The sequence below is a fragment of the Photobacterium indicum genome, assembly GCF_003026215.1.
GTDB classification, from domain to species: Bacteria; Pseudomonadota; Gammaproteobacteria; order Enterobacterales; family Vibrionaceae; genus Photobacterium; species Photobacterium indicum.
This window is the reverse complement of the sequence record NZ_PYOC01000004.1, coordinates 230,687-346,029: the sequence shown is the minus strand read 5'-3', so window position 1 is coordinate 346,029 and position 115,343 is coordinate 230,687. Positions and strand designations below refer to the sequence as shown.

Sequence of the window (115,343 nt, the reverse complement as noted above, 5' to 3'; positions counted from 1 at the left end):
ATCTAATCCAATTCCGGTTAAATGGGCTGCTCATCAATTAGGGTTGATTAAGCATGGCTATTTGCGTTTACCGTTAACTGAGTTAAGTGAATCAGCACATCCAGTTGTTCTTCAGGCTTTGAAAGATGCCAATGTATTACTGTGATTTGCAAAAAGCGTAGGAGCTTAAAAGCTAGATGAATTGTAATTACAGGCTTGTATTAACGACTATTATGGTTGCCAGTTTGGCTGCTTGTTCGGGGGGAGCTGATCGCCGTCGTCAAGCGAATCAAGATTTTACTTATCTTGAGACTAAGCCATTAGAAAGCTGGACGTTACCTGCAGGAGCCGAACCTTTTAGCACCGATGATTACGCGATCCAAAATAAAGCGTACCAGGGTGAGATTGGTTCAGGGGTTGATATTCGTCCTCCTCAGCAGGTATTAGAGTTAATTCCTGGTGCACGTTCAGTGAAAGATGCAGACGGTGTGACCTTGTTGCTCCCGAGAGCAGAAGAACTGCCTAAAGTTTGGTTACTTATGCAAGGCATTATTGCAGAGCAAAATGTGGGAATTCGTAATCAAGCTGCAAACTCAATTGAAACTGATTGGGTAACGTGGACTCATGAAGATGAAGAAACTGAAATTGGTAACCGTTATTTGATCGAGAAATCATCTGAGTCTAACCGTTATAGCTTTAAAGTCTCTTTGATTGATTGGCGCGAAGATGGTATTGAAAAACCAGTCTCTGACGTTAATAAAGAGCGTTATAGTATTGCGATGTTGAATTTAGTGACTGCAAAGTACGATCAACAAGTACGTGACGAAGCACGTTTACGAGCACAAGAGTTGGTTAAACAAATTCCAATCTCAATGGGTAAAGACCGTAGTGGATTACCTGTAATTATTGCGCGTGCAGCTTATGATGTATTCTGGGAGCGCCTGCCATCGTTGGTGGAAGATCTTGGGTTTACTGTTGAAGGTCGTAATCGCTCTCAAGGTGTGGTTGAAGTGAAATTCCGCTCGCCTGATGATGCATTCTGGACAGAGCTTGGTACTAAACCCATTATGTTGGATGATAGTACTTATAAATTGCAGCTTGGTGATTTAGGTAACCGTACGTCAATTAATGTGACGGATTCAAATGGTAAGCCAATTACAGAAGAAGCATTAAATACGATTGCTCCAGTATTTGCTTTAGCTATTGAGCGTGCAAATAACTAGTAGAGTAAACGTAGTGAGATATAAAAAAACCGCTTTAGCATGTGCTTAAGCGGTTTTTTTTTAGGCGCTAGACGTAATGTCGTTCTTGAAGTGTATTACTTAATTTCAAGACCCTGAGCCTGAAGATCAGCATGATAAGATGAGCGCACAAAAGGACCACATGCAGCATGTGTGAAACCTAATTCAAGTGCAATCTCTTTTAGTTCATCAAATTCAGCTGGTGGTACATAACGTTCAACAGGTAAATGGTGACGACTAGGTGCTAAGTACTGACCAAGTGTTAGCATTGTTACGCCATGGGCACGAAGATCTTTCAATACTTGAATGATTTCTTCTTTTGTTTCACCAAGCCCCATCATAACGCCAGATTTAGTTGGCACTTCAGGGTGGATCTCTTTGAATTTCTTCAGTAGATCAAGTGACCACTGATAGTTCGCACCAGGGCGAGCTTTACGGTACAAACGAGGTGCCGTTTCAAGGTTGTGATTGAACACATTAGGTGGTGTACCTTGAAGAATATCTAGCGCACGATCCATACGCCCACGGAAATCGGGTACTAATGTTTCGATATGGATTTCAGGGCTTTTCTCGCGAATTTCACGGATACAATCAACAAAGTGCTGTGCGCCACCATCGCGTAGATCATCACGGTCCACCGAGGTGATAACGACGTATTTCAACTTCATGTCTGCGATTGTTTGAGCTAAATGGCTTGGCTCTTCTGCACTTGGTGGTAGGGGGCGACCATGAGCAACATCACAGAATGGGCAGCGGCGAGTACAAATCGCACCCAAAATCATAAAGGTAGCAGTACCGTGGTTAAAGCACTCTGCAAGGTTAGGGCAAGAGGCTTCTTCACAAACAGAGTGAAGTTTATTTTTACGCATTGCAGATTTGATTTCTTGAATACGTTTGCTGTCTGATGGAAGTTTAATCTTCATCCAAGCTGGCTTTCGTAAGACTTCTTTAGGTGCTTCTTCTGCAACATTGCGTACAGGAATTAGCGCCATTTTGTCGGCATCACGGTATTTGATACCTTGTTCGATCTTAATTGGTTTGCTCATTATTAATTGCTTTCCGTTATCCACTCAATGCTCTGGTAAGCGAGCAGCTTTGTTAACTCTTCCACAAGTACAGGCTGAACTTTATCTAGTTCTGATGGACCACTCAATAAGGCTAGTTGAGTCATTTCCATTCCAGCATAACCGCATGGATTAATGCGTAAAAATGGTGTTAGGTCCATATTTATATTGAGTGCCAAACCGTGAAAAGAGCAACCACGCCTAATACGTAATCCTAGTGAACATATCTTTTTATTATCGACATAGACACCAGGTGCATCTGGGCGGGCATTGGACTCAACCCCAAACTGGGACAGAGTATTAATAACTGTATTCTCGATATGCGTAACCAAATCACGCACACCTAATTTATTGCGTCTTAGATCAATCAGTACATAAGCAACAAGCTGACCCGGACCGTGAAACGTCACTTGTCCACCACGGTCGCTTTGAATAACGGGAATATCACCGGTATTTAATAAATGCTCTGTTTTACCTGCTTGTCCCTGCGTAAAGACTGGGTTGTGTTCAACCAGCCACACTTCATCCGTTGTTTCTGGTGTACGTTGATCTGTAAATTCATGCATGGCTTGCAAGGTTGGTTCATAATCTCGGCGGCCAAGGTTGCGAATAATGAGACTATTTTGCAATTTATCACCCTTATGATAGCCAGGCAAAGCCTGATGAATTCAGCATAACACACCATGTTTGATGCGCTTTGAGCATATTATAAAGCTTGGCAGCTGAATTATCAGCCACCAATTTGTAGGGGTATTCGGTTAATCGTTCATACATCGTGACGATTTATAGAACGAGACGAACAATCTCAATGTCACCTAGCTCTTTATAAAGTGTTTCTACCTGCTCGATAGAAGTGGCTTTGATCGTAACTGATACCGCACTATAGGTGCCTTTACCACTTGGTTTAACGGTTGGTGTGTAATCACCTGGTGCGTGACGTTGAATGACTTCTACAACCAGATCTGGCAGCTCAGGTTTATTGTAACCCATTACCTTGTATGCAAAGGTACAAGGGAACTCTAACAGATCTTTCAATTTAGGTTGTTCTTGTTGCGACATGCTTGAACTCCAGCGTTCTTGTTAACTGTAATACCCATATTAGTCAGCATGATCTAATTGGTATAAGGCTGCATATTAATGTGTCAGTAGCTGGAAAACAAGCGTATTGAAAAGGTGTGATTAGGTTAGCGGTAAAGAAAAAGGCGACCGTAGTGGTCGCCTTTGTTGATATCTATCAGTTTTATAATTAGTTTAGCCAGCTTTGGACCAACATCATGATGTAATCAATTAGGCGGCTAAACATTCCGCCTTTATTAACATCATTCAGTGCTACAAGTGGATATTCAGCGATATCTTGATCGCCGACACGGTAAAATAGCTTACCGACAACATCACCTTTAGCGATAGGTGCTTTTAGTTCTTTTTCTAGAACAAAGCTCGCTTTTAAATCTTTTGTTTGACCACGCGGTAGCGTAACAAAAGTATCTTCAGTAACACCAAGATTCACTTGATCGATGTCACCCATCCATACTTTCTCTGTAACAAATGTTTCATTCGCTTTATGTGGAGTGACTGTTTCAAAGAAGCGGAAGCCATAGTTAAGTAATTTCTTACTTTCAGCTTTACGTGCATTCGCACTCTTTGTGCCCATCACAACACTAATTAGGCGCATTTTTCCTTCATAGGCTGATGCGACTAAGCTATATCCAGCTTGATCTGTGTGGCCTGTTTTCATGCCATCGACATTAAGGCTTTTATCCCACAACAGACCATTACGGTTATATTGAGTGATGCCGTTATACGTAAATGATTTTTCTTTATAAATAGCATATTCGTCAGGTACGTCACGAATAACAGCTTGTGCAAGTGTTGCCATATCATGTGCAGTAGAGAAATGGTCGTCATTATCTAAACCGTGCACATTAACAAAGTGACTGCTTTCCATACCGATACGTTTTGCCCAAGCATTCATTAGCTCAACAAAAGAATCGGTTGAACCCGCAATATGTTCAGCCATCGCGGTACAAGCATCATTACCAGATTGGATGATAATGCCTTTGTTAAGTTCTTGAACAGTAACTAACTTACCAGGTTCTAAAAACATTTTAGATGAGCCAGGAAAATTCTTAGCCCAAGCATTGTTGCTAACTGATACTTTGTCATCAAGTGATATATTGCCACTCTTGATTTCTTGACCAATAACATAGCTGGTCAGCATTTTAGTTAAACTAGCAGGGTGTAATTTTTCATCTGAATTACTTTCAGCAATGATTTTGCCAGAATTATAATCCATTAAAATATAGGCTTTAGCTGCAATTTGAGGTGCCTCAGGGACAACTGTAGGTATAGCAGCGGCAGAAGCGGAAGCTAATATCAGCGCTGAAGCGATGATAGTTTGAAAAGTTGCAGCAGATTTCTTCATGATTATTGTAACTTTATATGACAGTGCTAAAAACTATCCACACTATATCAGATTGAAATTTATGAATCAGTGCTAAAAGCTAATATTCCATAATCTTGACATAGCGGCCCATCAACACTTGATGGGCTTGGAGAGGGTGAATTTTATTGGATTACTGAAAACTATTTTTGTTCCAATTCTCTTTGCGTTGTAATGATAAAAGCTTGTGGGTATTGGCCTGCTCTTGCTTTTTCTCTTAGCTTCAACGCTTCATCACGATCAATATAAGGGCCTAAGCGAATGCGGTAAACTTTTGCTGATTCCGCTTTTTTAAGATCGACATTGGTTGAAAACTTTTGTTCTAACTCAGTGGCGACGGCTTTTGCTTTTTCTTCATTGGTTACTGCGGCTAATTGAACAAAGTAGTAGTTTGGGTTGGCAGATTGCCATTCATCAACAGAATCAGGTTTAACGACTTTGATTAACTCAATTTTCACGGGCGCAGTCCCCGTTTTGATTACGCCCAGTTTAGAGGCTGCAGCCATGCTTAAGTCGATGATTCGCCCGTCATGAAATGGACCGCGATCATTAACACGGACAATCGTTGATTGACCATTATTAGTATTGGTTACTTTTACGTAGCTTGGCAGTGGTAAGGTTTTGTGGGCTGCCGTCATTGAATACATGTCATAAATTTCACCGTTGGATGTTTTATGACCATGAAATTTTTCACCGTACCAAGAAGCGTTACCTTGCTCGGTAAAACCATTTTCAATATTTTCAATTTTGTAGCGCTTACCGCGTAAGGTGTAATCTTTATTACCGGCTAAGCTTTTTGATTCATAGCGAGGTTGGGCGGCCTCTATATGATTTAGAATCAATGCTTGATCAGGTGCTTTGTCATTTTCTAATCGGTAACGACCTGCATTCGGATCATTGTTCTCGGGTGTTGAGACTATTGCTGTCGGTGTATTGGGTTTTTCTTGCTCTGTCTTTTGCTCTGGTTCCGTTGTGCTTTGTTCTTTTGTATCTGGCGTCGAGCTACATCCGGCAAGGATTAGGAGAAATAGGAATAATAATGAACGCATTTAGGTCGCCTTTGACAACATTTTTCTATGAGTATGAATAGACATAAGAATGCCAAAACCAGCCATCAGAGTAACCATTGAGGTACCACCATAGCTGATCAGTGGAAGTGGAACGCCTACAACGGGTAAAATACCGCTTACCATGCCAATGTTTACAAAAACATAAACAAAGAAACTTAAGACAATACTACCTGCCATCATACGTCCGAAGGCTGTTTGAGCTCGACTTGCAAGCATGAGCCCTCGGGCAATAATGAATAAGTATATCGATAGTAGACAAGCTACCCCGATTAATCCCCATTCTTCCGCGATAACGGCAAAAATAAAATCGGTGTGGCGCTCTGGTAAAAATTCTAGCTGTGACTGTGTACCTTGCAGCCATCCTTTTCCCATTAAACCACCCGACCCAATCGCAATTTTTGATTGGATGATATGATAACCAGCCCCTAGAGGATCTGATTCTGGATTAAAAAGGGTTAACACACGCGTACGTTGGTAATCGCGCATTAAAAAGAACCACAAAACAGGGATGAACGCCCCGAGAAGTGTGCCTGCCGCAAAAATAATACGCCAACTCATACCCGATAAAAACAGCACGAAAACCCCAGACGCGGCGATTAGAATGGAAGTGCCAAGGTCGGGCTGCTTGGCAATTAAAATGGTTGGAACAAAAATTAATACCACCGCAATAACAATATTTGTAAAAGTCGGTGGTAATGGTTTGCTACTAATAAAGCGTGCAATCATCAATGGTACAGCTAGTTTTATTAGCTCTGAAGGCTGAAAGCGAACAAAGCCTAAATTTAGCCAGCGCTGAGCCCCTTTGGATGCCTCACCAAAGAATAGCACCCCGAGTAAGAGTATTAATCCAACACCAAATAAATATGGAGCCCAAGTTTCGTAGTGGCGAGGGGCTATTTGGGCAAGTATAAACATTACACCCAGTGCTAAACACATGCGAGCGGCTTGACGCTCCATCATCGGCAAGCTTTGACCACTGGCACTGTACATCACTAATAGACCAAACCCCATTAAGGCTAAAATGCCTAACAATAATGGGAGGTCAAGGTGTAAGCGATCACTTAGAGTGCGCTTATTACCGGTTGTAGCCATAATACTCATTGCGCCACCTCGGCTTGCTGGTTATTTTTGCTGTTAGGTGCAGTAGGCTTGAGTAAAATATGGTCAAATATCTTACGTGCAACAGGTCCACCGTTTGATGAGCCACCACCTGCATTTTCTAATACCATCGCAACAACAACCTCAGGTTTGTCATACGGGGCGAACGCTGTAAATAGGGCGTGATCACGAAGATGCTCTTCAAGTTCTGCTGCATTGTATTTCTGGTCTTTTGCTAACCCAAATACCTGAGCTGAACCTGATTTTCCGCCTGCTTTATATTTCGCGCCATAGAATGCACGTCTTGCTGTGCCTCGCACACCGTATAAAACACGATACATACCGTCTTTGGCTATCTCCCAGTTTTGATCTGTTACGCCTGTTATTGGGGCATATTGTTCAAAGGCCGCGGGTGTTTCTGTATTATCATCAATGATACTTTTTAATAAGTGCGGTGGACGTACGATACCTTTATTGACTAAAACTGTCGTTCCTTTGGCTATTTGTAAAGGCGTTGCAGTCCAGTAGCCTTGACCGATACCCACTGGAATTGTATCGCCTTGATACCAAGGTTGGCGGAAACGTGCTTGTTTCCACTCTCGAGTTGGCATGTTAGCTTTGCTTTCTTCATGTATATCAATGCCCGTGTATTCACCGTAACCAAATTTGGTCATCCAGCTAGATAAACGATCGATACCTAAGTCATAAGCGATTTGATAGAAAAAAGTATCAACAGATTCTTCGATGGCTTTATGAATGTTGACCTTGCCATGTCCCCAACGTAGCCAGTCACGGAATGGTCGGCTATTTGAATTAGGTATTTTCCACCAGCCTGGGTCATTTCGAGTTGTACGTGTGGTAATGACGCCTTCTGTTAATGCTGCAACGGCAATCAATGGTTTTACAGTCGATGCTGGTGGGTATATACCAAGAGTGACACGGTTAACTAAAGGACGATCTTTATTGTTGAGTAGTGCTTGGTAATTTTTAGTTGAAATTCCATGAACAAATAAATTAGGGTCATAACTTGGGCTTGATACCATTGCAATGACTGCAGAATCACGCGGATCCATGACGACAACAGAACCTCGTTTGTATTCGATGATCTCCTCACCCGTCTCGGGATCTTGTGTGCGAACCGTTAATTGCTCTTTGACGAAAAGCTGTAGCTCGATATCAATATTCAATTTGATATCTTGTCCTGGAATTGGTGGTACGTATTTCAAGGTGCGGATAATACGCCCACGGCTGTTTACTTCAACTTCTTGGTAGCCAGAAGTACCGTGAAGTAAATCTTCGTAATAACGTTCAATGCCTAATTTACCAATATCTCGCGTGGCTTTGTAATTATTGATTTTTTCATCACGTTCGAGCTTTTGGATATCACGGTCATTGATTTTAGCGACATAACCTAAGACGTGTGTCAACGCATCACCGTAAGGGTAATGACGTTTCAGATAGGCTTTTACTTCAACACCAGGGAATTTGTGTTGATTAACCGAGAATAGGGCAACTTGATTTTCAGTTAATTGGTCAAGAATAGGGACTGATTTAAAGCGACGCGTGCGACGACGCTCTTTTTTGAAGCGCTCAATATCTTCGTCAGTTACGCTCATTAGGGTTTTGAGGCGTACAAAGGTATCGTTGAGGTTTTCAACTTTATCGGTTGATATCTCAAGCGAATAAACTGGTTGGTTCTCCGCAAGTAATACACCGTTACGATCGTAGATAAGACCACGATTAGGCGCGACAGGTACAATTTTTATGCGGTTATCATTGGAACGTGTTTGATAGTCATCATGCCCACTGATCTGAATATAATACAGATTAGTGAGCAATACGCCTATCAGTGCGATGATGCCAGCGAATGAGACAAGAGCACGGCGAAAAAAGAGTGCCGACTCAGCCCGGTGATCGCGGATCTGGGTTCGCTTTTGTCTCATTGACACTTATTCCCTGTGATATGGATGGTTTGCGGTGACACTCCACGCGCGGTACAAACTTTCAGCCATCACAACACGAACCAAAGGGTGGGGAAGTGTCAGTGGAGATAATGACCAGCTTTGTTCTGCAGCAGCTTTACATGCTGGAGAAAGCCCTTCTGGGCCGCCAATCAAAATCGATACATCTCGACCATCAAGTTTCCAGCTATCCAGCTGTTGAGCTAGTTGTCCTGTATCCCAGCGTTTCCCTGGAATATCAAGCGTCACAATGCGGTTACCTTTAGCAACCGTAGCTAACATTGCTTCACCTTCTTTTTGTAAGATGCGTGCGATGTCAGCATTTTTTCCACGTTTACCAGCAGGAATTTCAATTAGCTCTAACGGCATATCTTTTGGGAAGCGACGGCTATATTCTTTATAGCCTTCTTCAACCCATTTAGGCATTTTAGTGCCTACAGCAATCAATTGAAGCTTCATTATCTGTTAGCCCCAAAGCTTCTCCAGCTGATATACGCCACGAGCTTCTTCTTGCATGATATGAAGCATAACGTTACCCATATCTACGATAACCCAACGGCCTTCTTCTGCACCGCTAATACCAAATGGAGGGTAGTCGATCAGTTTGGTTTCTTTGTCTACGTGATCTGCAATAGATGCAACGTGACGGTTAGATGTACCAGTACATACAACCATGAAATCGGTGATGCTTGATTTACCACGTACATCGATAGTTACGATGTCTTGTGCTTTTAGATCGTCAACTTTGTCAACGATAAGATCGTGTAATTCTTGAGTTTGCAAGTGAGTCGCCTCGGTAGTGTAAATTTGAAATTATTGGAGCCAGAGTCGATCTGAATCACAATTTAGCGGCGCAGTATACCATGCTCTGCACGCCTAGCTACAAGCTCATCAAACGCTTTATTGATTTTTTCAATTCATTTACTTTAATGTTAATCAAATCAACCAACTACACTTTCATTTGATTAAGCTTCAATCGAAAAGTAATATTTTATACGGCTATTTTAAAAATCAGAGAGCTTGGTGTGGGTATGAACGCCACACATTTCAGCGCATAAAGCACTCAGTGCTGGCCAAGGATTACTGTCGTAATCGGTCTTCACTTGAATTTCTAATAAGCTTAAGCGTTGTAGTAATTGAATGAGCGTCGTTAAGGGTAAACGGTGTAATGCACCGATATACACTTCGCGTCGACTTTGCCAGATACGATACTGCTCAAAAATATTATTGAGAGGCGTACCTTTCATTCCCATCTCTTGCATTTTGTAGAGTTGGGTTAGTTCTCGTTGCAATGTTCGGAGTAGAATTGTTGCTTCAATCCCTTCACCCTGTAACTGTCTTAGCACACGTTGACTACGCTTTGCTTGACCTGCTAACACGGCATCAAGTAATTGAAACGGTGTGTAATGGTTATGACGGCTTAATGATTCTTGCAAGCGAGGTACGGTTAGCTCGCCATCTGGATAGAGAAGAGTGAGCTTCTGTAAACTTTGGGCTAATGCGAGTAAGTTTCCTTCGTGCCATTGAGCCAGCAGCACAACAGATTCATGATCCGGTTTCAGCTTAAGCTGTTGGCAACGAGCCTGAATAAATCGAGGCAAGTGGCGAGTATCAGGCGTATTACAAGGAAGATATAAGCTGATATTGTCAAAGGCTTTAAACCATTTGGCGCTTTCTTGTTTTTTATTTAAGCGAGGGCCCTGTAGTAGCAACAAAATATCATCATTAAGATGGTTTATTACTTCTAATAATGCTTTGGCATGGTTTGCATTTAGACCTGATTCTGGCACTTCTAATTCAATAACTTGTTGTGCTGAGAATAAACTCATCGCTTGGCAGCAATTTAATACTTCATTCCAATCTAGTTGATTATCGATCGTAAAAGCATGGCGCTCATGAAAACCTGCTTGTTGAGCACACTGCTTTATTTGGTCGGCACATTCTTGCTTAATTAATGGCTCATTACCAAAAAGAAGGAAAGCCTGACGCAGCCCTTTATTTAATTGCTGCGCCAGTTGTTCTGGGTAAATTCTCATTCCGCGTTAGTATTCATATCGGTATTATTAGGCGCCGTATTATATGATGAATTTTGATTGAATAGCGCATTTGCGGCATTAGTATCGTCTACTTTTTCTGTAGTCACTGTACTTTGGCTTGGCTTAATCGCGTTGGTTTCGGTATCACCCTTCATCATTTCGTCTAGCTCAATTTCAAGCTCTTGCTCCTCAATTTTATTGAAGATAGCAGTTAAGCGAGCGAGCTGACGCATAATTTGTTGTGCGGCTTGTTTACGCATGACATCTTCAAGTTCATCGCGTTCGACAGATTTAGCCAATGCCGTTAGCGGGTTATCCAAGAAATTACGCGTGACTTTTGTGGTGTATGTTTCAGTGCTTTTGTTTGGCACAACAATACGGTATTGAACGGTATAGGTCAGTTCGTATTCGGCTTTACGGCTATTTTGGTATAACGATAAAGTACGTTCACCCGTTGATTCACCAATTAAATGCAGGTTAGGTACTGTTGCTGCAGGGGGAACAGATTCAATGCCATGTAGCTTAAATTGGGATTCAACTAAGCGGGTTAATTTACCGTATTGGTCAAAACTGGTTAACGATAGTTTGGCGATATCATCAGGCAACATATAGTTACCACGAAGATGAAAACCACAAGAAGCAGTGGCTAGGGCAAGCACTGCAACACACAAAGTACGAAGGGTACTTTTGATAGAAAATAAAGCTTTCACCCAGTCAGCTCCTTGAAAAATTAGTGAAAACTAATCGATTAAGTGAATACGGTCTTGAATAAGACAAAGATCGTTATTTTTGGTTCAATCGATAAATTATAAGATACGATTTCCATTAAACAGGAAATCGTATCTTATGTTTTTAGTTACTACTGTTAGCTGTAAAAACGGTTAGCAGTAAAACTAGTTAGCAACGATGTTTAGTAGCTTACCTGGTACGTAAATAACTTTACGGATTGTTAGGCCATCTAGGAACTTAATTGCGTTGTCGTCTTTTAGACCAAGTTCTTTAACTTGCTCTTCTGTTGCATCAGCCGCAACGATCAGTTTTGCACGCAACTTACCGTTGATCATAACAACAATCGTTTTTTCATCTTCAACAAGCGCTTTCTCATCGAAAGTTGGCCATGCTGCAGTATCGATGTCTGTTTCACCTAATGCTTCCCACATTTCAAAACTTGCATGTGGTGTCATTGGGTAAAGCATAGCAACAACCGCTTTTAAAGCTTCATCAAGAAGGGCACGATCTTGTGCTGACTCTTGAGGTGCTTTGTTTAGCTTGTTCATTAGTTCCATAATTGCTGCAATTGCGGTGTTGAATGTTTGGCGACGGCCAATATCATCACTTACTTTTGCAATTGTTTTATGAATATCACGACGTAGGGCTTTTTGGTTGCCAGAAAGAGCTGCTACATCTAGTGCTTCAACTGTTCCTTTGTTTGTGTGCTCGTGAACTAATTTCCATACACGTTTAAGGAAGCGGCTTGCCCCTTCAACACCAGATTCTTGCCACTCAAGTGTCATGTCTGCAGGTGATGCAAACATCATGAATAGACGAACCGTATCTGCACCAAACTTATCAACCATCTCTTGAGGGTCAATACCGTTGTTTTTAGACTTAGACATTTTGATCATGCCTGAGTGTTCAACTTCACGACCTTGATCATCAATTGCTTTTTCGATACGGCCTTTTGCATCACGCTCAATAGTGACATCAGTAGGTGCGATCCACTCTTTTGTGCCTTTCTCATTAGTGTGGTGGAATGCATCAGCAAGTACCATACCTTGACATAAAAGCTGCTTGAATGGTTCGTTTGATGTTACATAACCTGCATCACGCAATAGTTTGTGGAAGAAGCGAGAGTACAGTAAGTGCATACATGCGTGCTCGATACCACCCACGTATTGGTCTACAGGTAGCCAGTAGTTCGCTTTTTCAGGATCTAGAATATCATCAGCTTGTGGTGAACAGTAGCGTGCGTAATACCAAGATGATTCCATGAAGGTATCAAAGGTATCCGTTTCACGCAGTGCTGGCTCGCCATTGAAGGTTGTTTTCGCCCACTCTTTATCTGCTTTGATTGGGCTTGTTACACCATCCATCACCACATCTTCAGGAAGAATTACAGGTAATTGGTCAGCTGGAACTGGGTGAACTTCACCATCTTCAGTTGTTACCATTGGGATTGGAGCCCCCCAGTAGCGTTGACGAGATACCCCCCAGTCACGTAGACGGAAGTTAACTGTTTTCTTGCCTTTGCCTTCAGCTTCTAGTTTCGCAGCGATAGCATCAAATGCGTCTTGGAAAGCAAGGCCATCAAATTCACCAGAATCAAACAGTACACCTTTCTCTGTGTATGCTTCTTCAGAAACGTTCAGCTCAGAGCCGTCTTCTGGTTTGATTACTGGAATGATGTCTAGGCCGTATTTAGTCGCGAATTCGTAATCACGTTGGTCGTGAGCAGGAACCGCCATTACCGCACCTGTGCCGTAATCCATTAATACGAAGTTAGCGACATAAATTGGCACTTCACGACCGTTAAGTGGATGGACAGCGCGTAGGCCTGTATCCATACCTTTCTTTTCCATCGTTGCCAATTCAGCTTCAGCAACTTTGGTATTACGGCATTCTTCTGTGAACGCAAATAGCTCAGGGTTTGTTGCTGCGGCTTTCTCTGCAAGAGGGTGACCTGCAGCGATACCAACGTAAGTAACACCCATTAGCGTATCTGGACGCGTGGTATACACTTCTAAAGGTGCTTCTTCGCCGTTAACAGCAAAAGATAATTCAACACCCTCTGAGCGCCCAATCCAGTTACGTTGCATGGTTTTAACCATTTCAGGCCAACCATCAAGGTTATCTAGATCATCCAGAAGCTCTTGTGCATATTCAGTAATCTTAATGAACCACTGCGGAATTTTCTTTTGTTCTACAGGGGTATCACAACGCCAGCAACAACCGTCTTCAACTTGTTCATTTGCAAGAACAGTTTGGTCGTTTGGACACCAGTTTACAGAAGAGGTTTTCTTATAAACTAGGCCTTTGTTGTACAGTTTTGTAAAGAACTCTTGTTCCCAACGGTAGTACTCAGGAGTACATGTAGCGAACTCACGGCTCCAATCATAACCAAAGCCTAATAGCTTAAGCTGGTTTTTCATGTATTCGATGTTTTCGTATGTCCAAGGCGCTGGCGCTGTTTTATTTTTAACAGCGGCATTTTCAGCAGGCAGACCAAACGCATCCCAACCGATAGGTTGCATTACGTTTTTGCCTTGTAGGCGTTGGTAACGAGAAACAACATCACCGATGGTGTAGTTACGAACGTGTCCCATGTGTAGACGACCACTTGGGTACGGGAACATGGAGAGACAGTAGAATTTTTCTTTATTAGGGTCTTCACTTACAACAAATGTTTTGTTGTTGTCCCAATGTTCTTGAACTTTTTGTTCAATGTCCTGCGGGCGATATTGTTCTTGCATCGATGGCATCCAGGAATTTGTGAGTTGAGTACAAACACAGTCTATATAATCGACATAGAATAACTAAAGGTAAAGGTGTCAACAATAGCTGAGACCAATTCGGGGGATTTATTGTTGCTTTGAACAGGCAATTTACACGTTTTTAGACCAATAATTACTATTATAGCGATTGGGAAGGAGATGAGTTATGGCTAAGCAAAAAGCGGAATATGAGGCCTTGCTTGAAAAGGTCACGGAAACCTTGAGGCACAGCCCTGAAGAACTGAAAGATTGGGTGGATACAACCGAGAAATATCGTCAAGCTGCGAGCGACATGACAAAAGATGAATGGGCGTTGATTTCGGCTTATTTAAAACGAGATTTAAGAGAGTTCGGAAAAAATGTGGAAGAGAGCCCTGAACCTTTCGCAGAAAGCCCATTTTATAAACTTGTTTCTGAATCAATTTGGAGCGGTTTAGCTGAAATTACGGATAAAACGCAGATTGAATGGCATGAGCTGATGGATGATCTTCAGCATCAAGGTATTTATCAAGCCGGTGAAATTGTGGGGTTGGGTAAGCTAGTATGCGAAAAGTGCGGCCATCATGAAATATACAGTCATGCTAAGCGCATTGAATTATGCTCCCAGTGCGGGCACGATCAATTTACTCGACAGTCACTGACGCCGTGAGTCATGTGATAAACCTGATGTTACAAACTGAAAATCCAATGAACAAGGCGGGTAATGCTTAGTGCTTCCCCGTCTTGTACTCTACATACTGTCGATTGAATAACTAGGGCCTTTCGATCGTGTCGCCCATAATAACAGTCGAGCTATCATCAAGTTGTTCTGTTGGTTTACTTGTATCTAAACCCGTCACACCTTGCTGTTCAGTTAACGGTGTCAGAGCTTCATAACTAAACTTCTGACCAGCGATAGAGGCTTCAATCATCATGCCACCTTTGGCGCTCGTGAAGACAGCTACACCATTAATATAGCTAGAATCGACATAATTATCCCCTGCTCCAGCGCCAACACCACCCGTGCCCGCTTTTGCTTGTGCGCCCTCTGTTAGCGCAACCGCAGATGCTTGTGCATCTAATTCAAAACTTCCGCCAATAAAGCGTTCATAAGCACGTTTATCTTGGAAGAAGATTATTTCACTGTATGACTGCCCGCCAAACTGTAACCCAAAAGAGACTTGGTATAACTTGGCGAAGCCTGTTATCACATTGTCTTGGTACACACTACCTGTACCATAAGCACCTCCTACCCAAAAACCACCCTTACCAACCGATGGAAAAACCGCGTAGCCATAAGATGAGAAGAAAAATGGCTGTGTTTGTTTCGCTTGTTGGAACTGCTTTAAGACGGCTTGCGTCTCATAATCTTCTTTAGCAGCGGAGCTGGTAGCAAAACATAGCAAAGTTAGTGTACTTAATACGGCAAAGATGCGCTGTATAGCTTTCATCAAGGCTATCCTTTAGCAAATGAATAGAGTGTTATTTATAGTAACAACATGAAAAAAAAGGCGAAGAGTTAATCTTCGCCTTTTTGATTCATTTTCAGCCTTTATTCAGTTTCTACCGGCCTTGTATCTCTAAAACGACCAGAGCGGCGTCGAATTAATATCATCGATAAGGTTAGTGACCATAATGAATAGAAATACAATGGCCAGCTACCCAAAGTTGTGTAGGGCGTTAAGCCATCAGTGGGGGTAATTGTTGTCCGAAGTACTGCCGTTTCAAATTGTGGAATTTGCTTGATGATTTGACCAGTATGGTCAACGACAGCAGTGATTCCCGTATTGGTTGAGCGAATTAACGGTTTGCCGAGTTCGAGTGCACGCATCTGAGCTATTTCCATATGCTGAAATGGTCCAATGGATGTGCCAAACCATGCATCGTTCGATAAGGTCAGTAGCAACTCGGTATCGATATTCACATTTTTTCGAACTTGTTCACTGAATGCGACTTCGTAACACAGTGCGGGTGCTATTGAGTAGCCGTTGGCTTCCAAATTCGGCTGAACTAAATCACCACGACTGAACGAAGACATCGGTAAGTTGAACAAAGGTGCGATAGGGCGCAATAAATCGCCAAATGGTACAAATTCACCAAATGGTAATAAGTGATGCTTGCTATAACGAGTTGCCTTATCGTATTGATAAGGTCCATATGCATTCTTACCCAGTGTGAGAATATTATTGAAATATTGCCCATCTTCTTTTTGATCTAACACTCCCGTAATAACCGTACTGTTGTTATTGCGGGCAGCACTGTCTAGGTTCTGTAAGAACGTTGGAAGATGTGCTTCTAAAGCTGGAATTGCCGCTTCAGGCCACACAATGATATCAGCATCCCAATTTTCACGGGTAAGATCAGTGTACTTCATTAATGTCGGCCAACGTTCACTAGGCAGCCACTTGAGCTCTTGTGGAACGTTACCTTGAATCAAGGCGACATCGAGATTTTTCGTTGGATCTGGAACCACCCAACTCACCGTACTTGCAGCCCACGTCAATGTTATGATGAGCACAGGTACCATCAGCGGTTTCCAGTTACGGTAAACCACGGAGGCGACAAGTGCGCCTGATATTAATACTAGGGCCAGGGTTATCCCTTCAACGCCTAAGATAGGCGCTAATGAGGCGAGCGGGCTATCTATTTGACCGTAACCCATCCATAGCCAAGGGAAGCCTGTTAATGCCCAACCTCTAATCCAATCAAGCAGTAACCAAATAACAGGGCCACTGAGCATTAATTGATGAAACGGTCGTCCACGGTTAAAACGGTTGAATAGCGCACCAAAAGCGGCGGAGTATAAAGCGAGGTAACTGATCAGTGACGACATTAAGAAGACACTGGCAATTTTGGGCATACCACCGAAAGTATCAATACTAACGTGTACCCAGCTAATACCTGTGCCAAAGAGCCCTAAGCCCCACAAAAAGCCAATTAACCCAGAACGCTTTACTGTTTGCTCTTGTAACAGCCATAACAGTAATGAAATTGAAACTGGAGCTAACAGCCAATAATTATAGGGAGCGAAGGAGAGAGTCGCGATTGCGCCCGCTGGAACGGCTAATAATAGCCGTCCTAACGAAAAGAATGATTTCTTGGTCATTATTAAGAAGTGATTGTCGGTTGATAGGCCTTGTTAGGTACAGTTACTTGTAACTGTATAACACGGCGATTATCGGCAGAAGTCACTTTAAATGAGTAGCCACCGAGTTCAACGACTTCTCCTCGAGAGGGAAGGTGACCAAAGCTGGTCATAACCAGACCACCTACAGTATCGACTTCTTCATCGCTGTATGTAGTTTGGAACATATCGTTGAAATCATCGATAGTAGTCAGTGCTTTTACCGCGTATGTGTGTTTACTTAACTGACGAATTTCTTGTTCTTCTTCGTCGTCGAATTCATCTTCGATTTCGCCAACGATTTGCTCCAAGATATCTTCGATGGTGATAACACCAGAGACGCCGCCAAACTCATCGACAACAATTGCCATGTGATAGCGTTCTTCACGGAACTCTTTCAATAGGCGATCGACACGCTTGCTTTCCGGTACAACAACGGCCGGACGCAGAACTTTATCCATGTCGAAAGGCTCACTATCAGGCAGTAGGTAACGTAGCAAATCTTTTGCCAGTAAAATACCTTCTACATGATCCTTATCATCACTGATAACAGGATAGCGAGAGTGCTGTGCATCTACGATCAAATTAATAAGATCTTCTAACTTCTGAGAACGTTCAATGGTGATGATCTGAGAGCGTGGGATCATAATGTCACGCACTCGCATTTCTGCTATTTCCATCACACCTTCGAGCATGTCGCGGGTGTCGTGGTCAATCAGATCGTTTTCTTCCGAATCACGGAAAACTTCAACCAGTTCTTCTCGGTTCTGTGGTTCGCCTTGGAACAATTGACCGATACGTTCAAAGAAGGACTTTCTACTCGGACCTTCAGAATTTTGGGGGTTATCTTCGTTCATTATTTACTTTCAGCAAATAGCTAGTATGTCAGCTAAGTGGACATGTCCACGGAGATGTTATTCGCTTATCGTAACAAGCGAATAACGGTTTTCTGTATTAACTATTCTTTTTCAGCAGCAAATGGATCAGCAAAGCCCATTTTTTCGATGATTTCAGTCTCTAAAGACTCCATCTCTTCTGCTTCTTCATCTTCGATATGATCATAACCTAGCAGATGAAGTGTGCCATGTACAACCATATGTGCCCAATGAGCATTGAGTGGTTTATCTTGCTCTTTTGCCTCAATTTCAACAACCTGACGACAAATGATGAGATCACCAAGAAGGTCGAGTTCTATGCCTGGTGGTGCTTCAAAGGGGAAAGACAACACATTAGTGGGCTTGTCTTTACCACGATATTCAAGGTTTAACGTCTGGCTTTCTTTTACATCAACAATACGAATAGTGATTTCTGCATTGGATTGAAAAAGAGTAACAGCCGCTTCAAACCATTGTTGAAACTTATCTTCAGAAGGAAGACCTTCTTGGTTTTCTGTTGCGTACTGTAAATCTAAGTATGTTGCCATGAGGTATTATTTCTCAACTTCCGTTACTTGGCTTGCCGCAAACTCTTCACGGCGACGTTGTTCTGCTAGCTTCTTTTGTTTCTGATCTTCTGATTCCCACGCTTCATAAGCGAGCACGATACGTGCAACCACTGGGTGTCGAACGACATCAGCCGCTTGGAAGAAGTTAAAGCTAATCTCGTCTACTTCTGAGAGTACTTCAATCGCATGACGCAAACCAGAACGAGCACCACGAGGTAAATCAATTTGAGTGACATCACCGGTGATCACTGCACGAGAGTTAAAGCCTATACGGGTTAAGAACATTTTCATTTGTTCTACCGTAGTATTTTGGCTCTCGTCTAAAATAATGAATGCATCATTTAAAGTTCGTCCACGCATATATGCTAATGGGGCAACTTCAATAACATTTCGTTCAATTAATTTCTCTACGCGTTCAAAGCCGAGCATTTCAAATAAGGCATCGTAAAGAGGGCGTAGGTAAGGATCTACCTTCTGACTTAGATCGCCAGGTAAGAAGCCGAGTTTTTCACCGGCTTCAACCGCAGGGCGGGTAAGTAGAATACGACGAACCTCTTGACGCTCTAATGCATCAACCGCTGCTGCGACGGCAAGGTAAGTTTTACCGGTACCAGCAGGGCCGACACCAAACGTAATGTCATGACTCACCATATTAGCGATGTATTGTGCTTGATTCGGCGTACGAGGTTTGATCACACCTTTTTTAGTTTTAATGTGGATCTCTTTGCCAAAGGGAATGCTTGATTCTGTTGTTTGTTCTAAAACACCAGATTCTTTAATGGCTAAATGGATGTGATCGGGTTCGATATCTGGGATTTTGTTATGAACAGGCGCGGTATCAACGTATAAATCTTTGATGATTTCGGCTGTCGCCTCAGCAGTGTGAGCTTGTCCAACAACACTGAAGCTGTTGCTGCGGTGGTTTATCTCAACCCCCATGCGACGTTCTAGTTGTTTGATATTATCGTCGAAAGGGCCGCAAATACTGGCAAGTCTTTGGTTATTTGCGGGTTCTAAATTAAATTCTACAGTAGTGATTTTGCTCAAGGTTCGCCTCTCATTGAGGTCGCCTACCACAGTAGACGACCATATTTTTCAGGGCATGTGTCTTACTTTTATTTCAGACAGACGTCATATACTCGTATTTAGACATTGGTCTTATTACGGAGTATATACGCCTACACCCAATTCATCTTCTTTGCGTGCTTTTTCCATAACTTCTAACGGTGTCATGGCAACGCGTAGATCCATTTCTGCTTCAGTACGTACCAATTCGCCACGTAGTGAGTTAGTGAATACGTCAATGATGTTCACATCAACAAATTGACCAATTAACTCAGCAGAGCCTTCAAAGTTTACAATGCGGTTGTTCTCGGTACGACCGCGTAATTCCATAATGTTCTTACGAGAAGGTCCTTCAACAAGAATGCGCTGCTCGGTGTTTAACATTTGGCGTGCATGACGCATAGCTTGAGTATTGATCTGTTGTTGCAGTTCATACAAGCGTTCTTTTTTAACTTCTTCTGGGATGTCACACGGATAATCAGCTGCAGGCGTACCTGGACGTGGAGAGAAGACAAAACTGTAGCTAATATCAAAATCAATATCACGGATCAGTTTCATCGTATCTTGGAAGTCTTGGTCGCTTTCACCAGGGAACGCAACAATAAAGTCTGAACTCATTGTGATATCTGGACGCACTTTACGCAGCTTGCGAATTTTAGATTTGTACTCAAGAACAGTGTGAGGGCGCTTCATCATCGTTAGAATACGATCTGAACCACTTTGTACTGGTAGGTGCAAATAGTTTACAAGCTCTGGCGTATCGGTATAAACATCAATGATATCGTCAGTAAATTCGATTGGGTGGCTGGTGGTGTAACGAATACGGTCGATACCATCAATCGCGGCAACTAAACGCAGTAATTCTGCGAATGACGCCATTTCGCCATCGTGAGTTGGACCACGGAAAGCATTTACGTTTTGACCTAATAGATTAACCTCACGAACGCCTTGCTCTGCAAGTTGAGCGATTTCATAAAGAACGTCATCTATCGGGCGACTAACTTCTTCTCCGCGTGTGTAAGGCACTACGCAGTATGTACAGTACTTAGAACACCCTTCCATAATAGAAACGAAGGCAGTCGCTCCATCAGCACGAGGTTCTGGTAAGTTGTCGAATTTCTCAACCTCTGGAAATGAAATATCCATCACTGGTCCGTGATTAGATTGAGAATTTTTGATCATCTGTGGTAAACGGTGCAGGGTTTGTGGACCAAAGATCACATCCACATACGGTGCACGCTTGCGAATTGCATCACCTTCCTGTGTCGCAACACAACCACCAACACCAATCACAAGATCAGGCTTCTTATCTTTTAAGCGCTTCCAGCGACCTAGCTGGTGGAACACTTTTTCTTGTGCCTTTTCACGGATAGAACAGGTGTTAAGCAGCAGCACATCTGCTTCTTCTGGGACTTCTGTTAGCTCGAAGCCGTTGGCAGCATTGAGAAGATCTGCCATTTTAGATGAATCGTATTCGTTCATCTGGCAGCCCCAGGTTTTAATCAGCAGTTTCTTAGGCATGTCTAACTCTTCACTCGTAGTGTTTATTCATTGCATTCAACATCGCAGGGTACGTTGCTCTTACAGGTTTATCGCTGACAATAACAGCTACCCGTTAGCAAGCCGCGTATTGTACTGCTTTACGCTCGGTCTGACTAGATCATCACCACCCCGAATAAATTGTGGTTTTCACAAGGCATTGATAAAAGAACCGTAGCTTGCTTGTTAGTATTGAGCTTTTGCTTTGTACTTAATAACCTAGATGAAACGATAGCGTTAAAGTTGATTTAAGGTTCCCATTCCAAGTTGTCGCATTTGTTTCGTAATCCAATGGCTACGCTCGTATACATACTGGCTCATTGGGTTAGCTTTGATCTTATAGGGGTTGGGTAACACTGCTACTAACTGTGCCGCCTGTTGAGCGGATAACCTACTGGCTGGAATAGCAAAGTAGTTTTGACTTGCCGCTTCAATACCATATAAGCCTGGGCCAAACTCAATCACATTTAGATACACTTCTAATATACGGCTCTTTCCCCAAATAAGTTCCATTAACACGGAAAAGTACAGTTCAATCCCTTTTCGAATAAAGGAATGGGCAGGGAACAGGTAAACATTCTTGGCTGTTTGCTGCGTTATGGTGCTTGCTCCTCTATTGGGGCCGTCTGATCCACTTTGTTTTACCACCATTAGGATCGCATTGAGATCGACACCAATATGCTGAGGGAAAGTTTGATCTTCAGAAGCGATAACAGCTAGTTGTGCATTTTTAGATATCGCGCTTAGCTCGACCCATAGATGTGTCGATTGGGAAGGGTAATCACTGGGTGGAAAAAGCGTACGATGGATTTTCCAGCCCCAAATAGGAGGATCAACAAACTTACCAATAACCACTAAGGCAATAGGAAAAAGCATTATAAAAACCAATGCTTTGTAGATAAACCGTTTTAGTTTAGACAATGTATTTCAAATGATTAGTGGCTGCTAGCCCCATCGTAGTCAAATAAAATGAAGTATTCAAATTTTCACCTCATCAGTAATACCTTGATTGGCAGTCAATAAATACAGGGAAATCGTATTAAAGATCACCGCATTATCGTTAGAATTAGGTAAAATGAAAGTGTCATTAAGCATAAAGATGGAAGTGGATATGGAACAATATGATGTCATTGTCGCGGGTGGAGGAATGGTTGGTGCAGCAGCTGCATTAGGGCTAGCACAGCAAGGACTAAGCGTTGCCGTGATTGAAGGTAAAGCGCCTGAATCATTTGAACCTAAACAAGCGATGGACTTACGTGTTTCAGCGATTTCTCCCAACTCTATCGCATTACTTACTCGACTAAGTGCATGGGATGGCGTTATGAAGATGCGCTTATGCCCTTTTAAGCGATTAGAAACATGGGAACACCCAGAGTGTCGTACCCGTTTTAATGCTGATGAAATGAACCTTGATCGCCTTGGGTATATTGTTGAAAATCGCATTATCCAACTAGGCTTATGGCATCAATTTGATTCGTACCCCAACTTAACCCTACTTTGTCCTGCACGTATGGCACATTCATACTCGACCACAGATGGCTACTGTGTGGAGTTGGATGATGGTCGCCTGTTACAGGCTAAATTATTGGTTGGTGCTGATGGGGCTAATTCTCAGGTGCGTCAGCAAGCTGGTATTGGTATCACCGCATGGGATTATCGTCAGCACTGCATGTTAATCAATGTTGAAACGGCTTTGCCTCAACAAGATATCACGTGGCAAATGTTTACATCGCGTGGTCCTCGCTCATTTTTACCGCTTTCTGGTCATCAAGGCTCTTTAGTTTGGTATGACAGCCCAAAACGTATTAAGCAATTAAGCGCCATGAGTGAAATACAACTTCATAGTGAGGTTGAAGCCCACTTTCCGAAAGAGTTGGGTGAGTTTAAAATATTAAACCACGGTAGCTTCCCGCTAACCCGTCGTCATGCCCAACATTACTATAAATCGAATGTTGTGCTTCTTGGTGATGCTGCACATACGATTAATCCATTAGCTGGGCAGGGCGTTAACCTCGGCTTTAAAGATGTTGATACGTTATTACATGAAATTGAGAAGGCGGGTAAAGAGTGGGCTAATATATCGGTATTAAAAGCTTACGAGCGTCGTCGTCGTCCTGATAATTTACTAATGCAAACGGGGATGGATGTCTTCTATACCACGTTCAGTAATTCATTACTTCCATTGAAGCTGGCTCGAAATATGGGGCTGAAGTTAGCAGAGCATACTGGGCCATTAAAGAAGCAAGTGCTGAAATATGCGATGGGTATATGATCAGTGTCTATCTATATTGGTGAGTAGTGTTTAGTAGATAAAGAAAAAGCCGAATGATATTAAAATCATTCGGCTTAACAACCAGAGAGATACGATCATTTTGTAGGTTGTAAAATCTTTATTGCTACAGTATTTATTATACTGCAGACATAAGAAAACCCACCAAAAGATGGGCTTCTCATTTCTTTCATCAGAAAGAATAATGGTGCGGAAGGAGAGACTTGAACTCTCACACCTTGCGGCGCCAGAACCTAAATCTGGTGCGTCTACCAATTCCGCCACTTCCGCATGTTTCATTTGCTCTTAACGAGCTTATATCGCTTAACTATTTGTCTTCTTAACAAGAAGTAATCAAGCCACATAATAAAATGTGGCAGGGCTACCTGGATTCGAACCAGGGGATGGCGGCATCAAAAGCCGCTGCCTTACCGCTTGGCGATAGCCCTACATTGTTTGTTCAAAACTGTTTCTTCAAAAGAATCATTTAAGAACAGCTCTCTATTTAAAGAGAGTAATAAGTCTTTAGAGAATGGTGCGGAAGGAGAGACTTGAACTCTCACACCTTGCGGCGCCAGAACCTAAATCTGGTGCGTCTACCAATTCCGCCACTTCCGCATATTGTCTCATCCGAATAAATCCGATTGAGTGTTCTCTAGAGCTTATTGTACAGATCTAAGAATTGGTAAAAACTCGAACTGTACGTGTGTTAATCACCGAACGATTAACGATTCTTTTATTCAAAGAATAATGGTGCGGAAGGAGAGACTTGAACTCTCACACCTTGCGGCGCCAGAACCTAAATCTGGTGCGTCTACCAATTCCGCCACTTCCGCATGTTTCATTTGCTCTTAACGAGCTTACATCGCTTAACTATTTGTCTTCTTAACAAGAAGTAATCAAGCCACATAATAAAATGTGGCAGGGCTACCTGGATTCGAACCAGGGGATGGCGGCATCAAAAGCCGCTGCCTTACCGCTTGGCGATAGCCCTACATTGTTTGTTCAAAACTGTTTCTTCAAAAGAATCACTTAAGAACAGCTCTCTAGTTAAAGAGAATAATAAGTCTTTAGAGAATGGTGCGGAAAGAGAGACTTGAACTCTCACACCTTGCGGCGCCAGAACCTAAATCTGGTGCGTCTACCAATTCCGCCATTCCCGCATATTGTCTCATTCGAATAAATCCGATTGAGTGTTCTCTAGAGCTTATTGTACAGATTGAAGAACTGGTAAAGCTCAATCTGTATTACTGTGATAAATCACAGTCACAAAGTATAAATGGTGCGGAAGGAGAGACTTGAACTCTCACACCTTGCGGCGCCAGAACCTAAATCTGGTGCGTCTACCAATTCCGCCACTTCCGCGTATTTATACTTTTACCATAAATCGTCTCAAAAAGAGAAGATAAATGGTGGCTACGACGGGATTCGAACCTGTGACCCCATCATTATGAGTGATGTGCTCTAACCAACTGAGCTACGTAGCCATTTATTTATGCCGCTTAACTATGAGTCTTCTAAAAAGAAGTAATCAAGCCACATAATAAAATGTGGCAGGGCTACCTGGATTCGAACCAGGGGATGGCGGCATCAAAAGCCGCTGCCTTACCGCTTGGCGATAGCCCTACAGTTGTTCAGCTAAGAACAATTCTCTATTTAAAGAGAGTAATAAGTCTTTAGAGAATGGTGCGGAAGGAGAGACTTGAACTCTCACACCTTGCGGCGCCAGAACCTAAATCTGGTGCGTCTACCAATTCCGCCACTTCCGCATATTGTCTCATCCGAATAAATCCGATTGAGTGTTCTCTAGAGCTTATTGTACAGAACTAAGAATTGGTAAAAACTCGAACTGTACATGTGTTAACCACCGAATGATTAACGATTCTTTTATTCAAAGAATAATGGTGCGGAAGGAGAGACTTGAACTCTCACACCTTGCGGCGCCAGAACCTAAATCTGGTGCGTCTACCAATTCCGCCACTTCCGCATGTTTCATTTGCTCTTAACGAGCTTACATCGCTTAACTATTTATCTTCTTAACAAGAAGTAATCAAGCCACATAATAAAATGTGGCAGGGCTACCTGGATTCGAACCAGGGGATGGCGGCATCAAAAGCCGCTGCCTTACCGCTTGGCGATAGCCCTACAGTTGTTCAGCTAAGAACAATTCTCTATTTAAAGAGAGTAATAAGTCTTTAGAGAATGGTGCGGAAGGAGAGACTTGAACTCTCACACCTTGCGGCGCCAGAACCTAAATCTGGTGCGTCTACCAATTCCGCCACTTCCGCATATTGTCTCATCCGAATAAATCCGACTGAGTGTTTCTCTAGAGCTTATTGTACAGATTGAAGAACTGGTAAAGCTCAATCTGTATTACTGTGATAAATCACAGTCACAAAGTATAAATGGTGCGGAAGGAGAGACTTGAACTCTCACACCTTGCGGCGCCAGAACCTAAATCTGGTGCGTCTACCAATTCCGCCACTTCCGCGTATTTATACTTTTACCATAAATCGTCTCAAAAAGAGAAGAGAAATGGTGGCTACGACGGGATTCGAACCTGTGACCCCATCATTATGAGTGATGTGCTCTAACCAACTGAGCTACGTAGCCATTTATTTATGCCGCTTAATTTTTATCTTCTTAACAGAAGTAATCAGGCCACATAATAAAATGTGGCAGGGCTACCTGGATTCGAACCAGGGGATGGCGGCATCAAAAGCCGCTGCCTTACCGCTTGGCGATAGCCCTACATTGTTTGTTCAAATGCCATGTTCATTTAAAACAATCGACTTAAGAACACTTCTCTTCGCAAAGAGAATGGTGCGGAAGGAGAGACTTGAACTCTCACACCTTGCGGCGCCAGAACCTAAATCTGGTGCGTCTACCAATTCCGCCACTTCCGCATCTGGTAATTTTACATCTTGCGATGCTTCATCTCAAAAGAGAGAAGATGGTGGCTACGACGGGATTCGAACCTGTGACCCCATCATTATGAGTGATGTGCTCTAACCAACTGAGCTACGTAGCCATTTTATTTATGCCGCTTAACTATTTAGCTTCTTAACAAGAAGTAATCAAGCCACATAATTAAATGTGGCAGGGCTACCTGGATTCGAACCAGGGGATGGCGGCATCAAAAGCCGCTGCCTTACCGCTTGGCGATAGCCCTACATTGTTTGTTCAAATGCCACGTTTATTTAAAACAATCGACTTAAGAACAGTTCTCTTCGTAAAGAGAATGGTGCGGAAGGAGAGACTTGAACTCTCACACCTTGCGGCGCCAGAACCTAAATCTGGTGCGTCTACCAATTCCGCCACTTCCGCATCTGGTAATTTTACATCTTGCGATGCTTCATCTCATTAAAGAGAGAAGATGGTGGCTACGACGGGATTCGAACCTGTGACCCCATCATTATGAGTGATGTGCTCTAACCAACTGAGCTACGTAGCCATTTTATTTATGCCGCTTAACTATTTGCTACTTAAAAAGAAAGCAATTAAGCCACATAATTAAATGTGGCAGGGCTACCTGGATTCGAACCAGGGGATGGCGGCATCAAAAGCCGCTGCCTTACCGCTTGGCGATAGCCCTACAATGTTGTTCAAATGCCATGTTTATTTAAAACAATCGACTTAAGAACAGTTCTCTTCGTAAAGAGAATGGTGCGGAAGGAGAGACTTGAACTCTCACACCTTGCGGCGCCAGAACCTAAATCTGGTGCGTCTACCAATTCCGCCACTTCCGCATCTGGTAATTTTACATCTTGCGATGCTTCATCTCATTAAAGAGAGAAGATGGTGGCTACGACGGGATTCGAACCTGTGACCCCATCATTATGAGTGATGTGCTCTAACCAACTGAGCTACGTAGCCATGTTTCTTGTTCTTTTTGACCATATTCACGAATGAACACTGTCTTGGGAACGGGGCGCATTATGCTCATACCAGCAAAAACCGTCAACAGTTTTTTTTAATATCTACCTAAAATTCGTTTGTTCGATTGTTATTTGGGCGAAATGGGCGAATGGCAAACTGAAAACCCATTTTCCAGTCGTGATCGCTCAAACGATAGAGGTCGCTTATTTAGCATATTACTTATCGAATGATAAAAAATAAGCTAGCATTTCTGCTAGCTTATAGTGTTAGAGCGATAAAAGCTGATATTTGTCAGTAATTATCTTAAACGTTGAAGCGGAAGTGAACGACATCGCCATCTTTAACGATGTAATCTTTACCTTCTAGACGCCATTTACCTGCATCTTTCGCACCGCTTTCTCCTTTGAATTCGATGAATGCATCGTATCCAATAACTTCAGCACGAATGAAGCCTTTTTCAAAATCAGTGTGGATTTTACCTGCTGATTGTGGTGCTGTTGCACCAATAGGGATTGTCCATGCACGAACTTCTTTAACACCTGCAGTGAAATATGTCTGCAGAGTAAGTAGTTCATAACCAGAACGAATTACGCGGTTTAGCCCCGGTTCTTCGATACCCATGTCAGCAAGGAATTCTTCGCGATCTGCGTCTTCCAGTTCAGCAATTTCAGATTCAATTGCTGCACATACAGGAACAACAACGGCATTTTCTTTCGCTGCATATTCAATAACCATTTCTAAGAACGGGTTATTTTCAAAACCATCTTCGCTTACGTTTGCTATATACATGGTTGGTTTTGCAGTTAAGAAGTGCAGGTATTCAACTGCTGCTAGCTCTTCTTTCGATAATTCGATTGAACGAACCATACCGCCTTCAGTCAATGTTGGCAGCATTTTTTCAAGAACAGCAATTTCGTATTTAGCTTCGCTGTCGCCACCTTTAGCTCTTTTCGCTTGACGGAAAATAGCACGCTCGCAGGTATCAAGATCAGCTAGTGCTAGCTCAAGGTTGATAACTTCGATATCTTCAAGAGGGTTAATCTTTCCAGCAACGTGAACAATGTTGTCGTCTTCAAAACAACGCACAACGTGACCAATTGCATCTGTTTCACGAATGTTAGCAAGGAACTTGTTACCAAGACCTTCGCCTTTTGATGCGCCTGCAACTAGACCTGCAATATCAACAAATTCCATTGTTGTTGGCAGAATACGTTCTGGCTTAACAATCTCTGCTAATGCATCCAAACGCAGATCTGGCACAGGTACAACGCCGGTGTTTGGCTCGATAGTACAGAACGGGAAGTTTGCTGCTTCGATACCAGCTTTAGTTAAGGCGTTGAATAGTGTGGACTTACCAACGTTTGGTAGACCAACGATACCGCATTTAAAACCCATGCTTGAAACCCTTTTGGTGATTGTTTTCGTAGCGATTTATCTTGTTGTTATCAATTGAAGTAACAGCAAGTTGGATCGTTATTTAAAAATAGAGTGTAGATTTATTCAGCTTTGAATGAATGCAGCCTGTTTTGTGCTTTATTCAGTCCATCTTTTAACAAGATATCCATACAGCGGACTGCTTCATCAACAGCGGCATCAATACATTCTTGTTCTTTGACTGGTGCTTTGCCTAATACAAAGTTAGCAACTTTGTTTTTATCGCCTGGGTGCCCAATACCAACACGCAAACGATAGAATTCTTTGTTGTTACCCATTTTGCTAATTGTGTCGCGTAAGCCGTTATGACCACCATGCCCGCCGCCTTTTTTAAATTTAGCTACGCCTGGTGGTAAATCGAGTTCGTCATGAGCAATAAGGATTTCTTCCGGTTTGATTTGGAAGAAATTCGCCAAAGCAGCGACCGATTTACCGGATAGGTTCATGTATGTTGTTGGGATCAACAAGCGAAGATCCTGTCCATTCGTTGTGATCCTGCCAGTTACGCCGAAGTACTTTGACTCTTCTCGTAGACTAACATTGTGTACTCGAGCCAGTTCTTGTACTACCCATGCCCCCGCATTATGGCGGGTTTTAGCATACTCGGCACCGGGATTTGCCAGGCCAACTAATAGACGAATATTATTACTCACGCTTGTCTCTCAAGTCTTAGGGGCTTAAAACGCGCGTATGTTATACCAAACAGACCAAGATTGATATGTTAGGACGAAAAACGCCCCGCATGATGCGAGGCATTTTTATAACGCAGGGTAAATTCTTTGAGGTTACTCGGCGCGGTTCAGCGTTACGGTTTCATTGCTGATTGGCGTCAGCGTCGGTTTTTCCGCTTTGATGTAATCAATAACGGCTTGTGCATCGGTGTTACATTCCATTTCTTTTGTTGTATCTTTGCAATCAAGCACCCTGCCTGCTTCGTATTCCACCTTATATTTAGTTTGGTCTTCAACCACGACAGAGTAAAGACGTTCAACAGGAAATGCGGTTAGATTGCCATCGACATAGGCCAGATCTACTCGGTCGGAGTTACCGTCTTGAGCTGTAAATAGCTGTGTCCAGCCATCACTTCCGGTGGCGTTATAGCTGTTGATTGCGACATTGTAGGTGGTGTCATCTTCCAAATCTGTCCAAACAGGGATTTCCAAGGTGCCGGTATTGACTTCAATTGAATCCAGTGTACCGGAAGTGCCCGCTACTGTTTCCGTGAAGGTATAGTTCAGGTTACCACCATACGGGAACTTACCAGCGTGTGAGCCTGCTTTCAGTGTTGCAGTTACTGTCTCAGTGATAAGATTCTTAACTACTAAGCCTTTAACAGGAACGATGGACATAGGGCTGGAAAATGGTAATAACTCAAGTGATACATTTCCTTCTCTAAAATCACCTGCTGGAATGCTGTTGCGAACGCCGCCAGCACCAACCAGAGAAAAATCGATTTTAGTGATGCCCTCTACTTTAAGAACATCGAGAACTTTAGTGGTTGATGCCCAGTAGTACTGGCCGGCAGCGACAATCGGTGCGACGTCTGAGCCATGTGCGTCAGTACCGCCGTCACCAGGGCGACGTTCATGGTTGATTTCGTTTGGCACTGCGGCAATGACGTTACCGTAGGCAGCATCAACTGCTGGCTTGTATTTGGTATTAATGTGAGCGCGTAATTTAGCTTCTTCTTCTGTAACGGCGATATTATCTTGACCTTCAATGAAGCTGACAACACTTGCCGTTTCTTGGTCGGTAAATTTGCTGTCAGTATCTCGAGCAGCATCGTCATAAAACTCATCGTTAGTCAGTAAGGTGTTGTTACCGCCACAGCGTGTGATTTCGCCTTCGGCATCAAATGACACTTCGGTTTTACCAATCGCCTGGGCGTATTCACCAGCCTGAACAACACATGTTAGGCCTTTTCCGTCAGGGTTGGTTACCATCTTGGCGTAGGTACCGTTGTTAGATAGCCCTAGGTTAGTAAAGTCCCCTAATAGGGTGTGTGAGTGACCGCCTACAATTAGATCGATACCATTCACTTTAGACGCTACGTCTAAATCAACGGCATTACCTATGTGTGTAACTGCAATAACTTTGTTGATCCCCTTGGTTTTTAGCATATCAACGGTTGATTGAGCTGACTCCACCATGTCTTTGAATTCAACATCCCCAGTGTTTGGTGCAATATTTGGCATGTCGTCCAGTACCAAACCGAAGATGGCGGCAATTTGCTTGCCTTCTGGTAGGTTGTCCAGATCGGTTACCAACTCTTTCTCGTTGCCGTTAAATGCATAAACAACGTATGGCTTTAGATTGGTTTGATCTTTCAGATCTGCATCTTTGCTTGTGTCGATGTTTGCCGCAAGAACAGGAAAATTAATTGAGCCAATAAAACTGTTTAGTTTTTCATTATCAAGATCAAATTCATGGTTACCTAGAGCCATGGCATCTAGGCCCATTTGGCTTAGAATATCGGCATTCATTTTACCGTCATTTAGCTTGAAATATGCGCTGCCTTGCCATGCATCTCCGCCATGAAGAAATAGAATGCTGTCGTCATTCGTTTTGGCTTCTTCTTTGTAGGCGTTAGCTTTGGTCAGTAGGCGAGGGTGGCCACCAAATTCGTTGTACACGGTGGTTTTGGCGACTTTAAAACTGGATTTTACTGCGTCAAAGCTAGAGTGAGTATCGTTAACATGTGCAATGGTTAAATCAAATGGTGCCGCTGGCTGTGTTTTATCTGTGGTTGAGTTGCTGTCTGAGTTACAGCCAGCAAGTGCTAAGCCGATTGATAAAACAATTAATGGTTTCGAAAAGTTCATCCTTTGTCCCTTTTATTAGATGTGTATCACGCAGGGTCTGCAATATATACAAGAGGTTATCTTGTTAATGTGACAAGCATTGGAGCTAGAACTCTAATATTTTGAGCAAAGTGTATTTTTGAGGGCTTAGTAGGAAAATAAACAGATTTCGTATTAATTTGGTTTGATTAGTTTTTTCTGAAAAATGGATAAAAAAACGCCCCCGTATGACGGAGGCGATTTCGTTCAAAGACTTTATCTATTGAGCTAACTAGTGATTAGTGCTCAAACATCGCAGAAATAGACTCTTCATTGCTGATACGACGAATCGCTTCAGCAAGCATGCCAGAAAGCGTTAAGACAGATACACGACCTGTAGCAATGATTTCTTTTGACAGTGGAATAGAGTCAGTCACGATAACTTCATCGATAACTGATTCGCTGATGTTCTTAACTGCACTACCAGAGAATACAGGGTGAGTTGCATAAGCGAATACACGCTTAGCGCCACGTTCTTTAAGCGCTTCAGCAGCTTTACACAATGTACCGCCTGTATCGATCATATCATCAACGATGATACAGTCACGACCTTCAACGTCACCGATAAGGTGCATTACCTGAGAGACGTTCGCACGTGGACGACGTTTATCGATAATTGCAATATCAGTATCATCAAGCAGCTTAGCGATTGCACGAGCACGTACAACACCACCGATGTCTGGAGAAACAACAACTGGATCTTCCAGGTTTTTCGCTAGTATGTCTTCAAGAAGAACTGGGCTACCGAATACGTTGTCTACAGGTACATCGAAGAAGCCTTGAATTTGCTCAGCGTGTAAGTCAACAGTTAGAACGCGGTCAACACCTACGTTAGAAAGGAAATCGGCAACTACTTTAGCTGTGATTGGCACACGAGCAGAACGTACACGACGATCTTGGCGAGCATAACCGAAGTAAGGAATTACAGCTGTAATACGGCCAGCAGAAGCGCGGCGTAGTGCATCGATCATCACAACCAATTCCATCAGGTTGTCATTGGTTGGCGCACAAGTTGATTGAATAATGAATACGTCACTACCACGAACGTTTTCATTAATCTGAACGCATACTTCACCATCGGAAAAACGATTAACTGTCGCATCTCCTAGTGAAATGTAAAGACGGTCAGCAATGCGTTGGGCTAGTTCTGGTGTAGCGTTACCAGCAAACAGCTTCATATCAGGCACGGTGGAAACCTCAGGTTGCGTCCAAGTTGTAGTTACTGACAATCCGTAGAATGTACGTGCAGGGTTGTCATCAGGGGAGATGTATTAACACCTTTTGCGACAAATCCGTGGAGCCAGTTAGGTAATTTCTTTAAAATGGCATCAGCTTCTTGCTGTGAGCTAAATTCAGCAAACACGCAAGCGCCAGTACCTGTCAATCTTGACGGCGCATATTCTAACAGCCACGAAACCGCCTTATCAACCTCGGGATGCAGTCTTCTGACAATTTTTTCGCAATCGTTTTCGTAAACCCCTGCTAAAAGGGCTTTCAGGCTGCGTTTTTCAGTGTTTCTAATTAAATCGGGATGGGTGAAAATATCAACAGTTGCAATGCTTACATTGGGTTTTGTGACTAAAAACCACTTTTCTTTAGGGGCTGCTGGCTGTAATTTTTCACCAACACCTTCAGCAAATGCACTAAAACCTTTCACAAAAACGGGAACATCAGCCCCCAATGCAAGACCAATGTCGGCTAATTCATCTAAAGCTAGCTGGGTTTGCCATAAGTAATTGAGCGCAACAAGTGTGGTCGCCGCGTTTGATGAGCCGCCACCGAGTCCCCCTCCCATCGGTAATATCTTATCTATTTCTATATGGGCACCTAATGTAGTCCCCGTTGCCTGACGTAATGCATCGGCAGCACGGTAGATAAGGTTATCTTCGGTGTTCACGCCTTCAATGGCTGGATTGATTGTGATAGCCGATGTATTGGTTGCTGTAATTGTTAATGTATCGCCATAATCCAAAAATTGAAACAGCGTTTGGAGCTCATGATAACCGTTCGGTCGTTGCCCTGTTATGTATAAAAAAAGGTTCAGTTTTGCAGGAGAAGGCCAACGTGTTTGACGATTAAAAATAGGGGCGTAATTTGATTGATTATTCACAGTCGTTATCATTTCTTATGTATATCCCACTCATTAATTATAAGAGTGATTTGTTGTTTGTCTTGTGTGAGCACCATGCGCTTTGGTAGCGAGGGATAAATGGAATAATCGTATTCTTGATAATCCATTTCCCATGTTTGTCCATCTACCTGTTTTGCTAAGTATGCAACACGATTTTGAGGATTCAGTTGATAAGTATCAGCAGCGGTAGGTAAACCAATCAACCAGTCACGCATTTGTTCTATGGGCAGGTTTATTCCGGTTAATTCACGAACTAATCCTGAGGCATCAGCGCCTGAGTGTTGCTTACCATCATAATCAACTAAGGTTGTCATTTTGGGTGTAGCGTCTAACTTAAGTAATGTTTTACCTAGAAAATTGGTTAACAACAATTTGTCACTATTGGGTGTTGTTTGCCAAATCATGTTGCCACCAAAGCGTAATTTCGGTGCTTTATAGCCCAACTTTCCTTTGGCATCATATCGAGATAGGTTTTCTAGGCTCTTCTCGTGAGTAACCCAATCGGTTGTCGTTGCTATTGGTGCTTGTTGCGCACAGCCTGCAAGAAGGGATAAAAAAAGTGGAAAAACGATAAAATACCGTGAGCGTTTAGCTGGAATTAGAATGGAAAATATTGCAGACATAATACAGTGACTCGATGAGTGCTTTTGCGCAAACAATAGCGTTAATTATTCGATAAGCCAAATAAAAATGTAATTTCATTGGTGTGTTTATCATAAATTTTTTTTTTGTTATACGCGATGAATCTTTGACTTGTTTAAGGCAAGGTATTTAGTTTTTAATTTGTGTTTTTTTATTTCTATTCATACGATTACATCGTTTTTCTGGGTTGTTTAATACTTGGTCAAAAGGGTGTTGCATGGGGAGATGTATGGAAATATTGTATTTAATACTCTACAAATATGGGGTTATCATGGAACGATTACATCTGTTGCCTTTTATTACGGTGGGGCATCAAGTAAAATCCCCCCTTAGATCTTTCACTGGCGAAGTTGGTAACCTGTCTCCATGACCCTGCTTGCATTAGGTATAAACCACAACACAGCTTCTGTCGATTTGCGTGAAAAAGTAGCTTTCTCACCAGATAAACTGAAAGAAGCGCTACAGCAGTTAGAGTCACATCCTGAGGTGACAAGTAGCATTATTGTATCTACTTGCAACCGAACGGAAGTGTACTGTGATGTAACGCATTCAGGCCCGGGTGTCATGATTGACTGGTTAGCGAAATTTCATCAGCTATCAGCAGAAGAGATTTTGCCAAGTTTGTATTTTCATGAAGAACAAGCTGCTGCACGCCATTTAATGCGCGTTGCTTGTGGGCTTGATTCGTTAGTACTTGGTGAGCCTCAGATTCTAGGTCAAGTAAAGCAGTCATATTCTTCCTCGCAAGAGTATGATGCAATTCATGGCACACTAGAAAAGCTGTTCCACAAAACATTCACTGTTGCGAAGCGTGTTCGCACTGAAACGGATATTGGCGGAAACGCTGTATCGGTTGCTTACGCTGCTTGTACATTAGCCAAACAAATTTTTGAGTCTCTTTCTGATGCTACTGTGCTGTTGGTCGGGGCAGGTGAAACAATCGAACTTGTTTCTCGTCATTTAGTCGAGCAAGGCTGTAATAAGTTAATTGTTGCGAATCGAACGAAAGAGCGAGCTGCCAATTTAGCTGAAGAGTTTGGCGCAGAAGTAATTGGCTTACCAGAGATACCAGAACATTTACACCGTGCAGATATTGTGATTAGTTCAACGGCTAGCCCTTTACCAATTGTGGGTAAAGGTATGGTAGAAAAAGCCATAAAAGCACGTCGACATCAGCCAATGCTGCTCGTTGATATCGCGGTTCCCCGTGATGTCGAAGCGGAAGTGGGTGATTTAAATGATGTGTATTTATATACAGTGGATGACTTACACAGCATCATTGAAAAAAACCGAGAACAACGTAAGGTAGCCGCCATCCAAGCGGAAGCAATTATCAGTGAAGAAAGTGCAGCTTTTATGAGTTGGTTACGTTCACTGGAAGCTGTCGACAGTATTCGTCAGTATCGTTGTTTTGCCGATGATATCAAAAATGACATGCTAAGCCGAAGCCTACAAGCTATTGCTAATGGCGTGGCTCCTGAGAAAGTATTGGCTGAATTAAGTAATAAATTGACCAATAAACTCATTCATGCGCCAACCCGTGCGATGCAGCAGGCGGCTCACAATGGTGAACCGGAAAAACTGTCTGTTATTCGTGAAACGCTGGGTTTGGACTCGATTAAAGATTAATTTAAAGATCCTATGAAATCATCAATTTTAGTTAAATTAGAAACCCTGGTTGAGCGTTACGAAGAAATTCAACATTTGCTTGGTGATCCAGGCATTCTCAGTGATCAAAACAAGTTCCGAGCGTTGTCTAAAGAATACTCTCAGTTAGAAGACATTACGCAATGCTTCCAGGCTTATTTGGGCGCAAAAGATGATCTTGAAGCCGCAGAAGAAATGGCGAAAGAAGATGATCCTGAAATGCGTGAAATGGCACAAGAAGAAGTTAAAGAATCAAAAGCAAATATTCTTCGTCTTGAAGATGAACTTCAGGTGCTATTGATTCCTAAAGATCCTAACGATGATCGTAACTGTTTTGTTGAAATTCGTGCCGGTGCAGGTGGTGATGAAGCGGGTATTTTTGCGGGTGATTTATTCCGTATGTACAGTCGATATGCAGAGCGTCGTGGCTGGCGTATTGAAGTGATCAATGAAAACCGTTCTGAGCAGGGCGGTTACAAAGAAATGATTGCGAAGGTTAGTGGCGATGGCGCTTACGGCGTATTGAAATTTGAGTCTGGTGGTCACCGTGTACAGCGTGTACCAGCGACAGAATCACAAGGCCGTGTCCACACTTCAGCATGTACTGTTGCGGTAATGCCTGAAATTCCTGAAGCGGAAATTCCTGAAATTAATACTGGCGATCTAAAAATAGATACGTTCCGTTCATCAGGCGCGGGGGGTCAGCACGTTAACACGACTGACTCTGCTATTCGTATTACTCACTTACCAACGGGGATTGTGGTTGAATGTCAGGATGAACGCTCACAGCATAAGAACAAAGCGAAGGCAATGTCTGTTCTTGCTGCACGTATTATTAAAGCTGAAGAAGAAAAACGACATGCAGAAGAAGCAAGCACGCGTCGTAATCTACTTGGTTCAGGTGATCGTTCAGACCGTATTCGTACGTATAACTACCCTCAGGGACGTGTATCTGACCACCGTATCACCTTAACTCTTTATCGTTTGAATGAGGTGATGGAAGGGGATCTGGATAGCTTGATTCAACCTGTTATTCAAGAACACCAAGCAGACGAATTGGCTGCGATGGCAGAGCAAAACTAATGCCATTATGCATCGATGCTTTGTTAAAACAGGCAACGTTGCAGTTAACCAAGGCGGGCTCTGATAGCCCGCAATTGGATGCCGCAGTATTGCTTTGCCATGTGCTAGATAAACCTCGCAGTTACTTGCTAACTTGGCCTGAAAAAGAGCCAAGTGATGAGCAATTCACGCTATTTGAGGCGCTTCTTGCTCGACGTATTACGGGGGAGCCTGTCGCATATATCTTAGGCGAACGTGAGTTTTGGTCGCTGCCTTTAAAGGTTTCCCCCTTTACGTTAATCCCTCGTCCTGATACCGAGCGCTTGGTTGAGTTGGCATTAGAGAAAATACCCACTCAGGCATGTACAGTTCTTGATCTAGGTACGGGTACGGGGGCGATTGCTTTAGCGATTGCGTCTGAGCGTAATGATGTTCAGGTTACAGGAATAGACTTACGTCCAGAAGCCGCTGAACTTGCTGCTGAAAATGCTCAACGTCTTAATATGCAGAATGCGCGTTTTTTAGCTGGTAGTTGGTACACTCCGCTTGCTAGTGATGAGCTATTTTCAGTGATTGTGAGTAACCCCCCTTATATTGATGCAGCAGACCCGCATTTGGTGTTGGGTGATGTACGCTTTGAACCGAAAACGGCATTGGTTGCAGATGATAATGGATTAGCTGATATTCAAATTATCAGTGAGCAAGGTCGACAGCATTTGCAAACAGGTGGCTGGTTGCTAATGGAACACGGTTTCGAACAGGGTGAAGCTGTACGGCACATTTTACAGGAACTAGGTTATCACCTGGTCTCAACCGCGCAAGACTATGCGGGGCTCGATCGAGTCACCCTAGGTTGCTGGCAAGGATAGAGAGAATATATATGTATGAATCAGTAAAGCACCTTCACTTCGTCGCTATTGCACTGAGTGTGTCTTTATTTGTTGTCCGTTATTGTTTGATGATGGCTAACTCCCCGTTACTGGAAAAGAAATTCCTGAAAATCACCCCGCATGCGGTAGATACAGTGCTGCTGCTAACAGGTGTCGGGCTTATATTTATTACCGGTTTTATGCCTTTTACTGCTGGTGGTGGTTGGTTAACTGAAAAAATTACGTGTGTATTTGCTTATATCGCATTAGGTGTTTTCACATTACACGTGGGTAAGAATAAAGTATTTAAAACATTCGCATTTTTTGGCGCATTAGGCTGGATAGTACTAGCGGCTAAGCTTGCGGTATTGAAAACACCACTTCTGGGATAATCATGTTGCAGTTTAATGATGACGAGTTAGACCAAATGACGTTGGTGGAAGGTGCTTTAGAGATCACCTCGGTTATTGATCCTAGTTTTCCGGCTGCCAGAATTCGCCAACAGTTGAAGCAACTGGCAAAAGAAGCTGAACATGCCTTGATGGATGAGCCGAACCCTCATTTACGTTTGGAAGGGTTAATTCGACTCTTTTACAGAGAGTGGGGGTTTCAGGGGGATCAGCAACAGTATTTTTCTTCTGAAAATGCATTACTGGATAAAGTTCTTGAGCGTAAAAAAGGGATCCCCGTCAGTCTTGGTGCTATTTTCTTATATTTAGCGCGTCATCTTGAACTGCCGGTGAGCAGTGTTGGTTTTCCTACTCAGTATATTTTAAAAATTGATTGGTATGATGGTGAACAACAGTTCATTAATCCTTTTGATGGCGAATACATTAGCTTACGTACATTACGCGGTTGGCTAATTGGTTATAAAGGACCATTTTGTGAGTTGAAAGACGAGCATTTAACGACTGCTGATAATAAAGACATTCTCGCGCGTTGGTTAACTGTATTGAAAAGTGCTCTTTTGCGAGAAGAACATTATACCGATGCTTTGCGTTGTAGTGATCTTGCATTGTCTTTACGCCCAGATGATCCCCATGAAATTAGAGATCGTGGTTATATCTATCAGCAATTAGATTGTAGCCATGCAGCAGCAACAGATTACGCTTATTTTATTGAGCAATGCCCTGAAGACCCAGCGGCTGAATTGCTTAAGTTACAGGTTCAAGCGCTTAATGAAGAGCCTTTAACCCTGCATTAATTAAAACGAGAAGATAAACATGATGGAACAAAAAACTGTTCGCGTTGGTGATATTGATGTGGCTAACGACAAGCCTTTTGTCTTGTTCGGTGGTATGAACGTACTAGAGTCTCGCGATCTTGCTATGAAGATCTGTGAGCATTATGTTGAAGTAACCAACAAACTAGGCATTCCATTCGTATTTAAAGCCTCTTTTGATAAAGCAAACCGCTCATCAGTGCACTCATACCGTGGTCCTGGTATGGAAGAAGGTTTGAAGATTTTTCAAGAGTTGAAAGATACGTTTGGCGTTAAAATAATCACTGATATTCATGAAATTTATCAAGCTCAGCCCGTAGCTGATGTTGTTGATGTTATTCAGCTTCCTGCTTTTCTTGCCCGCCAAACTGATCTAGTTGAAGCGATGGCAAAAACAGGTGCCGTGATTAATGTGAAAAAACCACAATACATGAGCCCTGGTCAAGTGGGTAACATTGTTGAGAAGTTTGCTGAGTGTGATAACGAGAATGTGATTCTTTGTGAGCGTGGTGCGTTGCATGGCTACGATAACCTTGTTGTTGATATGCTTGGTTTCGATGTAATGAAAAAAGCATCAAAAGGTAGTCCAATCATCTTTGACGTAACGCATGCATTACAATGCCGTGATCCATTAGGTGCCGCATCTGGTGGTCGTCGTGAGCAAACCGTTGATTTGGCTCGCTCAGGTATTGCGACAGGTATTGCGGGCCTATTTATGGAAGCGCACCCAACACCAGACCAAGCTCGTTGTGATGGTCCTTCTGCTTTCCCATTGGATAAGCTAGAACCATTCCTAAACCAGATCAAGCAGCTTGATGACTTGATCAAGGGCTTTGAGGCGATTGAAATTAATTAAGTTATCTACTGTGTAGAGAATTGATTAATGAAAAAGGCTAAGCAGAGTATTTTGTTTAGCCTTTTTTTGTTTCTATTTTAAACGATTTAGTGTGTTTATATAAAATATCACCAATACACTAAAATTGGTTGATTTCACTGGTTGGCGCTCTATTTGTGGATGTATGACTTATTCGTGTGGGGAATGTTAGCTGATGCAACTATGTGGTAACTAATAATAGAGTGATATCTGTTACATCACTTTTTTGGATATTAAATACTGCTACTCCATACTTGGACGAGAGTAAATTTCAAATTAGTAGGATATAGCGTGTCATTATCTCAAGGTATACCATTAAGTAATATATCGGCTGACCAGAGTCGTTGGAACCGTCATGATACCAGTTGGATGCTGAGCTTATTTGGAACAGCCGTTGGTGCAGGCATTCTTTTCTTACCGATTAATATTGGTGCTGGTGGCTTTTGGCCCTTGGTAATAATGGCGTTACTGGCAGGGCCAATGACGTTTTTTGCTCACCGTGGTTTGGCGCGTTTTGTTCTGTCTTCTTCCCAATCGAATGCTGATTTTACCAATGTTGTTGAAGAGCATTTTGGTGTGTCAACCGGTCGTATTATTTCTGTTCTGTATTTCTTATCTATTTTCCCGATCTTATTGATCTATGGTGTTGGACTAACTAATACCGTAGATAGTTTTATAGTTAACCAGCTTGGTATGTCTTCCCCTTCACGCATTGTATTATCAGGTATCTTGGTGTTCGGTGTGATTTCAGTGATGATGGCTGGTGAAAAGATCATGCTAAAAGTATTTGAAATTATTGTGTATCCATTAGCCTTTATTTTAGCGGGCTTATCATTATACCTAGTGCCTAGCTGGCGCTTACCCGAGATGTCGAATACATTCGATATCGGGCAGTTATCAACAACATTATGGTTAGCGATTCCTGTTACTGTTTTTGCTTTTAGTCATGCAGCCGCAATTTCTAGTTTTGCTGGCGCACAGCGTCGTCATTATGGTAATAAAGCCCTACCTAAAACAGAACAAATCTTAAAGCGCACATCAGTCATGCTGATTTCTTTTGTGTTGTTTTTTGTGTTTTCGTGCGTATTGAGTTTGAGCTCTGAACAATTGCTTGAAGCAAAAATGCAGAATGTTTCAGTGTTATCGTATTTAGCCAATGTGCATGACAGCCAATTCATTGTCGCTTTAGGACCATTAATAGCGTTTATTGCCATCTCATCTTCATTTCTAGGGCATTTTCTTGGTGCGCGCGAAAGCTTAAATGGACTGTTGCAGAAACAAACCCGATTCAGTGATAAAAATATGGATCGTTTGGGAATTATCGTTATGTTCTTTTGTATTTGGGGAGCGGCAGTATTGAACCCAAGTATCTTAGGCATGATGGAGGCATTTTCTGGGCCGATTATTGCTATGATTTTGTTTGTTATGCCAATGGTTGCCGTTTATAAAATAGAGGCATTAAAGCGGTATCGTCGTCATTTTAGTACGTACTTTATTCTAGGGGTGGGTCTATTGGCGGTGTCAGCAATCGTCTTTAATCTGGTTTAATTTTACTTGCTGTACTGCTTGTTCTAAAAAAGGCTTGCCTACTGGCAAGCCTTTTTGGTTGTGTTTTTCCCGTTCTGAAATAGGTTTTCTACAGTTTAAAGCGGCTGATCTCTTTTTGTAGCTCATGAGATAAGTTTGATAGTTCAGCAGCTTGCTGCGCTGCTTGGTCTGCTTCTACTGCTAATTCATTAGAAACGTCGCGGATCCCTTCCGTATTACGCGTGATTTCGGCCGTTACAGATGACTGCTCTTCAGCTGCAGATGCAATCTGGGTAGCCATATCACTGATATTTGTTACTGCAGTATTAATTTGCGATAAGCTTGCTGATGCAGAATTTGCATCATCAACACTGGTTTCAGCAAGGTGACGGCTATCTTCCATAATACCAACAGCGCGACCTGTCGTTTGCTGCAAGGTTTCAATCATTTGTTGAATTTCTTGAGTCGAAGCATGGGTACGTTGACTTAATACACGCACTTCATCAGCCACAACAGCAAAACCACGCCCTTGCTCACCAGCGCGTGCTGCTTCAATAGCTGCATTGAGTGCCAGTAAGTTGGTTTGTTCTGCAATGCCTTGAATTGTTGAAAGAATCGTATTGATGCTTTGTGCGTGTGTGTTCAACTCACCAATAACTTGCGTTGCTGTTTCAACTTCACCCGCAAGGCTACTAATTGATTGCTGACTTTGTTTTACCTGCGTTGCACCATGTTCAGATACTGCAACCGTTTCACCTGAGGTTTTCGCGGTATTATCAGCATTACCTGCTATTTCTTGGGTTGCCGCCGCCATTTCATTTATTGCGGTTGCGACCATGTTGATTTCGTCTTGCTGGTGCTGGATACGAGTACTTCGCTCTTCCGCTTGGGAAGCCGTAATGTGTGATTGTTGATTCAGAGATGCTGACACTTCACTTAAACGGCTCACCATGCCGTGCATATTTCCGACAAAGCGATTGAAGTTAATGGCAAGCTGACCGACTTCATCATCACTACGTGGTTCAAGGCGTTGAGTCAGATCGCCTTCACCTGTAGCAATCTCTGCTAATGCATCTGAAACGCGGCTCAAATCACGGAACAAGAAGCCGACAAGCGAGGCAACGGCACCCACAACAACGAGTGTGATAATAATAGATGTAATGATTAGCTGACGAAGTAGGGAGGCATGGCTCGCTTCTTCTGTCGCTTGATCCATTTCAAGGCCCATGATCCAGTCAGTACCGGGTACATTAGCGAAATACAACAGTTTGGCTTTACCTTGAACCGTCACTTCTTCAATGCGCTTGTCTTGAATAGCAGATTCAATTGCTGGCATGCTAATGTCTTTGCTGTAATTGTTAATTGGTTTTAACAGTAGCGATTTATTAGGATGCGCTAGAAAAGTGCCATTTTGCTTGTTAATTAGCATTGCATAAGCGTTGTCACCAGCATCAAGACTAATAACATCATTGATCAGCTGATCAATTAGTACATCGGCACCGACAACCCCAATAAACTTACCATTTTTATTTACTGGCTCGGCAATCGTAATTAGCAGTGAATTAGTAATGGCATCGAGGTATGCCGTTGTGATGATTTGTTTGCCTGCATTTTGTGCATCGCGATACCAAGGACGAGTGCGTGGATCATAACCCGCGCGAATACGTTCAGGGTGCGAACGGAGCATGTCACCAGCAGGAGTACCTAGGAAAATGTCGTCAAATCCACCGGCTTTACGGGCTTGTTGTAAAAAAGGGATGACATTTTCTTCAGTGCTGTAGTCATTAACTGCACTAGCGATATCGGTTCGAATCGATACCCAATTAGAGATCCCTTCAGCAGCAGCTGCTGACAAGCTTTCTGCACGGGCATAAACACCACTACGCGTTTGGTCGAATAATTGATCTGCAGCTAACCAAGTCAAGGCAGTTGCCATGACAACAACGGCCGATAAGCTGGCACCAATGAGTTTTTGTTTTAATGATAATTTCATTTTTGGTCTCAGAGGAAAGAATGGAGTAATTCAATATAAGGTGGCGAAGTCTATAGCTATTATTTAGATTTTGCACGAAAAACTGGCAGGCATTTAAATTTTATAAAATCAATATGTTATTCTGCATTTTATTTGACATATTTCGCATATTTGTCAAATAAATGGCGGGATTTAAGCATAGAAAAGCCGATGCATATAAGCATCGGCTTTTTAGGATTATTTCTATTTTTAATACTGCTTCTTTATAGCTTGAATTGTTTAATTTCTTGCTGCAGTTGATGTGACAGTTCAGATAATTCTGCAGCTTGTTGTGCTGCTTGGTCTGCTTCTACTGCTAATTCATTAGAAACGTCGCGGATCCCTTCCGTATTACGCGTAATTTCAGCAGTTACAGATGATTGCTCTTCAGCTGCAGATGCAATCTGGGTAGCCATATCACTGATATTTGTTACTGCAGTATTAATTTGCGATAAGCTTGCTGATGCAGAATTTGCATCATCAACACTGGTTTCAGCAAGGTGACGGCTATCTTCCATAATACCAACAGCGCGACCTGTCGTTTGCTGCAAGGTTTCAATCATTTGTTGAATTTCTTGAGTCGAAGCGTGAGTACGTTGACTTAATACACGCACTTCATCAGCAACGACAGCAAAACCACGACCTTGCTCACCAGCGCGTGCTGCTTCAATGGCTGCATTGAGTGCCAGTAAGTTTGTCTGTTCTGCAATGCCTTGAATTGTTGAAAGAATCGTATTGATGCTTTGTGCATGTGTATTCAACTCACCAATAACTTGCGTTGCTGTTTCAACTTCACCCGCAAGGCTACTGATTGATTGCTGACTTTGGTTTACTTGCGTTGCGCCATGTTCAGATACTGCAACCGTTTCACCTGAAGTTTTTGCAGTATTATCAGCATTGCCTGCTATTTCTTGGGTTGCCGCCGCCATTTCATTTATTGCGGTTGCGACCATGTTGATTTCGTCTTGCTGATGCTGGATACGGGTACTACGCTCTTCCGCTTGGGAAGCCGTAATGTGTGATTGTTGGTTCAGAGATGCTGACACTTCACTCAAACGGCTCACCATACCGTGCATATTACCGACAAAGCGATTGAAGTTATGCGCGAGCTGACCAACTTCATCATCACTACGTGGTTCAAGGCGTTGAGTGAGATCGCCTTCACCTGTCGCAATCTCTGCCAATGCATCTGAAACGCGGCTCAAATCGCGGAACAAGAAGCCGACAAGCGAGGCAACGGCACCCACAACAACGAGTGTGATAATAATAGATGTAATAATTAGCTGACGAAGTAGTGATGCATGGCTTGCTTCTTCTGTTGCTTGGTCCATTTCAAGGCCCATGACCCAGTCAGTACCGGGTACATTAGCGAAATACAACAGTTTGGCTTTACCTTGAATCGTCAGTTCTTCAATGCGATTGTCTTGAATAGCAGATTTAATTGCCGGCATGCTAATGTCTTTGCTGTAATTGTTAATTGGCTTTAACAGTAGCGATTCATTAGGATGCGCTAGAAAGGTGCCATCTTGCTTGTTGATTAGCATTGCGTAAGCGTTATCACCCGCATCAAGACTAATTACATCATTGATCAGCTGATCAATTAGTACATCGGCACCGACAACCCCAATAAATTTACCATTTTTATTTACTGGCTCGGCAATTGTAATTAGCAGTGAATTAGTAATGGCATCGAGGTATGCCGTTGTGATGATTTGTTTGCCTGCAGTTTGTGCATCGCGATACCAAGGGCGAGTGCGTGGGTCATAATCTGCACGGTTACGTTCTGGGTGTGCACGGAACATGCCACCAGCAGGAGTACCAAGGAAAACCTCGTCAAATCCACCCGCTTTACGCGCTTGTTGTAAAAAAGGAATGACATTCTTTTCTGTGCTGTAGTCATTAACAGCACTTGCGATATCGGTTCGAATCGATACCCAATTAGAAATCCCTTCAGCCGCCGTTGCTGACAAGCTTTCTGCACGGGCATAAATACCACTACGAGTTTGGTCGAATAATTGATCTGCAGCTAACCAAGTCAAGGCAGTTGCCATGACAACAACGGCCGATAAGCTGGCACCAATGAGTTTTTGTTTTAATGTTAATTTCATTTTTAGTCTCAGAGGAAAGAATGGAGTAATTTAATATAAGCTGGTGGAGTTTAGAGCTATTATTCATATTTTGCACGATAAATGGGCAAGTATTTAATTATTATAAAATCAATATGTTATTCTGCATTTTATTTGACGTATTTCGCATGTTCGTCAAATAATTGTCGGTAGTGGGGGCTAAAATATAAAAAAGCCGAAGCATATAAACATCGGCTTTTTTAGGGGGATTTATGTCATTTTATTCATAGCTTGAACTGTTTTATCTCTTGCTGCAGTTGATGTGACAGTTCAGATAATTCAGCTGCTTGTTGGGCGGCTTCCGTTGCTTCAATGGCTAGTTCGTTAGAAACATCACGAATACCGACTGTATTGCGAGTGATTTCTTCTGTTACCGAAGATTGCTCTTCAGCCGCCGAGGCAATCTGAGTTGCCATGTCGCTGATGTTGACTACTGCTGAATTGATTTGAGATAAACTGTCGGAAGAGGCTGTCGCATCTTCAACTGTTGCTTCTGCTAATTGGCGGCTATCCCCCATGATACCCACAGCATGAGTGGTTGTTCGTTGTAACGTTTCAATCATTTGCTGAATTTCTTGCGTTGATGCGTGGGTGCGCTGGCTAAGTACGCGTACTTCATCAGCAACGACAGCAAAGCCTCGTCCTTGCTCTCCTGCTCGTGCCGCTTCAATTGCCGCATTTAATGCGAGTAAATTAGTCTGCTCAGCAATACCCTGAATCGTCGATAAAATGGTATTGATACTTTGTGCGTGGGTATTTAATTCTTCAATAACCTCGGTGGCGGTTTTAACGTCTGTCGCTAAATTGGCAATAGACCCTTGGCTTTGGTGAACCTGTGCTGTCCCGTGTTCAACGACTGTGACAGTTTCACTCGATGTTTTTGCTGTATTTTCAGCATTGTGGGCGATCTCTTGCGTTGCTGCCGCCATTTCATTAATGGCTGTTGCGACCATATTAATTTCATCTTGCTGGTGCTGAATACGCGTGCTGCGTTCTTCTGCCTGTGCTGCGGTTGTATGTGACTGTTGGTTGAGTGATGCAGATACCTTGTTTAATTGTTTGACCATGGTATGCATATTGCTTACAAAGCGATTGAAGTTAATGGCAAGCTGACCGACTTCATCATCACTATTGGGTTCCAAGCGCTGAGTCAAATCACCTTTTCCATTGGCTATTTCTGCTAAGGCTTGAGAGACACGAGCCAAATCGCGGAACAAATAGTTAATTAACCAAGAAACAAAGAGCATGGCCAACAATGTTGCAATGGTTCCAGTCATAATTAGTTGGCGCAATAAACGTTGATGACTGGCTTCTTCTGTATCGCGATCCATTTCAACGGCGAATAACCAGTTGCTATTGGCGATAGCATCAAAGTAAACAAGTTTGTCTTTGCCTTGCTGCTGGTAGATTTCAATGCTCTTATTCTGTATAGCTGCATCAATTGCGGTTGGTGTTAATTCTGGAGCTACACTGATAAATTTATTCATAATTAAATTGGGAGCAGGGTAGGCAAGAATTTGACCTTTATTGGTCAGTAACATTGCATGGGCACTGTCGCCAACATCGTAATTGTTAATATTATTCTGTAATGAATTTAATGGGATATCAGCCCCTATCACACCAGATTTTTGCCCATTTATATAAATGGGTACCGAAAAGGTAATCATTGTTTTCCCATTATCAGCACCTATGTAAGGTGATGAAACAATGACGTCGTTAGCATTTAAGGCTTTGCTATACCATTCTCGTTGTCGGGCATCAAAACCTTTAAGTGCTGTGTTTTGTCCGGCAATAAATAGCTGACCCGTTAAGTCGGCATAAAATACATCGTTAAATTTTCCAATCTGTTTTGCTTGAAGCATTGCTGGCTGTAATAGCGATATATCCGTTACTTTAGATGTACTTTGAATGATGAGTTTATGGTCATCAAGCCAAGAACCAATGCTATCTGTAGCAATATTGGTGAGGCTTATTGCACGGGAGTAAATGCCATTTCTCGTTTGTGAAAAAAGTTCTTGTGAGGCAAGCCAGATCAGACTTGTCGCTATAATGCTAATAGCAATGAGTATTGAGCCGATTAACTTTGTTTTGAGGGTTAATTTCATTTTAAATTTTTTTATATGGTATTGGTGACGGTATAGTACATGTTCTATACAATATAAGCACCTTGCTGTGTATGTCGGTGAGAAAAAATTCATTGATATGTGAATTGACGAAGAACCTTGTTGTCGATATGACCAGTAATAATCGTTTATTTAGATGTTTAGACGTCTAGAAGTTGACACGTATAGATGGAAGTTTTAGTCTATGACAAATTCTAAAATAGATGTCCTGTAGTCATCATGTCGAACACAACACAACAATCTACCATTAAGCCATCAGCACTTGCACTGCTGCCTTTAGGCGTGTTTCTAAGCCTCTTTATTGGTGTTGGAACTTACTTAACTATGCAAGGTGTCGACTTTGCTTTTTACCAGTTGCCAGCTCCTGTTGCCGCATTACCTGCGATCGTTATTGCGCTGCTACTGAGCAAAGAAAAATTAAATAAAGCAATCGAGCAGTTTTTACGTGGTGTCGGTCATAGCGACATCATTGCAATGTGTATGATTTATCTATTAGCGGGTGCTTTTGCTGCTGTTGCTAAGGCTACGGGGGGCGTGGATGCGACCGTTAATCTTGGTCTTTCAATGATTCCTGCAAGTATGATCTTACCGGGTATTTTTGTGATATCTGCTTTCATCGCAACTGCAATGGGTACTTCTATGGGTACGATTGCGGCAGTTGCGCCTGTGGCTCTGGGGTTAGCTCAAGCAGCAGGAATGGATGTCGCGCTAACGGCTGGTGTTGTACTGAGTGGTGCGATGTTTGGTGATAATTTATCCATTATTTCTGATACGACTATTGCCTCTACCCGTTCGCAGGGCTGTCAGATGAAAGACAAGTTCCGCGAGAATATTCGCATTGCTTTACCTGCTGCAATTGTTGCTATTTTGGTGTTCGCATTTAGTAGCACTGTTACTGAAGTACCTGCAGCGAGTGATATTGAATGGTTAAAAGTATTGCCTTACATTACGATTTTAGTGTTGGCGGTATCGGGTCTGAATGTGTTCGTGGTGCTGGGTATCGGTATCTTGTTAGCGGGTGGTATTGGCCTTGTGTCGGTTGACGACTATAGTTTATCGACGTACGCAAAAGACATCTATGCTGGCTTCGGCAATATGCAAGAAATCTTCTTACTGTCCATGCTTATTGGTGGTATCAGTGAGCTAATGCGCCAACAAGGTGGCCTTGCGTATTTAACGCAAATGATTAGCCGTATTATTCGAGTCTTTAGTAAAGATCACTCGCAAGGACAAAACCTACGAGCAAGTGAGTTTGGCATTGCAGGTTTGGTTGGTTTAACGAATGTTTGTACTGCTAATAACACGGTAGCGATTATTGTTTCAGGTGGCGTTGCACGTGAACTAGCTGAAGAGAATGGTGTAACGCCTCGTCGTAGTGCAAGTTTGCTCGATATATTCTCTTGTGTGGTTCAGGGCGTTCTACCTTACGGTGCTCAAGCATTATTATTGGGGTCGGTATTTGGTTTATCGCCACTTGAAGTGGTTAGCCACTCTTATTATTGTTTCTTCTTAGCGATTGCTGCCGTTATTGCGGTTTTATTGAAGCACCCTAATCGTCAATTAGCGAATGCTTAACGGTTAATGACGTTGTACTGTTTTCATTAATTAACACTATTTATAGAAATATCAAAAGCTCTGCATTTGCGGAGCTTTTTTATGCGTGTTGCGTATACCGCGTAATTTTTGCATTTATGTAAAGTGATCTACTCAACATATTGATGAAATGAATCCGCAACTGCTGATGAATTAACTTAGACTGACGCAAGTTAAATTCTGCATGCCTTGTTAATAATCAATAACAAGGGAGTGCAGGCAGTGGAATAAAATCAATAAAAACGATTAAGGTGGAAACCATGAAGCAACGCCTATTTGCCAAAACAGCATTGAGCGCAGCTTTGCTTGCAGTACTTTCTGGTTGTGCAAGCCAAGCTGATATCGCCTCACCAGCATGGGATGCTGATAAAACGTATAAGATCACTATTCTTCATACCAACGATCATCATGGCCGTTTCTGGCAGAATAAAAATGGTGAGTACGGAATGGCAGCGCGTAAAACGCTGTTAGATGAATTGCGCACGGAAGTGCAGGCTGAAGGCGGTACAGCATTGCTTCTGTCTGGTGGTGATATTAACACTGGCGTACCAGAATCTGATCTACAAGACGCAGAACCCGATTTTAAAGGCATGAATATGCTGGGTTATGATGCAATGGCATTAGGTAATCATGAGTTTGATAACCCGCTTGAAGTACTGCGTAAGCAAGAAGCGTGGGCAGAATTCCCAATGCTATCTGCAAATATTTACGATAAAGAAACAGGCAAGCGTTTATTTCAGCCTTATCAAATCTTTGAGCAGCAAGGGATTAAAATTGCAGTCATTGGTTTAACGACCGAAGATACGGCGAAAATTGGTAATCCAGAATATATTAGCGGCATTGATTTTCGTGATCCTAAATCGGAAGCTAAAAAGTTAATTGCTGAGCTAAAAGAAACAGAAAAGCCAGACGTGATTATTGCAGCAACGCATATGGGCCATTATGAAAATGGTAACCGTGGTGTGAATGCGCCTGGTGATGTAGCGTTAGCGCGCTATGTTGATGAAGGTGATTTGGACATGATTGTAGGCGGCCACTCGCAAGAGCCCGTCTGTATGGAAGGTCCAAATATGTACAATAAAAACTTTAATCCAGGTGATGCTTGTCAGCCAGACCAACAAAATGGTACATGGATTGTTCAAGCACACGAATGGGGCAAGTATGTTGGTCGTGCGGATTTTGAATTCCAGAACGGCGAACTGGAGATGGTTAGCTATAACTTGATTCCTGTTAACTTGAAGAAAAAAGTGAAGATGCCTGATGGCTCTAAAAAGCGCGTCTTTATTCAAGACGAAATCACTGAAGATCAAGCTGTATTGTCTTTCTTAACACCATATCAAGAAAAAGGTCAGGATCAACTTAACATTAAAATTGCTAATTCTAATGGCAAGTTAGAAGGCGATCGCAGTGTTGTTCGTTTCGAGCAGACTAACCTTGGTCGTTTGATCGCGGCTTCTCACATGCAGCGTGCCAAAGCAGACTTTGCTGTCATGAACTCTGGCGGTGTGCGTGATTCTATCGAGGCCGGTGATATCACGTATAAAGATGTGTTAACGGTTCAGCCATTTGGCAATATCGTAACTTACACCGACATGACGGGCGCAGAAATCCTAGATTACTTAAATGTTGTGGCAACAAAACCTGTTGATTCTGGTGCTTATGCGCAGTTTTATGGCATTTCTATGGTGGTAGAGCAGGGTAAAGTGCATGACGTTAAGATTGGTGCTAAAGCATTAGATCTTAATGCAACATACCGTTTTACTATCCCAAGCTTTAATGCTGCAGGTGGCGATGGTTACCCGAAAATTGCTGATCATACTGGTTACGTGAATACTGGCTTTGTAGATGCAGAAGTCTTGAAAGAGTTCTTGCAAGCTAACAGCCCGATTGATGTAAACGCTTATGCACCAAAAGGCGAAATCGTTTATAAATAAACGATATACAGATTAATGAGAGCGGTATCTTATTGGTTTTTTACTATTATGAGTATTAAGCTGTAGGGTGCCGTTTTTTTATATCTTCTTGTCGTAATTATTTGCTGTTGCACTTGGATAGAGCCGTTCTCTTTACTGGTGTTGATTGGTGGTAAGGCATATAGTAAATGGCTTAAGCATTGTCATTTACCATAAGGGAGTCAGCGATAATGACACCAGCAATAAAGTTAGCTAAAAAGAAAGGGGTTCACTTTAATGTTCATCAATATGAACATGATCCTGCCAATACTAACTTTGGTCTAGAAGCTGCTGAAGTGTTAGGTCAAAACCCGAACCTTGTCTTCAAAACATTACTATTTTCACTTAATGGCGACCCGAAAAAATTGGCGGTGGCTATTGTGCCTGTGTCTGGCATGTTGGATTTAAAAGCTGCCGCAAAGGCGGCGGGTGGAAAGAAGGCCGAAATGGCTGATCCACTAATAGCTGAGAAGACAACGGGCTATATTGTTGGTGGAATTAGCCCATTAGGGCAAAAGAAGCGATTACCTACATTTTTAGATTCATCAGCCCAGCCACTAGAAACAATTTGTGTGAGTGCGGGGCGTCGTGGCCTAGAAATTGAGCTAGCACCTAACGATTTATTGTCGCTAACATCTGGTCAGTTTGCTTTGATTGCAAAAGAGTAGCGAAAGAATCGATGAAGAGTCATAACCTCAATTTATTGCGTACGTTACAAGTGCTGCTTGATGAGTGCCATGTTAGTCGTACAGCAGAGCGTTTGCATATTACTCAATCGGCAGTGAGTCGACAGTTAACCCAATTGCGTGAAGTATTTAACGATACCTTGCTAATACGTGAGGGGAATCGATTATTGCTGACCCCCCGTGCAGAAGCCTTGAAACTGCAGTTAGATTCACTTTTGTCTGAGTGCAATAGCTTGTTTGAACCAGTCACCTTTCAGCCTGAACAATGGCAGGGAAAAGTGGTGCTATCGTCTTCTGATTATGTGGCGCAATATATTCTTCCTGAGGTGGTTGAGCATCTGCGCGAGCACGCTCCACTCGTTAGTGTCGCTTATCAGTTGTGGTCACCCAAGCAATTTGCTCAATTAGCTGATCTTGATATTCAATTTGTCTCTACCATGCTACCAGCTATTCCAGATGGTTTATGTGGCGAACCGATTGGGGCGGATTATCCTGTGTGTGTGATGCGTTCTGATCATCCTTTAGCGATGGTGGATTCACTGCAATTAAATGATTTTTTGTATTATGACCATGCATCAGTAACAGGCGGGGGAGATAAAGACAGCTTTGTTGATCAGTGTTTAGCTGAACAAGGATTAAGTCGAAGGGTTAAGCTATCAGTCCCTTTTTTTACTTCAGCGCTTAATACCATTTGTCGTTCTGATATGCTGTTGGTGATCCCAGAACATATTGCCGTGAATATGAAGCAACTTTTTCCTATTACCTACCTTCCTCTCCCTTTCCCTATATCTGTGCCCGAGCATAAATATTGGTTACTTTGGCACCCTAAATATAATAATGAACCGTCACATCAATGGATGCGAACATTACTCTTAACTATTATGCGAAGCTCGATGTATTCAATGCCCATGATTAATAATCATGAGGCTGATGAATTGTTTTGATTTCTAATTATAACCATTGCTTGTTAGTTTACCGCCATGCAAAAGGAGCAAAAGCATGACACTGAGTATTTGGTTTTCATTATTAATGATTTGTATGTTAGGGGCGATGTCGCCGGGGCCAAGCTTAGCGGTTGTGGCTAAACATAGCCTTGCAAGCGGAAGGCTGCATGGCATTGTTACGTCATGGGCGCATGCAATCGGTGTTGGTGTGTATGCACTACTAACATTGTTGGGCTTAGCAGTCGTATTAAAGCAGTCACCTACTGTGTTTACATTTATTTCTTATGCAGGTGCAGCTTATTTGGCTTACCTAGGGGTAAATGCACTGCGCTCGAAAGGTGGTGTGGCGGCGAAACTTTCAGCGGGTAAAAAAGCACGCTTACGTGAAGCGGCTCGTGATGGTTTGATGATTTCATTGTTAAATCCCAAGCTGGCTTTATTCTTTTTAGCACTATTCAGTCAGTTTGTTGCTGTTGGTACCGAAATGACCAGCCGTTCCATCATAGTTGCCACACCATTATTGGTTGATGGTTTATGGTATACCTTTATTGCTTTTGTATTATCGAATCCGAAGGTATTAGATAAGTTGCGTACTAAAGCTCAATTGATCGATCAATTGTCAGGTGTTGTTCTCATTCTTTTGGCAATTCGAGTGGTTATTCAAGCGTAGAGAGCAGCGAAAGACAATTGAATATATAAATTCATACAGTAAAGAAGGCTTTCTGGAACTTTCTTCGGAAAGCCTTTTTATTTGATTTTTTTAGCCTCGATCCGAAGCGTTGAGGTTATTATCGTGAAAGTAAATAGCCCTTAACGTTGGCGCTTTTGATGCTTCTCACGATTGTCGAGTTTTTTGGCTGGGCTTTTCTTTAGCATTACATACGTTGCCCCATTACCGCCGTGCTGTCGTAGTGCCGAGTGAAAACACATGATGTCAGATATTTGCTCTAACCATGTTGCGACATGGCTCTTCATCATTGCTGGTGGATCAGAACGCTCGCCCTTGCCATGAATGATAATGACAGTACGAATATCCATGCGTTGGCATTGTTTTAGAAATTGTAGAATTTCATCTCGTGCCTGTTTTAAGGTTTTACGATGAAGATCCAAGCGAGCTTGTATTTCGTATTTTCCAAGCCGTAGTTTTCTAAATACACCTTCCTGAACGCCATCTCGTTTGAACTCAATAATATCTTCAGGCTTTCGCATTATGACGTTATCAAGTGATAAATATTCAGGATCACTTTCAGTAAGGGTTTGAGCTGCTGTCTGACGTGCTAAATGTGTTTCTGTTATTTGGTATTTTTGAGTTATTTCAACTTGATCTTGTTCGAGTGGTGAAACATCGGCCATCATCTCTCGAAAGAGATCTAATTCATTATTATCTGACATGATGCTTTGGCGTTAAAGGGCTATGAGGTAATTATACGAGGCAATCTGGGAAGGATAAAGATAAAATAAACCCAGGATCAATACCGACAAGTTGATCCTGGCGCAAGTAAAATATATTGCGAAATGGCTCTAGTGAGGAGAGGGGGCTGACAACACTTTGTAAACAAAGTAGCCGCCAAAAAATAGCATTAAACCCAACGTAATAAAGATGACGATCATTGAAGAGAGCCCTACAGCGTTACCAAATAGAAGATCCAGCCAAAAATCCATGTGCTTTCCTTAAAGTCGTGAGTTAGTGGCTACAAGATAATCAATGAATGAAAACGTTATGATGATTTGGATCAATGGTTGGTAAGATGTTTAATTTCTGTTTTTAATGGTGTGTTTTAGATCACTTAAGTAACGGTGTTTCCTCTGGTTTGTGTGATTGATGAGCAACTGAATCTAGAATTAAAAAAAATGGCTTGTAAAACTTGCTTAATATTCAGTGCTGAGTATTATAGGCGACCTCAACAGCACTCCTGTTGATTATGTCGGTGAATAGCGCAGCTTGGTAGCGCATCTGGTTTGGGACCAGAGGGTCGGGGGTTCGAATCCCTCTTCACCGACCACTATTATTTCTATTTGATATAAGTCGAATAGAATCAATCTGGTAAGATTTAAAATATACAATGTCGGTGAATAGCGCAGCTTGGTAGCGCATCTGGTTTGGGACCAGAGGGTCGGGGGTTCGAATCCCTCTTCACCGACCACTATTCTTTCTGTTTGATGCAAGTCGAATAGAATCAATCTGGTAAGATTTAAAACATACAATGTCGGTGAATAGCGCAGCTTGGTAGCGCATCTGGTTTGGGACCAGAGGGTCGGGGGTTCGAATCCCTCTTCACCGACCACTATTATTTCTGTTTGATGCAAGTCGGATAGAATCAATCTGGTAAGATTTAAAATATACAATGTCGGTGAATAGCGCAGCTTGGTAGCGCATCTGGTTTGGGACCAGAGGGTCGGGGGTTCGAATCCCTCTTCACCGACCACTTTTGAAAGCCTCGTCTTAGGACGGGGCTTTTTTCGTTTTTAGTATATGTTTTTATTCATGCTTAAGCGCTTCTGTTGTTCTTCGTGATCTTCTTATCAGCACTGAACCTTTTTGCTTTTTGTCAGCTGCGTGACAGTGAATCCGTTCTGCTTCAATAAATTAGGTAACCCTTTATCACCGAATAAATGGAATGCGCCTACTACAATCATAAACTTACCTTGTTGGTAAGGTGAGCCATTGGTTAATTGGTTAGTCCAGTCTTTATTACGATCGAAAATAAGTACATTATCAACAGCTTCACTGTGTTGGCTTTCTTCGAAGAGCGCAGTTAATTTCTGGCTATCGCCTGCTTTCCAAGCATTAATGAGGCACGTGAATTCGCTGCTCATTTTTTCCCAGTCATCAATTGATGTTGTGAGCATTTCTTTGCCGTGGTTGGGCATCCCTTTTAACATTGATAGTTGTTGTTCAACGCTTTCTAATTCAAGAATAGGCAAATCATCGTTCATTGCCCTGCGCAGTAAAATGGTGTCAATACCTTGCTCTGCACTCAAGCCTAATTGAGTGGCAAGTGACATTTGAATACTGATCACTGTTAGCCAAGGCGGATTTTTACTGAGAGATGAATAAGGCAGCTTTAAGTCATTGGCGATTGAAGCGAGTTTTTCAAGCTGTTGGTGATTCAGCATAGATGATGTTGTAGGCCCTGACATATCTAAAGTTGCTTGAGAGGGGCGTAGAATGTTGGCCTCAACAACGAGGCTGTCTGCCGTTTTCCAGTGCTCTAAAAAGGCACTTGGCAAAGGATACATATCATCAGTGCCAGCATGCACAGAGCCTAAAATAATAAATTCACGGTTAGCGTCTTTTACTTGCCAAACTATAGGCTCGGCAAAAACTGATGTTGTAATAAATGGCAGCACCATAAGTGCTTTTGAAAACAAAGTTTTGAACATGGTTAAACCAAAGTTGCTGCAAGAGAGTTTGTTATATCAATTATATCGATAATTTACCATTGCCAGTAGGCTGGAATAGAGAGGGGGAAACGACCGATAAATCGGCCGTTTGGGTGTGGTAAAATAGCGTCATTCAATGGGAATGATTAACGGTATTATTTTGCTTTCGTCGCAGGGTGTAACCAAAACCACCAGATGATAAAACCAATAGCGAACAATCCGATAAGACCAACCATATTATTTCTCCTGCTGATTAGGTTTGAATAAACGTAAGCGGTTTGCATTGCTTACCACGGTGATAGACGATAGAGCCATGGCTGCCCCTGCAATAACAGGGCTTAATAAGGTGCCAGTTAATGGAAATAGCACACCTGCTGCAATCGGAATACCCAACGAGTTATATATGAAGGCACCAAATAAATTTTGCTTCATGTTTTTCAATGTTGCTTTCGAGAGCTGAATAGCATCAACCACACCGTGCAAAGAATGACGCATTAACGCAAACTGGGCACTTTCAATTGCAATATCACTACCACTTCCCATCGCAATACCGACCTCTGCCAGTGCGAGAGCAGGGGCATCATTAATACCATCCCCAACCATCGCAACTTTATGCCCTTGTTGTTGAAGTTCCGCTATTTTTGCAGCTTTTCCATCAGGTAATACCCCTGCAATGACGGTATCAATGCCTGCTTCATTGGCGATGGCATTGGCTGTAACCAGTGTATCACCCGTTAGCATCACCACATTAAGGTTCATTGCTTTCATACGTTTTACCGCTGAAATGGAATCTTGACGTAAGGGATCGCTAACCCCCAATACCCCTGCTAGCTGGTTATCAATCGCCATGTAGATAGGGGTTGCCCCTTTGCTGGCAATAATATGAACATCTTCATCTGCAGCATCAATGTTAATGTGATGCTGTTGAAGTAAACGAGCATTGCCTAATAGAAGTTGGTGTTCACTTACTTTACCTATAACACCAAAGCCTGGTTTGGCTTCGAATGACTGCTGTTTAAGTAGTGAAAGTTCTTCGGCATTGGCGGCATCAATAATTGCACGTGCCAGAGGGTGCTCAGAGCCTTGTTCAAGGCTGGCTGCTAAGTTGAGTAAGTCGTTACTTTGAGTATTGTTGTAGGTATGAATATTAACAACTTGAGGTTTGCCTTCTGTCAGTGTTCCCGTTTTATCGAGCACTACGGTGTCGATATCAGCGGCAAGTTGCATCGCTTCTGCATCACGAATTAAGATGCCATATTCTGCTGCACGGCCCACCCCTACGGTTACCGACATTGGGGTTGCCAAACCAAGCGCACAAGGACAAGCGATGATTAATATTGTCGTTGCTGTGATCAGCATATAGATCGACGAGGGTTCTGGCCCGAAGTAGTACCATGCCATAGCGGTTATAATGGCAATAATCATGACGCTAGGAACGAAGATCGCTGAAATAGTATCAGCTAACCGTGCCAGTGCGGGTTTACTGCTTTGGGCTTGGCGAACTAGCTGGATAATACGCGCTAGCATGGTATTGCTACCAATATGTTCAGCTTTAAAAATTAGGCTGCCATTTTGGTTCATTGTGCCAGCGTGAACTTTATCTCCGGCTTGCTTGTTGGCTGGAATTGGCTCACCAGTCAACATTGATTCATCAATATAGCTTTGACCTTCTTCAACGATCCCATCAACCGGTATTTTTGACCCAGGATGAAGGCGTACCAACATGCCTGCTTGTACGTCGGCGAGTGGCACTTCTTGCTCGTTCCCATTAATAATAACAATGGCTGTTTGAGGCTGCAGATCGATTAAACGCTCTAATGCTTTTGATGTACGACTACGTGCTTTCGCTTCAAGTGCATGCCCGACGGTGATTAGGCCTAAAATCATTGCACTTGCTTCAAAGTACACATGACGAGCGGGTTCTGGAAAAATATCGGGTGCAATAACCACTAACATTGAAAATAGCCAAGCGGATCCTGTACCAAGGGCGACTAAGGTATCCATGGTTGCACGGTGGTGTACGAATGCTTTCCAGGCGTTAATAAAGAAATGGCGCCCAGCGGTGATTAATAAAACAAAGGTAATAATGCCAATTACCCCCCAGGCAATTTGACTGCTAGAAGAGTTAATCGTCATATTCCCGCCTAATAGCCCCCAGGCCATTAGAGGAATACCTAGACCGAGAGAAACAAAGGCATTACGCATATGCAGGCGATATGTCGTGTCATTCTGTTTTTGTTGGCGTGCGCGGCGTGTTTGTTCATCTGCACTCAATTCAGCCCCGTAACCTGCATTAATGATAGCCGTTATAATATGTTGGTCAGAGGCTGTACCGGTAACTAATGCAGTACGTTCTGCTAGATTGATATTGGCTTGTTCGACACCAGGCACTGCCAAGATCGCTTTTTCTACTGAAGATACGCAACTTGCACATGTCATTCCAGAAAGTAGGAATTGCAAAGTACTCGAAGAGGCACCTTCTTGTATTGGGGCGATATTCGGTGTGTCTTTTGTATGGCTTATTTCTATATCGGCGTGATTGACTACAGTCTCAGTACCATCTACTTTTTTCGCCATGAAGCCAAGTGATTTAATCAGAGATATAAGCGTATCAGCTTCGTTTTTAGCTGTGATAGTCGCCTGCGTTTTACTTATGGTGAAATCGCTAACAGTAGCTTGCTCAGCGAGTGCATTTTCGATTTTTTTGACGCACTTACCGCAATTTAGCCCCGATAAAGCAAAATGAAAAGTGTGTTCAGTAGGCACGGAGTAACCTAACGTTTTGATCAGTGTGATTAAGTTTGGTTCTGTGATTGCCCCTGTTACTGATGCTTGTGTTTTGGTAACTGAAAAATCAGTGATCTGGTTATTTTCAGCTAGCGCAGCTTCTACCTTTGCCACACATTTACCACATGATAAGCCCTGAAGTGGCAATATGTGCTGATAGCCCGCCTCGTAGCCCAGTGCTGTAATGGTTGACATGATGGGTGCTAGCTCAACGTTTCCTATAATGATGGCGCGTTGAGTATTTACCTCAACATGCTCGATATTCGGTAAGGTCGTTAGAGCGGTGTGGATTTTGTTCGCACAATTCATACAACGAACTTTTCCGAGAGGAAGGATAAATTCGGTCATGTTTGTCACCTTAGCTACGAGAAGCGATAAGTGGAAAAGTAAAGAATATTTTAATTTGATAGTAACAATAAACCTTCTAGTTGGTGTAAGGTCAAGCGAGTTATATAAATTAATTCGTGAAGGGGGCTAGCTGGAAGATCGGATAAGAAAATACTTGTCAAAAAGGGAATCTTCACAGAATAATAGAGTCCAATAACCTTACACAAACTGTAATGTTCAAGAGGCTGGTATGAATATTAGCAACGTCGCAACAAAAACAGGGTTAACCACTAAAACGATCCGATTCTATGAAGGGAAAGGGATTATTACGGTGCCAGAACGTAGCAGTAATGGTTACCGTCTATATGGTGAAAAGCATGTTGCAGAGTTAAATCTTATTCGTCGCTCACGTTTAGTTGGGTTTTCTTTAGAGGAGTGTGGTGAATTACTGGCATTATCGCGGGATCCTAAGCGTAAAAGTGCAGATGTAAAACTGAAAGCCCAGGAAAAGTTAATTGAAATTGATCATAAAATAGAGGAGTTATTGACGATGAAGAAAACCCTGGAAACATTGACGAAACAATGCCCAGGGAATGAGGGAGCGGCATGCCCAATTATTGAGGGGTTAAGCCAAGATTAAGCGTCTTTATCTAACAGAGACAGCTTGCCCTTGTATTGAATAACCTTCATGGTATCTGATGGGGTATTGGTATAGACCGCCATATGGGCTGGAGATATTTGTTTCATGCTCATTTGATACCAAGAACGTTGATTTAATACATTGATAGCACTCATGACTTCTGGGGTCATTTTTTTAGTATGATCTTCGTGGCTGGTTACTACAATCACGGCATTATTAAAGATATTAAAATACCAACCGTTAAGTACGGTATAGCCGTTATCTTTATCTGGGTAGTCAATTAATGTGTACTGCCCAAGTTTACAGCTGCCAAACTCTTCACGATCACCAATCATGTATTTGAAACTAAAATCGCAGCCAAACCCGTTGATAATAGGAAATAGCAATAATCCTACAAAGGCAATAAACGCTATCAATATGAGTTTACTGTGCTTCATAAATGTTACCTTTAAAATCGATATAGAGAGAATGACTTGCTGTTTTTGGAAGATCTTCTAGATTGAGCAATTCAATATTGCCGCAAATTTCTTGTTCATTAAAGCTGATGCAAGGCGGCGATTGCCAGCTACTCACCCATAACGTGACCCACGTAAACACCACCACAACAGAAACACTAAAAGATACCGTTTGAAATAGTTGGCGTTTAGATTTGCTTATTGAATGACCATCGTTATGGCTGCTAATGCTTTTTTTCTCTGACTTTTCTGCATCCATTTCTTCATTAACCAGAGAGATTGGTTCTGGTTGTATTGTATGTTGAATAAAGGTATTTTTGGCAATCGTAAACCCCGCACCTTTAATCGTGATAATAATTTCGATCTTGGTTTTGAATGCTTTTCTTAAATTAGCAATGGCTACATTCAGTGAGTTAGGTACAACAACCTTGTTGGGCCATCCTATCTCTAGCAATTTTTCTCGTGTAATTATCTCGCCATTATTTTCAATCAAATACTGCAAAACTTTAGTTTCGCTCGCACTGAGTTTTGTCGTGCTTTCTGTGGTTCGAAAAGCACTTTTCTGAGGCTCAAAAATATCATTACCATGCTTATAGATGATCATGTGCTGTTACCTATTTATTGTATGCAACAAAACCAGAGGTTTGTCGCTTTCTTATTCTTAATGATGTTTATCAAGACGGCTAAATACACTGAGGGCAATGGTTTTTATATAACACCGTAATGAAACCATGTTCGACAAAGTGCAATATTGGGTATTCGTATGAATATACTCAATGGTATAAAAAGTCAGGCATATTGTTATTCACACATGTTTATTTTTCGAAAGGGATGCTAACAAAATAAAGGATTTATGGAAGAGACGGCCATGAACGTTAATTGGTTGAATCATTGTTTTAGCGTGTTTTTATTTTCATTTTATAGCTTTCAGAAGTGAGTAGTTTTATAAATGCACTTAACCTGAGTCTTTCTTAAGTTGCTGTTAATTATTGTTTTTTATGTTTTTATGTTTTTCTTGTGTTGGGTTTTATGTTTTTCAGAACTTGAATTGCGATCTTTATCACTCTTTGTTTTGGTTTTTTTCTGAAAATGTCATGTTTCAGAACTCGTACTGTTGATGGGAATGAATAAACCTAATTAATAATGAACAACATTTTTTATTATTTGTTCAGTAGGGAACTTAGTCGCAGTATGTATCTCGTTCCTGACATGCCCTCGGCAGTACAATAGAAAAAAATCAGTACGCATTAACGAGTGGCCAATTAGAAAATTCGGAGTTTATAATGAAATTGAAATCACTATCTTTATCAGTTCTTGCTGCACTTTCTTTAGGCGTAGCTACTCAAGCGATGGCTGACGATGCAGTTGCAAATGATGCGACTCAATCTGTAGATAAAGCTGGCTTTTGGATCGGTGCTGGTATGGGTATGGGTATCGTTGATAGCAATGACCTGTCTAACGTTGGCGGTACTGGTGAAGCATTTAGCTCTAAATTAGAAGCTGGTTACGACTTCAACAAAAATGTTGGTCTTTACACTAGCTACGATTACATGCATGACCTAGGTAATGCCGATCTACACCTTGGTACTCTTGGTGTTAAGGGTAACTACTACTTTACACAAGACCTATCTGTCTTCGGTAAGTTGGGTGCAACTTACATCTTTGCTGAAGGTGAGATCGATGATAGCTTCACTGGTACTGCGGGTGTTGGTCTTGAGTACCAACTAACTAATGCTGTATCAACCAAGATTGGTTACGATTACTACCAGAACCTAGAATTGAACCAAGGTCAAGACACTGACCTACATCAGGTTTACTGGGGTATGACTTATAAGTTCGGTCAACCTGCAACACCAATGATCGTAACTCAGGACGTTGAAGTTGTTAAAGAAGTGCCTGTAGAAGTAACGACAATGACTCGTTCAAACTTCGTACTTCCTTACCAAACTGGTCAAGTTGATGTGAACGATTACGGTCGTTACAACCTAAACGAAGTTGCACAAACGCTGCAAGCAAACCCTGAACTAACAGCTGAAATCATCGGTCGTACTGATTCAACTGGTACTGCTGCAATCAACGCTAAAGTGTCTGAAGCACGTGCAAACGCGGTATCTCAGTACCTAGTTGATAACGGTGTTGACGTATCTCGCCTAACAGTAACATCTGTTGCTGATCAGAACCCACTTACAGACGACAACGGCAAGTCTCTAATCGAGCGTTCTGTTGAAGTTGTAATCAAGTAGTTAGATGTTCAATGCAATAGCGCTAAGACGTTATTGCATTTTGACTATCTTGATTTTAGGTAACAATTGCGAATGCCGGTTTTACCGGCATTTTTTTTAAAAAATTTTAATCACCTTAAATAATTGTGGGTATCCGTTACTTAAGGTGATTAGTATCTCGGAAAGTTACAATTACATGATGAAAAAAATTAAATTTTGCATTTTAGCCATGCTCGCTTTGCCTTTAACGGGGTGCTTTTCAAATCAACACTTATTAAGTGAATCTGATCAATATGTGGGTGAGTGGGTTCTTGAGGGTGGGATTAGTATTCCAGGTATTACTAAGCGCCAACCGGGTATGACCATTGAAGAGAATCTAGGCGTTGCAGGCTTTACCGGATGTAACTTATTTAAAGGGAAAGTGAATCTAGATGATGGTGCGGTGAACTTCACACTACCAGCGATGACGCATAAAATGTGCCTGCCAGAAATCGTTGAACAAGAGCAAAATATTATGAATGTTTTACGTCATGCAACTAATATTGAAGTAGTGAATGAGACGTTAGTCGTGGATTCTGGTGATCGTTTCTTAGTATTTGAAAAAGCCAATAAACATATTTAATTGATTGGTACAGGTTTAAAATAAAAAGGGCAGAGTAATGATGATTACTCTGCCCTTTTTGATATGTCGAAAATCTTTATTTAGTATAAAAGGGAGTATAGCTTGCGGCGATATTGCCCTGCAATTGGATTACCTTGGCCTAATGCGGCAAGAATATCCATCATCGTTTTCTTCGCGCTACCATCTGCAAAGTTTAAGTCTTTCTGTAAAATCGTAATCAATAATTCTAGTGCTTCTTCTGTACGATTTACTTGATTGTACTGAATAGCCAGATCGAAAGAGATGGCTGAATCTGTTGGGGTAGTGGCTAGTTTCTCTTCTAATGACCGGATTTCTGGAGAATCGCTTGCTTGCTTGTGTAATTCAAGTTTCGCCATTAAGCCTTTGTATTTTGCATCTTGATCTTGCATTAGAACGGTCGCTAGTAACGTTTCAGCTTCACCAAATTGAGCGGTTTCCACTAAACATTCAGCGATGGCAAGAGTGACAATACCTGCTTGGGGGAATGCAGTCGCGAGTTGACGAAGTACAGGCAGGGCTTGAGCATATTCTTTATTATCGACGAGCGTTAACGCTGCCTTTAACTGTAATTCTTCTTGGCTTGGTAGATGTTTATTCAACATTTCACGCAGGCTAGCTTCTGTTTGAGGGCCTGAGCTACCATCTGCGGGTTGACCATCTTTAAACAATGCAACTGTAGGTAAACCTCGAACGCCAAACTGTGAGGCAACCATTTGCTGGGTTTCACAGTTAAGGGTCGCAAGAACAAGTTGCCCTTGATACTCACGAGTAATTTTCTCAAGTATTGCATTTACTTCAAGGGTCTCAGGCATTGATGGTGCCCAAAAGCTGATTGCAACAGGTGTTTGCTTTGATTGCTCAATCACTTGTTGGAGATTTTGTTCTGTCAGTTCAATCGCTAATTGTTCGTACATGCTACTCATCCGTAAACTGTTTAAATTTCAAATTTGTCTATACCTTGCCAGAGTTAGCGCAAAAAAGTGGGGCATTTAATTAAATAATATGGGGGGTAATTCATGTTTATCAAGAAATAGGCGAAGGAATGTGAAGCAAAGATGAAAAAAAGGAGAGTATTCCTCTCCTTTTTAGCCTTGAAATGTTAACAGTAAAGCGAGTGTCACACAGACACAAAGCATATTTATTTGGCGTAATGTCATACCACACCCTCAGGGGTTTTCGTTATAAGTCGTAGGGAGATGTCGAGAAATCAGACACAGAAGATTTTTCTTCTATCTACGTAATTAAGATAACCTGAATGTGTGACAGTAATATTACGTTATTGTTTTTTTTGTCATTACTAGCGTGATAATGGTACTTAATGCCTATTTATGATGGCTACAATGCAATGATTGAACTTTTATCACACAGGTAAAGGTGTGGTTATAAGTGGAGATAACTGTGTTCACGAATAATTCAAGGCGCAGTGTATCGGTGTAGCCTCCTAGATCGAACGAAATTACAATGTTGATGCTTGTGGTAGTACTGTTCGTAAACTAAAAACCTCATGTTATGATGCTCGATCAAAAGGACTGATCGTTCAATATTTATTCACTAATAAAAGGCTGGCTATTTGTCGTTTAAGGTTGGCATAAAGGCAGTCTCAGTGAATGCAGTGGGAAGATAGAAAATATGAAAACGTCGATATTAATTACCGGGTGTAGCAGTGGTATTGGTCGTTACTGTGCAGAGCAACTACACGAAGCTGGCTATCAGGTTATTGCTAGCTGCCGAAAGCCCGAAGATGTGGCTGTGCTCAAAGCACAGGGGGTTTCCTGTGTTCAGCTTGATGTAACGGACTCAGCATCTATTCACTCTGCACTAAAAGAAACATTGCAGCTAACGGGCGGTAAGTTAGACGTGTTATTCAATAATGCTGGGTACGGTCAGGGCGGAGCAATCGAAGACCTACCGACAGAAGCGCTTCGAGCACAGTTTGAAACGAACTTCTTTGGCTTACATGACCTGACTAGGGCTGTGATTCCGGTTATGTTGAAGCAAGGGCATGGGAAAATAGTTCAAAATAGTTCTGTGTTGGGGCTGGTCGCTATGAAGTATCGCGGAGCATACTCGGCAACAAAATTCGCTTTAGAGGGCTATTCAGATACTCTTCGCTTGGAATTGATGGATACAAACATCTCTGTCAGTTTAATCGAGCCTGGACCAATTGTGAGCAAGTTCAGAGAGAACTCTTTACGTGCAGTTAAAAGTGCAATAGATATAGATGGCTCCCGGCATAAAAAGAATTATCAGAAAACGTTAGCAAGGCTGGGAAGTCAGGAGTCTTCAACCCCTTTTACACTTGGTCCGGAAGCTGTATTGAAACAGTTACAGAGAGTCTTAGATAGCGCCAGCCCTAAGCCGCGTTACTATGTGACAAAATCAACCTATATATTTGGGTACCTTCGTCGCTTTTTATCATCAAGAATGCTTGATGGTATTTTAGTTAAAGGTAATTAATAGAGAGTCGTGTGTTAGTCCTACAGAATTGAGCACCTTGAGGTAACGTGGGTATACATCCATCGAGTGAGTCGATATTAGAGAGGGGAAGAAAATCAAGTTTGTTTAATAAACCCATCATTTTTATAAACAAACATTAATGTAAAATATAAATTAACATAGTGTTCAATAACATCATTGACGTATTTGGATAATACAAATTCGTTTATTTAGAGCCATAACTCGACGAATTTTCAACCATCGTAATATAAAAGTAGATTGTTAACTTTATTGTAAATTACGTGATCTCCCCCCAGCAGGTAGACATGCCTAAGAATAAAACACATTGAATATAAGCGCATGATATAAAAGTAATTATTATTGATGAAGAATAACACCACTGTTAAATCAATAACTTAAGCTTCTTGATTTTATGGCGCATTGCTTTTATCGAATTGAATCTTCCATTTATTTAGAGTTAAAAATCTATTTTATCAGTATTGATAACTATATCTTTACGTCAATTTAATGACATGCTCAGTTATTGTTTTGACGTTTAACTTAAAAGATATTTATATTTCATTGTTTGTGATTAAGCTTTAAAAATTCACTTGAAAATACCAAGATTTTATTTTATTGGCTGTCTATAATGCCGATAAGTTTTTTTATATTGTTCAAGGTTAATTTTATATGTATGCATATGAAGTTAATTTCCATCTAAAAACTCATAATTACTAATTAAGAAATATTGCGCTTAGTTATACAACCAAGCGAACGTTTGACGTATTTTACAGAGGAAGTGTCATGAGATTAATAAAGCGCCTGTTATGTTTAGTCACTATTAGTTTTGTATTAACTGCCTGTAATAGTGGGGGAAGTTCGAATGCGGTTGAAGCATCGCAAGATGTGAGTGGAATTAGCACGCCTTCAACGGTTAGCGTCGTTAACTAAACCAAATATAAAAAGGATTTGATATGAACAAGTTATCTTTATCGGCTGCAATTGCCAGTGCCCTATTCTCTTTACCAAGTTCGGCAAATTTTAGCGATTCAGGCACTGACTACTCAAATACGATCACCGACAGTTATGTCGGTGAACAGGCAGCTGAGCCGCTGAATATGGCTAACATGCTATTGTGTATTATGAAGGCGACCGGGGCTGAAAATTTTGCTAATTCTGATTACCGGGCATTGGTGGATTCAGCCCAATGCGAAGGTCGACAAGATAGTGACAGTTCGCAGGCCACAGCAAATAAAATCTCATATTCTGAGGTGGTGGTTAGCTCGTCCCGCGCTAACAGTCAAAGTTCGCAAGACGTTACCGTCTGGTTCCAGGAAGCTGAAGAGCAAGATGGCCAGTATATTATTAACACCAGCGTATCTGCAGCCCCAAGCCCGACTAGTCCTTTCGGCGAACTGCAGTTTACTTTTAAACATGCCAGTGGCAGCGACAAGGGTGACCTGAATATATCTGTTCAGAATGGCCAGAATGTGATCAGCCTGATCAATACTTTCGAAGAGGGTGGAAACACTATAGAACAGGCTGCGATTGTGCAGATTGATGATGCTCAGGGCAACAGCGGCCGCGGTAAAACAAAAGGCCTAGACTGGAACCAAAACCCTCCTGTGCCTATTGAGTACAAACTGGCCTACAATGAAGATTACTATTTCAAGCAAGTCGGCAGTGATCCGGAAGTTTGCTTAAGCCGCAATAACCCGCGCGAGAATGCCCACCGTTATTCTCTATTTAATGCCACGACTGGCGCTTTGCTGGACATTAAGGCTGGCTTTAACTTCGAATACATTTCATCGCTTAACGGCCAACCTCAATACGGATTTATCGGTGAGTGGGGTCTGTGGACAGAAGAGCAACAGCAACTAGGTTATGTGCCCCCAACAACAATTACCGATGATGCTGGCGTGAGCTACACTGTCATGACGGCACCAGGCAAGTTGGTACGCCAGACAAAAGGGCAGCGTCCCTTGCAAGATGGTGAATCTTTCGAATACTGGAACGGCAGCAGTTCAACGACGGTTTACTGGATTGAAAGTGCAGGCCAGTTCCAGGCCGATAATGGCTCTGGTAACCCTGATGGTGTTGATGCTGGCATAACACCAAATACTTACTTCTGGTCACCTTTGCTGCGTCAGAATGTCAATTATCTGGGCAATGGTAGCGGAGTTCATAAGGTGGCTTACACGACCAGCGAAACCGTCCGTGCCAATGATGCCATTTTTAACAGCGGGGCGATCGGCCTGACCTGTTACGGCGACTGCCCGCAAAGCAACATCAGCCTTAACGATGCGGTTAAGTGGACTTTCACTCAGTCTTACGAAGATCCGTCCAGTACAGGTATCGCGTATAGCCTAGATCCGGCAGATATGACCCTGAAATTGTCAGGTCAGCCGGTTACACTTAACTTTACCCGTGATGATCTAAGTAATGGGCAGGAGTTTTGGGGAGCATCGAGCGGTGAATTTGTCCTGAGTTCTGATGCAGGCTCTGTCACTAGCTGGGATGATCTTAATGGTCAAAGCCTGGTCACCTATCGCTGGGAAATGGGGGTCGATATCTGGAGCCAGTTGACTATGCTGAAAAATCAGGCAGATCAGAGCTTCTATGAGTTCGACAAACCCGTTAACTTCATTTACACCCACCAGACAGCAAATGATAGAAATGGTGAATCCAACAGCGATGGTAAGCAGGTAATGCTGGAGTACCACGGACCGGATAACATGCATGGTATCCCATGGGAACAGGCCGACGGTCAGTGGAATGCTCAGTTCAGCATTGCAGACGGTACCGAAGTGCATACCGACAGTAACGGCAACCGTTATGTTGTGAAAGCCACCGGTATTGACAAACGCTTTGTACCTGCGGCTGGCGGCGCAAGTGATTGTACTAACTCAGGGTTGGATCTGAACGGCGCGGCTCTACTGACATTACCAACAGCGGCGAATATTCCGACCATTAGCACAACCTGGGCAGACAAAGAGAGCTTAACTGTTGCAGATGAACCTTGGGTTGTTCATGGTGAAGTACAAGCTGCAGCCAACGAATAATCACGGTTTAGCCTTAATATTTATGCCATAAACCAAATTATTTCAAGGTGCAAAATTCTCGCTGAAACGAGTGTCTTGAGGTAACTTGGTGTATAGGAGATTGTTCACGTAATGCATGCGTGAACAATCTCCTAATGTCCCGCCGGTAATGTCTAACGTTTCTTTTAATCCCTGTTGAATTGACTCGCTAGAGGTGAGATAAAGCTGTACGCAATGTAGCCCTTACGCTTGTAAAGCAGCAACATCTTTTGGGTGGCAATAACTTGGTAACCCGCTCGATGAAGTGCGATTGCACAGTGGTTGCCAATGCCAATGCCAATGCTCATTGTTATCTCTCTTAAAGGTTCGCTGTAGCTGGGAGTTATAAATAAGGCGCGATATTCTCTGCCATATATTCGGCAATCCATGGCTGAGCATCAGATTTAGGGTGCAAACCGTCATTCATCATCCATTCTTGTTTTAAAATGATCGGCTCTAAAAAGAAAGGTAACAGTGGTGTGGCTAACTCTTTACTGAGTTGAGGGTAAATAGAACTGAACATATCACTGTAGCGTTTGCCGTAATTTGGCGGCACTTTTATCTGCACGAGCATTGGCTTGGCATCAGCATTTTGAATTTCAGTGATCATTTGGCTGAGGTTGTTACGTATAGTGCCTTGTGGAAAACCACGTAAGCCATCATTCGCCCCGAGTTCAATTATGACGTAAGCTGGTTTATGTTGTTGTAATAATGTAGGCAATCGAGCCAAGCCGTTTCCTGTTGTATCACCTGAAATGCTGGCATTTACAACGGTGATTTCGTGACCTTGTTGCTTTAATGCGGGTTGCAGTAACACCGGCCAGCTTTGCTCTGCCCGCATTTGATAGCCCGCGCTCAAGCTATCACCGACAACCAGTAACGTGTTGCCCCACGCATTTAGCGAGCATAAATAGATCAATAAAACTGAAAGGATTCGCATCATGTCAACATCCGTGATTAAGGCTGTATCTGTGTCTAAAAAAGTGACGACGGCATCGTCTTCACTCACCATTTTGCAGGATGTTTCCCTCGAGGTCGAGCAAGGAGAAACAATAGCACTTGTTGGCGTCTCTGGCGCAGGTAAGTCCACCTTAATGACATTGTTAGCAGGGTTGGATATTCCGAGTTCGGGAGATATTGAATTATTGGGGCAGTCTCTGTCGCAATTAGATGATGAAGCGCGTGCGGCTTTACGTAGTGAGGCTATAGGGTTTGTCTTTCAAAGTTTCTTATTAATTCCATCCTTAAATGCGGTTGAAAATGTCATGTTACCCGCCATTATTAAAGGCGATGTGGGTGATGAGGCTCGAGCATCAGGCTTATTAAAATTGGTCGGTTTAGCGGGTAGAGAGACCCATTTACCTTCACAACTGTCGGGTGGAGAGCAACAAAGGGTAGCACTTGCGCGTGCATTCATGACACGCCCTCAGGTGTTGTTTGCCGATGAACCAACCGGTAATCTTGATGAGCAGACAGCGGCGAATATCATTGATTTACTTTTTGCATTAAACCGAGATCACGGTACAACATTGGTGTTAGTGACTCATGATTCTGTGCTTGCAGAACGCTGTGATCGTACCTTACGAATCCAAGGTGGAAAGGTGGAGGCGGCATGACAGACATGACTGACTCACAAAGAGTACAAAATCGGCAGCAGCCCAAACTGTTGCTTAAGTGGAGCTGGCGAGAGTTGTGGCAAGGTCAGCTTTGGCCGGTGGCTGTTGCACTCACTTTGATTATTGCTTGTGTGTTTGCATTGGCAGCATTAGTCAGTCGAGTTGAGAGGATCATGACAGATCAAGGGCGATCAGTGCTCGCCGCTGATTTAGTGCTGGTCTCTAATAACCCGATCGAACCGACATTACTAAGCAAAGCCGAAGCGCTTGGTTTGACGTTTTCAGAGCAAACACGTTTTGGCACCATGGCATTTAGCGAACAGCAAATGCAGCTGATCAGCGTAAAAGCAGTCGCGAGTGATTTCCCATTACGCGGGCAATTGGCGTTACAAGATCTGCAACGTTCACAAAGCAAAGTTAATCCGGGAGAGTTGTGGTTATCGGAACGTTTATTTTCACTTCTGGATGTTAAACAAGGGGATACTGTTGCGATTGGTGATGCTGAATTAAGGGTGTCAGGTAAAATAGCGCAAGAGCCTGAGCTGTCGTTTAACCCTTTCAGTCAGATGCCCGCGGTGCTCATTCATGAAAATGATGTTGCTGCGACAGGTGCGGTTCAACCTGGTGGGCGTGTACAGTATCGCCTGTACCTTATGGGCAGTGACGATAAGCTTGCCGCGATTCAAGATTTTTCATCGTTAGAACCAGGTCAACGCTGGCTGAGTGAAACCTCACAAGGCCGTACCGGTGAGTTTATTGATCGCGCCAGACAATATTTATCTTTGACCTTAATTCTAGTCATTTTGATGGCGACAGCGACCTTGGTACTGACGTGCCAGCACTATACCTCAACCCGTGTTGAAACCGTTGCCATGATGAAAAGTCTGGGGGCGAGCAAGCGATGGCTATGGCGTTGGTTATCTGGTCAGCTAGCGATGTTATTCGGGCTTTCTGCCGTCGCAGGGCTATCGATTGGCTGGGGGCTGGAAGTATTGCTGCGCTTGCCCCTGGCGGATATTCTACCGGATCCATTGCCAGCTATGGGGATGTCTCCGTGGTTCATCAGTATTTTCGTTGCTTTGCTGGTGGCGGTTCCAGGGATTGGTATCCCTTTAATCCGTCTGCTTGATGCGCCAGCTATTTCGGTAATTCAGCAGCAAACTGATAGGCCTAAGAATAATAAAGCCAACGCCTTATTGTTATTGCCCGTTGCCGCAGCATTGATCTGGTTCGGTGATAATAAATTAATGTGGATGACCTTGGTGGGTATTGTGGTCGTATTGGTGCTACTCGCTTCTTTGGGCTTGGTGATTTTATCATTACTGCGCAAAAGAAGGTGGGGACCAGCCATGACACTAGCGTTGAGCCGCATAAGCCGCAGCCCATTAACAACAGGGGCTCAATTGGCGGCACTCACAAGCTCATTAATGTTATTGGCTGTTATTTGGTTACTGCGATCCGATTTATTAGCCGATTGGCAGCAAACATTGCCCATTGATACACCTAACGTATTTGCGATTAATATCAGTGCTGAACAACAGCAAGAGTATTTAGCGAAACTTGATCAAGAGAATATTCCTCATTCTGAAGCCTATCCGGTTATTCGTGGCCGAATAGTTGCGGTGAATGGGATCGATTTATTGACGCAAGCTGATGATCCCGAGCAGCGTGATGAAGCATTACGTCGTGAGTTAAATTTCACATGGCGTGAAACCTTGCCTATTCATAATGATGTGCTAGATGGTAATTGGCCAGAACCTAGATTAGCAATAAAAGGGGTGTCAATTGAGTCTGGTATTGCTGAACGGTTAGGACTATCGGTAGGTGATGAACTGGGTTTTAATGTGAATAGTCAGCCATTCTCAGCCACGGTGAATAGTATTCGTCATGTTGAATGGCGAAATATGCGGCCTAATTTTTATTTTATTTTTACCCCTGATGTAATGGCTGACTTACCTGCCACCTGGCTTGTAAGTTTTAGGATCGAGTCAAACCAAAATGATGTGGTAAACCAGCTAGGGCGGGATTACCCAACCGTGAGTTTGATGGATTTACGCACCATGGCATCGCGTATCCAACTGATGCTCCAACAAGTGTCATTATCATTATCCGTGTTAGCGGCGCTAGGAGTGATCAGTGGATTATTGCTGGTGATGACGCTGCTACGCCTGAGTATGGCTCAGCGCCAACAAGAAATTAAACTGTATCGAACATTAGGCGCGAGTAGAAAACGTATTTCAGCGACGGTATGGGGTGAGTATGGCTTGATGGCATTGATTGCTGGCTTTATGGCTGTTGTCGGTGCAGAAGCCATTGTTGCTGCGCTGGTAAAGTGGGGATTTGAAATGCCTCCACAATGGCACCCTATGTTATGGATAATGTTGCCTACCGCTGCGATTGGTTTGGTTCTGTTTATTATTAGCACCATGCTGAAGCAGTTATTACAGCCATTGAAGTCTTAATTAATCTCAATAAACATCCGTGTGTTCACGGATGTTTATACCCCAAAGGTAACTTGCGGATATCTCTTTCACTATTAGGTTAATGTATTTGTCAGGGCATGTTCTAGTTCGGGGTAACAAAAATGAAAACCCTGTGACTCCAATTTTGCTGGTAAAGCACGTTGCCCATCGAGCAGCAATGAGGCAGATTCCCCTAATCCGATTTTAAGTAACCAAGCAGGTGTGCTTAAAATATGCGGGCGATGTAAAACCTTCGCCAAGGTTTGACTGAATTCTTTATTGGTTACGGGGGTTGGAGCGGTGAAGTTAAATGCACCTTGTGCTTGTGGCGTTTTAAGTAAAAATAAAATCCCTTTCACCATGTCTTGTAAATGAATCCAAGGGAAATATTGTTGTCCGTCTCCGAGTGGTCCACCAAGCCCTAATTGATAAGCGGGTAGCATTTTGGCAAGAGCTCCACCATGTTTAGCGAGCACGATACCAGTACGTAATAAGCATACCCGTGTTTTATCTGATTGCGCGAGTAAGGCTGTATCTTCCCATTTTGTACAGACGGTTTGAGCGAAATCAAGAGGGGAGGAGCTTGCGTTATCCTCGTTTTTTATTTGTAGGCTTTCATCAAATTGATTAGATTTTTGATTACCATAAATACCCACCGCAGAACCACTGATAAATGTATGAGGAGGATTACTGCTCGCATTTATTTTATCTACTATTGCATCAGTAATTGCCCAGCGGCTTTCACAAATAATCTGTTTTTGTTTGTCGCTCCAACGTTTATTAACAATAGGCTCACCCGCAAGATTAATGACCACATCAATATCATTGAAGTCACTGAGCTCTTCGATAGATGAGATGACTTTGATGTGATGCCCTAATCGTTGGTAGGCCATTGCTGGGTTGCGACTTAGTACGGTTATATGATCATGATTGAAATGCGGCAGCAGTGCTTTACCTATAAACCCGGTTCCACCTGTTACTAATATATTCATGTTTGTGCTTCTCCTTCTGCTACCGTTCAGATAATACGCCTCTTTTAAACTATTCGATCAAAGAATTATTGCCGGACACAGGTCTTTAAGTGTCAGTCGGTATAAGTATAACCAAGTGTGTTTGCTCAGGAATAAATATCCTTAAATTCCCTCAAGATGCTCGCTGAGGTCGCTTTGAATTCTACACCTTGAAGTGGTTTAGCTATACAGGCCTTTGAAATAGCAGAATGAGAAAAAATACTACTTTTACAAGGTCTTTTTATTATGAATATTTAATAGTGTGGTGGGCTTCTCGCCTCGCGCAATAAAAGTTGTGTCTAAATATTAATGAGCCATAAATATAGTAGGTGAATTAATATCACAACAAGGAGATGCATGAAATCTATCATGGCTTTATTGAAAGCAATGCTCTCTAGTTTTCGTGATTTATTACCGATTATTTTTGTGATCAGTTTTTTTCAACTGGTGGTATTACAACAGCCGTTACCGCAATGGGGACCGATATTACTCGGGCTTATTTTTGTTGTGATGGGGCTCACCTTTTTTATTTTTGGTTTAGAGATGGGCTTGTTTCCCATTGGTGAATCAATGGCGCACGCTTTTGCTAAAAAAGGCAGCTTAGCTTGGTTATTAGTCTTCGCTTTTTGTTTAGGTTTTGGTACCACCATTGCTGAACCCGCATTAACTGCAGTTGCCACAGAGGCCGCAGAAGTCGCAGCTGAAGGAGGCATGATAGATAACAATCAAGAAGCACAATTAGACTATGCCTCTGGCTTGCGATTGACGGTCGCTTTTTCTGTTGGGCTAGCCATTATGCTAGGGGTTATTCGTATACTAAAAGGTTGGCCAATTCAGTGGATGATCGTTGGGGGCTATTTACTGGTAATGATCATGACCTGGTTTGCTCCACCGAGCATTATCGGCATTGCTTATGATTCTGGGGGCGTAACGACATCAACCATTACAGTGCCCTTAGTCACTGCCTTAGGGGTGGGGTTAGCCTCGTCAATCAAAGGGCGAAATCCGATGATTGACGGCTTTGGTTTAATTGCGTTTGCTTCATTAACGCCCATGATTTTTGTTATGGGGTACGGCATGGTGTTGAGCTAATGGGGATGACCTAAAGACATGAGTCAATTTGCTTCAACACTTGTGCAATTTTCTGACACCTTAATGATGACGGTGCGCGACGTTGCGCCCATTGTGGTGATTATATTCGGTTTCCAATTAGTTGTTTTACGTCGTCCTGTTGCAAATTGGCGCCGTGTCGTTTTGGGGTTTGTTTACGTTATTGTTGGTTTATCGTTGTTCTTAATGGGCTTAGAGCTGGCGTTATTTCCGCTGGGTGAATCGATGGCTGAGCAACTGACTGCACCTGAGTTTTTGTATGGTGAAGGGGCAGTCATTCCTTTGGTTATTGACTGGGTAGATTACCATTGGGTATATATTTTTGCCGCCGCAATAGGGTTTAGTACCACAGTGGCAGAGCCATCCTTGATTGCGGTCGCGATCAAAGCGAGTCAGGTCTCGGGCGGTACAATTCAAGTAAATGGATTACGTATTGCCGTTGCATTAGGTGTTGCCATGGGCATTGCTTTGGGGAGTTATCGAATTGTGGTGGGTGACCCTTTGCATTATTACATTATGGCGGGATATATCATTGTGGTGATACAGACTTACTTTGCACCTAAATCAATTGTGCCGTTAGCGTATGACTCTGGTGGTGTGACAACATCGACGGTAACAGTGCCGATCGTGACGGCATTAGGATTAGGGTTAGCCTCTACCGTTCCGGGGCGTAACCCGATGTTAGATGGTTTTGGTTTAATCGCGTTTGCCAGTTTATTTCCGATGATCACAGTGATGGGGTATGCCCAATTATCGGTTTGGCTGGAAAGGAGAGCTGAATAATGCGTTTTAAATTGTTAATTGCTTTTGTTGAAGATTCAAAAACAGATTCTGTACTCGATGCAGCACGTGATGCGGGAGCAACGGGAGCAACTGTTATTAATAATGCTCGTGGAGAAGGGTTGAATAAAAAGAAAACCTTTTTCGGTCTTACTTTAGAGGTACAGCGTGACGTTATCTTATTTGTGGTTGAAGAGCATTTGGCACGATCGATTTTAGAAACGATTGAAGAAGTTGGCGAATTTGATAGTGAGAAAGGGCAAGGTATTGCACTTCAGCTAAATATTGAAGATGCAGTTGGTGTTGCTCACCAAATTGAAGAGTTAACCAAGGTGGTTGGGGACAAGTTATGAATGAATATAATTTGAGTCATCGTGAGTTTGGCGATCAGCGTATTATTCGAGTACGCGATGTAATGATGGATGCTTACGCGATGGTTGAAGGCGTTACTACGGTTGCAGATGCTATCGTTATTGCCAAGCAGCGCCAGGTTAAAGCGTTAATCGTTAATAAGCGCAATGCCGATGATGAATACGGTATTGTGTTGATGAATGATATTGCCAAGCAAGTGTTGGCTCAAGATCGTTCACCGAAGCGTACTAATATCTATGAAATTATGACTAAGCCTGCATTATCAGTAAATGCGTCGATGGATGTTCGTTATTGTGCGCGTTTATTCGAACGCTTTGGGATCAGCCGTGCCCCAGTTATTGAAGATGGCAAGGTATTGGGCATGGTGAGTTATAACAATATTGTATTAAATGGCATGTTGCATGATTGAACGTATTTTGAAACGATGCTGAATAGAAAAAAGCAGCGGATAAGCGTAATATACTGTTCCTGTTTTACAACGTGTGACTTTGCCTTATGAAATTATTTTTTGCCTCCGATATACATGGCTGCTACGACAGCGCGAAAAAAGCGATTGCTGCATTTGAGCAAAGCGGAGCTCAGCACTTAATATTATTAGGCGATGTCTTGAATCCTGGCCCAAGAAATACTGTTCCTGCGGGTTATGCGCCGACTAAAGTCGCTGATTTATTGAATCAGTTTGGTGACTGTATTGTTGCCGTGCGTGGTAACTGCGACAGTGAAGTCGATCAGATGCTGCTTGATTTCCCTATGTTAGCGGACTACAACTTAGTGCTTTTGCCTAACGGTCGACGTTTATTTTTGACCCATGGTCACTTATATAATGCCGATAAGCACCCACGCTTAAAAGTAGGTGATGTGATTGTATCGGGTCATACACATATCCCCGTGGCTGAACACAAAGGGGACCTTGTATTGTTTAACCCCGGATCTGTCACCATGCCTCGTGGCGATCATCAGGCAAGCTTCGGTGTGTTTGAAGATAACATGCTAAAAGTCATCACATTTGATGGTGATGTGCTCCTTTCTGTAGCACTGAACTAAATTCATCTATAGATATTTCGGCGTAAAAAGTCAGTTTTAAAATAAGCAGTAAGACAAAAAAAGCGCATTCACTTTCATGGCTATTTGAATGAGTGGTGCGTTTTTTAGTTTGTATTTAATACCAACTACAAGGTGGTTAACGATCGGCATGACCTAAATCCCGCTCAGGATCGATAACATCCCGTACGCGTTGTTTTAGCTGCTTGGCATCAGGAAACCCACCGTCCGCTTTACGCTCCCAAATCAGCTGCTCATTACAGTGCACCTCGAAGCGCCCGCCTGTGTCTGGGTGCAAACTGATGGTTTCAATTTCTTCGCTGAATGTATGTAGTAATTCTTGAGACATCCATGTTGCGCGTAACATCCAGTTACACTGACGACAGTAGTAAATATCTATTTTTGCTTTATTCATGTTGACCTCTTTACAAGAATGATACGAAAGGGTTGAAGCCGATAAGTAACTTGAAAGCAATTACAAAGGCTAATACTGCTAAGCAGTGTTTGGTTAAGAGAGGCCTTTTTGAATTACAAGGGGCACATCTACACCGTCCCATACGACATAACACACCTATGCAATGTAAATAATTCCTTTGTTTACAATTCCATACATATTTTAAGGGTTAAGGGGTTGCCTGAATATAATCATTCACCTCGGAATATGCGAACAAAGATTGCGTTTTTTTCGATGATTTATGGTGTTTAAGGCTTGAAATTAACCCTTGTTGGGTTCAGTATCCGCTGTCAATTTTTTGTATTTCAATATGTATCAGGTGAGTGTTTATGAATCAGGGTCAATTTGATTCCCTTTTACCGCCGCAGATGGCGGAAAAAGCTGCAGAAGTCGGAGTAGGTAAGGCAACTAAAGACCCAATGAAGTCTTTTCTGTTGGCTATTACTGCAGGACTGCATATTGGGATTGCGTTTATTTTCTATACCACGGTGACGACGGGCTCTGGGGATATGGCATGGGGAATGAGCAAGTTCATCGGTGGACTTGCATTTAGCCTCGGGCTTATTTTAGTTGTGATCACTGGTGGTGAACTTTTTACGAGCTCTGTCTTGACGTTAGTGGCTCGCGCGAGTGGAAAAATTAGCTGGAAAAGCTTATGTATGAACTGGGGCGTTGTTTATATCGGTAACTTGATCGGTGCATTGTTACTGGTGGGTATCATGCTAGTGGCTAAGCAGTACATGTCGGCTAATGGCGCGGTAGGCATTAATACCATGCAGATTGCTCAGCATAAATTGCATCATGGCTTCTTTCAGGCCGTTGCACTTGGCATTATGTGTAACGTATTAGTCTGTGCTGCCGTTTGGATGACCTTCAGTGGCCGCACCCTAACCGATAAAATTTTGGTTATGATTTTACCTGTTGCAATGTTTGTATCTTCAGGTTTTGAGCACTGTATAGCTAATATGTTTCAAGTACCGATGGCGATTGGTATTAAGACATTGGCATCGCCTGAGTTTTGGCAACTGAGTGGTATGAATCCAGCTGATTTTGCTGATTTAACCATGAGTAATTTTATTATTAATAATCTTATTCCAGTGACTCTCGGTAACATTATCGGTGGTGGTGTGTTTGTCGGGATGGGTTACTGGCTCATTTACTTACGTAGTGAGTAATATCAACCTAGGCAGGTTTTTGATCATCCTTGCTGGTTAGAATGGTTCATCCAGAATAATATCGTTGTTTACTGAGGGCGCTTAGAATAGAGCGAACTTAGCCATAAATAGCATTTTAAAAGGCCATAATGACGGTCATGTCATTATGGCCTTTTTTAGTATCTGTTTTTCCAAGTTAAAAGCAAAAAAAACGCCCCTGCATTGCTGCAGGAGCGTTCGATATTACTTGTTTAGCTAATCAGTAATTACTTAGCGTCTTCAGATTGTTTTGCCTGAATCGCAGTCAGTGCAACTGTGTATACGATATCGTCTACAAGTGCGCCACGAGAAAGGTCGTTCACCGGCTTACGCATGCCCTGAAGCATAGGACCGATAGAAACTAGGTCAGCTGAACGCTGTACCGCTTTGTACGTCGTGTTACCAGTGTTTAGGTCTGGGAATACGAATACTGTTGCTTTACCCGCTACAGGAGAATTAGGCGCTTTAGAAGCGGCTACATTTTCCATGATTGCAGCATCGTATTGTAGAGGACCGTCGATGATTAGATCAGGACGTTTCTCTTGAGCAATGCGTGTCGCTTCACGTACTTTATCAACATCAGCACCCTTACCAGATGTACCGGTAGAGTATGAGATCATTGCAACGCGAGGTTCGATACCGAATGCTTTTGCAGAATCAGCAGATTGAATTGCGATTTCAGCAAGTTGTTCAGCATTTGGATCTGGGTTGATTGCACAGTCACCGTATACTAGTACTTGATCAGGCAGAAGCATGAAGAATACTGAAGATACGATAGAGGCATCTGGTGCTGTTTTGATGATTTGGAACGGAGGAACGATAGTGTTAGCTGTCGTGTGTACCGCACCAGAAACAAGACCATCAACTTCATTGTTTTCTAGCATCATTGTGCCTAGGAAAACAGAATCTTTCAGCTTTTCACGTGCAACTACATCTGTCATGCCCTTCGCACCGCGAAGTTCAACAAGACGTTTAACGTAGTTTTCACGTACCGCTTCAGAATCGATGATTGTAACACCAGCACCTAGTGTAACGCCTTGCTGTTCAGCAACACGCTTGATTTCTTCTGGGTTACCAAGAAGAACACACTCAGCAATACCGCGTTCAGCACAGATAGCTGCAGCTTTAACGGTACGAGGTTCGTCACCTTCAGGAAGAACAACACGCTTAGCGGCTTTGCGCGCTAGCTCTGTTAATTCATAACGGAATGCTGGTGGGCTTAGACGACGCTCTTTAGCCGAACCTTCAGTTAATGATTCAATCCACTGACCATCGATGTGGCTAGCCATGTATTCATTAACAAATTCTACACGTTCTTTATCGTCTGCTGGTACTTCAAGGCTGAAGCTCTGAAGATTCAGAGATGTCTGCCAAGTGTTACCCAGTGCAGTCATCACAGGTAAGCCTGTTGCGAATGCGCGCTCACAAAGATCCATTACTGGTTTAGGTAGTTCATAGCCGCCAGTAAGAAGAAGTGCACCGATTTCAACGCCGTTCATTGCTGCAAGACATGCCGCAACGATAACGTCAGGACGGTCTGCAGAAGTCACTAGTAGTGAACCAGGACGGAAGTGCTCAACCATGTTCGGAATAGAGCGTGCACAGAAAGTAACACTCTTGATACGACGAGTCGCAATATCACCTTCGTTGATGATTTGAGCGTTAAGGTGCGCTGCAATATCTGTTGAACGTGTTGCAATTAGCTCTGAGCTCCATGGTGCACAACCAAGTACACGAATAGGGCTAGAGTTGAATACTTGCATTACTTCAACGTTTAGCGGAATAGTTGTACCGTCTATATCGTCAAAGATTTCAGATAGATCTGGGCGAGTACGGCCTTCAGCATCTACAGGTGCGTTTAGCTTGTTAACAATAACGCCTGAGATCTGCTTGTTTTTAATGCCGCCGAAGTTAGAACATGCTACTTCGATACGCTCTTTTAGTTGTGCAGGGTTATCAGTACCGTGCGCAATAACGAATACGATTTCCGCACCCAGCGTTTTAGCAATTTCATAGTTAATCTGATTCGCAAATGGATGTTTACGAGTCGGTACAAGACCTTCGATTAATGCTACTTCAGATTGCGCTGTTGATTCTTTGAAACGTGCGACGATGTCTTCTAGCAGTACATCACTTTGGTCGTTACGAAGAAGTTCTTCGGCACGTGCCATTGTAAATGGTTCTGCAATTTCCATATCGTTGTTAGCACGGATGATCGTTGTAGTCAGATCAGGCTGCTCACCACCACTACGTGGTTGTGCGATAGGCTTAAAGAAAGAAACACGAACGCCTTTGCGTTCCATTGCACGTAAAACACCAAGGCTTACGCTTGTTAGACCAACACCAGCGCCAACTGGGATAAGCATAATAGTACGGGACACTATGAATTCCTCAAACTATTGAATAATACAGCGCTGTTCGATAACGATTCTAAAGACAGGTCGATCTGCAAATTAGAACAATTATGGAGCAACGCCACAACAAACAATTGTATTACACATGAAAAAACGGCCAGCCTAGGCCAGCCGTTATAATAATCGTTAGATTAGATAGCAGCTAGACGCGCTGTATCTTCTGCGATAACTAGTTCTTCGTTAGTAGAAACTACCATTGCAGGTACACGGCTGTTTGCAGTCGTGATAACACCTTCTTTACCGAAGCGTGCTTTAAGGTTTGCTTCGCCATCAACTTCAACACCTAGGATAGCAAGACGGTTAAGAACCATTTCGCGGATAGGAGCAGAGTTTTCACCGATGCCGCCAGTGAAAGTGATTGCGTCTAGACGACCTTCTAGTGTTGCAGTGTAACCAGCAATGTACTTAGCTAGACGGTGACAGAATACGTCCATTGCACGTGTTGCTTCTTCTTTCTTGCCGTAGTTGTCTTCAACGAAACGACAGTCAGAAGTCACTTGAGTTAGACCTTGAAGGCCAGACTCTTTAGTTAGCATGTTGTTGATTTTTTCAACAGAGTAACCAAGTGTATCGTGTAGGTGGAAAATGATCGCAGGATCGATATCACCACAACGCGTACCCATTACTAGACCTTCAAGCGGAGTAAGACCCATAGATGTGTCTACAGATTTACCGTTCTTGATTGCACAAACAGAAGCACCGTTACCTAGGTGACAGTTGATGATGTTTAGTTCATCTTCTGGCTTCTCTAGTAGTTCAGCTGTTACACGCGTAATGAACAGGTGAGAAGTACCGTGCATGCCGTAACGACGGATAGCGTGGTCTGTGTATAGGTTGTACGGAAGTGCGTATAGGTACGCTTCTTCAGGCATAGTCTGGTGGAAAGCAGTATCGAATACAGCAACGTTTTTAAGTGCTGGGAATGCTTTCTGTGCCGCTTTAATACCGATGATGTGAGCAGGGTTGTGAAGAGGTGCTAGTGCAGAACAATCTTCGATACCCTTAACTACTGTTTCGTCGATAAGAACAGATTGAGTGAACTTCTCACCACCGTGAACTACACGGTGACCGATAGCTGCTAGGTTAGCGGCAAGTTCTGGCTTAGAAGCAATGATGCTTTCTACCATAAATGCTAGCGCTTCTTCGTGAGCAGCACCGTCGCCAAGTTGAGCTTCGTGCTTGCCATCAAGTTTCCACTTGATACGCGCTTCTGGAAGGTGCAGACATTCTGCAAGACCTGTTAGGTGCTCTTCACCTGAAACAGCGTCAACAATAGCGAATTTAAGAGATGAACTACCGCAGTTAAGAACTAGAACCAGCTTAGACATGAGAGTGACTACCTATAATCTGTCTGAAAGTTGATATTCGTGAGAATAAAAAAAGTACCCATAGCGTAGACGACTTTTGATACAGTCATCCAAACGGGGTTAAAATTGCGCACTATCCGTAGGGCGAGAATTGAGTAACCCACAATCCTGGGTCATCCTTGATGGCTGCTTTAGGTTGCCTAAATGGTAATTACAGGCAACAATTATCTTAAAGCGTGCTTAGGATAGCTGATTGTTACCCAATATAACAAAAAGATTTTAGAAAAATTTAATTTGAATCAAGTTTATTACTATTTTATTTTAATTATTGTTATTTTTTTTGATGGCTGGTGTTTTATGACTCAACGAACAGTGTGGCAACACTTCCAAAATGGTCAGCAATACATGGCAACATGGCCTATGCGCAAAGAGCTAGCAGCCATATTCCCAGAACAGCGCTACATTAAAGCGACAAAATTCGCGACGCGTGTTATGCCTGCAGTTGCAGTGATGAGTGTTTTAAGCCAAATGGCATTCAATAACTATAGCGCGTTACCACAAGCTATGACGGTGGCATTATTTGCATTGACCATGCCTTTGCAAGGTTTGTGGTGGTTGGGTAAGCGGAGTCGAACGACGTTGCCACCTTCATTAGCCATTTGGTATCGTGAGATTTATGAAAAGATCACCAGTGAAGGGTATGCAATGCAGCCGTTGAAAAAACAGCCACGATACCTTGAATTGGCAGAAGTATTAAATCGTGCATTTAAGCAACTGGATAAAACATCGTTGGAACGGTGGTTTTAGCGAGAGGTGCGGTTTCGTGGATTTCGCGAATGCGACCTAATACCAGAAAGTAAAAAAGCCCTGAGTAAGGGCTTTTTTGGTTTAGGTCAATCACCTTCTGTTATCCGCTAGACAATAGTGAATATATCAAACTATCGTAAAGTCCCAGTCAGTGTTGCTACCTTCAACAGCGAAATGTTTATTCGTCTTCAAATAAGCCGTCTAGTGGCTTTTTAGCACGAATACCATCTTTAGCTAAAATCTCAAGATAGAATGAAGTCAGTTCTAATTTCTCAGCTTCATCGATGCACTTGTTGATTTCTTTAAGGTGGATTACTTTTGCTTCTTGTTCGGTGTGACCAAACTTACAATCAAAATCCCAAAAATCGACACCAGCAGGAAGCTGCTTATTGCGCTCTCTTTTGATGTACTTTTTCACTTCATGTTTAACTGATTCAACGACTCTTGGCACAGCTTTTTTTGGGTGAGTTAAAGCAAATGTTTTTTTCATTGTTTTCCTAAATCTAAATAAGGGCTCAGAAAAGATAGAGCGCTAGGCATATTTTACTTCAATTCTACAGCAGTAGCGACGGTGAAGTGGTATTTCAATTAATTCTAGGTTTTCACAAGTACTGAAATAGCGGGTAATCCCTTCATTTTTCATCGTTAATCTATATTCTGTGGATGACTTAAGGACACAACAAGAAGAGGAGGGAACAATGAATATTTGAGAGAGGCATGATATTAAACATGAAGACTAAGAGGGGAGAGATAACCCTGTAGTCACACAGGGCTATGTTTATAACTTACAATTAGTTAGTTAAGTAGAAGGCTATCATCCGCTAATTCTTCGCCCCGCACTTTGCTGAACATTTCAAGTAGCTGTTTCACGTCCATGCTTTCTCGTTCTTGACCTTTAACGTCTAAAACGATTTCACCTTGGTGAAGCATGATTGTCCGATCACCGTGCGCAAGGGCATCTTTCATTGAGTGCGTTACCATCATTACGGTGAGATCGAACTCTGTTACCACTTTTGTTGTCAGGGCGAGTACAAAAGCGGCCATTCTAGGGTCTAATGCCGCAGTGTGCTCATCGAGTAACAGCAGCTTGCTATCAGCTAATGTAGCCATGACTAAGCTCACGGCTTGGCGCTGACCGCCTGAAAGTAAGCCAATGCTATCACCTAAACGATCTTCTAAACCTAAGCCCAGAATACTGATACGTTCTTGAAAGAGTTTTCGGCGGTTTGAAGATAAAGCCATTTTCCAACTACGTTGGCTGCCACGTTTATAGGCTAACGCCATATTCTCTTCAATTGTTAAAGAGGCACAAGTGCCCGCTAAGGGATCTTGAAATACACGTGCAGCATATTGCGCACGTTGATGTACAGATTTGTCCGTCACATCAATATTATCAATTAATACCTGCCCATCGCTCATCGGGGTTTCGCCACTGACTGCGCCCAATAATGTCGATTTACCTGCACCATTTGAGCCAATCACAGTGACAAATTGCTTTTCAGGCACCACTAAATTAATGCCACGAAGTGCTTGGTTTTCTAAAATTGTGCCTTCGTTGAAGGTAACGCGAATATCATTTAATTCAATCATCTTTAGCTTTACCTCCTAGGCGAGTTTTTTAGTGGCAGTTACGCGTTTCTTTTTGCGATTAAAGCTGTTTTTCATTCGAGGTGCAATTAAGGCAACCGCAACAAGAACAGCAGTGATCAAATTAAGATCGGAAGCTTTAAGCCCAAACATACCTGAACTTAATGCAAAAGCGACTGCAAGGCGATACAGCACTGAGCCGACAATAACTGCGACGACGGCAACCCATATTTTTCTACCTGGGATAAGGGTTTGCCCCAAGATAACCGCGGCAAGGCCGACCACAATGGTTCCGACCCCCGAAGTGACATCTGCAAAGCTGTTTGTTTGAGCGAAAAGAGCGCCAGAAAAGCCGACAAATCCATTTGAAAGCGCAAGACCAAGGTAGGTATATAACGCAGTGTTGCCGCCTTGTGCATTTACCATGCGGCTATTCACGCCCGTTGCACGTAGACCTAAGCCAAAATCACTGGCTAACAAACGAATGATGAACCAAGCACTAAAGACCACAAGCAGAGCAACAACCAATAAGCGAATTAAATTAGAGTCAAGGCCGTAATCCATCGCAAAATTTTCGAACGGGGTCAAAATAGTCTCTTCCCCTAAAAGAGCAAGATTAGGGCGACCCATAATGCGGATATTGATAGAGAAAGCGGCAATCATAGTCAGAATACTGGCCAATAAATGTAAAATATTGCAGCGAATGGCTAAAAATCCAGTAACTAAACCACAAGCACCACCAGCAAAAATTGCTAGTAATGTGGCGAACCATGGGTTAATGCCAGCTACGATTGCGGTAGCAGCGACCGCAGCACCCATAGGGAAACTACCATCGACGGTTAAATCGGGAAAATCTAAAACGCGAAAAGTCAGGTATACACCAAGTGCAACCAATCCATACACTAATCCAATTTCTAGCGTACCGATGAAGGCAAAGAAAGACATCTATAACACTCCTTGTCTTATACTAATCTAGATAAGCATCTGACCATCAACTTATCCAGAAGGGTATTATATGAAAGAGGCAAGAGTTATGGCTCTTACCTCTTGCCATTTGAAACTTATTTTTCGATTGAGGTTGCACGCGCTAATACTGCTGCTGGGAAGGTAATCCCTAATTTCTCGGCCGCTTTTTGATTTAAGGCTAAATCTGAACCCTTAGCTACATTAACTGGCAAATCAGCAACTTTGGTTCCTTTTAGTAGCGCATCAACATAGTCTGCTGTTTGAATACCAACTTGGTAATAATCAAAGCCTAATGCAGCAAGTGCACCATTTTCAATATAGGTAGTGGATGCACCAATAATCGGTTTGTTTGCTTGGTTTGCAGCGTTCACTAGTCCATCAATTGCGCTGGCAACCGTGTTATCTGTCGGGGCGTAAATAACATCAACTTTTGATGCAATAATTTGCGCTGCTGACTGAACATCTGCACTTTTAAGCGCCGTACCTTCTACTACTTCAATGCCTTTTGCTTTTGCGGCTTCGCGGAGTAATTCTACTAACGCAACAGCATTGGATTCGCCAGGGTTAAAGACCACCCCGATACTTTTTAGATTTGGAATTATTTCTTGCATTAGCTCAACATGCTGAGCAACGGGTGATAAGTCAGAAAGGCCAGTTACATTACCGTTGGGTTTATCCATGTTTTTAACAAGCTTTGCGCCAATAGGATCAGTAACAGCAGTAAACACAACGGGAATAGAACGAGTAGAAGCGGCAAGGGCTTGTGCGGTTGGTGTTGCAATACCGACGAGAACATCTGGTTGTTCACCGACAAATTGTTTGGCTATTTGAACGGCAATGGCAGGATTCCCCTGTGCTGTCTGATAAGTGAATTCAAGGTTTTCACCTTCGACGTATCCTTTTTCTTTTAAACCATCCAGTAAACCTTGGCGTGCAGCATCAAGAGCGGGGTGTTCAACGATTTGTGATACTGCGACTTTGGCAACATCCGCGAAGGCAGATACGGATGATAGTGCGAATGATGCCGCTATACCGGCCGCGATAAGTAGTTTTTTACCCTTCATTGCAAGCTCCTTGCTTTATTATTTTATCCATTTAGAGAGCAGTCTCTAGTTCGAACTGTGATCTCATAGGATAATGTTTTAGCGCAAAGCGAAAAGAAAGAACATCTAATTTTTAACAATCTTGAAACATTATATCTATCTAATATGTGGTTCATTGATAAAATAGCGGTGGATTGGTTTGAATTCTGCAGGGTGAGCAGCGTTTAAGTGCTGTAGTTTAGGTATCAATTTGGTTGATTATTCTTAATTGGAATTTTTGATAATATTGCTCTTAACTGATTTATTTTTCGCGCTAAAAAAATCAAAGCCTATTCAGTTTCAGGAAAGGTCGATGCAGGATACTGAACCAGTAAAAGGGATATATAGCTGTATCTCTCCTAAGTCCTCCACCTGCTGGCCGCCGATGGGGGACTACTCTTTTCTGGCTATTCGTTTTATTTGGTATAACACTTCAATTCTTTATTTCTGCCTGAAATGCTTTTCATTGCAGCCATCATTTTATCTTTACTGACATAACCTTTGGGCAGTGGCATCACATTGACTCTATAATCAGGTGCATCCTCAGCGATATTCGATTGCTCAGTGACAGGAGTCACCATAACGACATTAAGTTCTGGGTTACGTGCCTTAATGCGTGATGCTGTACCTAAGCCTTCAGCAATATGGAAGCGCCCTGCAACATGGATTATTTGCTTACCAGGATGTTTCGCTAAATAATCCACCATACTTTCTGCCATGGTGTCATCCCAAGCGGTTTGTGCAGCAAACTGGCGTTGTGTTTTTGCTTCATCACCGTGGTGCATTGATGCTTTGAATTTCGCTTGGTAAGCATCGGCTGTTAACGTTAAATCATGAGCTACCCACTTACGTTCGTTACTCGGTAGGCGATCAAGATAATCAGCGCCTTCTCTACCAATACAGCGAACAATAGGCTTAGGCGCATTCGCGGCAATCACATCCAAACCATTTTGTTTTGCTAATTCAACTAAAGGACGGTAGTCACTGATATAGTTAGGCCAAGCATTCCCTTCTTTTATGAGTGTTTGTTCGCCAATCTCTCCCGCTAAATATTGATCAACTAAAGGCTGTTTATCGCGGGTAAATTGTTCCATCGATAAAGCCATATTAGGGTTTTGGCGATAAAGTTCAGCAAACAGTTGGGCTTGCATTAAGTGCGCCCCTGGATGCCCATGCCATTCGCCCACAAGAACAATATCGGCATCGCTAATCGCTGAGGCCAGTTTTGATAGGCTAAGCGTTGCCCCTTGTGGAGATGTAATTGTGTAATCATACATTGTGGGGGGCAAAGGTTGTGTCGCTGTTGTATTTGCTGGTAATTCAGATTGCGTTGCACAGCCCATAAGCATGCCGGTTAGCCCAAGAGAGAACCACTTTTTCATTTGAATATCACACCTTAAAAAATATCGTACATGCGAAGATGTGCATGCCAAAGTCGAAATACACAGTATGAATACCTATTTTATTCATGATGTGATCAAGCCTCATGCAATAGATATAACTGTAGACGGTGTGTGATAGTAATGGAGATGAGATTGATTATCAAATGCAATTGATAATCAATACTTGGGAGTTAAAGGAAAAGAAGAGAGTTGTTATTGGCGACGATAAACGCGGATTGAAAAGTCGGCTTCACAGCGTAAATCAACCGCCGTTTTTAGTTGTTCCCATACAGCATCTGATGTTTTCCATGCGAAAGGTGTCATTTGCATTAAGGCTGTTGCTTCTTCACCGTTTAGCGTCATGTCGTAATGTAATTGCTGATCGGCGATTAAATCGAAACCTTCTATGACTTCTGGTTCCATATCGTGCAAGTGTACACCGTTGTAAATTAACTCTTTTAACTGGTATAGGTGACGCGCAGCAGGCGAAACAGTCACTAAAATACCGTTTTTTTTAACTGCGCGTTGTAGCTCTTCATCTTTACAAGGTGCGTAAATACGGACTATACCGTCAAGGTATGCATCGGAATAAGGTAAGCGGTGGCTCGATGCGACACAGAAGTGGCAGTTTTTATAGCGTTTGGCGGCATAGCGAACAGCTACTTTAGATATATCTAACCCATGTACGCTTAATTCAGGGTGTTTAGCCTGTAATTGGGTAAATTCAGACGTGTAATACCCCTCGCCACAACCAATATCTAATAATTGTTGCGCGTTCTCTGGCAATTGCTCATCAAGATGCTTGATCACAGCCTCGCGCAGTGGGTGGTAGTGGTTGGTATTTAAAAACAAACGTCGTGCTTGCATCATTTCTTGGTTATCACCAGGGTTCTTTGAACTTTTATGCTGAACGGGCATTAAATTCACATAGCCTTCTTTAGCTAGATCAAACTGATGATTATTCTCGCAGCGCCAGTATTGAGTATGGTTGACTAAAGCTGAGTGACACAAAGGGCATTGATAAGACATGATGGAAACCGCACGATTAAATTCAGTGCTCATTGTAATACCAAACCTCGAAAGTAACTACCCACTGAATACTTCCTTATTTGCCTTCTATACGCTCGTTACTTAAGAGATTAAAGGATATACATCACATAATTCGCGATGAAAAAATAGAGCTGAATCACAGTTGAAAACTATTATTTTACAGCGTGAAATAAGAATCCTTTCATTCAGCTTTTATTCAGCATTCTCGGTTATCTTGCACCTTAACTTGAACGATAAATGCATGTGAAGTCATTTTTTGCTCATGTTTTTTTCCATTAAATAATTTGTATTGTCCTCTATGTAGTAGAAGATATGTCGCTGTTGCTATTGAGTTTCAGTGATCTTTCAAGGAAGAAAAGAGCTGCATGACTTTGTCTGTGTGACCGCCGAATCCACATAATCAAAGTCGGGATGAAAAAAATAACAATATTAGGATTTCAAACAATGAAAAAGACAGTATTAGCAGTTCTTTTACCTGCCATGTTAGTGGCTGGCGCAGCACAAGCCGCAACCGTTTACCAAGGTGAAGACGGTTCAAATGTTGATGTTTACGGCCGTTTAGGTTTTAACATTTCTGATAAAGGTTCAGAAGATACTCAAGGTAATTTTGATGGTCGTTTTGGTCTTGGTGGATCTCAAACGGTTAACGATAAAGTATCGGTAATTGGTTGGGCTGAATACCAAGTGGGTGCTGCTGAATATGCTAATAGCTTAAATCCTGACTCAAGTGATCTAACTGCACGTTACGTGTGGGCAGGTATTGATGCGTCTGAGTACGGTAAAATTACTGGTGGTCGTGTGGCTTCTGGTCTGATCATGCTAACCGATATTGCCGATGTTTTCGCTGCATCTGATGTGGCAATTGCTCGTCAGGTAGATCAAGTTGATTCAACGGCAACACAGGTATTCCGTCAAGATGGTACATTACAGTACCAAAACAGCTTTGATGCGCTTGATATTTCTGTTGCTTATATCTTAGGTAATGGCTCTTCAGATCTAGATGCGGCTTATAACACAGCGCTTCGTTATACGTTTGACCTAGGTAATGCGGGCAAGTTAGCACCTGTCGTGGCATATCAGTACAATAAAGGTAACGATGGCGATAAGTACACGTTCTGGGGCGCAGGTACACGTTACTACGTTGGCGATCTAATGTTAGGCGCAATGTACTCTGAAGATGAAGTTAAGCGTGATGGTTCATCAGTTAAAAGTACGGATGAAGTTTATGAGCTAACAGCCGTTTACGACTTAAATGCCGATTGGGTACTACGTGCTGGTTACCGCTCTCTTGATAACAAAGATGGCGACAACCTTGAGCTGAAAGATACAACGTTTGAAGCACAATATAAGCTAACAGATCGTTCTTCTATCTTCACGAGCTATGTATTCCGTGATGGTGACGATGGTCAATCTAAAGGCTTTTCTGGTAATGCATCAGAAGACTTCTACCACTTAGGTCTACGTTACGAGTTCTAATTGAGCTGTTAACGTGTGATACAAAGCCAGCGGTGATACGCTGGCTTTACTATTTATAAAATATCTATTTTCAGAGAGAAAGCATGATGAAAAAAACACTGTTAGCATTTGCGTTACCTTTGGTATTGACTTCACAAGTTGCCATGGCAGAAGTAACCTTGAAAATGCCTGGCAATTTTGAAATTCTTGCGGCTCAGCATCTGGAAATTAAAAAAGCGACAAAAACAGTAGCACTACCAGAAGGGGATCAGCTGGTGTTGGTACGTTTTGATAGTCCTACTAATCCGCACTCGACGGGGCAATCGATGGGGTATGTGTCATCGCAACCGATTTTAATTCGTTTTTCAGCCAATGATGGTGAGGTGGTTGAATTATTGGCTCCTCGTGTTGATACCCAGCAAGACGTAAAACGTTTTGCTAAGAACCCTAGTTTTGAATTAACCGATACAGCTGGCAAGTCTGTTAGTTTTGATAGTGAAAAGGTGGTGGTATCAGGTTCACCATTAATGGCTAACTATAATGATATTTTAGCGGCTCAAATAGCACCGAGTGAAATACAAACTTTGCCACAACCAGCTGTAATAACAGCCTCTTCTCAATCTGTCTCAACGGTTGATATTAACCAATTAACGCCAGCTCAAGCGGATCAGTTGATGAAAGATTTATACCAAGATGCTAATAAAAAACGCCGCAAAGAATTTATACGTTGGGCGCTAGGTTTATAAATTTAGAACGATAAATTAGCGTATTTAAGCAAAGCTGTAATTATCATAAACAAAAAGCCCCGCAAGGTTATATCTTGCGGGGCTTTTTTTAATGTTGTTCTGTGTTTAGAACACGTATTTATCTTTCGAGGCACTAAAATTCACTGGTGGGTCTCACCTTGAATTCCGCTTTATCTAAATCGTGTTTTTTCATTCTTAAATACAGTTTTTTTCGCGGTATCTGTAAGTAAGATGACACTTCGTTGATACGTCCTGTGAAAAGGTATAGCGCATCTTCAATGACTTGTTTTTCATAGCTATCAACTAATTCATCAAGCGGGCTACTCATTTGCTCTAGCGGCTTAGAACGCTCTTGCCCTGTCAATTTTACGATCCCAATAGCATATAGCTCTGCAACACTTTTTAGTTCATGTATGTTGCCTGACCATTGGTGTCGATTGAGTGTATTGATATACGCTTTGTCGACAGCGGGAACAGCTTTGTTCAACTTCTTACAGCTAAACTTTAGGTAATGTTTAAAAATCGGGGTGATATCGCTCGTGCGTTGTCGAAGTGTGGGTACTGCAAAGCGTATTTGGCTTAAAAAGTAAAAAAGCTCGGGTAACATCTCTTCACTTTCAACGATTTTTTCTGCATCACCATCAATAATCGCTAATACACGCACTTCTTTTTTACCTTGACGATCTTGCTCAAGTAAAAAGCGGCATAGCCATTGTTGTACTTCCATTGGCATTCTATGTGGATTGGTTAAGCATAAGCTGCCACTTCGTACTGAAATCATCGTGCGCTGAAGATCGGGGGTACACGTAATTTCGCTACCATCAATTTCAACGTAGGGGCCGATGCTTAGTTGGTGGCTATGATGTAATAGTTTTGACACGGTTCGTCGACCTGTGCCGCTCTCCCCATCAATTAATACATCCTTGTTAGTCAAGGCAATGTTTGCGATTTGCTCTCGCAGTTTTACGATCAGCGGGCTATCACCGATTAAGACTTCAGACACGGTGTGACTCAAGCTTTGGCGCTGCTCGATCACTTGCTTGCGTTTAGGCAGTAGTACTTCAAGTAATGTTAGTAACTCAGTCGGTTGCAATGGCTTCTGGAGAAAATCGACAGCGCCTTTCTTTACTGCATCGACAGCCATGGGAATATCACCATGGCCCGTAATAAGTATGACTGGCAACTCATTATCAAAGTCTTTAATTTTGGCCAGTAATTCCATACCATCCAAACCTGGCATGTACATGTCAGATACAATCACCCCTGACCAATTTTTAGTGATCATACCTAATACTTGAGTCGGATCTGTGGTTGCTTGCGCTTTATAGCCAGAGATTTCAAGTAAATCTTGATACGCTTCTATAACATCTTTGTCATCGTCAACGATGAGTACTTGTACATCATTATTTATGATCATGATTATTCAACTCCAATACGACCATAGCCCCTCCTTCAATAGTTGAAGCTAGGAAAATATCCCCTCCTAAACGGTTCATAATTGAACGGCAGATACTCAGGCCTAGGCCAAGCCCAACATCCTTTGTTGTTGTGAAGGGAATAAATAGTTTTTTTATAATTTCAGCGTCAAAACCATTACCCGTATCGCTCACTGCAATACGCAATAATGGATTGTTATTTAATAAGCTAAAAACAGAAATTTCGCGCTGTTCTTGCCCTGCGACCGCATCACAACTATTAACCAATAAATTGACGAGTACTTGCTCAAATTGCACTTGATCAGCATTCGCGAATAGATCCTGATTAATGGTATTGGTGATGATGGTTTTTTGTGTTTTCGCCCGACTTTCAACAATTAACATTGCTTGGTTAATTGATTCTCGAATATTGACTGATACCAGAGGATTATTCGCAGATTGCTTACGCGAGAAACTGCGCAGACTTGCAATAATACGTCCCATTCGAGCAGTTAGGTTGTCTATTTTATTTAAACTGGCGGGTAATCGGGCATAATTTTCTTTTTCGACAGCCATTTTTGCGGTGAAGACATATGTTGAAATCGCGGATAATGGTTGATTTAATTCATGCGCAAGTGATGTCATTGTTTGCCCGACAACGGCCATTTTTGTTGCTTGAATAAGATCATCTTGAGCGGAAAGTAAATCATTTTCAACCCGCTTCCTGTCTTCAACTTCCAGCTTTAATTGGTGGTTACGATTGGTCAATGATAGCGTTTTCTCACGAACCATATTCTCTAACCAACGAGCAGCATTTTCTTGCTCTGTAATATCCGTCATCGTGATAATAACTTTATCACTATTACCTTGGGTAAATAGACGGAAATCGAGCCGTAAATATACACATTCATCTTTGGTGTTGTGTTTGAGAGTAAGGTTACACGCTCCTTTGACCAAAAGCGGGCTACTATCGACAAATAAAGATTTTAAGCGTTGTTGCATATTTTTATCAAACAAATTCCAGATTGTATTCGTCTTAGAAGATGTATCGTAATTAAATAGTTTCAATGCACTGGTATTGACCGATTCGACTACACCATTTAAATCACAGGTGATGATACTCGCCTGAGTATTGTTAATCAGATTCAAGGCGTTACTTTGCTGCATCTCTTGCATTTGCTGACAGAAATACTGCAAATTATTACCCAACATTCCAATTTCGTCATTTCCTGTCACGTTAATTTCAGTATTAAGATTGCCATTGGCAACGTCGTAAAGTGCTTTGCTGAGAAGGTTAAGGCGTTTAACAATACCGCGATTTACTAAGTAGATTGAGATCACGATAGATAAGAAGATGGCTAAGGAGACGACCCCAAAGAGTATAAAATTACTGACAGTAATGGAGTGGCGAGTTTCATCATTGAGTTGTTTCAATGAGGTTGTTGCTTGTTCTGCCATTGTTTGAATTAATTCTTCTTGATCACGTAACCGGTTCTGAATACGTTCAGCATATTCTTTGATGGTATTGAAGAGTAATACATCTTCTCGTAATTGTTTTTCCAGTACGCCCATAGGTTGGACTAAAACAATTAATTCCTTGAGTAGTTGTCGGTAAGACACCGTCGAAGGGTAATGACTGAGTGTTTGACTCATATTACTGACTTCTTTGATTTTATAACCAATAAAGTAGAAGGCATTACTAATGTCGCGTTCATGTCGCTGCAATAAAATTTCTTGTACTAATTGGTTCAGCTCATTTTCTTTAACCGTGATTGATTGGATTAATGAAAATTCGGTCATGATTTCAGTGATCGAATGAGTATTGATCACATTTGGCAATAGGCGTGTTAGTTGCCACTCGACCTCTTGACGGAGTGGGGTAAGCTCATCTATCAAATCTTGGTGTAGCCATTTAATGCTATTCACCGTGGTCGTTAACGACAGTAAATGTTTATTGCGTTGATCTAATAAGACAGTATAAGCAGTAATATCGCTGGCTAAAATGGCATGTTCTGCCTTTATTGCAGGGTAGTCGCCTAAGCTGGTGGTTTCGGTTATTGCGGCAGTGATTAATTCCAGTTTAATGAAAATGTTTTGCTTAAGGTTACGATGCAAAATGGGATCGGTATTATGACTTAATAGGTTGAGGGCTGCCTGCAAACTCGCGGTATTGCGTTCAAGTTGGTAACTCGCACGTAATGTCGGCATGTTTCTATTCACGATAGTTTCAATTTTATCGTCTAATGTTTCCCAATTAATAACGGCAATGAGCCCCACACTAATGGTAAGAAACCCCATAAAGGCAATAGAGGATGTGAGTCGGTAGCCAATCGTTTTCTTGCTAAACACAATTAATGACCTTCGTGTTCAAGAATGATTTTTTGCGAGATTGCAATTGATAGCTCAAGCTGACTACACATAGTTCGTCGCCAAGCATTAACTTGTCTTGTGGTGACTATATCATTTCGAGACAGTGATAAATGGTTATATACATCGCTGTTTGATTGTGCCTCTGTCACTGGTGGTGTAGAGGCTAAGCGTATCGCAAGGTCATATTGACGGCGTTGTTCATTGGTAAAATGTGATGCACATTTAGCGGCTTTATTAATTTGTTGCCATGCCTGATTGAGTAAAGTCAGCTGATGGGCTATAGCTTGTTCAAATAAGTGTTTAATCACGACATCGCGATGCTGCATTAATTTGAAATCGAATGGTTGTGATATAAAGGTCTGCGTGATTTCACTGTTAAGAGGGTATTTATACAATGAACTTTCAGGCAAGTTTTTTTGCATGTCGTCTGATAATAAAAAATCAATAAAATGGCTTGTATGGTTCGCTTGATGTTGATTTTTTGCTGCCGCAATGTAGCTGGGCATGAGAGGGCTATTGATTTGATAAGTAAAACCAATAAATGGGAAATGCTGTTTATTTTCAAAAGCAAAGCTATCTATAACGGGGCCAATACCGACTAAACCTCGTGAAATAGCATCACTAACGCCAAAACTGCGTGCTGAAATAGAGGCCAGATTCCCCCCCATTTGCAGTAGCATTTTCCAGCCATCTTTCCACCCGTATTGCTGCAGTACATTTTCAACCATGAGGTGCGTAGTACTTGAACGGGCTGGGCTACTCATTATTAAATGACGGAAATATTGCGGCTCGATTAGGCTCTTAAAGTCTTTCGGTTGATCGAGATTATGTTTAGTTAAGTAATCGTTATTCCACATTAGACCATAGGCTGAATATCCAAAAATCGCGATATCGTCAGAGTGTTTTTTTAGATAGATTGGTTGTAACAGGGCTTGATTTACTGCCGTTGCCGTTGCCGTTGCCGTTGCCGTTGTTGCTAACGGTTTTAATGTGCCTTGTTTGATCAAAGGAAGAAAAAGAGCAGGCGACGATGTAATAACAAGATCAATGTCATGATCATTTTTGCTTAGTAGTCGTACCCCTGAATCAGCTCTACGGTGTAATACTTTGATTATCGAATCAGGATACAGTTGTTGGAATTTATTCGTAATAGGGGTTATTGATGCTTCAGTAAAAGTGGTTAATATAATTAAATGATTCGTCGTTGTAGCAAAACAAGTTGGCGACAGAATAAGCAGTAGTAATAGCAATCGAATCATAAGTTTAATAATAATTTCTTTTAATTATATTCTTATATACAGGGTAATTTATTGTGATTATAGCCAAATAGTGGCTGTGTTCATTAATATTTTAAGTCGCTAGCGCTTTTAAATTTTCATATTTCACATGCGTGTCAAAAGTAACTCATCTTGTGCTTACTGATGCGTATTATCACAAAAAATATTCCCCACACAGAAATGACAAAACCGGAGGGAGTCCTCCGGTTTTAAATGTAAGTTCTACAAGTCAGTAAATTGATTATAACAGCATCAATTATGCACTTAAAATTTGCGTAATTTCACTGCTTGATAAGTGATACTGACGTGGACAGTTACGCCATGTTTGTAGCATACGTTGATACTTATCTTGCATCGGTACCTGGCTGTTGAACTGATGTTCAGACTTATCAAACTGAGGGTATAAGCCTTCTTCTTCTGTTAAGAAACGCACGTAGTGCACTTGTTGTGATTCAGTAGCTGCATCAAATCCAAGAAATTGAAGGCGACGAGGTTCTACTTGTGATTGACTCGCATCATCTAACATTTTGTACGACTCTTGTAATGCGTGGTGCATTTCCATGTAATCGATAATGTTACGACATGCTTCTTCAGGAAGGCAGCCAAAATCTTTATCTAACTCACGCATCTGTAAGCCGTATCCGCGTTCTACAATAGTTTGTAAACGACGATATTTCGCTTCATTTTCAGGTGTTAGTTGAGACATTAGGTAATACTGGTTTGAAAGAATTAAACGTTGAGCGTTTGTCATATCCATGGAGGTAGGCCTTAAAAATTCTCTTATAATCTGGCAATGAGATTAGCAGGTTATGTTTAAAAAAACTTGATCTGACGACAAGTTGCAGTCGTTTTTTTGTTAATAAAAATCACCTGATGAAAGCTTATACAGCAGGGATGTGATGCTGATAAGTCTGAGTGTTTAAGCTTATAAATAGTATGGTTATAGCTGGATTATTTGTCATTAAATTAAAGCGTATAAATTAATGGATGTGAAATGACAACGATACAGTGGGGAGGCTACCTTGTTGGATGTGGGATACTTTTACGTAATATCCCCTATGAGTTTTGGCCTAAGTTCAAACAAGACAAGCACTATCAACATCTGGTTTTTGCAACCGTGGTGATTTTGTTGCTGCTATGGCTTTTACGTGCAGGTATCCATGAGAGTTTGCAGGTGCACTTTTTAGGGGTAACGGCTCTAACGCTTATACATGGTTGGCGTATTGCGGCATTTATCGGTTCATTACCTCTGGTATTAATGGCTGTGCTTGGAAGCATTAATGGAGGTGATCTTGGGGTTGCGGCACTAGTGGGGGAGATCTTGCCCATTTTGTTTAGTACTGGCATTTTTCTTCTTAGTTACCGTTTTTTAACTCACCACATATTTGTCTATATTTTCGTTGCTGCTTTTATTAATGGTGCATTGACGATGTGCTTTCATCTGCTACTGAACAGTGGGTGGGTCTATTGGGTAGGGGATGTATCGTGGCAATATATTGTTGATAATTATCTTATTCTGATGCCACTGATGGCATTTCCAGAAGCATTGCTGAATGGCATGATCATGACGTTATTGATCGTTTATAAACCCGAATGGGTCAGAACATTTTCAGATCGTGAATATATCTACGATAGGGATCGGAAATAGAAGGTGTATATAGTGGTTAGAGGCAGTGTAATGCATGGTATCAATTTTATTTATATAAAGGTTACCTGCCAGCTGAACTAGCAGGTAACAGAGATATTACGCGATATCAGATACTGCTTTAGGGTCTGTATTAGCCACTTCTGTAACTGATACAATGTTGCCGTATACAGGGCGAAGTGCGCTGACAATCTCTTTACGGGTAATAATACCAACCAGCTGCTCATCTTTTACGACAGGGAAGCAGTGAGGGCGGTTAATCACCATTGCACGTGCTCGCTCATTTAAAGATAGTGATGTAAAGCGTGTCGCGATACCGCCATCAGATACAGGGTAAAGAATGTTTTTATCAATGCTCATGTATTCTGCGATTTCAAGAATGGAATTATCTGGGCTTACCGTTTGAATTTCATGTTTCATCAGATCTTGAACTTTAGATTCAGCATCTGGCATGTAGTCGTTACACCACAGATCCACAAGCGCATCATGGATTGAGAAGAAACCGACTAATCGTTGGTCTGTTGTCAGTACAGGTGCACCCGTTAGGTCTTCACTCATTAGAATATCAATAGCTTGTGCAACAGGCATGCCAGGTAAAAGAGTGATTGTCGCTGGGCGCATGTGGTCATTAACAAATTGCTTTTCGTTCAACATAGTATGTTCCATATTCAGAGTGTGAGTGTTTGAGAAGTCAGGTGTAATAATTGTTGCTGTTGCGTGCTGTTCTTTTGGTGAACTAAAGATTGCCCAATAGCTCAGTCCGACAAGAACGCCACCGCCTACAATGTTGCCCAACGTCACAGGGATTAAATTGGCAAAGATAAAGTTCTGGATGGTTAGGTCGTTATATTGTTCAGGTAGTACACCGAGGTTTAGCCAGAATGATTCAGGTGCAAAATTCTGGATAGTGATACCAAGTGGCACCATAAACATGTTAGCAACGCTGTGCTCAAAGCCTGTGCTGACAAACATGGCGACCGGCAATATCATAATCACCATTTTTGTCATCATGTTTTCAGTACAAAATGTCATCCAAATAGCAAGACAAACCAATAGGTTACAAAGAACACCTAATGAGAAAGCTTCAAGCGGTTGGTGGTGCAGTTTATGCTGAGCAATATTAAGTGCGTTTAATCCCCACTGCCCACCATCGAGTTGGTAAAGACTCGCCATTGAAACCAATAACAACAGCAGCATGGCACCGAGGAAGTTACCAAAATACACTTTTGCCCAAGTGCCCAGCATACGGCCGGATGAGATATGGTTATTTGCACGAGCAATGGAAGACAGTACCGTACTGGTAAATAACTCACCGCCGCAGATAACAACAAGAATAAGCCCGAGACTAAAAGCTAGACCGCCATAGAAACGGTTGAGCCCCCAGCTTACGCCGCCATTGCCTGTGGTGACGGTAATATAAAAAACAAAAGCAAGTCCGATGAAAACCCCTGCTGTAATTGCAAGGGCAATGGTTGTACGTGTTGGTTTAGACGCTTTACCAACGGCGTACTTTTCAGCCTGCTTCATCATTTCTTTTGGTGTGAAGTTATTATTCGTCGATGCTGTTGCTGAACTCATCTTAATAACCTCTTATCGATAGACCGACGTTTAGGTCGAATCTGGTAAGTACATAGTGTTGCATCATTTTCTCCTCTCCTTGATTGTGGTAACTGGTAATCAGAATAAGGTGAGGAGGAGCACCAAGTAAAATTGATAGTTTTCTTAACCCTCATCATAAAAATTGATATTGTAAGGTGGCAAAATGTCATCGACGTTTGATAGTAGGAGTTTTAATTAAGTGCGGTATTCACTCAAACAACTGGCTGTATTTGAAGAGGTTGCGAGTTCTCGTAGTGTGAGTAAGGCGGCAGATAATCTAGCATTAACCCAGTCAGCAACTAGCATGGCGTTATTACAGCTAGAAAAGATGTTAGGACGACCTTTGTTTGAGCGGCAGGGCAAGCAAATGACCTTAACGTACTGGGGAGCGTGGTTAAGACCAAGGGCAAAACAGCTCTTATTTGATGCCCAGCAGATTGAACAAGGCTTTTACGATCAACATATTGTGAGTGGTGAAATCAGTATTTCAGCCAGTCAAACTGCCGCAGAACACTTGCTACCAGAGCTTATCAGTATTATTGATAAGGATTTCCCCGAGCTACGTATCAAGCTTAGAGTGAAAAATGCCCAGAAAGTGGTTGATCATGTAAGAGATTTTGAATGTGAGTTGGGTATTATTGAAGGCCGTTGTGATGATAGCCGTATTGAGCAAGAAGTATGGTGTCACGACCATCTTGTGATTATTGCTTCTAAATATCACCCTTATGCCAAGCTAGATAAAGTCAGCTTTGCACAGTTAGAGCAGGCACAATGGGTACTTCGAGAGCAAGGTGCAGGTACAAGGCAGAGTTTTGAAAGCGCATTACACGGTGTGATTGAAGATTTGAATGTTTGGCGGGAATATGAACAGATTTCAGTACTAAGAACATTAGTGACTAATGGCCCTTATTTAAGTTGTTTACCTTTTCTTGATGTTGTTAAGCATATAGAACGTGGCGAGTTGGTGGCACTGAATGTTCCAGAGTTGAATATGAAGCGAACGTTATCTTTTATTTGGCGTGCAGACTCGATTGAAAATCCGCTACGTGATTGCATTCGTCGTGAAGCGATCCGTATGATTAAAGATAGAAAATTGGAAATGTAAATATCACCTCTATTAGTGGTTTCTTATCTTATTGTTTATAAAGCTTTTTATTTGAAATGTGAATGTTGTAGCTAATTATTTGCCATGTATTAAAAGTACTTATCAATTATTATGATGTTCATATACAACATCTTTGATAAGAGTCTTGTTGCGTACTTTGTCATTTACCCTGTGATACTTATTGTGCGTATAACGACAGTTAGTATTCAGTAAGATAAAAAAAATCTCGTGTCTGGTTAGTGAAGATTAACACTCAAGGCACGAGATCTTAACGAATAACGTTATGGGTTTACGTGAATGCAATCCACTTAACCTTCTTAACTTAAGCCAATAATATTACCGTCAGCATCGATATCAAGATTCATATAAGCCGGTTTTTCAGGTAAGCCGGGCATCGTCATTACATTACCGCACAGTGCGTACACAAACCCTGCACCCGCACATAATTTTAACTCTCGTACTGGCACCACAAAATCAGTGGGTGCGCCTTTAACACTAGGATCGGTGGTGATTGAGAGTGGTGTTTTAGCAAGGCATACCGCTAGGTTATCGTGACCTTGCTTTTTCAGTGCTGCGAGTTGTTCTTTCGCACAAGCTGACAGTTCGACACTACGTGCGCCATAACCGACTTCTGCAACAGCCATTAGCTTTTCTTCAAGAGTCTGCGACAAGCTATATAATGGCTTGAAGTTGGCTGGTGTTTCACAAGCTTTAACAACCGCCTGTGCTAATTCTGTGGCTCCTTCACCGCCTCTGCCAAAGGCTTCGCTGATGGCGACATCGACATAGGTACTGAAATCCGTGTCTGTAACCATGGTTTTTAGCAGCTCAAGTTCAGCATCGGTATCTTGCGGGAAGCGGTTGACGGCTACCACAACCGGTAAACCATATTGAGCGGCATTACGGATATGCCATTTTAAGTTATCAAAACCTGCGATTAAGGCTTTTTCATCGGGTGAAAAAATCGCATCGGGTAGAGCTTGCCCTGGGCGTAAATCATATAAACCAGAATTGGCTTTCAAGCCACGCAATGTTGCGACGACCACGGCGCAATCTGGACCTCGGTTGGCTTGCTGCGCTTTAATATTACAGGCTTTTTCAAAGCCCATATCGGAACCAAAACCACCCTCTGTAACTGTAAATTCACTTAGCTTTAAGGCGATACGATCGGCAATAATAGAGGAATTACCATGGGCAATATTGGCAAAAGGTCCCGCATGAATAAGTGTTGGCACACCTTCCAGCGTTTGCATGAGTGTCGGTTCAATCGCTTCACACATGGTGACGGTCATCGCGCCTGCGACTTGCAAATCTTCAGCAGTGATTGGATTACCGTCGATGTTGTAAGCTAAAACAACACGACCAATACGTTGGCGCATGTCTGCGAGATCTTTTGAAAGGGCAAGAATTGCCATGATTTCAGAAGCGGCAGAAATCTCAAAGCCATCGTCACGTTCAAGACCGTTAATGGTTTTGCCTGCTTCATTTTTACCGACAGTGATCATACGTAATGCACGATCATTGTGGTCCATCACACGTTTCCATACGATATTTTCTATATCAATGCGTAACGCAGATAAGCCTGTTTTCTCGCTAAATGCTTCGTAGCCATGACGTTCTTCATGATACAGACGGGCATCAATAGCGGCAGCTGCAAGGTTATGGGCTGCGGTAACCGCATGAATATCACCGGTTAGGTGCAAATTCAACTTTTCCATTGGGGCTACTTGGCTGTAACCACCGCCTGCTGCCCCGCCTTTTACGCCAAATACCGGCCCCATTGATGGCTGGCGAATACAGGCAATAACACGTTTATTAATCTTTGCTAACCCTTGTGAAAGGCCGATCGTAGTAACGGTTTTACCTTCACCGAGTGGTGTGGGCGTAATCGCTGTCACTAATACCAATTTACCTTCAGGTTTATCTGCTAAGCGCTTGAGGATAGACGGCTTTACTTTCGCTTTTAACGTACCTTGCGGGGTTAAATCTTGAGGTTCAATACCCGCCATTTGGGCGATTTGGTCAATAGGAGTGAGTGCGGTGTCGCGGCAAATTTGAATGTCGCTTTTCATAAGGGCGCATTTCCTTCTAGTGGTGACAGCAGGGAAGATGTTGGTGTATCAATATTCTGCATTCAATTGACTTTACAGTTCACGCAATCGATTGCGCTGTGTTTATACCATAATTTTATCACGGATAAACAAAATTATTCCGTGATAAATGTTGTTAATTTGTTGGCGCTGATAACATTGTTAAAAGGCTGAATACGGGAGCTTGCTAAAAGTCTTTGAAATGAATAACGAGTACTATGTTTCAATATTGTTATGTTCGTTATAAAAGGTGAAAGATGATTCAATGGCAGAAGCTGAATTTTCGGCGACGATTGCTGATTATTATGACGATGTCGGGATTACTTGAATTGCTGATTCTTTCGGCTTTAGGTTTTAGTTACATTAAAAAGTGGGAATCACAAGATTTAGGTGAAAAAGCCATAGGTGTGGCGGAATACATAGCAAACACACCGTCAATTATTACCGCTGTTGAGCAAAAAGATCCGCAATTACTTGCTGAGGGAATTGAGCGATTTCGGCAAGCCATTGGTGCCGCCTTTATTGTGATTGGTGACAACAATGGTATTCGCCTTGCGCACCCGATTGAAGAACGGGTGGGGCTTCCAATGCGCGGGGGGGATAATATTCGCGCTCTGACTGAGGGAAAATCTTATATTTCTTATGCTAAAGGCTCGATGGGGCACTCTGTTCGGGGAAAAACGGCGGTATTCGACAATCGTGGTGAGATCATTGGGGTTGTATCTGTTGGGTATTTGCTAACGGGTATTCACGATAAGTTATTGCCATTTTTAACCTTTTTATTGGCGATGGCCATTGTGGTCGTTGGTGCCAATGGTCTATTGGCGAACTTATTGGCTAAGCGCTTTCAGCGCACGTTGCTGGGTTTTGAACCTGAAGAAATCGGGCGCTTGTATGCCGAGAAAGATGCCACTATGAGCACCTTACGTGAAGGTGTATTGAGTATTGATAATCAGGGTATTCTACGATCGATCAACCGCAGTGCGTGCGGCATGTTAGGTATCGATGCGGATCGTGCCTTAAATCGCCCACTGAGTGAAAGCTTGCCAGAAAGCAGCCTTGAGCGATTGCTGTTAACTGGCCAGTCCGAACACGATATTGAATTGTATTTCAACAGCCGTGCAGTGATTGCTAATCGTGAACCTCTATTTCAAAATGGGGTACTCGTTGGGGCGGTATCGAGTTTTCGATTAAAAGACGAAATAACAGAATTAAACCGCCAATTGTCGCAAGTAACACAATACGCAGAGTTATTGCGGGCACAAACCCATGAACATCGAAACAAGCTGAATACGATAGCGGGTTTGGTTCAGCTTGGGGCGTATAGCGATGTATTTAAATTAATCGGCCAAGAAAACCAACATTATGAAACATTGATTAAATTCTTACGTAGTGCAATTGCAGAACCATTGATTGCCGGTTTGCTACTGGGTAAAAGTGAACGCGCCCGTGAGCTTGGGTTACGATTAGTGATTGATTCAGAAAGCTGTTTATCAACCTTGCCCGAACATATCGTGCCTGAAGATTTGGTGACGATTTTAGGCAATTTGATCGATAATGCGTTCGATGCCACCTTGGCTGCTCATTCTGCAGATACGTCTATTCATTTGCATCTAAGTGATTATGGTAATGATTTGATCCTTGAAGTGGAAGATTCAGGTATAGGTTTACCTAAAGGTATGAGTAGAGATGATCTAGTACAGCGTGGTGTTTCGACCAAAGAAGGCGATAACCACGGTGTTGGTTTATATTTGATCAATCAGATTGTGTCACATTATAACGGGCAATACATGATGGAAGACAGGGAATCGGCAGGAACCAGAATGACGGTTTATTTACCGAAAACAGCGTCAATACGTTAAAGGAATGCATCATAAAAATACAGACAGGGAGTGTGAATAGTGTCATTGATTCGTGTTGTGATTGTTGAAGATAACGCCGGAATAGCAGAGCTGCATCGCCGTTGTTTAAGCCAAATTGCTGGCATAGAAATACAGGCGATGGCACACAGCTATCAAGAAGCCATTACGTTATTTGAAGTCTTAAACCCTGATCTTGTTTTATTGGATGTACAGCTTCCAGATGGAAGTGGGTTAGATTTGTTGCGTTTGCTGCGTGCTGAAAAACAAGAAACCGATGTGTTATTGATTACTGCCGCAAGAGATGTCGATACCCTGCAAGAAGCAATGCGAGGTGGGGTGGTAGATTATATTCTAAAGCCTGTGGTTTTCTCGCGTTTAGAAGAGTCAATTAATAAGTATTTGGATTCAAGAGTGACCATGGCAGGGCTGGGTGCTATCGATCAAAGTGATGTTGATGCCATGTTGATGCGTCCTAAAGAGCATAAGTCTACAGCCCAATTACCGAAAGGCATTGATAACGTCACCCTCGATAAAGTACGAGAGTTGTTTAAATCTCATGCCCAATTAACTGCGGAACAATCTGGGCAGTTAATCGGTGCCAGCCGAACTACCGCAAGGCGCTACCTTGAATACTTGATCAGCAGCGGTGAGCTTGAAGCCGATCTGAGTTACGGCACAGTGGGTAGGCCAGAGCGGGCGTATGTTAAGCGTGAATAAAGGCTAGGGCGTGTTGATATCACAACAAGTGCTGAGCGAAGTGTTCTTGTAAGTAATCGAGCAGTAGGCGCATTTTTTTTGAATCTGCAGCCCGAGGCGGATAGACACCATAAATCGTGATGTCGCTTAATGCGTAGTCTTCTAAAATCGGGGTGAGTTGCCCTGCTTTAATTAACGGTAATGCGTCGTAGATAGGTAAACGTCCGACGCCATGTCCGCCAACCACAAACGCCGTTCTGGCTGATGCGCTATTGGTGGTAATGCTGCCCTGCATTTTCACATTGTATGATCGTGTGCCTTTTGTAAGAGTTTGGATTTTTGATGTCTTCTTATAAACCACCCATTCATGATTGGCTAATTCTGCTGGGGTGCGAGGTATACCGTGTTGGTTAAAATAGCTGGGTGAACCGCACAATATATTCTTCATCGTCATCAGCTTTTTGGCGTACAAACCAGAGTCAGCAAGTGGCGCACCTCGAATGGCTAAATCGACCCCTTCTTGAATAATATTAACGATATCGTCGGTCAGGTTCAGATCTATTTCTATTTTGGGGTATAAGGTCTTGAACGTATTTAGCGCAGGCACAATGGTATGCATGCTGATATTCACCGGGGCGCTAATTGTAAGCTTACCTTCGGGCTCTTCACGTAGGTTTTCAATCTGTAGGTTGGCGGCAGCAGCTTCTTCACTGATACGTTTACACCGCTGAAAGTAACGTTGACCAGCATCGGTTAGGCTAATGCTACGCGTGGTACGGTTCAATAAAGGCATGCCGATATGATCTTCAAGCTTTTTCAGGTGATAGCTTACGACCCCACGCGATAAGCCCAGCTGCCGTGCGGCGGCTGAAAAGCTCCCTTGTTCGACTATTTGGGCAAAAACTACCATGCTTTTCAGTTGCTCAAAAGATACATCCATTCTTTTACTCTATATCGTTAACGAACCATTTAAGGGGCAAAATGGTCAGGGAATCGTGCTCTAGTATGCCTAAAGAGTATCTATTGTTCTAATTGTTCGAACAATGATTCCTAATTTATCTCCATTGTCGAATTTAATGAACAGGCATACACTCTCATCACGCTTTAAATAGGACATAACGAGGTTGATGATGAAAATTTTAATGGTGTTAACATCTCACGATAAGCTAGGCGATACGGATCATAAGACCGGCTTTTGGATTGAAGAGTTTGCAGCACCGTATTACCGCTTCTTAGATGAAAACGCGGATATCACATTAGCATCGCCTGCGGGTGGTCAACCTCCTATCGATCCTAATAGTGAACTTGAGCAATCACAAACAGAAGCGACGGTACGTTTTAATCGCGATGAGCAAGCGCAAGCCGTGTTAGCCAATACTCGTAAGCTTAGCGATGTGAATGAGCAAGACTACGACGCAATTTTTTACCCTGGCGGTCACGGACCATTATGGGATCTGGTGAGCGACAGTGATTCTATTTCGCTAATCGAAGCATTCTGGCAAGCAGGCAAGCCTGTTTCTGCTGTGTGCCATGCACCAGCAGTGTTATTAAATGCTAAAACAGCCGATGGAGAATATATTGTTTCTGGTAAAGCGGTGACAGGCTTTACAAACTCAGAAGAAACGGCTGTTGGTTTGGCTGAAGTAGTGCCATTCTTGCTGGAAGATGAACTAAAAGCCCGTGGCGGGCAGTTTGAATCTGCACAAGATTGGAATTCATTAGCGATTCAAGATGGCATGTTAATTACTGGGCAAAATCCAGCGTCGTCTGAAGCAGTAGCAGAAGCCCTGCTTAGCTTATTAGCTAAATAAATAGTTAATCAAACCCCATTAAAGTGGCGTGTTGCACTTAGCGTAGAAACCTAAGGCCGTAATACGCCATGTGTAATGTACACCGATAATAAAACATTCTTGAATACTGTATTCATGACTAATAAAGGAATGAGCAATGCTTAATTTCACGTTTCATAACCCTACTCAAATTTTCTTTGGTGAAGATCAAATCGCAGCGATTGCGAAACAAATCCCTGCTGATGCAAAAATTCTAGTCACTTATGGTGGCGGCTCGATCAAATCAAATGGTGTTTACGATCAAGTGAGCACAGCATTAAAAGATCATAACTGGATTGAATTTTCAGGCATTGAGCCAAATCCACAATTTGATACATTAATGAAGGCTGTCGATGTCGTTAAAGCAGAAGGCATTACTTACCTTCTTGCTGTTGGTGGTGGTTCAGTTGTTGATGGTACGAAGTTCATTGCAGCTGCAGCACGTTTCGAAGGTGACGAACCTTGGGATATCTTAGCGAAACAAGCACAAGTTAATGATGCTGTGCCGCTATCGTGTGTATTAACCCTGCCAGCAACGGGTTCTGAAAGTAACATTGGTGCGGTTGTAACACGTGATACGACCAAGCTGGCATTTATGTCGCCGTTCGTTCGCCCTGTTTTCGCAGTACTGGATCCGAAAGTAACGTTAAGCCTTTCTGAGCGTCAGGTTGCCAACGGTGTGGTTGATGCGTTTGTTCACACTATGGAGCAGTACTTAACGTTCCCAGTGAATGCCAAAGTACAAGACCGCTTTTCTGAAGGTTTATTGATGAATCTGATTGAAGAAGGCCCGAAAGTACTGGCAAACCCAGATGATCTGGAAGTTCGTTCAAACATCATGTGGTCGGCAACAATGGCACTGAATGGTTTGATTGGTTCTGGTGTACCTCAAGATTGGAGTACTCACATGATCGGCCATGAATTGACGGGTCAGTATGGTATCGATCATGCACGTACTTTGGCGATTATTTTGCCTGCTGTTATGAAAGTACAGCGTGAGCAAAAACGCGGTAAATTAGTGCAGTATGCACAACGTGTTTGGAATATTGTTGATGGCACTGAAGATGAAGTGATTGATCAGGCTATCGAAAAGACTGAAGCGTTCTTTAAAGCAATGGGTATGCCTGTACGTTTGACTGATGCCGAACTAGATGCTGAAAGTATCGAAAATATCTTGGCACAACTTGAACTGCACGGTATGACATCACTGGGTGAGCATGGCGACATGACACCAGAAGTGAACCGTAAAGTATTAGAAGCTGCGTTGTAAGAGACACTGCTTATGAATATTGAATGAGTGCCGAATGCTCATTCAATCAAGATAAAATAGTTGAAAGCCCTGCTAGTGTACTGCTTGCAGGGCTTTTTTTGCGTGGTTCTATTTGATATCCAAGCAACGTCTTGATTTATATAGCGCAAATTTAACGTGCCACTGTCGATAGCTAATAATGGAAACTGGTTTTCCATTGCTGGTGGTTTGCTGCTGCAACACTTCTCTTTATTGTGCGTGTTCAGCCTATAAAAAGAAGATAAATCAAAATGGAAGCATCATCAAAGAACCAAGCTGTCACCAATACAATTGCGATAGAAGAGCCAGTCACGAAGTGGCAGTATACGACGCTGCTCGCACTTACGATTATGGCTAGCTTAATCAGCTTTGTCGTTGTAATGATAGAGGCGAATACGCGTTAATCAGGCATAAAAAGTCGGCAATATATCAGCGCATTTTCCTGTTATTTTGAGCTGTCATATTGCCGATATAGACGGCTTGTAGTTCATGCCAGAGTAGCGATTACAGCTCTGTTGTTATAATGCATTCCTTTTATTCCACATTGAGCTTCGCGTCGCTCGCCTTTTTCTTATACTGCATCGCGGTTCGAATAATCGGGGTGATTAACACTAATGCGGCAATAACGGTGAACGCGAGTGTAATAGGGCGCTCCCATAAGAAGCTAATCTCTCCATCACTGATCATCAAGGCTCTACGCAAGTTTTCTTCCATTAATCCACCCAGAATAAAGCCGAGCAGTAACGGTGCAAGCGGGAAGTTCGCGAGCCTTAATGCAATCGCGGCGATGGCGACTAATAACATGATAAAGACATCGACTGTGTTGAAGGAAACCAGATATACCCCGGTGATAGAGAAGAACAAAATCATCGGCAGTAATACCGTTCTTGGCACCATCAATAGCTTTGAGATGTAGGGAATCAGCGGAAGGTTCAGAATTACCAGCACAATATTGCCAAAGTACATCGAGATGATAACTGACCAGAAAATATCGGGGTGATCGACAAATAAACGAGGACCCGGCTGAATACCGTAAGCAATCAACGCGCCCAGCATGATAGCTGTTGTTCCTGAACCAGGAATACCCAAGGTTAATAGCGGTACAAACGATCCACTAGAAGCTGCATTGTTAGCAGATTCTGGTGCGACTAGCCCGCGAAGGCTGCCTTTGCCAAATTCGGCTTGCTTATCTTTAGGCGCAATACTACGTTCAAAACCATAGCTTAAGAATGCCGCGATCGTGGCACCAGCGCCAGGTAGTACCCCGACAAAGAACCCCAAGATCGATGAGCGAATAGAAACTGGCGCGACTTCTTTGAATTCTTCCTTGGTCACTTTCATGCTACCAATCTGACCGATTTTTGCTTGCTCTTCTTGGCGTGTATCATCTTGAGGTTTTAATATCCCCATTAGCGTTTCACCTAAAGCAAAGGTCGCCATTGCCAATAATAGGAAGCTGAAACCATCCATTAGATCCGTTAAACCAAAGGTAAAGCGTTCAACACCAACACCTTTATCGATACCTACTGTTGCTAACATTAAGCCAAGAATGGTCATCATCCATGCCTTCACTACTTGGTTTTTACCGGCAAAAGCAGCAACGGCTGATAAACCTACGAGCATTAGGGCAAAGTAATCTGAAGACTGAAAACTCAGAGAGACATTAGCCAATACTGGCGCGGCAATTAACAACATAATGGCAGAAAGCGTACCACCAACGAATGACGAGTAAGCCGCCAATGCGAGGGCTTTACCTGCTTGGCCTTTCTGTGCCATTGGGTAGCCATCAAATGCGGTCACCACGGTTGACGAACAGCCGGGGGCATTAATCAAAATTGATGAAGTAGACCCACCAAATACAGCACCGTAATATACACCAGCCATTAAGATCAAACCCGATGCCGGGTCTAACCCATAGCTGATTGGGATCATCAGCGCGATGGCTGAAATAGGGCCAAGGCCGGGTAACATGCCGATAAACGTACCAACAAAACAACCTACCATTACCATCATTAGGTTGGTTGGCATAATGGCCGTGGATAGGCCTGAAAGGATTCCATCTAACATCCGTGTTCTCCTACCAAGCTGAGAATATGTAGCCTGACTCAAGGTAAATATCTAACCCTTGAGTAAGCAATAACCAAAATGCGGTCACAAAAGGAAATGACGCACCAAAGAGAATAGATTTACGACGCTCACCCAGTAGTAAAAAACCACCCAGTAAGAATAAACTGGTGGAAAGCACAAAGCCCAACCACGTTAACCCCACACCATAAGCCGCCATTAAGACCAGAAAGCTAATTAGTAGCTTCCAGTTAAAACCAACCGTCGCACCACTTTGTTCATCATTTTTACCGGTAATCAGTAGTAATAACGACAATACAACACCTGCAATAGTCAGCAGGTATGGCAATGTACGGGCAGTAAAGGGTTCAAATTCATCACCGGGAAATAGGGCTATATTTGTAATTTGGTAACCATAAATAAGGGTAACAACAAGAAAAATTAATGCGCCGATACGGTCGCGACTGAGCAATTGTACTGATGATGTCTGTGTTGAATTAGGCTTCGAAGTAGAGGAATTCATTACGCTCTCCCGAATTAAAAGAACCGCACTTAAAGTGATAGGTATGACTGCCAACTGCGGTATAGATTTCATGATAAGGGCTGCTTATACAGCCCTTATCGCAGTGTGTAGTGTGAGGCTTGTTCTCAGAACCTTATTCTAAGAATCCGAGCTCACGCATTAGACCGCCCATCTGCTTCTCTTGTTGTTCAAGGAAGCTGTAGAAATCTTTGTCATTTTTGTAGGTATCGATCCAGCCGTTACGATCTCTAACCACAGTCCACTCAGTGGTTTTGTACATGCCAGATAGTGCTTTATTCCATGCATCAATTTTTGCTTGGCTAGCACCGGGGGCTGCAAAGAAACCACGCCAGTTTGCAAAAACAGTATCGTTGCCTTGCTCTACTAAGGTTGGAATTTCAGGGGCGGCTGCTAGGCGTTCTGGGGCTGTAATCGCCAGTACGCGCACTTGACCTGACTTGCTTATTTCCAGTACTTCGCCAAGGCCTGTCGATAGCAATTCAGTTTCGCCAGACAATAAGGCGGCCATGGCTTTACCGCCAGCATCGTAGGCAATGTAGCGTACTTTACGTGGGTCAAAACCTTCGCCTTTAAATGCCGCAGCGACGATCAGGTGATCCATCGAACCACGTGCTGAACCGCCCGCGATTTTCACACTACGAGGATCCTTGGTGTATTGGGCGACTACTTGTTTCCAATCGGTAAAAGGGGAGTTAGCTGATACTACAATCGCGCCATAATCCGCGATAGTGGCCGCAACAGGGGTTAGATCTCGAAAAGATTGCGGGAAAATACCACTCAGTGAGCGAACAACAATAGGGGTGGAATTCACCATCAAGGTATCTGGTTGACGCTTGGCAGTTTCGATCAAATGTGCAATGGCTTTGCCACCACCACCGCCAGATAGGTTTTGGTAAGATACTTTTTCGACAAGACCTGATTTTGCCAGCACTTCACCGGTACCACGAGCTGTCATGTCCCAACCACCACCTGCACCACCCGGTACTAGGAAGTGAATTTTTTCGAGTGATTCAGCCATCGCTGAGCTAGATATTGCCGCCATGCTTGATGCTAAGAGGGTGACCGCTACACGCGTCGTAAACTGTTTTTTAAAGGTGTTCAACATGATTAATCTTCCTTTTTTATCACTGCTGAGGTGCCTATTGGGCTAGCAGGGTTAATGAAAGGTTAAATTAATGTTGTGTGTGGTGATATAAAGCGTAAAAAAAGAGATTAAAGAACCTTCTGAACGTTTTATTCATAAAGTTCACAGAAGAGAAAGTTGTTTTTTACCGATAATGAGCTTGGACTATCAGGAAAAAAGAGGTTGCTCACAAAGACTGAAAAAAAATGGAAATACATCTATTTGATTTCATTTACCACATCAATGGTTGCTCAGAAAGTGGGCGATTGATCTATGGACAAGGGCACAGTTATCTATAGAATCCGGCCGTAGTTGATACCGCTAGGGAATATAAAATGTTCATAAAAGGAAAGCCGGTGAGGGATCTATCCCTCAAACTTAATACTCTGTTTCGAGGGGGCTGCTGCCTACTGCTGCTGCTGCTGTTGATTAACTTGCATACGGTTACAGACATTTTGTCTAATTCAGCTTTTGCGCTTCAGCAGCTGACTTTGCCGGCGAGCGCTGGCGAAAAGCCATCATCACTACCGGAAGAGCCTTTAGCGACTTCTTCCGAAGAGAATACTCCGTCTAGTGAGGCGATCACCGCCGTTGAAGATGAGATTTTCGAACTCAGGCAAGCGGCGTTAGTGCGGTTTGCCAATAAGTTTAATTTTCCTGATTCGGTTGAGTTCTATAGTCTGGCCAGCAGTGAGAACTGGATGTTTAGCCCGGCAACGGTGATGGAAAAAGACAATGTACTTAATCTCACGACCTGCGGTTATTATGCTGCGAAAAATGCAATGGGGCTTTCCCGTGAAAGGGTGCCATTTATTGTTGATCTGGTTTATGATTTTTTAAATAAAAAATACAGTGTTTATGGTTATTTTAAAGATGATCGAGCGCATTATTATCAATTTGACGGAAGTAAAAAACCGGTTGAGTTAAACCGTAACCGTTTCAGAAATAAATGGGATGTTGCTTGTAAGCCGCTGAATGTTGATAAATATGACGATATTCTTTCGCTTGCCACAGCCGGACGCTTTGAGCCCAAAGAGGATATTACCTTCAAGCGACAGCTTAATGCATTTGATGACAAGGTACAGAAAGAAATTGCAAGCTGCGTTGAAGACGAGACACTTACTGCATCAGTGTCAGGTCTGTCTACCCGCAAAAATCTTTGTCTGATCAATGCCCAGTGCAGCATTCTGGAAGGGGTGGCCCAGAGTAAGTGTAACTTGGTTAACCAGACCTGTTCTGGTGATGATAAGTCGCTGCTTTGCAAAACAACGACTAAGACTCAGGTAGCCAGCTAGCCTTTATTAGAATAGCAAGCAGAATAAGTGCAGGGGCGATGAACGTCGCCCCCTCGATTTTTTAGTAAATCACTTTATGCCCATAGCTCGAAATGATTTCTTTCATCTTTTCCATCGTTTCTTTTGATGGTGGTTGAACACCTGATAGCGGGTAGTCGTAACCCATTGCATCCCATTTATGTTCACCTAGCTGGTGGTAGGGTAGCAGCTCAATTTTTTCGATGTTATCCATGTCTTTAATGAACGCACCTAAATTGTGGGCAGACTGTTCATCATCGGTATAACCTGGAACGATAACATAGCGAATCCATGTTTTTTGACCGCGCTTGTGAAGGTAACGAGCAAAGTCCAGCACACGCTTATTGGGTACCCCCACCAACTCTTGGTGAATCGTGTCATCCATTTGCTTAAGGTCAAGCATAACAAGATCGGTTGCATCTAATACTTCATCAACCACATCGGTATGCTTACGGATGTAGCCATTAGTATCAAGGCAAGTATGAATATTTTCAGCTTGTGCAGCGCGAAAAAAGTCACGAATAAATTCAGGTTGAAGCATCGCTTCGCCACCAGAAGCTGTCACGCCCCCACCAGATGCTTTCATGAAATGACGGTAAGACACCGCTTCTTTCATGATTTCTTCAACGGTGATCTCACGACCGCCATGAAGATCCCAAGTATCACGGTTGTGACAGTACTGGCAGCGCATTAAGCAGCCTTGCATGAAGATAATAAAACGGATGCCGGGTCCGTCGACGGTTCCGCAAGATTCGAAAGAGTGAATACGACCTTTTACTGACATTACTATCTCCGCATGTATATTGTGCGTGTTATTTATCGTCATTTTATTACAAAACGGCAGGGTAAAGTAGCCCTATATACGTTTAAAATGTAAGGGTAATTGCAGTATTTTGCCAGTGTATTATGCCGTCTTTCTGAGACTTAACGCTCTGTTGTATGCAATAAATCTA

100 protein-coding genes and 28 tRNA genes (2 of these 128 running past the window's edge) are annotated in these 115,343 nt (G+C 42.5%); 45 read left to right on the top strand and 83 right to left on the bottom strand.

Annotated elements, in window-relative coordinates:
* Together dapA and bamC are read left to right on the top strand one after the other, a co-directional pair.
* Positions 1–145 carry the 3' portion of a 4-hydroxy-tetrahydrodipicolinate synthase gene (gene dapA, locus C9J47_RS14450; protein WP_107254134.1) on the top strand. 737 nt of this gene lie to the left of the window's left edge, so the window shows 145 of its 882 coding nt (coding positions 738–882); its start codon lies off the left edge, out of view; it ends in the stop codon at positions 143–145.
* 31 nt (positions 146–176) lie between these two features.
* Positions 177–1,202, top strand: a complete 1,026-nt coding sequence (gene bamC, locus C9J47_RS14445; RefSeq protein ID WP_107254133.1) for an outer membrane protein assembly factor BamC — start codon at positions 177–179, stop codon at positions 1,200–1,202.
* A 95-nt stretch (positions 1,203–1,297) separates the two neighbouring features.
* On the opposite strand, the gene lipA is transcribed toward bamC, so the two are convergent.
* The 12 genes from lipA to leuS all read right to left on the bottom strand — a co-directional run bounded on the left by lipA (position 1,298) and on the right by leuS (position 14,359).
* Positions 1,298–2,266: a lipoyl synthase gene (gene lipA / locus C9J47_RS14440; protein WP_107254132.1), complete on the bottom strand. Its 969-nt coding sequence runs from the start codon at positions 2,264–2,266 to the stop codon at positions 1,298–1,300.
* A 2-nt stretch (positions 2,267–2,268) separates the two neighbouring features.
* Entirely contained in the window at positions 2,269–2,913 is a 645-nt protein-coding gene (lipB, locus tag C9J47_RS14435) for a lipoyl(octanoyl) transferase LipB (protein ID WP_107254177.1), read from the bottom strand.
* Positions 2,914–3,067: 154 nt separating this feature from the next.
* Positions 3,068–3,343 (bottom strand): DUF493 family protein YbeD, encoded by a 276-nt coding sequence (gene ybeD / locus C9J47_RS14430; RefSeq protein WP_107254131.1) that lies wholly within the window; start codon positions 3,341–3,343, stop codon positions 3,068–3,070.
* Positions 3,344–3,530: 187 nt separating this feature from the next.
* Positions 3,531–4,706, bottom strand: a complete 1,176-nt coding sequence (locus C9J47_RS14425) for a serine hydrolase (protein WP_107254130.1) — start codon at positions 4,704–4,706, stop codon at positions 3,531–3,533.
* A gap of 161 nt (positions 4,707–4,867) precedes the next feature.
* Positions 4,868–5,773, bottom strand: a complete 906-nt coding sequence (locus C9J47_RS14420) for a septal ring lytic transglycosylase RlpA family protein (RefSeq protein ID WP_107254129.1) — start codon at positions 5,771–5,773, stop codon at positions 4,868–4,870.
* Complete coding sequence (mrdB, locus tag C9J47_RS14415) at positions 5,774–6,895, bottom strand: peptidoglycan glycosyltransferase MrdB (protein WP_107254128.1); 1,122 nt, start codon at positions 6,893–6,895, stop codon at positions 5,774–5,776.
* Positions 6,892–8,835: a penicillin-binding protein 2 gene (gene mrdA / locus C9J47_RS14410; protein ID WP_107254127.1), complete on the bottom strand. Its 1,944-nt coding sequence runs from the start codon at positions 8,833–8,835 to the stop codon at positions 6,892–6,894. Before mrdA ends, mrdB begins: the two co-directional genes overlap by 4 nt.
* 6 nt (positions 8,836–8,841) lie before the next feature.
* Positions 8,842–9,312 (bottom strand): 23S rRNA (pseudouridine(1915)-N(3))-methyltransferase RlmH, encoded by a 471-nt coding sequence (gene rlmH / locus C9J47_RS14405; RefSeq protein WP_006232736.1) that lies wholly within the window; start codon positions 9,310–9,312, stop codon positions 8,842–8,844.
* 6 nt (positions 9,313–9,318) lie between these two features.
* On the bottom strand, positions 9,319–9,636 hold the full coding sequence (gene rsfS, locus C9J47_RS14400) for a ribosome silencing factor (RefSeq protein ID WP_006232737.1): 318 nt from the start codon (positions 9,634–9,636) through the stop codon (positions 9,319–9,321).
* A gap of 221 nt (positions 9,637–9,857) precedes the next feature.
* The gene (holA, locus tag C9J47_RS14395; protein ID WP_107254126.1) at positions 9,858–10,889 is read right to left on the bottom strand and encodes a DNA polymerase III subunit delta; all 1,032 of its coding nucleotides are present in this window, start codon (positions 10,887–10,889) and stop codon (positions 9,858–9,860) included.
* Positions 10,886–11,599, bottom strand: coding sequence for an LPS-assembly lipoprotein LptE (locus C9J47_RS14390; RefSeq protein ID WP_107254125.1), 714 nt, complete (start codon positions 11,597–11,599; stop codon positions 10,886–10,888). The genes holA and C9J47_RS14390 overlap by 4 nt, the downstream gene beginning before the upstream one ends.
* A 183-nt stretch (positions 11,600–11,782) precedes the next feature.
* Positions 11,783–14,359 carry a leucine--tRNA ligase gene (gene leuS, locus C9J47_RS14385; RefSeq protein WP_107254124.1) on the bottom strand — a complete coding sequence of 859 codons (2,577 nt, stop codon included), beginning with the start codon at positions 14,357–14,359 and terminating at the stop codon, positions 11,783–11,785.
* A 187-nt stretch (positions 14,360–14,546) separates the two neighbouring features.
* On the opposite strand from leuS, the gene C9J47_RS14380 reads away from it, so the two are divergent.
* Positions 14,547–15,029 carry a zinc ribbon-containing protein gene (locus C9J47_RS14380; protein WP_107254123.1) on the top strand — a complete coding sequence of 161 codons (483 nt, stop codon included), beginning with the start codon at positions 14,547–14,549 and terminating at the stop codon, positions 15,027–15,029.
* Between the two features lie 103 nt (positions 15,030–15,132).
* Here C9J47_RS14380 and C9J47_RS14375 read toward each other — a convergent pair whose 3' ends face one another.
* From C9J47_RS14375 to mtgA, 7 genes are all read right to left on the bottom strand, one after another.
* Positions 15,133–15,810 carry a lipid-binding SYLF domain-containing protein gene (locus tag C9J47_RS14375; RefSeq protein ID WP_107254122.1) on the bottom strand — a complete coding sequence of 226 codons (678 nt, stop codon included), beginning with the start codon at positions 15,808–15,810 and terminating at the stop codon, positions 15,133–15,135.
* A gap of 101 nt (positions 15,811–15,911) precedes the next feature.
* Positions 15,912–17,465, bottom strand: coding sequence for an apolipoprotein N-acyltransferase (lnt, locus tag C9J47_RS14370; protein ID WP_107254121.1), 1,554 nt, complete (start codon positions 17,463–17,465; stop codon positions 15,912–15,914).
* A 2-nt stretch (positions 17,466–17,467) separates the two neighbouring features.
* Positions 17,468–18,340, bottom strand: a complete 873-nt coding sequence (gene corC, locus C9J47_RS14365; RefSeq protein WP_006232744.1) for a CNNM family magnesium/cobalt transport protein CorC — start codon at positions 18,338–18,340, stop codon at positions 17,468–17,470.
* A 101-nt stretch (positions 18,341–18,441) separates the two neighbouring features.
* On the bottom strand, positions 18,442–18,906 hold the full coding sequence (ybeY, locus tag C9J47_RS14360) for an rRNA maturation RNase YbeY (RefSeq protein ID WP_107254120.1): 465 nt from the start codon (positions 18,904–18,906) through the stop codon (positions 18,442–18,444).
* A 6-nt stretch (positions 18,907–18,912) separates the two neighbouring features.
* Entirely contained in the window at positions 18,913–19,974 is a 1,062-nt protein-coding gene (locus C9J47_RS14355; protein WP_107254119.1) for a PhoH family protein, read from the bottom strand.
* Between the two features lie 114 nt (positions 19,975–20,088).
* Positions 20,089–21,513, bottom strand: coding sequence for a tRNA (N6-isopentenyl adenosine(37)-C2)-methylthiotransferase MiaB (gene miaB / locus C9J47_RS14350; RefSeq protein ID WP_107254118.1), 1,425 nt, complete (start codon positions 21,511–21,513; stop codon positions 20,089–20,091).
* A 255-nt stretch (positions 21,514–21,768) separates the two neighbouring features.
* Complete coding sequence (gene mtgA, locus C9J47_RS14345; RefSeq protein ID WP_107254117.1) at positions 21,769–22,452, bottom strand: monofunctional biosynthetic peptidoglycan transglycosylase; 684 nt, start codon at positions 22,450–22,452, stop codon at positions 21,769–21,771.
* A 190-nt stretch (positions 22,453–22,642) separates the two neighbouring features.
* On the opposite strand from mtgA, the gene C9J47_RS14340 reads away from it, so the two are divergent.
* A complete protein-coding gene (locus tag C9J47_RS14340; protein WP_107254116.1) occupies positions 22,643–23,803 on the top strand; it encodes a 2-octaprenyl-3-methyl-6-methoxy-1,4-benzoquinol hydroxylase in 1,161 nt (386 codons plus the stop codon).
* A gap of 203 nt (positions 23,804–24,006) precedes the next feature.
* On the opposite strand, the gene C9J47_RS14335 is transcribed toward C9J47_RS14340, so the two are convergent.
* From C9J47_RS14335 to lolB, 30 genes are all read right to left on the bottom strand, one after another.
* Positions 24,007–24,091, bottom strand: a tRNA-Leu gene (locus C9J47_RS14335).
* 83 nt (positions 24,092–24,174) lie between these two features.
* Positions 24,175–24,249, bottom strand: a tRNA-Gln gene (locus tag C9J47_RS14330).
* Positions 24,250–24,333: 84 nt separating this feature from the next.
* A tRNA-Leu gene (locus tag C9J47_RS14325) sits at positions 24,334–24,418 on the bottom strand.
* Positions 24,419–24,551: 133 nt separating this feature from the next.
* Positions 24,552–24,636 (bottom strand) — tRNA-Leu (locus C9J47_RS14320).
* 83 nt (positions 24,637–24,719) lie between these two features.
* Positions 24,720–24,794, bottom strand: a tRNA-Gln gene (locus tag C9J47_RS14315).
* Between the two features lie 84 nt (positions 24,795–24,878).
* A tRNA-Leu gene (locus C9J47_RS14310) sits at positions 24,879–24,963 on the bottom strand.
* A gap of 117 nt (positions 24,964–25,080) precedes the next feature.
* A tRNA-Leu gene (locus tag C9J47_RS14305) sits at positions 25,081–25,165 on the bottom strand.
* Between the two features lie 45 nt (positions 25,166–25,210).
* Positions 25,211–25,287 (bottom strand) — tRNA-Met (locus C9J47_RS14300).
* A gap of 64 nt (positions 25,288–25,351) precedes the next feature.
* Positions 25,352–25,426, bottom strand: a tRNA-Gln gene (locus tag C9J47_RS14295).
* A gap of 58 nt (positions 25,427–25,484) precedes the next feature.
* Positions 25,485–25,569 (bottom strand) — tRNA-Leu (locus C9J47_RS14290).
* 133 nt (positions 25,570–25,702) lie between these two features.
* Positions 25,703–25,787 (bottom strand) — tRNA-Leu (locus C9J47_RS14285).
* Between the two features lie 83 nt (positions 25,788–25,870).
* Positions 25,871–25,945 (bottom strand) — tRNA-Gln (locus C9J47_RS14280).
* 58 nt (positions 25,946–26,003) lie between these two features.
* A tRNA-Leu gene (locus tag C9J47_RS14275) sits at positions 26,004–26,088 on the bottom strand.
* Positions 26,089–26,206: 118 nt separating this feature from the next.
* A tRNA-Leu gene (locus tag C9J47_RS14270) sits at positions 26,207–26,291 on the bottom strand.
* 45 nt (positions 26,292–26,336) lie between these two features.
* Positions 26,337–26,413, bottom strand: a tRNA-Met gene (locus C9J47_RS14265).
* 63 nt (positions 26,414–26,476) lie between these two features.
* Positions 26,477–26,551: transfer RNA gene (locus C9J47_RS14260), tRNA-Gln, on the bottom strand.
* 70 nt (positions 26,552–26,621) lie between these two features.
* Positions 26,622–26,706, bottom strand: a tRNA-Leu gene (locus C9J47_RS14255).
* 48 nt (positions 26,707–26,754) lie between these two features.
* A tRNA-Met gene (locus C9J47_RS14250) sits at positions 26,755–26,831 on the bottom strand.
* A gap of 66 nt (positions 26,832–26,897) precedes the next feature.
* Positions 26,898–26,972, bottom strand: a tRNA-Gln gene (locus C9J47_RS14245).
* 70 nt (positions 26,973–27,042) lie between these two features.
* Positions 27,043–27,127, bottom strand: a tRNA-Leu gene (locus C9J47_RS14240).
* Positions 27,128–27,177: 50 nt separating this feature from the next.
* Positions 27,178–27,254 (bottom strand) — tRNA-Met (locus C9J47_RS14235).
* A gap of 66 nt (positions 27,255–27,320) precedes the next feature.
* Positions 27,321–27,395: transfer RNA gene (locus C9J47_RS14230), tRNA-Gln, on the bottom strand.
* A 69-nt stretch (positions 27,396–27,464) separates the two neighbouring features.
* Positions 27,465–27,549 (bottom strand) — tRNA-Leu (locus tag C9J47_RS14225).
* A gap of 50 nt (positions 27,550–27,599) precedes the next feature.
* A tRNA-Met gene (locus C9J47_RS14220) sits at positions 27,600–27,676 on the bottom strand.
* 306 nt (positions 27,677–27,982) lie between these two features.
* The gene (gene ychF, locus C9J47_RS14215) at positions 27,983–29,074 is read right to left on the bottom strand and encodes a redox-regulated ATPase YchF (protein ID WP_107254115.1); all 1,092 of its coding nucleotides are present in this window, start codon (positions 29,072–29,074) and stop codon (positions 27,983–27,985) included.
* A 101-nt stretch (positions 29,075–29,175) separates the two neighbouring features.
* Complete coding sequence (pth, locus tag C9J47_RS14210) at positions 29,176–29,766, bottom strand: aminoacyl-tRNA hydrolase (protein ID WP_011219489.1); 591 nt, start codon at positions 29,764–29,766, stop codon at positions 29,176–29,178.
* A gap of 132 nt (positions 29,767–29,898) precedes the next feature.
* Positions 29,899–31,935, bottom strand: a complete 2,037-nt coding sequence (locus C9J47_RS14205) for a bifunctional metallophosphatase/5'-nucleotidase (protein ID WP_107254114.1) — start codon at positions 31,933–31,935, stop codon at positions 29,899–29,901.
* A gap of 257 nt (positions 31,936–32,192) precedes the next feature.
* Positions 32,193–33,140, bottom strand: a complete 948-nt coding sequence (locus C9J47_RS14200; RefSeq protein WP_146150849.1) for a ribose-phosphate pyrophosphokinase — start codon at positions 33,138–33,140, stop codon at positions 32,193–32,195.
* A 32-nt stretch (positions 33,141–33,172) separates the two neighbouring features.
* Complete coding sequence (ispE, locus tag C9J47_RS14195; RefSeq protein ID WP_107254113.1) at positions 33,173–34,075, bottom strand: 4-(cytidine 5'-diphospho)-2-C-methyl-D-erythritol kinase; 903 nt, start codon at positions 34,073–34,075, stop codon at positions 33,173–33,175.
* Complete coding sequence (gene lolB / locus C9J47_RS14190; RefSeq protein ID WP_107254112.1) at positions 34,072–34,707, bottom strand: lipoprotein insertase outer membrane protein LolB; 636 nt, start codon at positions 34,705–34,707, stop codon at positions 34,072–34,074. The genes ispE and lolB overlap by 4 nt, the downstream gene beginning before the upstream one ends.
* Before the next feature lie 385 nt (positions 34,708–35,092).
* Between lolB and hemA the strand changes: the two genes are divergently transcribed.
* From hemA to C9J47_RS14155, 7 genes are all read left to right on the top strand, one after another.
* Positions 35,093–36,355, top strand: coding sequence for a glutamyl-tRNA reductase (gene hemA, locus C9J47_RS14185; RefSeq protein ID WP_107254111.1), 1,263 nt, complete (start codon positions 35,093–35,095; stop codon positions 36,353–36,355).
* Positions 36,356–36,367: 12 nt separating this feature from the next.
* Complete coding sequence (gene prfA, locus C9J47_RS14180) at positions 36,368–37,456, top strand: peptide chain release factor 1 (RefSeq protein ID WP_107254110.1); 1,089 nt, start codon at positions 36,368–36,370, stop codon at positions 37,454–37,456.
* Positions 37,456–38,304, top strand: coding sequence for a peptide chain release factor N(5)-glutamine methyltransferase (gene prmC, locus C9J47_RS14175; RefSeq protein ID WP_107254109.1), 849 nt, complete (start codon positions 37,456–37,458; stop codon positions 38,302–38,304). Before prfA ends, prmC begins: the two co-directional genes overlap by 1 nt.
* A gap of 11 nt (positions 38,305–38,315) precedes the next feature.
* Positions 38,316–38,696 (top strand): SirB2 family protein, encoded by a 381-nt coding sequence (locus C9J47_RS14170; protein WP_107254108.1) that lies wholly within the window; start codon positions 38,316–38,318, stop codon positions 38,694–38,696.
* 2 nt (positions 38,697–38,698) lie between these two features.
* Positions 38,699–39,508, top strand: coding sequence for a SirB1 family protein (locus tag C9J47_RS14165; RefSeq protein ID WP_107254107.1), 810 nt, complete (start codon positions 38,699–38,701; stop codon positions 39,506–39,508).
* A gap of 19 nt (positions 39,509–39,527) precedes the next feature.
* Positions 39,528–40,382 carry a 3-deoxy-8-phosphooctulonate synthase gene (gene kdsA, locus C9J47_RS14160; protein WP_006232765.1) on the top strand — a complete coding sequence of 285 codons (855 nt, stop codon included), beginning with the start codon at positions 39,528–39,530 and terminating at the stop codon, positions 40,380–40,382.
* A gap of 309 nt (positions 40,383–40,691) precedes the next feature.
* Positions 40,692–41,948 carry an aromatic amino acid transport family protein gene (locus C9J47_RS14155; RefSeq protein WP_107254106.1) on the top strand — a complete coding sequence of 419 codons (1,257 nt, stop codon included), beginning with the start codon at positions 40,692–40,694 and terminating at the stop codon, positions 41,946–41,948.
* Between the two features lie 88 nt (positions 41,949–42,036).
* Here C9J47_RS14155 and C9J47_RS14150 read toward each other — a convergent pair whose 3' ends face one another.
* The 3 genes from C9J47_RS14150 to C9J47_RS14140 form a co-directional block, all read right to left on the bottom strand.
* The gene (locus C9J47_RS14150) at positions 42,037–43,920 is read right to left on the bottom strand and encodes a methyl-accepting chemotaxis protein (RefSeq protein WP_107254105.1); all 1,884 of its coding nucleotides are present in this window, start codon (positions 43,918–43,920) and stop codon (positions 42,037–42,039) included.
* A gap of 242 nt (positions 43,921–44,162) precedes the next feature.
* Complete coding sequence (locus tag C9J47_RS14145) at positions 44,163–46,046, bottom strand: methyl-accepting chemotaxis protein (RefSeq protein WP_107254104.1); 1,884 nt, start codon at positions 46,044–46,046, stop codon at positions 44,163–44,165.
* 242 nt (positions 46,047–46,288) lie between these two features.
* Complete coding sequence (locus C9J47_RS14140; protein ID WP_107254103.1) at positions 46,289–48,169, bottom strand: methyl-accepting chemotaxis protein; 1,881 nt, start codon at positions 48,167–48,169, stop codon at positions 46,289–46,291.
* A gap of 237 nt (positions 48,170–48,406) precedes the next feature.
* Here C9J47_RS14140 and C9J47_RS14135 point away from each other — a divergent pair, with 237 nt between their 5' ends.
* The 5 genes from C9J47_RS14135 (at position 48,407) to C9J47_RS14115 (ending at position 54,032) form a co-directional block, all read left to right on the top strand.
* A complete protein-coding gene (locus C9J47_RS14135; RefSeq protein ID WP_107254102.1) occupies positions 48,407–49,762 on the top strand; it encodes a Na+/H+ antiporter NhaC family protein in 1,356 nt (451 codons plus the stop codon).
* 278 nt (positions 49,763–50,040) lie between these two features.
* Positions 50,041–51,714, top strand: a complete 1,674-nt coding sequence (gene ushA / locus C9J47_RS14130; RefSeq protein ID WP_107254101.1) for a bifunctional UDP-sugar hydrolase/5'-nucleotidase UshA — start codon at positions 50,041–50,043, stop codon at positions 51,712–51,714.
* Positions 51,715–51,923: 209 nt separating this feature from the next.
* Positions 51,924–52,400 carry a Cys-tRNA(Pro) deacylase gene (ybaK, locus tag C9J47_RS14125; protein WP_107254100.1) on the top strand — a complete coding sequence of 159 codons (477 nt, stop codon included), beginning with the start codon at positions 51,924–51,926 and terminating at the stop codon, positions 52,398–52,400.
* 11 nt (positions 52,401–52,411) lie between these two features.
* The gene (locus tag C9J47_RS14120; protein WP_107254099.1) at positions 52,412–53,362 is read left to right on the top strand and encodes a LysR family transcriptional regulator; all 951 of its coding nucleotides are present in this window, start codon (positions 52,412–52,414) and stop codon (positions 53,360–53,362) included.
* A 55-nt stretch (positions 53,363–53,417) separates the two neighbouring features.
* Complete coding sequence (locus tag C9J47_RS14115) at positions 53,418–54,032, top strand: LysE family translocator (RefSeq protein ID WP_107254098.1); 615 nt, start codon at positions 53,418–53,420, stop codon at positions 54,030–54,032.
* A 140-nt stretch (positions 54,033–54,172) separates the two neighbouring features.
* Here C9J47_RS14115 and smrA read toward each other — a convergent pair whose 3' ends face one another.
* Both smrA and C9J47_RS14105 read right to left on the bottom strand, forming a co-directional pair.
* Positions 54,173–54,754 (bottom strand): DNA endonuclease SmrA, encoded by a 582-nt coding sequence (gene smrA, locus C9J47_RS14110; RefSeq protein WP_107254097.1) that lies wholly within the window; start codon positions 54,752–54,754, stop codon positions 54,173–54,175.
* A 129-nt stretch (positions 54,755–54,883) separates the two neighbouring features.
* The gene (locus C9J47_RS14105) at positions 54,884–55,024 is read right to left on the bottom strand and encodes a DUF3149 domain-containing protein (RefSeq protein WP_006232775.1); all 141 of its coding nucleotides are present in this window, start codon (positions 55,022–55,024) and stop codon (positions 54,884–54,886) included.
* Between the two features lie 264 nt (positions 55,025–55,288).
* On the opposite strand from C9J47_RS14105, the gene C9J47_RS14100 reads away from it, so the two are divergent.
* From C9J47_RS14100 to C9J47_RS14085, 4 genes are all read left to right on the top strand, one after another.
* Positions 55,289–55,365: transfer RNA gene (locus C9J47_RS14100), tRNA-Pro, on the top strand.
* A 64-nt stretch (positions 55,366–55,429) separates the two neighbouring features.
* Positions 55,430–55,506: transfer RNA gene (locus C9J47_RS14095), tRNA-Pro, on the top strand.
* Between the two features lie 64 nt (positions 55,507–55,570).
* Positions 55,571–55,647: transfer RNA gene (locus C9J47_RS14090), tRNA-Pro, on the top strand.
* Positions 55,648–55,711: 64 nt separating this feature from the next.
* A tRNA-Pro gene (locus C9J47_RS14085) sits at positions 55,712–55,788 on the top strand.
* Between the two features lie 97 nt (positions 55,789–55,885).
* On the opposite strand, the gene C9J47_RS14080 is transcribed toward C9J47_RS14085, so the two are convergent.
* Together C9J47_RS14080 and C9J47_RS14075 are read right to left on the bottom strand one after the other, a co-directional pair.
* Positions 55,886–56,746 carry a TraB/GumN family protein gene (locus C9J47_RS14080; RefSeq protein ID WP_107254096.1) on the bottom strand — a complete coding sequence of 287 codons (861 nt, stop codon included), beginning with the start codon at positions 56,744–56,746 and terminating at the stop codon, positions 55,886–55,888.
* Positions 56,747–56,983: 237 nt separating this feature from the next.
* Positions 56,984–59,881: a heavy metal translocating P-type ATPase gene (locus tag C9J47_RS14075; RefSeq protein ID WP_107254095.1), complete on the bottom strand. Its 2,898-nt coding sequence runs from the start codon at positions 59,879–59,881 to the stop codon at positions 56,984–56,986.
* 229 nt (positions 59,882–60,110) lie between these two features.
* Between C9J47_RS14075 and cueR the strand changes: the two genes are divergently transcribed.
* Positions 60,111–60,500 carry a Cu(I)-responsive transcriptional regulator gene (cueR, locus tag C9J47_RS14070; RefSeq protein ID WP_107254094.1) on the top strand — a complete coding sequence of 130 codons (390 nt, stop codon included), beginning with the start codon at positions 60,111–60,113 and terminating at the stop codon, positions 60,498–60,500.
* On the opposite strand, the gene C9J47_RS14065 is transcribed toward cueR, so the two are convergent.
* Positions 60,497–60,937, bottom strand: coding sequence for a hypothetical protein (locus C9J47_RS14065; protein ID WP_107254093.1), 441 nt, complete (start codon positions 60,935–60,937; stop codon positions 60,497–60,499). The two genes, cueR and C9J47_RS14065, sit on opposite strands and share 4 nt — an antisense overlap.
* Positions 60,924–61,559 carry a winged helix-turn-helix domain-containing protein gene (locus tag C9J47_RS14060; RefSeq protein WP_107254092.1) on the bottom strand — a complete coding sequence of 212 codons (636 nt, stop codon included), beginning with the start codon at positions 61,557–61,559 and terminating at the stop codon, positions 60,924–60,926. Before C9J47_RS14060 ends, C9J47_RS14065 begins: the two co-directional genes overlap by 14 nt.
* 679 nt (positions 61,560–62,238) lie before the next feature.
* Between C9J47_RS14060 and C9J47_RS14055 the strand changes: the two genes are divergently transcribed.
* On the top strand, positions 62,239–63,198 hold the full coding sequence (locus C9J47_RS14055) for an OmpA family protein (protein ID WP_107254091.1): 960 nt from the start codon (positions 62,239–62,241) through the stop codon (positions 63,196–63,198).
* A 175-nt stretch (positions 63,199–63,373) separates the two neighbouring features.
* Positions 63,374–63,799, top strand: a complete 426-nt coding sequence (locus tag C9J47_RS14050; RefSeq protein WP_245903471.1) for an META domain-containing protein — start codon at positions 63,374–63,376, stop codon at positions 63,797–63,799.
* Between the two features lie 80 nt (positions 63,800–63,879).
* Here the strand turns inward: C9J47_RS14050 and C9J47_RS14045 are convergent, their stop codons facing one another.
* Complete coding sequence (locus C9J47_RS14045) at positions 63,880–64,734, bottom strand: thioredoxin family protein (RefSeq protein WP_107254090.1); 855 nt, start codon at positions 64,732–64,734, stop codon at positions 63,880–63,882.
* A 715-nt stretch (positions 64,735–65,449) separates the two neighbouring features.
* On the opposite strand from C9J47_RS14045, the gene C9J47_RS14040 reads away from it, so the two are divergent.
* The 3 genes from C9J47_RS14040 (at position 65,450) to C9J47_RS14035 (ending at position 69,318) form a co-directional block, all read left to right on the top strand.
* Positions 65,450–66,277 (top strand): SDR family oxidoreductase, encoded by an 828-nt coding sequence (locus C9J47_RS14040; RefSeq protein ID WP_107254089.1) that lies wholly within the window; start codon positions 65,450–65,452, stop codon positions 66,275–66,277.
* Between the two features lie 783 nt (positions 66,278–67,060).
* On the top strand, positions 67,061–67,207 hold the full coding sequence (locus C9J47_RS27120) for a hypothetical protein (protein ID WP_170107510.1): 147 nt from the start codon (positions 67,061–67,063) through the stop codon (positions 67,205–67,207).
* Positions 67,208–67,230: 23 nt separating this feature from the next.
* Positions 67,231–69,318, top strand: coding sequence for a hypothetical protein (locus tag C9J47_RS14035; protein WP_107254088.1), 2,088 nt, complete (start codon positions 67,231–67,233; stop codon positions 69,316–69,318).
* Positions 69,319–69,482: 164 nt separating this feature from the next.
* Here the strand turns inward: C9J47_RS14035 and C9J47_RS14030 are convergent, their stop codons facing one another.
* Both C9J47_RS14030 and tesA read right to left on the bottom strand, forming a co-directional pair.
* Positions 69,483–69,644, bottom strand: a complete 162-nt coding sequence (locus C9J47_RS14030) for a hypothetical protein (RefSeq protein WP_211321752.1) — start codon at positions 69,642–69,644, stop codon at positions 69,483–69,485.
* A 35-nt stretch (positions 69,645–69,679) separates the two neighbouring features.
* Positions 69,680–70,279 (bottom strand): multifunctional acyl-CoA thioesterase I/protease I/lysophospholipase L1, encoded by a 600-nt coding sequence (tesA, locus tag C9J47_RS14025; protein ID WP_107254087.1) that lies wholly within the window; start codon positions 70,277–70,279, stop codon positions 69,680–69,682.
* On the opposite strand from tesA, the gene C9J47_RS14020 reads away from it, so the two are divergent.
* Positions 70,278–70,952 carry an ABC transporter ATP-binding protein gene (locus tag C9J47_RS14020; RefSeq protein WP_107254086.1) on the top strand — a complete coding sequence of 225 codons (675 nt, stop codon included), beginning with the start codon at positions 70,278–70,280 and terminating at the stop codon, positions 70,950–70,952. The two genes, tesA and C9J47_RS14020, sit on opposite strands and share 2 nt — an antisense overlap.
* Positions 70,949–73,414, top strand: coding sequence for an ABC transporter permease (locus C9J47_RS14015; RefSeq protein ID WP_107254085.1), 2,466 nt, complete (start codon positions 70,949–70,951; stop codon positions 73,412–73,414). The genes C9J47_RS14020 and C9J47_RS14015 overlap by 4 nt, the downstream gene beginning before the upstream one ends.
* 74 nt (positions 73,415–73,488) lie before the next feature.
* Here C9J47_RS14015 and C9J47_RS14010 read toward each other — a convergent pair whose 3' ends face one another.
* Positions 73,489–74,406 (bottom strand): TIGR01777 family oxidoreductase, encoded by a 918-nt coding sequence (locus tag C9J47_RS14010; protein WP_107254084.1) that lies wholly within the window; start codon positions 74,404–74,406, stop codon positions 73,489–73,491.
* A 375-nt stretch (positions 74,407–74,781) separates the two neighbouring features.
* Here C9J47_RS14010 and C9J47_RS14005 point away from each other — a divergent pair, with 375 nt between their 5' ends.
* The 5 genes from C9J47_RS14005 (at position 74,782) to yfcE (ending at position 77,730) form a co-directional block, all read left to right on the top strand.
* Positions 74,782–75,516 carry a DUF1538 domain-containing protein gene (locus C9J47_RS14005; RefSeq protein WP_006232792.1) on the top strand — a complete coding sequence of 245 codons (735 nt, stop codon included), beginning with the start codon at positions 74,782–74,784 and terminating at the stop codon, positions 75,514–75,516.
* A gap of 18 nt (positions 75,517–75,534) precedes the next feature.
* Positions 75,535–76,317: a DUF1538 domain-containing protein gene (locus C9J47_RS14000; RefSeq protein ID WP_107254083.1), complete on the top strand. Its 783-nt coding sequence runs from the start codon at positions 75,535–75,537 to the stop codon at positions 76,315–76,317.
* Positions 76,317–76,667 (top strand): P-II family nitrogen regulator, encoded by a 351-nt coding sequence (locus tag C9J47_RS13995; protein WP_107254082.1) that lies wholly within the window; start codon positions 76,317–76,319, stop codon positions 76,665–76,667. The genes C9J47_RS14000 and C9J47_RS13995 overlap by 1 nt, the downstream gene beginning before the upstream one ends.
* Positions 76,664–77,095 (top strand): CBS domain-containing protein, encoded by a 432-nt coding sequence (locus tag C9J47_RS13990; RefSeq protein WP_107254081.1) that lies wholly within the window; start codon positions 76,664–76,666, stop codon positions 77,093–77,095. Before C9J47_RS13995 ends, C9J47_RS13990 begins: the two co-directional genes overlap by 4 nt.
* An 86-nt stretch (positions 77,096–77,181) precedes the next feature.
* A complete protein-coding gene (gene yfcE, locus C9J47_RS13985) occupies positions 77,182–77,730 on the top strand; it encodes a phosphodiesterase (RefSeq protein ID WP_107254080.1) in 549 nt (182 codons plus the stop codon).
* Between the two features lie 136 nt (positions 77,731–77,866).
* Here the strand turns inward: yfcE and C9J47_RS13980 are convergent, their stop codons facing one another.
* Complete coding sequence (locus tag C9J47_RS13980) at positions 77,867–78,142, bottom strand: Rdx family protein (RefSeq protein WP_107254079.1); 276 nt, start codon at positions 78,140–78,142, stop codon at positions 77,867–77,869.
* 368 nt (positions 78,143–78,510) lie between these two features.
* Between C9J47_RS13980 and focA (C9J47_RS13975) the strand changes: the two genes are divergently transcribed.
* Positions 78,511–79,356, top strand: a complete 846-nt coding sequence (focA, locus tag C9J47_RS13975) for a formate transporter FocA (RefSeq protein WP_011219452.1) — start codon at positions 78,511–78,513, stop codon at positions 79,354–79,356.
* A 245-nt stretch (positions 79,357–79,601) separates the two neighbouring features.
* Here focA (C9J47_RS13975) and pta read toward each other — a convergent pair whose 3' ends face one another.
* Together pta and C9J47_RS13965 are read right to left on the bottom strand one after the other, a co-directional pair.
* Positions 79,602–81,740, bottom strand: coding sequence for a phosphate acetyltransferase (pta, locus tag C9J47_RS13970; protein WP_107254078.1), 2,139 nt, complete (start codon positions 81,738–81,740; stop codon positions 79,602–79,604).
* A 179-nt stretch (positions 81,741–81,919) separates the two neighbouring features.
* On the bottom strand, positions 81,920–83,116 hold the full coding sequence (locus C9J47_RS13965; RefSeq protein WP_107254077.1) for an acetate kinase: 1,197 nt from the start codon (positions 83,114–83,116) through the stop codon (positions 81,920–81,922).
* A gap of 336 nt (positions 83,117–83,452) precedes the next feature.
* Between C9J47_RS13965 and yfbV the strand changes: the two genes are divergently transcribed.
* Complete coding sequence (gene yfbV / locus C9J47_RS13960; protein WP_107254174.1) at positions 83,453–83,902, top strand: terminus macrodomain insulation protein YfbV; 450 nt, start codon at positions 83,453–83,455, stop codon at positions 83,900–83,902.
* Positions 83,903–84,080: 178 nt separating this feature from the next.
* Here the strand turns inward: yfbV and C9J47_RS13955 are convergent, their stop codons facing one another.
* From C9J47_RS13955 to rlmA, 6 genes are all read right to left on the bottom strand, one after another.
* Positions 84,081–84,392 carry a DUF6172 family protein gene (locus C9J47_RS13955; protein WP_107254076.1) on the bottom strand — a complete coding sequence of 104 codons (312 nt, stop codon included), beginning with the start codon at positions 84,390–84,392 and terminating at the stop codon, positions 84,081–84,083.
* A gap of 305 nt (positions 84,393–84,697) precedes the next feature.
* Positions 84,698–85,492, bottom strand: a complete 795-nt coding sequence (locus tag C9J47_RS13950; RefSeq protein ID WP_107254075.1) for an ABC transporter ATP-binding protein — start codon at positions 85,490–85,492, stop codon at positions 84,698–84,700.
* A gap of 15 nt (positions 85,493–85,507) precedes the next feature.
* Positions 85,508–86,434 (bottom strand): ABC transporter permease, encoded by a 927-nt coding sequence (locus C9J47_RS13945; protein ID WP_107254074.1) that lies wholly within the window; start codon positions 86,432–86,434, stop codon positions 85,508–85,510.
* A gap of 116 nt (positions 86,435–86,550) precedes the next feature.
* Positions 86,551–87,519 (bottom strand): ABC transporter substrate-binding protein, encoded by a 969-nt coding sequence (locus tag C9J47_RS13940; protein ID WP_107254073.1) that lies wholly within the window; start codon positions 87,517–87,519, stop codon positions 86,551–86,553.
* A gap of 434 nt (positions 87,520–87,953) precedes the next feature.
* Positions 87,954–88,919, bottom strand: coding sequence for a ChaN family lipoprotein (locus C9J47_RS13935; RefSeq protein ID WP_107254072.1), 966 nt, complete (start codon positions 88,917–88,919; stop codon positions 87,954–87,956).
* A 213-nt stretch (positions 88,920–89,132) separates the two neighbouring features.
* Positions 89,133–89,948: a 23S rRNA (guanine(745)-N(1))-methyltransferase gene (gene rlmA, locus C9J47_RS13930; protein ID WP_107254173.1), complete on the bottom strand. Its 816-nt coding sequence runs from the start codon at positions 89,946–89,948 to the stop codon at positions 89,133–89,135.
* Between the two features lie 465 nt (positions 89,949–90,413).
* On the opposite strand from rlmA, the gene C9J47_RS13925 reads away from it, so the two are divergent.
* Positions 90,414–91,445, top strand: a complete 1,032-nt coding sequence (locus tag C9J47_RS13925; protein ID WP_107254071.1) for a porin — start codon at positions 90,414–90,416, stop codon at positions 91,443–91,445.
* Between the two features lie 83 nt (positions 91,446–91,528).
* Positions 91,529–92,170, top strand: coding sequence for a DUF2057 domain-containing protein (locus C9J47_RS13920; protein WP_245903469.1), 642 nt, complete (start codon positions 91,529–91,531; stop codon positions 92,168–92,170).
* Between the two features lie 133 nt (positions 92,171–92,303).
* Here the strand turns inward: C9J47_RS13920 and C9J47_RS13915 are convergent, their stop codons facing one another.
* The 4 genes from C9J47_RS13915 to C9J47_RS13900 all read right to left on the bottom strand — a co-directional run bounded on the left by C9J47_RS13915 (position 92,304) and on the right by C9J47_RS13900 (position 97,989).
* Positions 92,304–93,587, bottom strand: a complete 1,284-nt coding sequence (locus C9J47_RS13915; RefSeq protein ID WP_107254070.1) for a sigma-54-dependent transcriptional regulator — start codon at positions 93,585–93,587, stop codon at positions 92,304–92,306.
* Complete coding sequence (locus C9J47_RS13910) at positions 93,574–95,934, bottom strand: ATP-binding protein (protein ID WP_107254069.1); 2,361 nt, start codon at positions 95,932–95,934, stop codon at positions 93,574–93,576. Before C9J47_RS13910 ends, C9J47_RS13915 begins: the two co-directional genes overlap by 14 nt.
* Positions 95,935–95,936: 2 nt before the next feature.
* Positions 95,937–97,214, bottom strand: coding sequence for an ABC transporter substrate-binding protein (locus C9J47_RS13905; RefSeq protein WP_107254068.1), 1,278 nt, complete (start codon positions 97,212–97,214; stop codon positions 95,937–95,939).
* A gap of 274 nt (positions 97,215–97,488) precedes the next feature.
* Positions 97,489–97,989 carry a YfbU family protein gene (locus C9J47_RS13900; protein ID WP_107241257.1) on the bottom strand — a complete coding sequence of 167 codons (501 nt, stop codon included), beginning with the start codon at positions 97,987–97,989 and terminating at the stop codon, positions 97,489–97,491.
* A gap of 237 nt (positions 97,990–98,226) precedes the next feature.
* On the opposite strand from C9J47_RS13900, the gene C9J47_RS13895 reads away from it, so the two are divergent.
* A complete protein-coding gene (locus tag C9J47_RS13895) occupies positions 98,227–98,880 on the top strand; it encodes an energy-coupling factor ABC transporter permease (protein ID WP_107254067.1) in 654 nt (217 codons plus the stop codon).
* Positions 98,881–98,976: 96 nt separating this feature from the next.
* Here the strand turns inward: C9J47_RS13895 and focA (C9J47_RS13890) are convergent, their stop codons facing one another.
* Positions 98,977–100,455: a formate transporter FocA gene (gene focA, locus C9J47_RS13890; RefSeq protein WP_107254066.1), complete on the bottom strand. Its 1,479-nt coding sequence runs from the start codon at positions 100,453–100,455 to the stop codon at positions 98,977–98,979.
* A gap of 220 nt (positions 100,456–100,675) precedes the next feature.
* Here focA (C9J47_RS13890) and C9J47_RS13885 point away from each other — a divergent pair, with 220 nt between their 5' ends.
* A complete protein-coding gene (locus C9J47_RS13885) occupies positions 100,676–101,581 on the top strand; it encodes a LysR substrate-binding domain-containing protein (protein WP_107254065.1) in 906 nt (301 codons plus the stop codon).
* A gap of 317 nt (positions 101,582–101,898) precedes the next feature.
* Here the strand turns inward: C9J47_RS13885 and C9J47_RS13880 are convergent, their stop codons facing one another.
* Positions 101,899–103,653 (bottom strand): formate--tetrahydrofolate ligase, encoded by a 1,755-nt coding sequence (locus tag C9J47_RS13880; RefSeq protein WP_107254064.1) that lies wholly within the window; start codon positions 103,651–103,653, stop codon positions 101,899–101,901.
* Between the two features lie 278 nt (positions 103,654–103,931).
* Here C9J47_RS13880 and C9J47_RS13875 point away from each other — a divergent pair, with 278 nt between their 5' ends.
* Both C9J47_RS13875 and C9J47_RS13870 read left to right on the top strand, forming a co-directional pair.
* Positions 103,932–105,533: an ATP-binding protein gene (locus C9J47_RS13875; protein WP_170107512.1), complete on the top strand. Its 1,602-nt coding sequence runs from the start codon at positions 103,932–103,934 to the stop codon at positions 105,531–105,533.
* Positions 105,534–105,569: 36 nt separating this feature from the next.
* Complete coding sequence (locus C9J47_RS13870; protein ID WP_211321754.1) at positions 105,570–106,250, top strand: response regulator; 681 nt, start codon at positions 105,570–105,572, stop codon at positions 106,248–106,250.
* 19 nt (positions 106,251–106,269) lie between these two features.
* Here C9J47_RS13870 and C9J47_RS13865 read toward each other — a convergent pair whose 3' ends face one another.
* The gene (locus tag C9J47_RS13865) at positions 106,270–107,169 is read right to left on the bottom strand and encodes a LysR family transcriptional regulator (RefSeq protein ID WP_107254061.1); all 900 of its coding nucleotides are present in this window, start codon (positions 107,167–107,169) and stop codon (positions 106,270–106,272) included.
* Positions 107,170–107,359: 190 nt separating this feature from the next.
* Between C9J47_RS13865 and C9J47_RS13860 the strand changes: the two genes are divergently transcribed.
* From C9J47_RS13860 to C9J47_RS27115, 3 genes are all read left to right on the top strand, one after another.
* A complete protein-coding gene (locus C9J47_RS13860; RefSeq protein WP_107254060.1) occupies positions 107,360–108,040 on the top strand; it encodes a type 1 glutamine amidotransferase domain-containing protein in 681 nt (226 codons plus the stop codon).
* Positions 108,041–108,176: 136 nt separating this feature from the next.
* Positions 108,177–109,328: an iron-containing alcohol dehydrogenase gene (locus C9J47_RS13855; RefSeq protein WP_107254059.1), complete on the top strand. Its 1,152-nt coding sequence runs from the start codon at positions 108,177–108,179 to the stop codon at positions 109,326–109,328.
* A 269-nt stretch (positions 109,329–109,597) separates the two neighbouring features.
* On the top strand, positions 109,598–109,750 hold the full coding sequence (locus C9J47_RS27115; protein ID WP_170107505.1) for a hypothetical protein: 153 nt from the start codon (positions 109,598–109,600) through the stop codon (positions 109,748–109,750).
* 130 nt (positions 109,751–109,880) lie between these two features.
* On the opposite strand, the gene C9J47_RS13850 is transcribed toward C9J47_RS27115, so the two are convergent.
* The 3 genes from C9J47_RS13850 to C9J47_RS13840 form a co-directional block, all read right to left on the bottom strand.
* Positions 109,881–111,413 carry a tripartite tricarboxylate transporter permease gene (locus C9J47_RS13850; RefSeq protein WP_107254058.1) on the bottom strand — a complete coding sequence of 511 codons (1,533 nt, stop codon included), beginning with the start codon at positions 111,411–111,413 and terminating at the stop codon, positions 109,881–109,883.
* A gap of 10 nt (positions 111,414–111,423) precedes the next feature.
* A complete protein-coding gene (locus tag C9J47_RS13845; RefSeq protein WP_107254057.1) occupies positions 111,424–111,933 on the bottom strand; it encodes a tripartite tricarboxylate transporter TctB family protein in 510 nt (169 codons plus the stop codon).
* 133 nt (positions 111,934–112,066) lie between these two features.
* Positions 112,067–113,059: a tripartite tricarboxylate transporter substrate binding protein gene (locus tag C9J47_RS13840; RefSeq protein WP_107254056.1), complete on the bottom strand. Its 993-nt coding sequence runs from the start codon at positions 113,057–113,059 to the stop codon at positions 112,067–112,069.
* A 353-nt stretch (positions 113,060–113,412) separates the two neighbouring features.
* Between C9J47_RS13840 and C9J47_RS13835 the strand changes: the two genes are divergently transcribed.
* Positions 113,413–114,372, top strand: a complete 960-nt coding sequence (locus tag C9J47_RS13835; RefSeq protein WP_107254055.1) for a hypothetical protein — start codon at positions 113,413–113,415, stop codon at positions 114,370–114,372.
* Between the two features lie 61 nt (positions 114,373–114,433).
* Here C9J47_RS13835 and pflA read toward each other — a convergent pair whose 3' ends face one another.
* Together pflA and C9J47_RS13825 are read right to left on the bottom strand one after the other, a co-directional pair.
* On the bottom strand, positions 114,434–115,174 hold the full coding sequence (pflA, locus tag C9J47_RS13830) for a pyruvate formate lyase 1-activating protein (protein ID WP_107254054.1): 741 nt from the start codon (positions 115,172–115,174) through the stop codon (positions 114,434–114,436).
* A gap of 140 nt (positions 115,175–115,314) precedes the next feature.
* A protein-coding gene (locus C9J47_RS13825) for an EAL domain-containing response regulator (RefSeq protein WP_107254053.1) crosses the window boundary here: on the bottom strand, positions 115,315–115,343 show its final stretch. The gene runs 1,198 nt beyond the window's last position; 29 of the gene's 1,227 nt are visible here — the last part of the coding sequence; the start codon falls outside the window, past its right edge; the stop codon is at positions 115,315–115,317.

What these genes read in the sequence shown, in the direction of transcription:
- C9J47_RS14005 (WP_006232792.1), top strand. Translation starts at nt 74,782, where the DNA reads ATGAAATCTATCATGGCTTTATTGAAAGCAATGCTCTCTAGTTTTCGT.
- C9J47_RS13880 (WP_107254064.1), bottom strand. Translation starts at nt 103,653, where the DNA reads ATGAAAAGCGACATTCAAATTTGCCGCGACACCGCACTCACTCCTATT.
- C9J47_RS14340 (WP_107254116.1), top strand. Translation starts at nt 22,643, where the DNA reads ATGGAACAATATGATGTCATTGTCGCGGGTGGAGGAATGGTTGGTGCA.
- C9J47_RS14010 (WP_107254084.1), bottom strand. Translation starts at nt 74,406, where the DNA reads ATGAATATATTAGTAACAGGTGGAACCGGGTTTATAGGTAAAGCACTG.
- focA (WP_011219452.1), top strand. Translation starts at nt 78,511, where the DNA reads ATGAATCAGGGTCAATTTGATTCCCTTTTACCGCCGCAGATGGCGGAA.
- lipA (WP_107254132.1), bottom strand. Translation starts at nt 2,266, where the DNA reads ATGAGCAAACCAATTAAGATCGAACAAGGTATCAAATACCGTGATGCC.
- ybeY (WP_107254120.1), bottom strand. Translation starts at nt 18,906, where the DNA reads ATGGCAACATACTTAGATTTACAGTACGCAACAGAAAACCAAGAAGGT.
- ushA (WP_107254101.1), top strand. Translation starts at nt 50,041, where the DNA reads ATGAAGCAACGCCTATTTGCCAAAACAGCATTGAGCGCAGCTTTGCTT.
- C9J47_RS14065 (WP_107254093.1), bottom strand. Translation starts at nt 60,937, where the DNA reads ATGAAGCACAGTAAACTCATATTGATAGCGTTTATTGCCTTTGTAGGA.
- C9J47_RS27115 (WP_170107505.1), top strand. Translation starts at nt 109,598, where the DNA reads ATGGAAGCATCATCAAAGAACCAAGCTGTCACCAATACAATTGCGATA.
- C9J47_RS14375 (WP_107254122.1), bottom strand. Translation starts at nt 15,810, where the DNA reads ATGAAAGCTATACAGCGCATCTTTGCCGTATTAAGTACACTAACTTTG.
- kdsA (WP_006232765.1), top strand. Translation starts at nt 39,528, where the DNA reads ATGATGGAACAAAAAACTGTTCGCGTTGGTGATATTGATGTGGCTAAC.
- C9J47_RS13855 (WP_107254059.1), top strand. Translation starts at nt 108,177, where the DNA reads ATGCTTAATTTCACGTTTCATAACCCTACTCAAATTTTCTTTGGTGAA.
- C9J47_RS14050 (WP_245903471.1), top strand. Translation starts at nt 63,374, where the DNA reads ATGATGAAAAAAATTAAATTTTGCATTTTAGCCATGCTCGCTTTGCCT.
- C9J47_RS13980 (WP_107254079.1), bottom strand. Translation starts at nt 78,142, where the DNA reads ATGAATAAAGCAAAAATAGATATTTACTACTGTCGTCAGTGTAACTGG.
- mrdA (WP_107254127.1), bottom strand. Translation starts at nt 8,835, where the DNA reads ATGAGACAAAAGCGAACCCAGATCCGCGATCACCGGGCTGAGTCGGCA.
- prmC (WP_107254109.1), top strand. Translation starts at nt 37,456, where the DNA reads ATGCCATTATGCATCGATGCTTTGTTAAAACAGGCAACGTTGCAGTTA.
- ybeD (WP_107254131.1), bottom strand. Translation starts at nt 3,343, where the DNA reads ATGTCGCAACAAGAACAACCTAAATTGAAAGATCTGTTAGAGTTCCCT.
- yfcE (WP_107254080.1), top strand. Translation starts at nt 77,182, where the DNA reads ATGAAATTATTTTTTGCCTCCGATATACATGGCTGCTACGACAGCGCG.
- C9J47_RS14105 (WP_006232775.1), bottom strand. Translation starts at nt 55,024, where the DNA reads ATGGATTTTTGGCTGGATCTTCTATTTGGTAACGCTGTAGGGCTCTCT.
- C9J47_RS13845 (WP_107254057.1), bottom strand. Translation starts at nt 111,933, where the DNA reads ATGAATTCCTCTACTTCGAAGCCTAATTCAACACAGACATCATCAGTA.
- C9J47_RS13840 (WP_107254056.1), bottom strand. Translation starts at nt 113,059, where the DNA reads ATGTTGAACACCTTTAAAAAACAGTTTACGACGCGTGTAGCGGTCACC.
- tesA (WP_107254087.1), bottom strand. Translation starts at nt 70,279, where the DNA reads ATGATGCGAATCCTTTCAGTTTTATTGATCTATTTATGCTCGCTAAAT.
- C9J47_RS14040 (WP_107254089.1), top strand. Translation starts at nt 65,450, where the DNA reads ATGAAAACGTCGATATTAATTACCGGGTGTAGCAGTGGTATTGGTCGT.
- C9J47_RS14140 (WP_107254103.1), bottom strand. Translation starts at nt 48,169, where the DNA reads ATGAAATTAACCCTCAAAACAAAGTTAATCGGCTCAATACTCATTGCT.
- miaB (WP_107254118.1), bottom strand. Translation starts at nt 21,513, where the DNA reads ATGCCTAAGAAACTGCTGATTAAAACCTGGGGCTGCCAGATGAACGAA.
- C9J47_RS14380 (WP_107254123.1), top strand. Translation starts at nt 14,547, where the DNA reads ATGGCTAAGCAAAAAGCGGAATATGAGGCCTTGCTTGAAAAGGTCACG.
- cueR (WP_107254094.1), top strand. Translation starts at nt 60,111, where the DNA reads ATGAATATTAGCAACGTCGCAACAAAAACAGGGTTAACCACTAAAACG.
- bamC (WP_107254133.1), top strand. Translation starts at nt 177, where the DNA reads ATGAATTGTAATTACAGGCTTGTATTAACGACTATTATGGTTGCCAGT.
- rlmH (WP_006232736.1), bottom strand. Translation starts at nt 9,312, where the DNA reads ATGAAGCTTCAATTGATTGCTGTAGGCACTAAAATGCCTAAATGGGTT.
- ispE (WP_107254113.1), bottom strand. Translation starts at nt 34,075, where the DNA reads ATGATAACGACTGTGAATAATCAATCAAATTACGCCCCTATTTTTAAT.
- C9J47_RS13920 (WP_245903469.1), top strand. Translation starts at nt 91,529, where the DNA reads ATGATGAAAAAAACACTGTTAGCATTTGCGTTACCTTTGGTATTGACT.
- C9J47_RS13945 (WP_107254074.1), bottom strand. Translation starts at nt 86,434, where the DNA reads ATGTCTTTCTTTGCCTTCATCGGTACGCTAGAAATTGGATTAGTGTAT.
- C9J47_RS13955 (WP_107254076.1), bottom strand. Translation starts at nt 84,392, where the DNA reads ATGAAAAAAACATTTGCTTTAACTCACCCAAAAAAAGCTGTGCCAAGA.
- C9J47_RS13850 (WP_107254058.1), bottom strand. Translation starts at nt 111,413, where the DNA reads ATGTTAGATGGAATCCTTTCAGGCCTATCCACGGCCATTATGCCAACC.
- C9J47_RS14075 (WP_107254095.1), bottom strand. Translation starts at nt 59,881, where the DNA reads ATGACCGAATTTATCCTTCCTCTCGGAAAAGTTCGTTGTATGAATTGT.
- C9J47_RS14150 (WP_107254105.1), bottom strand. Translation starts at nt 43,920, where the DNA reads ATGAAATTATCATTAAAACAAAAACTCATTGGTGCCAGCTTATCGGCC.
- C9J47_RS13905 (WP_107254068.1), bottom strand. Translation starts at nt 97,214, where the DNA reads ATGATTCGATTGCTATTACTACTGCTTATTCTGTCGCCAACTTGTTTT.
- pflA (WP_107254054.1), bottom strand. Translation starts at nt 115,174, where the DNA reads ATGTCAGTAAAAGGTCGTATTCACTCTTTCGAATCTTGCGGAACCGTC.
- C9J47_RS14165 (WP_107254107.1), top strand. Translation starts at nt 38,699, where the DNA reads ATGTTGCAGTTTAATGATGACGAGTTAGACCAAATGACGTTGGTGGAA.
- mrdB (WP_107254128.1), bottom strand. Translation starts at nt 6,895, where the DNA reads ATGAGTATTATGGCTACAACCGGTAATAAGCGCACTCTAAGTGATCGC.
- C9J47_RS14115 (WP_107254098.1), top strand. Translation starts at nt 53,418, where the DNA reads ATGACACTGAGTATTTGGTTTTCATTATTAATGATTTGTATGTTAGGG.
- C9J47_RS14055 (WP_107254091.1), top strand. Translation starts at nt 62,239, where the DNA reads ATGAAATTGAAATCACTATCTTTATCAGTTCTTGCTGCACTTTCTTTA.
- C9J47_RS13925 (WP_107254071.1), top strand. Translation starts at nt 90,414, where the DNA reads ATGAAAAAGACAGTATTAGCAGTTCTTTTACCTGCCATGTTAGTGGCT.
- C9J47_RS27120 (WP_170107510.1), top strand. Translation starts at nt 67,061, where the DNA reads ATGAGATTAATAAAGCGCCTGTTATGTTTAGTCACTATTAGTTTTGTA.
- corC (WP_006232744.1), bottom strand. Translation starts at nt 18,340, where the DNA reads ATGAACGAAGATAACCCCCAAAATTCTGAAGGTCCGAGTAGAAAGTCC.
- C9J47_RS14170 (WP_107254108.1), top strand. Translation starts at nt 38,316, where the DNA reads ATGTATGAATCAGTAAAGCACCTTCACTTCGTCGCTATTGCACTGAGT.
- C9J47_RS13860 (WP_107254060.1), top strand. Translation starts at nt 107,360, where the DNA reads ATGAAAATTTTAATGGTGTTAACATCTCACGATAAGCTAGGCGATACG.
- C9J47_RS14035 (WP_107254088.1), top strand. Translation starts at nt 67,231, where the DNA reads ATGAACAAGTTATCTTTATCGGCTGCAATTGCCAGTGCCCTATTCTCT.
- lnt (WP_107254121.1), bottom strand. Translation starts at nt 17,465, where the DNA reads ATGACCAAGAAATCATTCTTTTCGTTAGGACGGCTATTATTAGCCGTT.
- pta (WP_107254078.1), bottom strand. Translation starts at nt 81,740, where the DNA reads ATGCTTATCCCAGTTGGCGCTGGTGTTGGTCTAACAAGCGTAAGCCTT.
- C9J47_RS14000 (WP_107254083.1), top strand. Translation starts at nt 75,535, where the DNA reads ATGAGTCAATTTGCTTCAACACTTGTGCAATTTTCTGACACCTTAATG.
- leuS (WP_107254124.1), bottom strand. Translation starts at nt 14,359, where the DNA reads ATGCAAGAACAATATCGCCCGCAGGACATTGAACAAAAAGTTCAAGAA.
- C9J47_RS14030 (WP_211321752.1), bottom strand. Translation starts at nt 69,644, where the DNA reads ATGAGCATTGGCATTGGCATTGGCAACCACTGTGCAATCGCACTTCAT.
- C9J47_RS14020 (WP_107254086.1), top strand. Translation starts at nt 70,278, where the DNA reads ATGTCAACATCCGTGATTAAGGCTGTATCTGTGTCTAAAAAAGTGACG.
- C9J47_RS14425 (WP_107254130.1), bottom strand. Translation starts at nt 4,706, where the DNA reads ATGAAGAAATCTGCTGCAACTTTTCAAACTATCATCGCTTCAGCGCTG.
- C9J47_RS13865 (WP_107254061.1), bottom strand. Translation starts at nt 107,169, where the DNA reads ATGGATGTATCTTTTGAGCAACTGAAAAGCATGGTAGTTTTTGCCCAA.
- C9J47_RS14420 (WP_107254129.1), bottom strand. Translation starts at nt 5,773, where the DNA reads ATGCGTTCATTATTATTCCTATTTCTCCTAATCCTTGCCGGATGTAGC.
- C9J47_RS13995 (WP_107254082.1), top strand. Translation starts at nt 76,317, where the DNA reads ATGCGTTTTAAATTGTTAATTGCTTTTGTTGAAGATTCAAAAACAGAT.
- focA (WP_107254066.1), bottom strand. Translation starts at nt 100,455, where the DNA reads ATGAGTTCAGCAACAGCATCGACGAATAATAACTTCACACCAAAAGAA.
- C9J47_RS14045 (WP_107254090.1), bottom strand. Translation starts at nt 64,734, where the DNA reads ATGTACGAACAATTAGCGATTGAACTGACAGAACAAAATCTCCAACAA.
- ychF (WP_107254115.1), bottom strand. Translation starts at nt 29,074, where the DNA reads ATGGGTTTTAAATGCGGTATCGTTGGTCTACCAAACGTTGGTAAGTCC.
- C9J47_RS13940 (WP_107254073.1), bottom strand. Translation starts at nt 87,519, where the DNA reads ATGAAGGGTAAAAAACTACTTATCGCGGCCGGTATAGCGGCATCATTC.
- holA (WP_107254126.1), bottom strand. Translation starts at nt 10,889, where the DNA reads ATGAGAATTTACCCAGAACAACTGGCGCAGCAATTAAATAAAGGGCTG.
- prfA (WP_107254110.1), top strand. Translation starts at nt 36,368, where the DNA reads ATGAAATCATCAATTTTAGTTAAATTAGAAACCCTGGTTGAGCGTTAC.
- C9J47_RS13950 (WP_107254075.1), bottom strand. Translation starts at nt 85,492, where the DNA reads ATGATTGAATTAAATGATATTCGCGTTACCTTCAACGAAGGCACAATT.
- smrA (WP_107254097.1), bottom strand. Translation starts at nt 54,754, where the DNA reads ATGTCAGATAATAATGAATTAGATCTCTTTCGAGAGATGATGGCCGAT.
- C9J47_RS13990 (WP_107254081.1), top strand. Translation starts at nt 76,664, where the DNA reads ATGAATGAATATAATTTGAGTCATCGTGAGTTTGGCGATCAGCGTATT.
- C9J47_RS14060 (WP_107254092.1), bottom strand. Translation starts at nt 61,559, where the DNA reads ATGATCATCTATAAGCATGGTAATGATATTTTTGAGCCTCAGAAAAGT.
- C9J47_RS14205 (WP_107254114.1), bottom strand. Translation starts at nt 31,935, where the DNA reads ATGAACTTTTCGAAACCATTAATTGTTTTATCAATCGGCTTAGCACTT.
- hemA (WP_107254111.1), top strand. Translation starts at nt 35,093, where the DNA reads ATGACCCTGCTTGCATTAGGTATAAACCACAACACAGCTTCTGTCGAT.
- C9J47_RS14135 (WP_107254102.1), top strand. Translation starts at nt 48,407, where the DNA reads ATGTCGAACACAACACAACAATCTACCATTAAGCCATCAGCACTTGCA.
- C9J47_RS13895 (WP_107254067.1), top strand. Translation starts at nt 98,227, where the DNA reads ATGACAACGATACAGTGGGGAGGCTACCTTGTTGGATGTGGGATACTT.
- C9J47_RS14080 (WP_107254096.1), bottom strand. Translation starts at nt 56,746, where the DNA reads ATGTTCAAAACTTTGTTTTCAAAAGCACTTATGGTGCTGCCATTTATT.
- ybaK (WP_107254100.1), top strand. Translation starts at nt 51,924, where the DNA reads ATGACACCAGCAATAAAGTTAGCTAAAAAGAAAGGGGTTCACTTTAAT.
- C9J47_RS13915 (WP_107254070.1), bottom strand. Translation starts at nt 93,587, where the DNA reads ATGATCATAAATAATGATGTACAAGTACTCATCGTTGACGATGACAAA.
- C9J47_RS14015 (WP_107254085.1), top strand. Translation starts at nt 70,949, where the DNA reads ATGACAGACATGACTGACTCACAAAGAGTACAAAATCGGCAGCAGCCC.
- yfbV (WP_107254174.1), top strand. Translation starts at nt 83,453, where the DNA reads ATGACTCAACGAACAGTGTGGCAACACTTCCAAAATGGTCAGCAATAC.
- rlmA (WP_107254173.1), bottom strand. Translation starts at nt 89,948, where the DNA reads ATGTCTTATCAATGCCCTTTGTGTCACTCAGCTTTAGTCAACCATACT.
- C9J47_RS13935 (WP_107254072.1), bottom strand. Translation starts at nt 88,919, where the DNA reads ATGAAAAAGTGGTTCTCTCTTGGGCTAACCGGCATGCTTATGGGCTGT.
- C9J47_RS14120 (WP_107254099.1), top strand. Translation starts at nt 52,412, where the DNA reads ATGAAGAGTCATAACCTCAATTTATTGCGTACGTTACAAGTGCTGCTT.
- C9J47_RS13835 (WP_107254055.1), top strand. Translation starts at nt 113,413, where the DNA reads ATGTTCATAAAAGGAAAGCCGGTGAGGGATCTATCCCTCAAACTTAAT.
- C9J47_RS13900 (WP_107241257.1), bottom strand. Translation starts at nt 97,989, where the DNA reads ATGGATATGACAAACGCTCAACGTTTAATTCTTTCAAACCAGTATTAC.
- C9J47_RS13965 (WP_107254077.1), bottom strand. Translation starts at nt 83,116, where the DNA reads ATGTCTAAGCTGGTTCTAGTTCTTAACTGCGGTAGTTCATCTCTTAAA.
- C9J47_RS14145 (WP_107254104.1), bottom strand. Translation starts at nt 46,046, where the DNA reads ATGAAATTAACATTAAAACAAAAACTCATTGGTGCCAGCTTATCGGCC.
- lolB (WP_107254112.1), bottom strand. Translation starts at nt 34,707, where the DNA reads ATGTCTGCAATATTTTCCATTCTAATTCCAGCTAAACGCTCACGGTAT.